This is a genomic window from Serratia sp. CY55921, from assembly GCF_052167655.1.
Classification (GTDB): Bacteria; Pseudomonadota; Gammaproteobacteria; order Enterobacterales; family Enterobacteriaceae; genus Serratia; species Serratia ureilytica.
Genome location: NZ_JBJNMU010000001.1, coordinates 1191343 through 1304372 on the forward strand (window position 1 = coordinate 1191343; position 113030 = coordinate 1304372).

General features: G+C 59.4%; 106 protein-coding genes and 1 riboswitch (2 of these 107 only partly in view). Of the genes, 54 read left to right on the top strand and 52 right to left on the bottom strand.

Going from position 1 to position 113030, the window contains the following annotated elements; translation table 11 throughout:
• Both ACJ8M3_RS05620 and ACJ8M3_RS05625 read right to left on the bottom strand, forming a co-directional pair.
• Positions 1-385: the start of a PQQ-dependent sugar dehydrogenase gene (locus ACJ8M3_RS05620; RefSeq protein ID WP_089197063.1), read on the bottom strand. 917 nt of this gene lie to the left of the window's left edge; only the first 385 of its 1302 coding nucleotides appear in the window; its start codon is at positions 383-385; the stop codon falls past the left edge of the window.
• Positions 386-395: 10 nt separating this feature from the next.
• Positions 396-821: a DUF2231 domain-containing protein gene (locus tag ACJ8M3_RS05625; RefSeq protein ID WP_033650381.1), complete on the bottom strand. Its 426-nt coding sequence runs from the start codon at positions 819-821 to the stop codon at positions 396-398.
• 168 nt (positions 822-989) lie between these two features.
• Here ACJ8M3_RS05625 and ACJ8M3_RS05630 point away from each other — a divergent pair, with 168 nt between their 5' ends.
• A complete protein-coding gene (locus ACJ8M3_RS05630; RefSeq protein ID WP_033643103.1) occupies positions 990-1448 on the top strand; it encodes a YbaK/EbsC family protein in 459 nt (152 codons plus the stop codon).
• A gap of 80 nt (positions 1449-1528) precedes the next feature.
• Here ACJ8M3_RS05630 and ACJ8M3_RS05635 read toward each other — a convergent pair whose 3' ends face one another.
• Positions 1529-1906 (bottom strand): VOC family protein, encoded by a 378-nt coding sequence (locus tag ACJ8M3_RS05635; protein ID WP_033643102.1) that lies wholly within the window; start codon positions 1904-1906, stop codon positions 1529-1531.
• Positions 1907-1930: 24 nt separating this feature from the next.
• Here ACJ8M3_RS05635 and ACJ8M3_RS05640 point away from each other — a divergent pair, with 24 nt between their 5' ends.
• Positions 1931-2146, top strand: a complete 216-nt coding sequence (locus ACJ8M3_RS05640) for a hypothetical protein (protein ID WP_033643101.1) — start codon at positions 1931-1933, stop codon at positions 2144-2146.
• Positions 2147-2386: 240 nt separating this feature from the next.
• Here the strand turns inward: ACJ8M3_RS05640 and ACJ8M3_RS05645 are convergent, their stop codons facing one another.
• From ACJ8M3_RS05645 to ACJ8M3_RS05655, 3 genes are all read right to left on the bottom strand, one after another.
• Positions 2387-2776 (bottom strand): hypothetical protein, encoded by a 390-nt coding sequence (locus ACJ8M3_RS05645; protein ID WP_103681786.1) that lies wholly within the window; start codon positions 2774-2776, stop codon positions 2387-2389.
• 6 nt (positions 2777-2782) lie between these two features.
• Positions 2783-3163: a nuclear transport factor 2 family protein gene (locus tag ACJ8M3_RS05650; RefSeq protein ID WP_089197062.1), complete on the bottom strand. Its 381-nt coding sequence runs from the start codon at positions 3161-3163 to the stop codon at positions 2783-2785.
• 229 nt (positions 3164-3392) lie between these two features.
• On the bottom strand, positions 3393-4403 hold the full coding sequence (locus ACJ8M3_RS05655; protein WP_069100158.1) for a LacI family DNA-binding transcriptional regulator: 1011 nt from the start codon (positions 4401-4403) through the stop codon (positions 3393-3395).
• Between the two features lie 316 nt (positions 4404-4719).
• Here ACJ8M3_RS05655 and ACJ8M3_RS05660 point away from each other — a divergent pair, with 316 nt between their 5' ends.
• From ACJ8M3_RS05660 to ACJ8M3_RS05670, 3 genes are all read left to right on the top strand, one after another.
• Positions 4720-5643: a substrate-binding domain-containing protein gene (locus tag ACJ8M3_RS05660; RefSeq protein WP_033650386.1), complete on the top strand. Its 924-nt coding sequence runs from the start codon at positions 4720-4722 to the stop codon at positions 5641-5643.
• A gap of 67 nt (positions 5644-5710) precedes the next feature.
• Entirely contained in the window at positions 5711-6886 is a 1176-nt protein-coding gene (locus tag ACJ8M3_RS05665) for a Gfo/Idh/MocA family protein (protein ID WP_089197060.1), read from the top strand.
• Between the two features lie 10 nt (positions 6887-6896).
• The gene (locus tag ACJ8M3_RS05670; RefSeq protein WP_033643095.1) at positions 6897-7838 is read left to right on the top strand and encodes a sugar phosphate isomerase/epimerase family protein; all 942 of its coding nucleotides are present in this window, start codon (positions 6897-6899) and stop codon (positions 7836-7838) included.
• Between the two features lie 53 nt (positions 7839-7891).
• Here the strand turns inward: ACJ8M3_RS05670 and ACJ8M3_RS05675 are convergent, their stop codons facing one another.
• The 9 genes from ACJ8M3_RS05675 to ACJ8M3_RS05715 all read right to left on the bottom strand — a co-directional run bounded on the left by ACJ8M3_RS05675 (position 7892) and on the right by ACJ8M3_RS05715 (position 18719).
• Entirely contained in the window at positions 7892-8989 is a 1098-nt protein-coding gene (locus tag ACJ8M3_RS05675; RefSeq protein WP_442514626.1) for a hypothetical protein, read from the bottom strand.
• Positions 8990-9050: 61 nt separating this feature from the next.
• The gene (locus ACJ8M3_RS05680; RefSeq protein ID WP_033643093.1) at positions 9051-10088 is read right to left on the bottom strand and encodes a Glu/Leu/Phe/Val dehydrogenase dimerization domain-containing protein; all 1038 of its coding nucleotides are present in this window, start codon (positions 10086-10088) and stop codon (positions 9051-9053) included.
• Positions 10089-10104: 16 nt separating this feature from the next.
• The gene (locus ACJ8M3_RS05685; RefSeq protein ID WP_442514627.1) at positions 10105-12984 is read right to left on the bottom strand and encodes a type I polyketide synthase; all 2880 of its coding nucleotides are present in this window, start codon (positions 12982-12984) and stop codon (positions 10105-10107) included.
• Positions 12985-12997: 13 nt separating this feature from the next.
• Positions 12998-14173, bottom strand: coding sequence for an NAD(P)/FAD-dependent oxidoreductase (locus ACJ8M3_RS05690; RefSeq protein ID WP_033643091.1), 1176 nt, complete (start codon positions 14171-14173; stop codon positions 12998-13000).
• A 40-nt stretch (positions 14174-14213) separates the two neighbouring features.
• Positions 14214-14771: an allene oxide cyclase barrel-like domain-containing protein gene (locus ACJ8M3_RS05695; protein WP_442514628.1), complete on the bottom strand. Its 558-nt coding sequence runs from the start codon at positions 14769-14771 to the stop codon at positions 14214-14216.
• 22 nt (positions 14772-14793) lie between these two features.
• Positions 14794-15822 carry a PLP-dependent cysteine synthase family protein gene (locus ACJ8M3_RS05700; RefSeq protein WP_033643090.1) on the bottom strand — a complete coding sequence of 343 codons (1029 nt, stop codon included), beginning with the start codon at positions 15820-15822 and terminating at the stop codon, positions 14794-14796.
• A gap of 42 nt (positions 15823-15864) precedes the next feature.
• Positions 15865-16593 carry a thioesterase II family protein gene (locus ACJ8M3_RS05705; protein ID WP_033643089.1) on the bottom strand — a complete coding sequence of 243 codons (729 nt, stop codon included), beginning with the start codon at positions 16591-16593 and terminating at the stop codon, positions 15865-15867.
• Entirely contained in the window at positions 16590-18194 is a 1605-nt protein-coding gene (locus tag ACJ8M3_RS05710; RefSeq protein ID WP_060660713.1) for an AMP-binding protein, read from the bottom strand. The genes ACJ8M3_RS05705 and ACJ8M3_RS05710 overlap by 4 nt, the downstream gene beginning before the upstream one ends.
• A 300-nt stretch (positions 18195-18494) precedes the next feature.
• The gene (locus ACJ8M3_RS05715) at positions 18495-18719 is read right to left on the bottom strand and encodes a hypothetical protein (protein WP_033643087.1); all 225 of its coding nucleotides are present in this window, start codon (positions 18717-18719) and stop codon (positions 18495-18497) included.
• 137 nt (positions 18720-18856) lie between these two features.
• Here ACJ8M3_RS05715 and ACJ8M3_RS05720 point away from each other — a divergent pair, with 137 nt between their 5' ends.
• Positions 18857-20998: a TonB-dependent siderophore receptor gene (locus ACJ8M3_RS05720; RefSeq protein WP_089197058.1), complete on the top strand. Its 2142-nt coding sequence runs from the start codon at positions 18857-18859 to the stop codon at positions 20996-20998.
• On the top strand, positions 20998-22137 hold the full coding sequence (locus ACJ8M3_RS05725; protein WP_089197057.1) for an ABC transporter substrate-binding protein: 1140 nt from the start codon (positions 20998-21000) through the stop codon (positions 22135-22137). The genes ACJ8M3_RS05720 and ACJ8M3_RS05725 overlap by 1 nt, the downstream gene beginning before the upstream one ends.
• A gap of 4 nt (positions 22138-22141) precedes the next feature.
• Here the strand turns inward: ACJ8M3_RS05725 and ACJ8M3_RS05730 are convergent, their stop codons facing one another.
• Positions 22142-22750 carry a TetR/AcrR family transcriptional regulator gene (locus tag ACJ8M3_RS05730; RefSeq protein WP_089197056.1) on the bottom strand — a complete coding sequence of 203 codons (609 nt, stop codon included), beginning with the start codon at positions 22748-22750 and terminating at the stop codon, positions 22142-22144.
• A 178-nt stretch (positions 22751-22928) separates the two neighbouring features.
• Here ACJ8M3_RS05730 and ACJ8M3_RS05735 point away from each other — a divergent pair, with 178 nt between their 5' ends.
• The gene (locus tag ACJ8M3_RS05735) at positions 22929-24470 is read left to right on the top strand and encodes an MFS transporter (RefSeq protein ID WP_227711507.1); all 1542 of its coding nucleotides are present in this window, start codon (positions 22929-22931) and stop codon (positions 24468-24470) included.
• 2 nt (positions 24471-24472) lie between these two features.
• A complete protein-coding gene (locus ACJ8M3_RS05740) occupies positions 24473-25858 on the top strand; it encodes an MmgE/PrpD family protein (RefSeq protein WP_089197693.1) in 1386 nt (461 codons plus the stop codon).
• 45 nt (positions 25859-25903) lie between these two features.
• On the opposite strand, the gene ACJ8M3_RS05745 is transcribed toward ACJ8M3_RS05740, so the two are convergent.
• Positions 25904-26218, bottom strand: coding sequence for an ArsR/SmtB family transcription factor (locus ACJ8M3_RS05745; RefSeq protein WP_042784504.1), 315 nt, complete (start codon positions 26216-26218; stop codon positions 25904-25906).
• Between the two features lie 186 nt (positions 26219-26404).
• Here ACJ8M3_RS05745 and ACJ8M3_RS05750 point away from each other — a divergent pair, with 186 nt between their 5' ends.
• Complete coding sequence (locus ACJ8M3_RS05750) at positions 26405-26827, top strand: MAPEG family protein (RefSeq protein ID WP_033650398.1); 423 nt, start codon at positions 26405-26407, stop codon at positions 26825-26827.
• Entirely contained in the window at positions 26824-27180 is a 357-nt protein-coding gene (locus ACJ8M3_RS05755; protein ID WP_050594418.1) for a thioredoxin family protein, read from the top strand. The genes ACJ8M3_RS05750 and ACJ8M3_RS05755 overlap by 4 nt, the downstream gene beginning before the upstream one ends.
• On the opposite strand, the gene ACJ8M3_RS05760 is transcribed toward ACJ8M3_RS05755, so the two are convergent.
• From ACJ8M3_RS05760 to ACJ8M3_RS05780, 5 genes are all read right to left on the bottom strand, one after another.
• Entirely contained in the window at positions 27161-28696 is a 1536-nt protein-coding gene (locus tag ACJ8M3_RS05760; protein ID WP_069100165.1) for a phospholipase D family protein, read from the bottom strand. The two genes, ACJ8M3_RS05755 and ACJ8M3_RS05760, sit on opposite strands and share 20 nt — an antisense overlap.
• 86 nt (positions 28697-28782) lie before the next feature.
• Positions 28783-29574, bottom strand: a complete 792-nt coding sequence (locus tag ACJ8M3_RS05765; protein WP_089194759.1) for an AraC family transcriptional regulator — start codon at positions 29572-29574, stop codon at positions 28783-28785.
• A 357-nt stretch (positions 29575-29931) separates the two neighbouring features.
• Positions 29932-30249 carry a cupin domain-containing protein gene (locus tag ACJ8M3_RS05770; RefSeq protein WP_033643078.1) on the bottom strand — a complete coding sequence of 106 codons (318 nt, stop codon included), beginning with the start codon at positions 30247-30249 and terminating at the stop codon, positions 29932-29934.
• Positions 30250-30482: 233 nt separating this feature from the next.
• Positions 30483-32453, bottom strand: a complete 1971-nt coding sequence (locus tag ACJ8M3_RS05775; RefSeq protein WP_158524120.1) for an FAD-dependent oxidoreductase — start codon at positions 32451-32453, stop codon at positions 30483-30485.
• Between the two features lie 17 nt (positions 32454-32470).
• Positions 32471-33643: an MFS transporter gene (locus ACJ8M3_RS05780; protein WP_232094350.1), complete on the bottom strand. Its 1173-nt coding sequence runs from the start codon at positions 33641-33643 to the stop codon at positions 32471-32473.
• A 181-nt stretch (positions 33644-33824) separates the two neighbouring features.
• Between ACJ8M3_RS05780 and ACJ8M3_RS05785 the strand changes: the two genes are divergently transcribed.
• On the top strand, positions 33825-34694 hold the full coding sequence (locus ACJ8M3_RS05785; RefSeq protein WP_069100166.1) for a LysR substrate-binding domain-containing protein: 870 nt from the start codon (positions 33825-33827) through the stop codon (positions 34692-34694).
• 82 nt (positions 34695-34776) lie between these two features.
• On the opposite strand, the gene ACJ8M3_RS05790 is transcribed toward ACJ8M3_RS05785, so the two are convergent.
• The 3 genes from ACJ8M3_RS05790 to ACJ8M3_RS05800 all read right to left on the bottom strand — a co-directional run bounded on the left by ACJ8M3_RS05790 (position 34777) and on the right by ACJ8M3_RS05800 (position 38038).
• The gene (locus ACJ8M3_RS05790; protein ID WP_060660718.1) at positions 34777-35184 is read right to left on the bottom strand and encodes a DUF2000 domain-containing protein; all 408 of its coding nucleotides are present in this window, start codon (positions 35182-35184) and stop codon (positions 34777-34779) included.
• A 53-nt stretch (positions 35185-35237) separates the two neighbouring features.
• On the bottom strand, positions 35238-36086 hold the full coding sequence (locus ACJ8M3_RS05795; RefSeq protein WP_060660719.1) for an AraC family transcriptional regulator: 849 nt from the start codon (positions 36084-36086) through the stop codon (positions 35238-35240).
• A gap of 71 nt (positions 36087-36157) precedes the next feature.
• Positions 36158-38038: a diguanylate cyclase domain-containing protein gene (locus tag ACJ8M3_RS05800; RefSeq protein ID WP_089197053.1), complete on the bottom strand. Its 1881-nt coding sequence runs from the start codon at positions 38036-38038 to the stop codon at positions 36158-36160.
• Between the two features lie 180 nt (positions 38039-38218).
• Positions 38219-38294: riboswitch (Fluoride riboswitch) on the top strand.
• Between the two features lie 40 nt (positions 38295-38334).
• On the opposite strand from ACJ8M3_RS05800, the gene ACJ8M3_RS05805 reads away from it, so the two are divergent.
• From ACJ8M3_RS05805 to eno, 3 genes are read left to right on the top strand one after another with little or no spacing between them, the layout of a single operon-like run.
• The gene (locus ACJ8M3_RS05805) at positions 38335-39300 is read left to right on the top strand and encodes a DHH family phosphoesterase (protein ID WP_080280835.1); all 966 of its coding nucleotides are present in this window, start codon (positions 38335-38337) and stop codon (positions 39298-39300) included.
• 3 nt (positions 39301-39303) lie between these two features.
• Positions 39304-39732, top strand: a complete 429-nt coding sequence (locus ACJ8M3_RS05810) for a universal stress protein (protein ID WP_089197052.1) — start codon at positions 39304-39306, stop codon at positions 39730-39732.
• 16 nt (positions 39733-39748) lie between these two features.
• On the top strand, positions 39749-41032 hold the full coding sequence (gene eno / locus ACJ8M3_RS05815) for a phosphopyruvate hydratase (protein WP_089197051.1): 1284 nt from the start codon (positions 39749-39751) through the stop codon (positions 41030-41032).
• Here eno and ACJ8M3_RS05820 read toward each other — a convergent pair.
• Positions 41029-41436: a MerR family transcriptional regulator gene (locus tag ACJ8M3_RS05820; protein ID WP_089197050.1), complete on the bottom strand. Its 408-nt coding sequence runs from the start codon at positions 41434-41436 to the stop codon at positions 41029-41031. The two genes, eno and ACJ8M3_RS05820, sit on opposite strands and share 4 nt — an antisense overlap.
• Positions 41437-41506: 70 nt before the next feature.
• Here ACJ8M3_RS05820 and ACJ8M3_RS05825 point away from each other — a divergent pair, with 70 nt between their 5' ends.
• The 3 genes from ACJ8M3_RS05825 (at position 41507) to ACJ8M3_RS05835 (ending at position 46103) form a co-directional block, all read left to right on the top strand.
• Entirely contained in the window at positions 41507-42727 is a 1221-nt protein-coding gene (locus tag ACJ8M3_RS05825) for an NADH:flavin oxidoreductase/NADH oxidase family protein (RefSeq protein WP_089197049.1), read from the top strand.
• Between the two features lie 505 nt (positions 42728-43232).
• Positions 43233-44615 carry a diaminobutyrate--2-oxoglutarate transaminase gene (locus ACJ8M3_RS05830; protein ID WP_089197048.1) on the top strand — a complete coding sequence of 461 codons (1383 nt, stop codon included), beginning with the start codon at positions 43233-43235 and terminating at the stop codon, positions 44613-44615.
• Positions 44616-44633: 18 nt separating this feature from the next.
• Complete coding sequence (locus ACJ8M3_RS05835) at positions 44634-46103, top strand: pyridoxal phosphate-dependent decarboxylase family protein (RefSeq protein WP_042785705.1); 1470 nt, start codon at positions 44634-44636, stop codon at positions 46101-46103.
• Positions 46104-46180: 77 nt separating this feature from the next.
• Here ACJ8M3_RS05835 and ACJ8M3_RS05840 read toward each other — a convergent pair whose 3' ends face one another.
• The gene (locus tag ACJ8M3_RS05840; protein WP_089197047.1) at positions 46181-46708 is read right to left on the bottom strand and encodes a carboxymuconolactone decarboxylase family protein; all 528 of its coding nucleotides are present in this window, start codon (positions 46706-46708) and stop codon (positions 46181-46183) included.
• A 3-nt stretch (positions 46709-46711) separates the two neighbouring features.
• Positions 46712-47749, bottom strand: a complete 1038-nt coding sequence (locus ACJ8M3_RS05845) for a cyclase family protein (protein WP_225528794.1) — start codon at positions 47747-47749, stop codon at positions 46712-46714.
• Here ACJ8M3_RS05845 and ACJ8M3_RS05850 point away from each other — a divergent pair.
• Positions 47739-48434, top strand: a complete 696-nt coding sequence (locus tag ACJ8M3_RS05850) for a helix-turn-helix domain-containing protein (protein WP_230079602.1) — start codon at positions 47739-47741, stop codon at positions 48432-48434. The genes ACJ8M3_RS05845 and ACJ8M3_RS05850 overlap by 11 nt on opposite strands.
• Positions 48435-48501: 67 nt before the next feature.
• Positions 48502-49407, top strand: a complete 906-nt coding sequence (locus ACJ8M3_RS05855) for a LysR family transcriptional regulator (protein ID WP_060660724.1) — start codon at positions 48502-48504, stop codon at positions 49405-49407.
• A 37-nt stretch (positions 49408-49444) separates the two neighbouring features.
• Here the strand turns inward: ACJ8M3_RS05855 and ACJ8M3_RS05860 are convergent, their stop codons facing one another.
• Positions 49445-50086: a TetR family transcriptional regulator gene (locus ACJ8M3_RS05860; RefSeq protein ID WP_033643065.1), complete on the bottom strand. Its 642-nt coding sequence runs from the start codon at positions 50084-50086 to the stop codon at positions 49445-49447.
• Between the two features lie 93 nt (positions 50087-50179).
• Here ACJ8M3_RS05860 and ACJ8M3_RS05865 point away from each other — a divergent pair, with 93 nt between their 5' ends.
• The 9 genes from ACJ8M3_RS05865 (at position 50180) to ACJ8M3_RS05905 (ending at position 60207) form a co-directional block, all read left to right on the top strand.
• Positions 50180-50842: an O-methyltransferase gene (locus ACJ8M3_RS05865; RefSeq protein ID WP_060660725.1), complete on the top strand. Its 663-nt coding sequence runs from the start codon at positions 50180-50182 to the stop codon at positions 50840-50842.
• Between the two features lie 81 nt (positions 50843-50923).
• On the top strand, positions 50924-51973 hold the full coding sequence (locus ACJ8M3_RS05870) for a dipeptidase (RefSeq protein ID WP_089197045.1): 1050 nt from the start codon (positions 50924-50926) through the stop codon (positions 51971-51973).
• Between the two features lie 117 nt (positions 51974-52090).
• Positions 52091-52168 (top strand): pyrroloquinoline quinone precursor peptide PqqA, encoded by a 78-nt coding sequence (gene pqqA / locus ACJ8M3_RS05875; RefSeq protein WP_004937827.1) that lies wholly within the window; start codon positions 52091-52093, stop codon positions 52166-52168.
• A gap of 58 nt (positions 52169-52226) precedes the next feature.
• Complete coding sequence (gene pqqB, locus ACJ8M3_RS05880) at positions 52227-53138, top strand: pyrroloquinoline quinone biosynthesis protein PqqB (RefSeq protein WP_033643061.1); 912 nt, start codon at positions 52227-52229, stop codon at positions 53136-53138.
• Between the two features lie 9 nt (positions 53139-53147).
• Entirely contained in the window at positions 53148-53903 is a 756-nt protein-coding gene (pqqC, locus tag ACJ8M3_RS05885) for a pyrroloquinoline-quinone synthase PqqC (RefSeq protein ID WP_089197044.1), read from the top strand.
• Positions 53903-54181, top strand: coding sequence for a pyrroloquinoline quinone biosynthesis peptide chaperone PqqD (pqqD, locus tag ACJ8M3_RS05890; RefSeq protein WP_033643059.1), 279 nt, complete (start codon positions 53903-53905; stop codon positions 54179-54181). The genes pqqC and pqqD overlap by 1 nt, the downstream gene beginning before the upstream one ends.
• Positions 54174-55310: a pyrroloquinoline quinone biosynthesis protein PqqE gene (pqqE, locus tag ACJ8M3_RS05895; protein ID WP_033643058.1), complete on the top strand. Its 1137-nt coding sequence runs from the start codon at positions 54174-54176 to the stop codon at positions 55308-55310. Before pqqD ends, pqqE begins: the two co-directional genes overlap by 8 nt.
• Before the next feature lie 2 nt (positions 55311-55312).
• On the top strand, positions 55313-57622 hold the full coding sequence (gene pqqF, locus ACJ8M3_RS05900; RefSeq protein ID WP_089197043.1) for a pyrroloquinoline quinone biosynthesis protein PqqF: 2310 nt from the start codon (positions 55313-55315) through the stop codon (positions 57620-57622).
• A 149-nt stretch (positions 57623-57771) separates the two neighbouring features.
• Entirely contained in the window at positions 57772-60207 is a 2436-nt protein-coding gene (locus tag ACJ8M3_RS05905; protein WP_089197042.1) for a glucose/quinate/shikimate family membrane-bound PQQ-dependent dehydrogenase, read from the top strand.
• Between the two features lie 443 nt (positions 60208-60650).
• Here the strand turns inward: ACJ8M3_RS05905 and ACJ8M3_RS05910 are convergent, their stop codons facing one another.
• Positions 60651-63581 carry an autotransporter domain-containing protein gene (locus tag ACJ8M3_RS05910; RefSeq protein ID WP_233503949.1) on the bottom strand — a complete coding sequence of 977 codons (2931 nt, stop codon included), beginning with the start codon at positions 63579-63581 and terminating at the stop codon, positions 60651-60653.
• A 1024-nt stretch (positions 63582-64605) separates the two neighbouring features.
• On the opposite strand from ACJ8M3_RS05910, the gene ACJ8M3_RS05915 reads away from it, so the two are divergent.
• From ACJ8M3_RS05915 to ACJ8M3_RS05945, 7 genes are all read left to right on the top strand, one after another.
• Entirely contained in the window at positions 64606-66711 is a 2106-nt protein-coding gene (locus ACJ8M3_RS05915) for a putative bifunctional diguanylate cyclase/phosphodiesterase (RefSeq protein WP_089197040.1), read from the top strand.
• A gap of 277 nt (positions 66712-66988) precedes the next feature.
• Positions 66989-68365, top strand: a complete 1377-nt coding sequence (locus ACJ8M3_RS05920) for a glycosyl transferase family 2 (protein WP_089194737.1) — start codon at positions 66989-66991, stop codon at positions 68363-68365.
• Between the two features lie 76 nt (positions 68366-68441).
• The gene (locus ACJ8M3_RS05925) at positions 68442-69719 is read left to right on the top strand and encodes a glycosyltransferase family 2 protein (RefSeq protein WP_033650419.1); all 1278 of its coding nucleotides are present in this window, start codon (positions 68442-68444) and stop codon (positions 69717-69719) included.
• Positions 69719-71167 carry a radical SAM protein gene (locus ACJ8M3_RS05930; protein ID WP_060660730.1) on the top strand — a complete coding sequence of 483 codons (1449 nt, stop codon included), beginning with the start codon at positions 69719-69721 and terminating at the stop codon, positions 71165-71167. The genes ACJ8M3_RS05925 and ACJ8M3_RS05930 overlap by 1 nt, the downstream gene beginning before the upstream one ends.
• A 3-nt stretch (positions 71168-71170) precedes the next feature.
• A complete protein-coding gene (locus tag ACJ8M3_RS05935) occupies positions 71171-71980 on the top strand; it encodes a hypothetical protein (protein ID WP_015377860.1) in 810 nt (269 codons plus the stop codon).
• Positions 71977-73149: an MFS transporter gene (locus ACJ8M3_RS05940; protein WP_089197039.1), complete on the top strand. Its 1173-nt coding sequence runs from the start codon at positions 71977-71979 to the stop codon at positions 73147-73149. Before ACJ8M3_RS05935 ends, ACJ8M3_RS05940 begins: the two co-directional genes overlap by 4 nt.
• Before the next feature lie 22 nt (positions 73150-73171).
• A complete protein-coding gene (locus tag ACJ8M3_RS05945) occupies positions 73172-73984 on the top strand; it encodes a hypothetical protein (protein WP_069100349.1) in 813 nt (270 codons plus the stop codon).
• 30 nt (positions 73985-74014) lie between these two features.
• On the opposite strand, the gene ACJ8M3_RS05950 is transcribed toward ACJ8M3_RS05945, so the two are convergent.
• Positions 74015-75208: an MFS transporter gene (locus ACJ8M3_RS05950; protein ID WP_089197038.1), complete on the bottom strand. Its 1194-nt coding sequence runs from the start codon at positions 75206-75208 to the stop codon at positions 74015-74017.
• Between the two features lie 149 nt (positions 75209-75357).
• Here ACJ8M3_RS05950 and ACJ8M3_RS05955 point away from each other — a divergent pair, with 149 nt between their 5' ends.
• A complete protein-coding gene (locus ACJ8M3_RS05955; RefSeq protein ID WP_021504584.1) occupies positions 75358-76275 on the top strand; it encodes an ABC transporter substrate-binding protein in 918 nt (305 codons plus the stop codon).
• Positions 76276-76332: 57 nt separating this feature from the next.
• Here the strand turns inward: ACJ8M3_RS05955 and ACJ8M3_RS05960 are convergent, their stop codons facing one another.
• Positions 76333-78108 carry a sigma-54-dependent Fis family transcriptional regulator gene (locus tag ACJ8M3_RS05960; protein WP_089197037.1) on the bottom strand — a complete coding sequence of 592 codons (1776 nt, stop codon included), beginning with the start codon at positions 78106-78108 and terminating at the stop codon, positions 76333-76335.
• Positions 78109-78383: 275 nt separating this feature from the next.
• Here ACJ8M3_RS05960 and exaC point away from each other — a divergent pair, with 275 nt between their 5' ends.
• Positions 78384-79904 carry an acetaldehyde dehydrogenase ExaC gene (gene exaC / locus ACJ8M3_RS05965; protein ID WP_033643043.1) on the top strand — a complete coding sequence of 507 codons (1521 nt, stop codon included), beginning with the start codon at positions 78384-78386 and terminating at the stop codon, positions 79902-79904.
• 60 nt (positions 79905-79964) lie between these two features.
• Here exaC and adhP read toward each other — a convergent pair whose 3' ends face one another.
• From adhP to ACJ8M3_RS05980, 3 genes are all read right to left on the bottom strand, one after another.
• Positions 79965-80981 (bottom strand): alcohol dehydrogenase AdhP, encoded by a 1017-nt coding sequence (adhP, locus tag ACJ8M3_RS05970; protein ID WP_033643042.1) that lies wholly within the window; start codon positions 80979-80981, stop codon positions 79965-79967.
• Positions 80982-81178: 197 nt separating this feature from the next.
• Positions 81179-82468: a bifunctional sulfur transferase/dioxygenase Blh gene (blh, locus tag ACJ8M3_RS05975; RefSeq protein WP_033643041.1), complete on the bottom strand. Its 1290-nt coding sequence runs from the start codon at positions 82466-82468 to the stop codon at positions 81179-81181.
• 16 nt (positions 82469-82484) lie between these two features.
• Positions 82485-83270: a sulfite exporter TauE/SafE family protein gene (locus ACJ8M3_RS05980; protein WP_033643040.1), complete on the bottom strand. Its 786-nt coding sequence runs from the start codon at positions 83268-83270 to the stop codon at positions 82485-82487.
• A gap of 191 nt (positions 83271-83461) precedes the next feature.
• Between ACJ8M3_RS05980 and ACJ8M3_RS05985 the strand changes: the two genes are divergently transcribed.
• The gene (locus ACJ8M3_RS05985; RefSeq protein WP_046687024.1) at positions 83462-84697 is read left to right on the top strand and encodes an NAD(P)/FAD-dependent oxidoreductase; all 1236 of its coding nucleotides are present in this window, start codon (positions 83462-83464) and stop codon (positions 84695-84697) included.
• 127 nt (positions 84698-84824) lie between these two features.
• The gene (locus tag ACJ8M3_RS05990) at positions 84825-85118 is read left to right on the top strand and encodes a SelT/SelW/SelH family protein (RefSeq protein ID WP_033643038.1); all 294 of its coding nucleotides are present in this window, start codon (positions 84825-84827) and stop codon (positions 85116-85118) included.
• A 6-nt stretch (positions 85119-85124) separates the two neighbouring features.
• Here the strand turns inward: ACJ8M3_RS05990 and ACJ8M3_RS05995 are convergent, their stop codons facing one another.
• Positions 85125-86066, bottom strand: a complete 942-nt coding sequence (locus tag ACJ8M3_RS05995; protein ID WP_033643037.1) for a LysR family transcriptional regulator — start codon at positions 86064-86066, stop codon at positions 85125-85127.
• A 97-nt stretch (positions 86067-86163) separates the two neighbouring features.
• Here ACJ8M3_RS05995 and ACJ8M3_RS06000 point away from each other — a divergent pair, with 97 nt between their 5' ends.
• The 7 genes from ACJ8M3_RS06000 to ACJ8M3_RS06030 all read left to right on the top strand — a co-directional run bounded on the left by ACJ8M3_RS06000 (position 86164) and on the right by ACJ8M3_RS06030 (position 90779).
• The gene (locus tag ACJ8M3_RS06000; RefSeq protein WP_089197036.1) at positions 86164-87363 is read left to right on the top strand and encodes an MFS transporter; all 1200 of its coding nucleotides are present in this window, start codon (positions 86164-86166) and stop codon (positions 87361-87363) included.
• 94 nt (positions 87364-87457) lie between these two features.
• Entirely contained in the window at positions 87458-87952 is a 495-nt protein-coding gene (locus ACJ8M3_RS06005; RefSeq protein WP_025302805.1) for a TIGR00645 family protein, read from the top strand.
• A gap of 188 nt (positions 87953-88140) precedes the next feature.
• The gene (gene fabZ / locus ACJ8M3_RS06010; RefSeq protein ID WP_033643035.1) at positions 88141-88596 is read left to right on the top strand and encodes a 3-hydroxyacyl-ACP dehydratase FabZ; all 456 of its coding nucleotides are present in this window, start codon (positions 88141-88143) and stop codon (positions 88594-88596) included.
• A 34-nt stretch (positions 88597-88630) separates the two neighbouring features.
• Positions 88631-89419, top strand: coding sequence for a spermidine synthase (locus tag ACJ8M3_RS06015; protein WP_047026131.1), 789 nt, complete (start codon positions 88631-88633; stop codon positions 89417-89419).
• 80 nt (positions 89420-89499) lie between these two features.
• Positions 89500-89694 (top strand): ribbon-helix-helix protein, CopG family, encoded by a 195-nt coding sequence (locus ACJ8M3_RS06020; protein ID WP_004928567.1) that lies wholly within the window; start codon positions 89500-89502, stop codon positions 89692-89694.
• 147 nt (positions 89695-89841) lie between these two features.
• Complete coding sequence (locus tag ACJ8M3_RS06025; RefSeq protein ID WP_015377846.1) at positions 89842-90243, top strand: VOC family protein; 402 nt, start codon at positions 89842-89844, stop codon at positions 90241-90243.
• Positions 90243-90779, top strand: coding sequence for a dihydrofolate reductase family protein (locus ACJ8M3_RS06030; RefSeq protein WP_197845293.1), 537 nt, complete (start codon positions 90243-90245; stop codon positions 90777-90779). The genes ACJ8M3_RS06025 and ACJ8M3_RS06030 overlap by 1 nt, the downstream gene beginning before the upstream one ends.
• Here ACJ8M3_RS06030 and ACJ8M3_RS06035 read toward each other — a convergent pair.
• The 3 genes from ACJ8M3_RS06035 to ACJ8M3_RS06045 form a co-directional block, all read right to left on the bottom strand.
• The gene (locus tag ACJ8M3_RS06035; protein WP_089197034.1) at positions 90764-92158 is read right to left on the bottom strand and encodes an MFS transporter; all 1395 of its coding nucleotides are present in this window, start codon (positions 92156-92158) and stop codon (positions 90764-90766) included. The two genes, ACJ8M3_RS06030 and ACJ8M3_RS06035, sit on opposite strands and share 16 nt — an antisense overlap.
• Positions 92159-92271: 113 nt before the next feature.
• Positions 92272-93339, bottom strand: a complete 1068-nt coding sequence (locus ACJ8M3_RS06040; RefSeq protein WP_089197033.1) for an oxidoreductase — start codon at positions 93337-93339, stop codon at positions 92272-92274.
• A gap of 12 nt (positions 93340-93351) precedes the next feature.
• Positions 93352-94101: a DeoR/GlpR family DNA-binding transcription regulator gene (locus tag ACJ8M3_RS06045; RefSeq protein WP_089197032.1), complete on the bottom strand. Its 750-nt coding sequence runs from the start codon at positions 94099-94101 to the stop codon at positions 93352-93354.
• A gap of 150 nt (positions 94102-94251) precedes the next feature.
• On the opposite strand from ACJ8M3_RS06045, the gene ACJ8M3_RS06050 reads away from it, so the two are divergent.
• Positions 94252-95127: an alpha/beta hydrolase gene (locus ACJ8M3_RS06050; RefSeq protein ID WP_089197031.1), complete on the top strand. Its 876-nt coding sequence runs from the start codon at positions 94252-94254 to the stop codon at positions 95125-95127.
• Here ACJ8M3_RS06050 and ACJ8M3_RS06055 read toward each other — a convergent pair.
• Entirely contained in the window at positions 95054-96271 is a 1218-nt protein-coding gene (locus ACJ8M3_RS06055; protein ID WP_089197030.1) for an MFS transporter, read from the bottom strand. The two genes, ACJ8M3_RS06050 and ACJ8M3_RS06055, sit on opposite strands and share 74 nt — an antisense overlap.
• Positions 96262-97428, bottom strand: a complete 1167-nt coding sequence (locus tag ACJ8M3_RS06060; protein WP_047575850.1) for a serine hydrolase domain-containing protein — start codon at positions 97426-97428, stop codon at positions 96262-96264. Before ACJ8M3_RS06060 ends, ACJ8M3_RS06055 begins: the two co-directional genes overlap by 10 nt.
• Before the next feature lie 121 nt (positions 97429-97549).
• Here ACJ8M3_RS06060 and ACJ8M3_RS06065 point away from each other — a divergent pair, with 121 nt between their 5' ends.
• Positions 97550-98434, top strand: a complete 885-nt coding sequence (locus ACJ8M3_RS06065; protein WP_089197029.1) for a LysR family transcriptional regulator — start codon at positions 97550-97552, stop codon at positions 98432-98434.
• An 84-nt stretch (positions 98435-98518) separates the two neighbouring features.
• Here ACJ8M3_RS06065 and ACJ8M3_RS06070 read toward each other — a convergent pair whose 3' ends face one another.
• The 3 genes from ACJ8M3_RS06070 to ACJ8M3_RS06080 all read right to left on the bottom strand — a co-directional run bounded on the left by ACJ8M3_RS06070 (position 98519) and on the right by ACJ8M3_RS06080 (position 99844).
• A complete protein-coding gene (locus ACJ8M3_RS06070; protein ID WP_033643027.1) occupies positions 98519-98653 on the bottom strand; it encodes an AcrZ family multidrug efflux pump-associated protein in 135 nt (44 codons plus the stop codon).
• Between the two features lie 193 nt (positions 98654-98846).
• Positions 98847-99317 carry an Rrf2 family transcriptional regulator gene (locus ACJ8M3_RS06075; protein WP_033650438.1) on the bottom strand — a complete coding sequence of 157 codons (471 nt, stop codon included), beginning with the start codon at positions 99315-99317 and terminating at the stop codon, positions 98847-98849.
• Between the two features lie 131 nt (positions 99318-99448).
• Positions 99449-99844 (bottom strand): DUF427 domain-containing protein, encoded by a 396-nt coding sequence (locus ACJ8M3_RS06080; RefSeq protein ID WP_089197028.1) that lies wholly within the window; start codon positions 99842-99844, stop codon positions 99449-99451.
• Positions 99845-100075: 231 nt separating this feature from the next.
• On the opposite strand from ACJ8M3_RS06080, the gene osmB reads away from it, so the two are divergent.
• Positions 100076-100288 carry an osmotically-inducible lipoprotein OsmB gene (osmB, locus tag ACJ8M3_RS06085; RefSeq protein WP_004940700.1) on the top strand — a complete coding sequence of 71 codons (213 nt, stop codon included), beginning with the start codon at positions 100076-100078 and terminating at the stop codon, positions 100286-100288.
• A gap of 155 nt (positions 100289-100443) precedes the next feature.
• Here the strand turns inward: osmB and ACJ8M3_RS06090 are convergent, their stop codons facing one another.
• From ACJ8M3_RS06090 to mrdA, 3 genes are all read right to left on the bottom strand, one after another.
• Positions 100444-101991, bottom strand: coding sequence for a methyl-accepting chemotaxis protein (locus ACJ8M3_RS06090; RefSeq protein WP_199560480.1), 1548 nt, complete (start codon positions 101989-101991; stop codon positions 100444-100446).
• A 411-nt stretch (positions 101992-102402) separates the two neighbouring features.
• Positions 102403-104121: a penicillin-binding transpeptidase domain-containing protein gene (locus ACJ8M3_RS06095; protein WP_033643023.1), complete on the bottom strand. Its 1719-nt coding sequence runs from the start codon at positions 104119-104121 to the stop codon at positions 102403-102405.
• Positions 104122-104228: 107 nt separating this feature from the next.
• A complete protein-coding gene (mrdA, locus tag ACJ8M3_RS06100; RefSeq protein WP_162997223.1) occupies positions 104229-106154 on the bottom strand; it encodes a penicillin-binding protein 2 in 1926 nt (641 codons plus the stop codon).
• A 296-nt stretch (positions 106155-106450) separates the two neighbouring features.
• Between mrdA and ACJ8M3_RS06105 the strand changes: the two genes are divergently transcribed.
• Positions 106451-106732 (top strand): YjcB family protein, encoded by a 282-nt coding sequence (locus ACJ8M3_RS06105; RefSeq protein ID WP_046898399.1) that lies wholly within the window; start codon positions 106451-106453, stop codon positions 106730-106732.
• Positions 106733-106768: 36 nt separating this feature from the next.
• Here ACJ8M3_RS06105 and ACJ8M3_RS06110 read toward each other — a convergent pair whose 3' ends face one another.
• A complete protein-coding gene (locus tag ACJ8M3_RS06110) occupies positions 106769-107218 on the bottom strand; it encodes a MarR family winged helix-turn-helix transcriptional regulator (RefSeq protein ID WP_089197026.1) in 450 nt (149 codons plus the stop codon).
• A 261-nt stretch (positions 107219-107479) separates the two neighbouring features.
• Between ACJ8M3_RS06110 and ACJ8M3_RS06115 the strand changes: the two genes are divergently transcribed.
• On the top strand, positions 107480-108679 hold the full coding sequence (locus ACJ8M3_RS06115) for a multidrug efflux MFS transporter (RefSeq protein WP_033650443.1): 1200 nt from the start codon (positions 107480-107482) through the stop codon (positions 108677-108679).
• Between the two features lie 172 nt (positions 108680-108851).
• On the opposite strand, the gene ACJ8M3_RS06120 is transcribed toward ACJ8M3_RS06115, so the two are convergent.
• From ACJ8M3_RS06120 to ACJ8M3_RS06135, 4 genes are all read right to left on the bottom strand, one after another.
• Entirely contained in the window at positions 108852-109343 is a 492-nt protein-coding gene (locus ACJ8M3_RS06120) for a nuclear transport factor 2 family protein (RefSeq protein ID WP_033643018.1), read from the bottom strand.
• A 9-nt stretch (positions 109344-109352) separates the two neighbouring features.
• Entirely contained in the window at positions 109353-109805 is a 453-nt protein-coding gene (locus ACJ8M3_RS06125) for a MoaF-related domain-containing protein (protein ID WP_099783007.1), read from the bottom strand.
• Between the two features lie 310 nt (positions 109806-110115).
• A complete protein-coding gene (locus tag ACJ8M3_RS06130; protein WP_047026144.1) occupies positions 110116-110550 on the bottom strand; it encodes a glyoxalase/bleomycin resistance/dioxygenase family protein in 435 nt (144 codons plus the stop codon).
• An 18-nt stretch (positions 110551-110568) separates the two neighbouring features.
• The gene (locus tag ACJ8M3_RS06135; protein WP_033643016.1) at positions 110569-111438 is read right to left on the bottom strand and encodes a helix-turn-helix domain-containing protein; all 870 of its coding nucleotides are present in this window, start codon (positions 111436-111438) and stop codon (positions 110569-110571) included.
• A 178-nt stretch (positions 111439-111616) separates the two neighbouring features.
• Here ACJ8M3_RS06135 and ACJ8M3_RS06140 point away from each other — a divergent pair, with 178 nt between their 5' ends.
• Together ACJ8M3_RS06140 and ACJ8M3_RS06145 are read left to right on the top strand one after the other, a co-directional pair.
• Positions 111617-112534, top strand: coding sequence for a DMT family transporter (locus ACJ8M3_RS06140; protein ID WP_033643015.1), 918 nt, complete (start codon positions 111617-111619; stop codon positions 112532-112534).
• 54 nt (positions 112535-112588) lie between these two features.
• Positions 112589-113030: the beginning of a PhzF family phenazine biosynthesis protein gene (locus tag ACJ8M3_RS06145; RefSeq protein WP_089197025.1), read on the top strand. It continues 455 nt past the right edge of the window; only the first 442 of its 897 coding nucleotides appear in the window; the start codon lies at positions 112589-112591; its stop codon lies off the right edge, out of view.

The window sequence follows — 113030 nt, forward strand, 5'->3', positions numbered from 1 at the left end:
TGCGATTGCCCCCTTTGCCGCCTTTACCGGACTGGCCTTTCACCAGGCCGGCGATCAGCTGCTTGGGCGTGCTCACCGCTTCCGTGCCCGGCCCGTTGGCCTCCACGACCAACACATCGCCATTGGGCAGCGTGAGCAACTGACGCGGATGAAGCAAATCGTCTGCCACCTTATCGATTTTCAAGCCTTCCGCCACTTTCGGCGTCTGATCTTGTTGCCAGCCAACGCCCTTAGGCACCTGCATCGGCGGCATCAGAAAGTCTTGCGCCGCCGGCAACGTCGGGTCCGGGCCCATTTGTTGCTCTGGCGAAATGACGGCGCTGTTATCGCAGCCGGCCAAGGCCAAAACGGCGGAAAGGGTGAGCGCCAGAGATGAGAGCTTCATGAAAACCTCCTTATTTTGCGCGGGCGCCAAGGGCCAGCAGAATATTCGCCAGGCTGAGCAGCGCGACCACGATCGCAGACAGCACCAGGCCTTGGGGCACCACGGCATACGCATCCCGGCTATGCACGAAAGCGTTGATAATGGCGAGAACGATGGCCAGCAAATTCAGCCAGAAATGGAGTTTGACCGACGATCCCCGCAGCCGAGCGCTGCCGAACCATACCTGTACCAGGTTAATCAGGCGGGGAATGATGGCAAAAATCAGGCCGATGGCAATTAGCCAACTTGCGCCATTGACCCACTGAATATTAGCGGTACAGGCATAAATGATGTCGAAAATCAGCGCCGCGGTGAAAAATCCGTAAGGTATCGGGTTGAGCCATTCATAGACGGCCACTGCGGCCGCTGAGGGCCTTGCTGTCGTTTGCGTGGTCATGCAGGCATCTCCATGAAAAATGATGGGTAAAAAGGCCATTGGCCCCTTAAAGCTTTGTTCAGATCCAGCGATTTGAACAATTTTGATTCTCATTTTTAGCATGCGATGTTAAAACCGAAACCATCACTTCGGCATTATCAATGGTTTAGCAATATCAGGAGGCAGGGCATGAGCATAGAACGCGTTCAGCGTTTTCTGGCCGAGCACGCACCGGAGACGACGGTGACGGTGCTGGCAAAGAACACCGCAACGGTGGCGCTGGCGGCAGAAGCCTTTGGCGTGGAGAGCGGGCAGATCGCCAAGACGCTTTCGTTTCGCGTTAACGGCGATGTGGTGCTGCTGGTGATGGCGGGAACTGCCAGAATCGACAACAAGAAGTACAAGCAATTCTTCGGCGTGAAGGCGCGTATGCTGCCGGCGGAAGAGGTTGAAGCATTAACCGGCTATCCGCCCGGCGGCGTTTGTCCCTTTGCCGCACCGGAGGCGGTGAGGATCTACTGCGATCATAGCCTGCGCGTTTTCGATGAAGTGCTTCCGGCAGGCGGCAGCGATAACTCCGGCGTGAGAATTGCGCCACAGCGGCTGGCCGGCATCACGGGAGCGGAGTGGATTGACGTGACGGGGTAACTGATAGTGACGCCGTCACAATACGTTATGTTAAATACAGAGTCTTTTCTCTGTATAATTATTTGTTTTTAAATGGAAAACTAGGCTATCGCATTGTGGCAAACCGCCTCGATATTATGACCATCCGGACCAATGACAAACGCCGCATAGTAGTGGGCATGATAATTGGGGCGTAAACCGGGCGCGCCATTGTCTTTGCCGCCGGCGCTTAACGCGGCGTGATAGAACGCATCGACCTGTTCACGGCTGCTTGCGGTAAATGCCAGGTGCAGATGCGCCGGTTTTTCATCGGTCTGAAACAGGCATAATGACACGTTACCCCGATCGGGACACAGCTCAACGCCATAATCGGGTTCACCTTCGGCAACGATCTTTACGCCCAGCGGCGCCAGCGCATTAAGGAAAAACGCTTTGCTCAGAGCAAAGTCGCTGACGCCAAATTTCACATGGTCAAACATGGGGATGTCCTGGAGTGTGGAAGAATGTTCCCATTCAGTATAGCCAACGCCATGAAGGCCACCGGAAACGGTGAAGACGAACGCCAGTACGCATTTGGCAGGCAGAAGTTGTTCATTTTTATGGCGCGTTTTGGTGAAATCTGCAGCATCGCAGTAGCCATGTTTTATCAGATTTCACGTAGCGCGATCAAAAAGGCGGGGGGATTTCGCCTCAATATCCCCAGAGATGTATCGCTATAAGCATGCCCGGTCATCATTAATGGCAGAACGCATTTATCTATGATCCTCAGTGGGTGGAACGTGATAAAGCTGAAACTTCGCGAGATACTGGCTGGCGTGTTAGCGGCAGTCCATCACATCGGTAGAGTTGGCTGGCGGACAAACCAACGATTGATAATTTTGCTGGGCGGTTAAGCGGCGTTGGAACGCCAGGTACCGAAATCCTGGGAAGCGGCAAGCGCATGCCTCACATGCATGCATTTACTGCAGGAAGTGAACAGGCGACAGGCATTGGGTGTTCAGAGATTTTTGCGCAAACATCATAGTGTCGCTCAGCAATAAGCGGCAATGGCAATGAAGCCTGCAGCGAAAACTCGACGGCTTAAGACCAGCTGAAAAACGAATTCGTTCAACGGCATGAGCAACGGGCGTTGAAATGGTTGGCCACAGGAGAAAACCCATGATCAAGCCAGGACGCCAGAATCCACGTATAACCACATGGGTGCGCATAATGTATATTATGTTAAATTGCATTATTGGATACGCACCGCCGTTAGCCTGGCCGTCCTTTCTCACCTCACCTTCAAGCCTTATCAGGCTGCTAACCTTTTTTATGTTTAAGCCCATCATCAGCCCGTTCAGTTTCAGCACCTCTGTTTAATCCTCGGTCGGTGTGCCCTGATGAAACCGCATCTGCCAACCGGCCTTTTCCGTCAGCATCCAAATCGACGACCGTTCTGTGCAACGAATGGCGTTGCCCTGCGCGTTGCGTTGAAAACTCTTATACGTCAGCAACACGGCGCCTTCACTGATTTTCGCCAGCGTAAAACCTTCGGCAACAATCTGCGGATGCTCAGTTTCCATTTCCAGCGCCGCAACGGTCTGGCGTTTGTCATAACGCAGACCTGAGCGACCAATCTCTTCAAAGTCTTCATGCAACAATGCCGCGACGCGCTGCGGATCGCGGCGCACCGATGGCTGATGCAGTTCAACCTCAAGCGTCTGGATTTGGCTAAACAACTTTGCAGAATGCGTCAAAATGCCCTCCTTTTTGATCGCGCTACGTGAAATCTGGCAAACTTCGGCAGTCAATCTACACCAGAATGACTCTCGTGAAACCTGACTTTGCCATGGCGCCCCCAGCGGTACTCGCCACCGCTGGCTATGGGGCATCTGAAGGTAACACTTTCTCTTCTGTAGAGTTTTTTTTATCGCGACGAGTTCTCATTAAACCTCTAAAGTGACGCCGTCACCAAAAGGAAAAACCTCACGCCTGTTTCTCTCCCAGGTGCGACCGCCGAACCCGCAATTCCCCATGCCGCCAGGCGCCGTCTGCCGTGGTGCGATTATCGAGCAGGCGATTCAAGGCTTCTTCGACCAGCCGGTCGATGCGTTGGCTGTAGCTGGTCAGCGCCCAGTTGGCTGATCCGGCCTCGTCGATATCGTCGAAACCTACCACGGCCATTGCAGACGACGGAGCCACTTGCCTGAGCGCTTCGAGCGCCCCCAGCGCCAACACGTCGTTCTCGCAGAACAGCGCCTCAACCCGCTCGCTTTCCGGCGTTGCCTGCAGGTATTCGCTCATCAGCTGGAAACCGCGTTGGCGATCGTAGTGGCCAGCCGTGAGCACCCGATCCAGCTGAAAGCCAGAGGTTATCAGCCTATCGCGGTAGCCTTCCATGCGCAGCAAATGGCTACTTTGCGTGTCTGGCCCCTTCATGTAGCCAAAGCGCCGATGCCCTTGCTCTATCAGCAACCCAGCGATCTCTTCGCCGGCGCGGTAGCCGTCGATGTTCACCACATCAATGTGTTCACTTTCCGTATTGCGGCATACCTGCACCAGCGGGATCTGATGCAGATCTTGCGCAATCGCCGCCCACTCTTGGGTTAACACCGTCGCCAGGAACAAAATGCCATCGACCTGCAGCTGGTCGGCCATCGCCATTACCGCCCGGTAGTTTTCCCCGGCGGTGATGTTCAGCAGCAGCGCCATATAGCCGCGGGTTTGCAGCTGTTTGGTGACCATATCGAGCATCATCATCGAATGCGGGTTCTTCATCTCGTCGATGGCCACGCCGATGATGTGCGTGCGTTTTTGCGACAGGCTGCGCGCCAGCAGATTGGGTCGATAGCCCAGCTCGGCCGCCGCCGCCAGTACGCTTTCACGCGCGCTGTCTGAGATCGACGCACCGGGCGTAAAGGCGCGCGATACCGTCCATTTAGAGACGCCGGCCTTTTCGGCGACGTCGCTGGCGGTGGCTTTGTGGTGTTTCGTCATGGTTGCGTCGATCCCTGCTTCGGTGAAGTCACACTATACCCTGCTCGCTCAGATCCCCTAAGCGCCTGCCGGCATACCTGCTGCCATTATGTCCCGTTTTTGCACCCGATTGCAATTTGTTATGCAACCGGGTGCAAAAAATAAAGAGTTTGTGATCGTCCGCGCTGTTTTCACCTTTCCCCTGTTGACCAAATTTTATCCATGGCCGACATTCACGGTGGCATTCAGAGACTCATCGCCGTTTTGTCTCCTGTTTTGCACCCGGTTGCAAAACACTGTTTTTACATAACACCTCTCTTCTCAACAGGATACCGTAATGAAAAAAACCAGACTGTTGTTGATGTTAGCCTGCTCGCTGTTTGTCGTGACCGCCCAGGCCAAGACCTACCAGGTCGGCGTGGCGCTGGCCAACTTCGATCTCAACTTCGTCTCTATCCTGCGCAGCCAAATGGCGCGGGAACTGGTTGCGCAGCAGCTGCAAGGCCAGTTCGTTGATGCCAAAGGCGATGTCGCCCTGCAGGTGCAGCAGGTAGACGATCTGATTAATCAGGGCGTGGACGCCATTATCCTCAACCCGGTCGATACGCAAGGCGTTCAGCCGATGATAGCGGCCGCCCAACGCGCCGCTATCCCCCTTATCTTCGTCAACCGCAAACCCGAAGTGCCGCTGAGCGGCGCGACGGCCTACGTCGGCTCCGATTCGGCGCTCAGCGGTCGCCTGCAGATGGAGGCTCTGGCGAAAAAAATGAATTACCGCGGCAACGTGGCGATCCTGATGGGCGCCCTCTCCAACGAAGAAACCCGCGAGCGCACCCGCGCGGTGGAGGCGGTGATCGCCAAACACAAAGAGCTGAAAGTGGTAGAGAAACAGACTGCGAAATGGCAACGCAATGAAGCGGTCGACGTGGTCTCCGGCTGGTTGCTGAACGGCGTACCGATCGATGCGATCGCCGCCAACAACGATGAGATGGCCATCGGCGCGATCATGGCGCTGAAGCAGGCCAAAAAGAACGGCGTACTGGTTGCCGGTATCGATGGCACGCCCGACGGCCTGCAATTTATCAAAAACGGCGACCTGGCGGTGACCATTTTCCAGGATGCCAAAGCCCAGGCGATCGGCGCGGTGCAAGTGACCCGAGCGATGTTGGATCACGCCAAAACCGAGTCTTACAACTGGGTGCCTTATGCCACCGTGACGCGAGAAAACTACCCGCAATTTGCGCAAATGAACCAGAAATAAACCGTTGCCACTCTCTTTTTCAACCCACTTTGCACTCGAGTGCAAAACCACAGTATCAGGAGTCAGCATGTTAAATGGTGAAAGAAGCATCCCTCGCCCGCTGCGTTGGGCGATGATCGGCGGCGGCCGCCTCAGTCAGGTGGGCTACAAGCACCGTTCCGGCGCACTGCGCGACAATACCGCCTATCGGCTGGTTGCCGGCGCTTTTGATATCGACGCGGCGCGCGGGCGTGAGTTTGGCGTCAATCTCGGCGTGCCCGCTGAACGCTGCTATGACGACTATCAGCAGTTGCTGAAACAAGAGGCCAACCGCGAAGATGGTGTTGAGGTGGTGACCATCGCCACCCCTAACGGCACCCACTATGAAATCACGCGCGCCGCGCTGAATGCCGGCCTGCATGTCATCTGCGAAAAACCGCTGTTCTTCACTACGGCGGAGGCGAGAGAAATCAAGGCGCTGGCGGCGGAGAAAGGCCTGATCGTCGGCGTAACCTACGGCTTCTCCGGGCATCCGCTGCTGATGCAGATGCGCGCCATGATCGCGAACGGCGACATCGGCGAAATACGCATGGTCGAATTGCAGTACACCCATGGCTTCAACGCCAACGAAAGCGCGGACACGTTCGAGGCGCAAAAGTGGCGCGTCGATCCGAAAATCGCCGGCCCCTCCTTTGTTCTGGGCGATATTTCTACCCACACCTTCTACATCTCGCAGCTGGTGATGCCCGACATGAAAATTGCCTCCCTGCTGTGCGATCGCCAGAGCTTTATCCCTTCCCGCGCCCCGCTGGAAGACAATGCCATGGTGCTGATGCACTACGAAAACGGCGCCGTCGGCCGCATGTGGGCCTCCGCCATCAACGCGGGCGCGATGGACAGCCAAAGCATTCGCGTGGTGGGCGCACGCGCCAGCCTGCAATGGAGCGATTCCACGCCCGGCGAATTGCGCTATGAGATCCAGGGGCGGCCCAACCAAACGCTGCACCACGGCATGCCCTATCTGGACGACAGCGCGCTGGCCGAAGAGCGGCTCGGCGCGCTGCATACCGAAGGGCTGGCCGAATCCTGGGCCAATATTTACCTCAAGTTCGCCATCGCCATCAGCGCCAGCCAGCACGGCGATCGGCAAACGCTGGCCACGCTGATCTATCCGGATATCGATGCCGGGTTAGAAGGCGTGCGCTGGATTGAAAACTGCGTTCGTTCCGCCGACAACGGCGCCACCTGGGTCAATTACCGATAAGGAAAGCATCATGAAACTTTCATTCTGTACCGACAGCCTGGGCCATTTGCCCTTCGAGCCGATGCTGGATCGGTTGCTGGAGCTGGGGGTGCGCGGCGTGGAAATGACCACCGGCGGCTGGTCTCCGGCGCCCCATCTGGATACCGACGATCTGCTGGCCAACCCGGCCAAACGCCGGCAGCTGCAGCAGGCCCTGGCCAGCCGCGGCATGGAGATCGCCGCGCTCAATGTCTCCGGCAATCCGCTCGATCCGGGCGAGCTGGGGCAGCGCCATCTGCGCCAAACCGACAATACGCTGGAGCTGGCCGGCCTGCTGGGGGTGAAGAAGATCGTCATGATGAGCGGCCTGCCCCCGGCCAGCCCGCATGACACCATCCCCAACTGGATCACCTATACCGTCAGCTGGCCCCCTACGGTGAAAAACTGTCTGGACTATCAATGGAATGAGGTGGCGATCCCCTATTGGCAGGCGCTGGTCGCCCGAGCCAAAGCGTGCGGCGTCGAGCGCTTTGCGCTGGAAAACTTCAGCGCCATGCTGGTGTGGAACCCGGAAACGCTGTTCCGGCTGCGAGAGGCCGTTGGCCCGATGGTGGGTCTGAACCTCGATCCCAGCCACTTGATCTGGATGGGCGCAGATCCCATCGCGGTGGCCCGCGCCCTTGGGCCCGCCATTCACCATGTGCACGGCAAAGACGTACGCCTTGAGCGCGGCGTCGTCGAGGTTAACGGGCTGCTGGAGACCAAACCGATAGACGAGGTAGCTGACCGGGCCTGGAATTATGTCGCCGTCGGCTGCGGCCGGGATCTGCAGTGGTGGAAGGAATTCTTCTCGGTGGTGCGCATGATGGGTTACAACGACTGGGTGTCACTGGAAATGGAAGACTTGACCATGTCGGTCGATGCCGGCATCGCCTCTTCCGTTCAGGCGCTGCAGCAAACCCTCAGCCAATAAATATCCTGCGCAGCGGCCACGGCCGCTGCGCCACCCAGTGAATTGCCAACCGCTTACAAACACCATACCGGCCGGGCGCCCACCGTCGCACTGGCATGCCCAGCGCCATGGCTCAGGCACAGCGTTCTCAGCCCGGCACCCGCACCGGAATACCAGGCGCCGCCTCGCATCAGCATGCGTTCGCCGTAGTTGCGCAGATAAACCTGATCGCCATCCGCACACCGGTGGTGCGGTGCAACGCCGAGGATTTTCAATATATCCGGCACCGACTCTCCACTTGCCGCACCAATACGCCCGAACTCATCATCCATCAAACCAGGCGGATATCCATTGTCTTGCGGATCGCCGTTGAAATGCCGGATACGGTCCGAAATGCGCGGCGTGCCGGCATTGCCGGTAAGACTCGGCGATGAAGCATCGAATTTTGCGGTTCCCGGGCTGCCGGGAGGTAGCCACTCGCCTGTTGCCAGCTCGACCGCGCGCCAGCGTTCGTCTTCATTATCGGTCATCGGCATCGCGGCGTCATTGTCCGGTAAAAGCAGGATTTCCCCCGCGACCAATTTCAGCCCGTGTTGCCATTCCCAAAGGTTGCCGCAGAGATCGCCAATACCGTGCGGCGTACCGTCATGATACCAGGCAGCCGGACCGGATGCGGTAAACGTTGTCAGATCGCCCTGCTCATCGCCCACGACACCGCCGTCACATCGCTTGCCATACTGGCGTCGATCGCGATGCGATCGCCCACTCTCGGTATTGCCTAACTCCGGCCATCCATGATGACGGCACCAGAACATCAACGCGGCCCATTCGGCGTTGGTGCCAATGTGCCAGCCGCGTCCATTGCGAGCCGCCGCCTGTCGAAATGCGGCCAGGTCATGCCAGCTGGCCGGGGCCGTCTCAGGTTGACTGACCAGTTCGCCATGGATCAGCGTGCCGGGGTAACAGCCGTAGAAGAAAGCCTCTTTTCGCTGACCGTTGACGATAAACGCAGGATGAACCGCCTCGCCTAACCCTGATGTGACCTCTTGCAGCGTAAAACGAGGTATCACATGCATATAGCTGGGCTGCCCACTTGCGGTGTAAAGCACGGTGCGACGCCCTTGCGATTCGGCCTCTACTTTGCAACGCAAAGCGTCTTTTACAATAATCATGGAGTTATGTGCCCGTTAAAAATGCCGAGGCCGGGAAAGCGCAGGCTCCCCGGCCCATTTCTTACGCCACCATGGCGGCGGATTTGATCGGTTGCAACAATTGTCCAATATCGCAATTGAGCAGTTGAGCGCGCTGCAGCAACTCCTCCGTCTTGGCGCCAATCACGGAGTGAACATAGGCGTTGACCTGCTCCTGGTTCATTTGGTTATAACGGTCGGTAAACGCCATTTCGATGCTGTCGCAGATCACTGCGCCGGCGTTGCTGACGTAGTCCGGCAGATAGTGAATACCGCGCGCCAACAGCCGCTGTTCAGCCTGTGGCGTATTAAACGGTGAGTTGGCGCTGCTCACCACCCAGCGGGTATTCAGCTGTTCAATATTCTGTGCATTCAATACGTTGGACATCGACGCGATGCACAGCACCTCGCTGGGTTGCGCCCAAAGTTCCTCTTCGCTCACGCGGCGCACCCCCGCAGGAAATTGCGCTGCGGGGTTGATGTCATAGGCCGTCACCTCACAACCGAACAGCAGGCTTTGTTTCGCCACTTCAGTGCCGACCTTGCCCATACCGTGAATGGCAATGCGCGCGCGAGGCAAATGATTGAGCCTCAGCGTCAACACTTTTTTCATCGAACTCCAGACGCCGTAGCCGGTTGCCACCGATGTATCGACTTGTGGGCTGTCCATGGCATTCAGGATCCACGGCGTAAACTGCCGCAGATAGTCCATCTCTCGATTGCCGGTATTGATATCGCATCCCGTAAACATGGTGCCGCCATAGCGATTGAGCAGAGCGCCTATCGCTTCAAGCACTGCCGGTTGCTCTTGGGGAGAACGTTTGCTGTTCACCACGATTTTGCCGCCGCTGAAGCCGGTATTGTACAGCCCGTGCTTCAGCGACATGCGCTGCGCCAGCATGATCGCCTCCTCTTCCTGCTGCTGCCGGGACGCATAGTTTCGCCAACGGATACCGCCATTGGCCGGTAGCAGCTTGATCTGCGACGAGTAAGCCAGGGTGAATGACGTTTCGTCATCGATTACGACCGTTTCTATCTGGTATTGGTTATGTGTATTCAGCAATTCATTGTTAACTGACATAATTTGCCATCCTGTTTTAATGAGAATCTTGCTCGAATGCTCCAGCCTGGTCCAACTGTTGTTTAATGCCCCACGGCGTAGGCCGCTTAAGAAAATCGGCCATCCCTATTGCCTTGCCAAACTCTTGCTCCAACATCGCCAGCAGGCGCAGCGCCATCAGCGACTGCCCGCCGGCGTCAAAAAAGTCACAGTGGTTAGAATCGGGGTTCACGCCGGTCACATCCCCCCAAACGCGCCAGATACGCGCCATCTGGGGATCTGACTGGCTTGTTGCCGCCGGCGTTCGCTCGGCTTGCGGCCCCTGCCTGTCCCGTTCGCCCAACCACCAGTGCGCCGGATCGAAGGGATACATCGGCAATGCGATGCGCGAAGGCGGCAGTTGCCACAGGCGGCGCCAGTTAACGTTGACGCTGGCGCGCCAGATTTTTTGCAGCGCCTGGATCCATACGGCACCTTCATTCTGCGCTTCGTCGCGACGCGGCAAGGTTCGCACCGCGGTCACAGAACCGGCGGATTTCAGCTGTGCAACCAACGCCGTGAGCGTCGAACCCGGCCCAACTTCGATAAACAACGTCTTGCCGCGCTGCGGTAGCTGCTGCAAGGCGCGGTGGTAATTGACCGGTTCACGGGCATGACGCGCCCAATAGCGGCCGTCAAGCGCCGAACATTCGACTTCGGTCGCCAGCAAGGCGGAGACGTAACGTACCCCCGTCGCCGATTCACCCGGCGGCGGCGCAATATCGGCCAGCTCGTCAAGAATGGGATCCATCAGGGTCGAATGAAACGCATGTGAAACATTCAAGGCTTTGCATCGCACGCCTCGGTCTCGCATCTGGCGTTCGCAAGCGCGAATGGTTTCAGCGGTGCCGGACAGCACGCAGCCGTCATCACTGTTTTCTGCCGCCAGCGATAGCTGATGACTCAACCAGGGCTGAACCTGTTGAACGCTCAGCTCTACCGCCAACATCATCCCGGACGGCAACCCGGCCATCAGACGCCCACGATGAGCGGCGAAAACCAGCGCCTCTTGCACCGAGAACACCCCAGCGGCCCAGGCCGCCGCAATTTCGCCGAGGCTGTGCCCAATGACCCAATCCGGCTCGACGCCGTAATGCATCAGCAGTTCGGCCATGGAGATTTCGACGGCGATCAGCGCGGGCTGCGTCAACGCGGTATCGTTAATCGACTCGGGTGCGGCCTCTCCGGTAAATAACGCCGAGAGATCCAGTGCGGCTTGCGTTTGCACTATCTGCAGTTTGTCGTTCATCAGTTTTCTGAAAGTCGCATCCTGTGCCATCAAATCGCTGGCCATACCGATAAACTGGCTTCCCTGGCCAGGGAATTGGAAAACTACCGACAAGCGCCCTTTCCCCGTATCCATCATGTTTTCTTTCACGCTCAACGCGCCCCGATCGTCTATCTGCAAGGTGCCGCGATAGCGCAGCGACTTTCTTCCGCTTTGCGCGCTCCAGGCCAAGCGTTCGTCGTTTTCGCCGTGCGGTCGCTGCAGATAGCGTTTTACCAGCCGATGCCAGGCCTGTTCTGACTGTGCGCTGATCGGTACGACGGTGGAGGACAATGAGGCCGCTGTTCGCGCCGGCGGCATGACAGGCGGCCTCGCCAGTACGACATGCGCATTCGTACCGCCAATACCGAATGCGCTGACGCCGATGGCCTGGCGCGGATCCTCGCGATCCCACCGTTGAGCGGAACAGATAAACTCAAACGGACTCTCCGCCAATGCCATTTCCGGATTCGGTGAGCCAACGTTGATCTGCGGCGTGAGCCAGCCATGCTGAATTTGCAGGGCGGCCTTAATCAATCCCGCCATGCCGGCGCAGGTTTCCAGGTGCCCGACGTTAGCCTTGACTGCGCCGATGGCGCAGAACCCCCGTCGTGTCGTATGCTCTCGGAAAACGCCGTTCAGCGCCTCGAATTCGATGGGATCGCCGGCCAGAGTGCCCGTACCGTGGGCTTCGATGGCGCGAAAATCCTCAGGCGTCAGCCGGGCATCGTCCATCGCCTGGCGCAGCAGGCGTTGCTGGCCATGCAAACTGGTGGTGGTAAAACTGACTTTGCGCGCGCCGTCATTATTCATCGCCACGCCTTTGATCACCGCGACGACGTTATCGCCGGCCGCCAGCGCATCACTCAGGCGCTTCAACACCACCACACCGACGCCGCTGCCGAATACCGTACCGCTGGCATCTGCGGAAAATGGCCGGCAGTGCCCATCGGTGGAAAACACCATGCCTTGCTGCGCAAAATAGCCGTCGTTTTGCGGGATCCTTAGGGTACAAGCGCCTGCTAACGCCAGGTTGCAACGGCCGCTGCGCAAGGCGTGGACCGCTTCGTATACCGCCACCAGCGAAGTGGCGCAGGCGGCTTGCACGTTGCACACCGGCCCCCCGATGCCCAGATGCCAGGCCACCCTGCTGGTGAGGTAATCTTTATCGCTCATTATTTGCCGCTCGAACGGCGAAGGATTGAGTTTATCGAGTAGCTCGGATCCTTGCGCCTGACGTAAATAGTCAGAGCTGCTACAGCCGGCGAACAGCCCGGTATCCTCAAGTTCCCCCGGTGTCACACCGGCGCTTTCCAGCGCGTGCCAGGCGCATTCCAAAAAGAGCCGCTGCTGGGGATCCATCAGCAGCGCATCGCGCGCGCTAATACCGAAGAATCCTGCATCAAAGCGAGATATGTCGCCGGCCACAGGCGCGGCGACGGGAATATATCCCTTGTCGACGGCATCATCCCGATCGTTATCGATGCGAACCAGGGATTCGACACCGTTGATCAAATTATGCCACCAGCTTTCGATGTCCTCGGCACCCGGGAAACGGCAGGCCATGCCAACCAGGGCGATATCCCGTTCATTGCTGTTCACCTGCTGCATGAAGGTTCTCCGCTCAGAAACGCAATGCGCTGATGTCCCAACGGGGCTCTCGTTCCGCCAGCAGATCGGCGCAAATTTGCCCCATCAGAGGCGTAAATTTGAACGCCCATCCCCCTGCCGAGACCACCAGATGTTCGCCGCCGTGGCAGCGGCCCTTGGCGCTGTCGAGATAGAATTGGCGCGCCGGATCGGTGGGCAACACGGCCAGACAGCTTGCAGCGGAATGCTGTTTATCCGGTTCGAGGAACGGCATATGCCGGCGGGCAAACTCCAACGCGCGCTCCACGTGCTGCGGGTTTGCCCTATAGCCAGGCGCATTGGCTTCGGTGATCGGATCCACTTCGAAATCGGTCCCCAGCCGATCAAACCCATTGACGGACCAAGGGTTGGGCGGGAAGCCATAAAACAGGTTGCTGTCGCTCTCCACCGGCGGTTGGAAAGCAAACCAGAAGGGATCGTTGGCTCCCAGGCGCTGGCTGCGCAGCATGCTGATGCAGGCCATCTCATAGGTAGAAAGCGCAAGTTCAATATCCAACTGGCGCAGCAGTTTCTTGCTGCCCGGCCCACTGGCAACCAGGACTTTACGGGCGCGATAACGGTTTTGCGTCGTCAGCACCGTTGCGCCCCGAGCATCGGGCTCCACTGCCTTCACACATTGCTGGAACTGGAACTCCACGCCGGCTTCGCTGGCCAGCGAGTAAAGCGACGCCAGGGTGCCTTTAACGTCGATCACGCCGCCGTCTTGCTGCAAGAAACCTTCATAGTTGCTGTCCAAGCCGGTGAAACCATAGCGCCGTTCGATTTCACGCATCGTCAGACGTTCATAAGGCAACCTCATTTCATCCATTGAAAGCATGGTTTGGCGGATTTGCCCCTCATTGGTCCAGACATCCGCATCGCCGAACCATAGGCTGCCAATGCGGTGGATCAGTTTTCTGTCCGCCTGTTGTTCCAACTGCCGCCACAATTTGTCGGCCTCCAGGGTAAGGCGGAATATTTCCAGCTCCGAATATTGCAAACGCCAATGGCGCTCCTCCCCGCTGGTGCCGGCCAGTTGCGTAAATAGCGCATGTTGTTCCAGGACCAAAACCTTATGGTCGCGATGCTCTCGCGCATAATTCCATGCGGCGGCCAGCCCGATGGGGCCAGCGCCGATAATAATGACATCCCAGTGTACCGACGTGTGCATACCTATCCCTCGTAATGGATATTGTGTGTGTTTGATAAAATTATTTTTTAATTAAACTTTTAATCTGATCCAGCGGCAATAGGACGATCAGCGTCAGATATTTTTCTCGCGGAATATCCTGATAGAGCTGACGAACGCCGATCTTCCCCATGACATCCCCGCTAACGCCGGCGGCGAACAACGATTGCCATTGCCCCGCCCAAATCGCACTGGAATTCCAAATGCCGGCGGTTTCGATTCGCCCCAGCGGCGTCTCGGCCGTCTCGTGGTACCAGGAAACCACGCTGTCGTCCGGCAGTGAGGCGATTTTCCACCCCTGACCCTTCATCGTGCCGATATCATGCCCCTGCTTATCCACCAACCGATCGATATGTGAATTGGCATCGCCAACGTTAGGGACATTATCCGCTTTTGCTTTAAAGGTAATATTTGCCATTTCGATAACGGAAAGCACGGTGGCATTGTTATAGCCTTCTTTCGTCGCCAAAATATGCTCAATATCGTTGGCCTCTTTACCTGAACTTATTAACTGGCGAACATAATCGCCAAGCGCGATCAGCTCAGACAATACATTATTATTGCCCTGTATAATTTCCATGAAATATTCCTTTTAGACGTTGTTAAACGGTCAAGGCTTCAGATTGTTTGAACCACTCGCGCCCTTTTTCTCGATCGATATCGGAACCGGCGTCGGCAAAGAGTGTGACAACCCGTTGATCCGCACTCAGCGTTTCTGCCAGCTTACAGGCCGTTTTCCAGTTGGCGGCGGAAGATGCGCCGATTTTAACGCCGGTCAACTGATGGAACTCGTGCATCGCGCTGAGCGCTTCCCGATAGGAAACCGGATTGAAAGGCGGTTCCTGCGGCATCAACTTACTGATGAAAGGCTGACGGAAACCGAAGCCCAACCCGCCGGCTCCGGCAAATTTAGGTTCACCGTTCGGCGCAGACAGCGTACCGTAAGGCAGTTCGCGCGGCGTGCTGCCCCACACGATCAGCTGTGGGTTATCCTGACGCAACGCGGCGGCCACCCCCGACAAGGTCCCGCCGGTCCCTACCGCCGATACCCAACCGTCGATGCGCTCACCCTCCAGCTGCCGGCGAATCTCTGCGCCCGTCGCATGCTGATGTACGGCGGTGTTGACCAGGTTAAGATGCTGAGAAAGCAGCGTCCAACTGCCATCTTCATGCGCAATCTGCTGGCTGCGTGCAATGACGCCGAGCAGGAACTGATTGCGATCGACCAGAGTAACGATGGCTTTATCGGCTTTTAACGTGTCGATAAGCGGTTGCGGAGACGAATCCGGGATCACCACTTGCACCGCTATCCCGCACATATTGCCAAGCTTGGCCAGGGCTTTCGCCATATTGCCCCCCGAGGAATCGAGCAACTTCAATTCACCGGCGGCGAAGTCGTGTTGATTGATGGCATCGCAAAACAGACCGAACGCGGTGCGGTCTTTCACCGAGCCAAACGGATTCTCAAACTCAAACTTGGCGTAAATCGACGCCTTTCCCTTTGGCGACGGCACTTCAACCAGCGGAGTATTGCCTAACGTCGCATAGAATTTTTTCAACTGGGGGAACAGAGCGAAGGCTTTCTCCGTATCCGGTGCGCAATCCTGTGGGTTAAACAGCTCAAAATTCATCAGAGGTTCCTTTAAAGCCATACGTTGACAAATAAGCCAGCGTTACCGGAGCAGCTGGCGGAGAAACGCAGCGGTGTCCTGCGCGAAATAAAAGTGATCGCCCGCGAGGAATTGCACCCGGCTGCCGGGGAGTTCTTTTTCCCACAGCGACAGCGCGGCGCGGCTAACCAACGGATCGTTATCACCGCCCAAAATGCGTGGCTGCATGTCGGGCAAAGGTTCTGCGCTGAGCGCGCCCAACAGCTGTAGATCTTGCTGTATCAAGCGGGTGACAAGCGGGCGAGTGATCTCATCCAGCGACAGTGCGCCGCTGCTTTCACTGAATGTCAGGATGTCGCCCAACACCTCTTGCCGCAGGCTTTCCTGTTGAAGTATTTTCAGTTCAGAGGGGGCGCGCTGGGCCGACAACACGGCGTCGATGTTAAAACGCGACGCTTGTAACGCCGCGGCAACCTGCAGGGCAAACAGCGCGCCCATGCTATGACCGAAAATCACCACCGGCGCGATGCCCAGCGAAGAATGCAGCGCATCAACGCAGCGCGTAATGGCTCGCTGCGCCGTTTCCCAAGCCGGCGCGTCTTGCGCGTCTTCTCGGCCGGGGTACTGCACGATGAACAGATCCACCTCGTCCGGCAGCAGATCACGCCAGTGCTGGTAGAACGCAACGCCGCCGCCGGCATGTGGAAATACGACCAATTGTTTGCTGACCGGTGAACTGCATGGGCGGCTGAGCCTCACCACGCAACCGAGAGACGTGCGCAATGGCGTCATGAGTTCAACCCCGCCGTATTTTTGACCGTCTGTTCCTGGCGCAGCATGTCGCGCAACGTCACGCGATCTATCTTGCCGATCCCTTTCATCGGAATGGTATCGATGACAATCAGCCGCTCCGGCGCCTTGAACGCCGCCAGCCCTTCTTTCTCAAAGAAGCGGCGCAATGCGCTGAGAGTCAGAGTGGTATCTGTGCTGGTGACAAACAGACAAGGCACCTCACCGTAGAGATCGTCCGGCATACCAACGCAGGCGGCTCGCACCACGGCAGGATGCTGTTCAGCCAACTCCTCTATCTCATTGGGACTGAATTTCTCTCCCCCGCGGTTGATCGAGTCGTTTACGCGGCCGTCGATGAAAATGTTGCCCGCGGCATCGACGTGCGCCAGGTCGCCGGTACGGTAGAAACCGTCCGCCGTAAACGCGCTACGATTCGCCTGGGGATTTTGGTAATACTCGGTGAGCGTATAAGGGCCGCGGGTGATCAGTTCGCCTGATTTGCCCACGGGCAAAGGACGGCCGTTTTCGTCGACGATCAGCACTTCATCATGCGGGCTCAACGGCCGGCCCTGAGAGCTGAATCGCAGAGTGTCATCATCGTCAATCGAGTTAAAACACAGCAGCCCTTCACTCATGCCATAGCACTGCTGCAGGGTAATGCCGAGGTTGCGGGAGGCGGAGGCCGCTAGCTCAGGCGTCACCCTGGCGCCACCCACCTGAACATGCCACAAAGACGTCAGGTCGCGCGGCGTTTGCCGCTGCAGTTCGCTCCATTGAGACAGCAACGCAGGCACCAGCGTGGTGTGTGTCACGCCGCATTGCTCGATCACGTCCAACGCCGTTTCCGCCGACGGGGCGTCGGCGAGCGCAACGGCGCCGCCGCGAGAAAGCGTACCGAGTATACCGGGGCAATTGATGACAAACCCATGCGAAACCGGCATCGCGGCGAAATAGACCGAATGGCTGTCTAAAGCAAACACGTCACAGCCGCACTCGATCATATAGCTGTAGCCGCCATTTTTACGGGCAATCGCTTTAGGTAAACCGGTGGTGCCGCTCGAGAGCAACATGACGGCGGTATCCGACGGCGTCATGGTGGCGGCGTGAAGTGGCGGCGCGGGCGTCAAAGGCGAACAGAAATGTTGCAGGTTTAGGTAACGAGTGTCGTGCCCGGCGTCATCGTAGTCTTCGACCAATATCACATCGATATTGAGACCTTCGGCCAACAGCGTCTGCAAAGCGGCAAGTGGGTTATAGCGACGGGAACCTCGCTGCAGGGCAAATACTTTTGGCGCCGTCAGATGCAGAATGTGCCTCAGCTCTTTTTCTCGATAAGAGGGTAATATCGGCACCGGGATCGCACCGAGCATCAACGAAGAGAGCATGATGACAACCGCTTCACGGGTGTTGCGCAATTGATAGGCGATCCGATCGCCCTTCACAACGCCCAATTGACACAGCTTCAAAGCGGCTGAAGCCACCGCACCGTTCAGCCAGTCGTAAGTGTAAACCTCCCCGTGTTCAAAAAGCGCCGGGCGCTGTCCATGTTGTTGAAGGGCCAGCAATAAACGTTGGTTGATCGAATCCTCAACACTAACCATAGCGACTCCATAATGAGTTAACTCACTGTTTGACTGTTATCTTTCTCAATCACAATTCGTTAAACAAACAGCTTTCGGCACCTCGGTCAGGCGGCGCCATCACTTCTGTATTGGCTCAGAATGAAAAGCAAAACGGACTCAAAAACACTTCATTTTCTGGCCGACATCAAACACCATGACCGACCGTCAGTCAATTACCTTGGCGTTAATTATTTGTAGATCTTATGTTTCACCCCTATCATGTCGTTTTAATCTCCTTTATAAACAACACATTATAAATAATACTTTTTTTATACTTGCTTATGACATTTCAGAAATAAGCTGTTCTAATGAATAGTCTCGCCCTCCCCACAGCGATGGCGCGTTAACACAGCGGGCTTTCAGCAGGGCTTGCAATGCCACCGTTTCCGCCGAACTGAGTGCTAAATCTTGACGCAACTGCCAGCTGCCATCCGCCTCTTGCAGCACATCTTCAGGTACCCCCACCTCAGCCAACAGCGCCAACAAATCATCCAGAGTCTTCATAATGTTATCCAATCGTTAAATGGTATTGATAATTATTCATATTGACCGTCAGTCGGTCAATGAGTATTTTAACGCTTGCCTGAGATGACCAGACTCCCGCCCTCGCAGCGAGACTCTTACTTAAAGAGGGATTTTTTTTGAATAAATTCAACGGATTTCGCCTGCGGAAGGCTTATCTTTGCCCGTTATTGCTGGGCATGATGCCCTGCCTGACCCTGGCGGCCGATGAAGAGTCGATCTGGGTGGTCGCAGAGGGTTCCTCCTCAGACAATGCCCCACTGGGTTATGCCGCACAGCAAGCGACGGTGGCGACCAAAACCCGGTCACCGTTGGTCGACGTGCCGCAATTTGTCTCGGTGGTCAATCGCCAGCAAATGGACGTGCAGTCGGCCGACACGGTTAGCCAGGCGTTGCGCTACAGCGCCGGCGTTGCCGTGGAACGTTTCGGCGCCTTTTCCAGCGGCGTGGACTTCGCCAAAATGCGCGGTTTTGAGGCCGACTACTACCTGGATGGATTGCGCGTCATCGGCAATACCGGCATTTGGGGACCGCAAATTGAAACCTGGGGAGTGCAAAGCGTTGAAGTCTTGCATGGCCCTTCATCCTCGTTATACGGCCAGGGGGGCGCCGGCGGCGTAATTAATATGATTTCCCGACGCCCTTCCACCGCCGAGTCGAATCAGCTTAAATGGGATGTCGGCAATGACCGCTCGCACGCCCTCAGCCTCGATTCCACCGGCGCGCTGACCGATGACGAACGGTGGGTGTACCGCTTCGATGGCCTGGCGGCCACGCGCGGTTCGCAGATCGAAGACACCAGGCAAAAGCGCCTCTTTCTGGCGCCCGCAATCACCTGGCAACCCAATGATCGCACGCGCTGGACCGTGTTGGCTCACTATCTTCGCGAACCCCAATCAGGCTATTACAACACCCTTCCCGCCCAGGTTTTGGGGCTGTTGCCCAATCCGCACGGCAAGATAGATACCGATAGAAATTACAGCGATCCCGCGCACGAGCACTCGAGCCGTACGCAATACGATATGACCTCGCTGCTTGAATTCGAATTGAACGATCGCTGGCGCCTAAAGCAAAACCTGCGCTATTCCCACGTAGACTCGACGGTGCGGCGCGATTTTACGCGCGACATCACGCCGGACAAGGGACTTTTGACGGCGGTTTATCAGGACGCACCGAGTCAGGCGGACAGCATCGTGATGGATAACCAGGCCGAGACGACACTCGTTACCGGCGCCATCGTCCATCAGGGATTGGCCGGGATCGACTTTCAGGCCGGTAAATTGGATAAAGACTGGTGGGGATCGCAAACCGTGACGTTTGATCCCTGGTCCGAACAGTACCGCCCTTCATTCGAACCTATCCCGGTTTCACGCACGTCGACAACGCAACGCTTCCAGCGCACGGGCTTATACGGACAGGACGAAGCCAGCTGGCGCGGATGGCATTTGTTGTTGGGCGGCCGTCATGACTGGTCACGCATGCGTACCAGTGACAATCTGGCCCATACTCAAACGCAAACCAATGACGCAGCCTGGAGCTATCGCGCCGGGTTGAGCTACCCGTTCGACAATGGCCTGGCGCCGTGGGCCAGCGTCTCTACCGCCTTCGATCCGTTGACCGGCACAAACGCTCAAGGCACGCCGTTCAAGCCAACCCATTCCACTCAGTATGAGATGGGGATGAAACTGCAGCCACCCGGCAGCGCAACGATGACCAGCCTGGCGGTCTACCAACTGACGCAGCGCGATGTGAACACCATCGATCCCCTTAATCCCAGTTATTACACCCAAACGGGTGAAGTGCGTTCTCGCGGCGTGGAGCTGGAATCACGGGCGGCGGTGACCGATAACCTTAATCTGATGCTGTCCTATGCCTGGGTCAACAACGTCGTGACTGAGGCTAACGATAGCACGCAGGGGAAACATCCGGTGGGGGTTCCGGCGCAGACCGGCTCGATGTGGCTGGACTATCGCTTTACTAAAGGGCCGCTGCAGGGGCTGCTGATCGGTGGCGGTACCCGCTACCTGGGGGCCAGTTGGGGAGATGGCGCCAACACCTTCAAAGTGCCCGCCGTTTGGCTCGGCGATATGACCGTTCGCTATACGCCGGGTGCCTGGGATCCTCGTCTGTATAATCTGGAGCTGGGATTGACGGTCAACAACCTGACCAACAAATCTTACATCGCCAGTTGCACCAGTGCGCCTTACTGCAGCATCGGCATCGAACGCCGCATCATCGGTTCGATAAGCTGGTATTTCTGATGCACAGACGACGTTTTCTTCAGGTGGCCGCTTTGCTGGCACTTTCTTCGCCTTCACGCTCTCTGCGCGCCCAGGCTGATACACAGATCGTGACCGATATCGTCGGGCGTACGGTGACTTTACGCTATCCTCTGCGGCGTATTTTCCTGGCGGAAGGCAACCTGTTTTATACCGTTGCGGCGCTCAACCCACGCGCGCCGATGGAAAAACTGGTGGGTTGGCGAGACAATTTCCGCACCGCCGACCTGGACAGTTACCGGCTGTATCTGCGCTATTTTCCCGAACTGGCCAAGCTGCCGGCCTTCGCCGGCGTGCAGCAAATGCAATTCGATCTGGAAAGGTTGATCGCCTTGCGGCCCGAAGCCATGTTGCTCAACGCGAATACGCGTTCTGTGCTGGAAACGAGCGGCCTGATGGCTAAGCTTACGGCGGCGAACATCCCCGTGGTGTTTGTCGATATGAGCATCGGCCTGATGAACAACAGCGCCAGAAGCATCGCCATCATGGGGCAGCTGTTTGATAATCCGCAAAGTGCACATAGCCTGATTCGCTTCCGCCAGCGTCATCTCGATACGATCCGCGACACGCTGATGAAACGGGCTCCGCCGCGCCCACGCATAATGATGGAGCGCGCCGCCGGATTATACGAGGATTGCTGCCTGTCTTGGGGCAATGGCAACTACGGCGAGATGGTGGATAGCGCAGGAGGATTCAATTTGGCTCAGACGCATATTCACGGCGTTTACGGCGCATTGAGTCAGGAAACGGTGATCGCTTCCCGGCCCGATAAGATCGTCGTGACCGGCAGCAACTGGAGTCATTACTCGCCCCATGGTGACTGGATCAACCTTGGGCCAGGCGCAGATTTGACGCTGGCAAAAACGCGGCTGGAAAAATTGATGCGACGCCCGGCTTATCGCACCCTGGCCGCGGCAAAGAACGGACAGGCGTACGCCATCTGGCACCCGTTTTACGATCACCCTTTTAATTTCGTCGCGATCGAACGTCTGGCCAGTTGGTTCCATCCGTCGCTGTTCGCCGGCGTTGATCCCGAAGCGACTTTTGCTGAACTCTTCGCCCGCTTTCTTCCCATTCCGTATCAGCCCGGTTACTGGGTGTCGCTCAAGGCGGCGCCGTAAACGATCAGCGACATCCCAGCAAACGCATGAATTCCTGCGCCAGCGCGGACCCCAGCCCTTGGCGGTCGGCGTCGGGGTTGACCATGACGTCATCCACGGCACCATGCATGCCGTGATACATCAAGATGGCGGTCAGATGCGGATTCTCCAGACGCCAGGCGCCCGCCGCTGCGCCATCGTTTAAAATCGTCAGGATCTGCTCCAGCACGGCATCACGATCCTGATTGCCTCGGGTATGATAATGATGATCGTGATACAACGCATCGTGCAGTTCCATGCCTTCAAAATAGGTCGCCACGCCGGCATCACACCAGGCTCTCAGACGCGCCAACCAGTCATCCGGCGCGCATTCATCGATAGCCAGCTGAATTTTTTCGATAAAGTGATTGGTGAAACGTATACGTAAAGCGGACAACATTTCATTTTTGGACGGGAAATAGTGGTAGAAGGTCCCTTTGGCGACGTTGGCGTCGCGGACGATATCGCTGATGGTGGTCGCTTCAAACCCTTTTTCGATAAACAGCTTCTGCGCCGCATCCATCAATTCATCCAAGCGCACTTCCGCCGGTTTGGTTCGAGGCTGTGTTTCTTTCATCTTCTCTTTTGTCTTCATATCAACATCCACTAGGAGTCCAGCGGCCATCGTAACCAATGTTGTTGCCATTGACCAGCCGGCCTATCTCAGTGAAATCAATATTTACGCTCCATTGACCGACGGTCAGTCATAATATAGGATGAGAATAGTTTTCACTATCACCCCCATCTCAATAAGGAGCCCCACTATGTCCGGTATGCGCAGGATTTCGCTCGTTGCCGCCATCTGTCTGGGTACATTTATGGCGTCGCTTGATATCAGCATTGTCAATGTGGCGCTGCCCACGATGCTGGAATCGCTGCAAACCGACATGTCGGGCCTGCAGTGGGTCGTTGACGCCTATGCCCTTTGCCTTTCCGCGTTAATCCTTTCCTCCGGTCCGCTGGGCGACAGATTTGGCCGTAAGCGTATTTGGCTGTACGGCGTTGCATTGTTTACCGTCGGTTCGATCGTTTGCGCATTCGCCTCCTCTCTCGGCATGCTGCTGACGGGCCGGGTGATACAAGGGATCGCCGGCGCAGCCGTTATCCCTGGGGCATTGTCGTTATTGACTCATGCTTTTCCGGAGGAGCAGTTGCGCACCCGCGCGATCGGGATCTGGTCTTCGGTCAATGCCCTTTCGCTGGTGATTGGCCCGGTTTTGGGCGGCTTGCTGGTGCATACCACCGGTTGGCCAGGCATATTCTGGATCAACATTCCGGTCGGGATCGTCGCGTTGATATTGGGCGGTTGGGGGCTGCGAGAAAGCTCGCATCCTGAGCACGCTGCGCTTGACCCGCTGGGGCAAGGGTTGAGCATCTTGTGGCTTGGCGCGCTGACCTACGGGCTGATTGCCGCCGGAGAATTCGGTTGGCACAGTGTGCAATCGCGTTTTCCGTTGTACGCCGCCCTGGCGCTGTTTGCGCTATTTCTCTGGGTGGAAACGCGGGTCAAACGCCCCTTGCTGCAGCTGAGCCTGTTTCGCAACGCCGATTTTAGCGGCTATAACCTCGCCTCTTTTGTACTCGGTTTTTCCGCTTACAGCAGCGTCTTCTTCGTCTCGCTATTCCTGCAACAAGCCCAGGGCTGGAGCCCCGCCGACACCGGTTGGCGCATGGCGCCGGAATTTCTCGCCATGGCGCTGGCCGCTTCCGGTTTTGGCCGCCTGTCCGCCAAACTGAGCGTGAACTCGCTGATGATCGTCGGTTATGGCCTGATGGGCGTTGCCCTGTTGTTGCTGACGCAGCTGCACGCCGATTCGCCTTACGCTCTGGTGGCGCTCTATTTGGCCCTGCTCGGTTTCGGCATGGGGCTGTCCATGCCGGCGACAAGCGCCTTGGTGATGCGCACCGTCGCGCCGCAACGTTCCGGGATGGCGTCGGCAACGATGAACGCGCTGCGACAAACCGGCATGACGCTGGGCATCGCCTTGTTGGGCACGCTGATGAGCATGAAAGCGGTGACCACCTTGACTGCGGCTTTGCAAACGCAAGGCGTGGAACAGGCCGCCGCAATCGCCCGGACGGCGGTCATCGAACAACAGCAAACGGCCGTTGATGCATTGAGCGCGAGCCGCATGCAAGCGCTGACGCACAGCGCCTTCGCCGATGGTTTCGGGATCGCCATGCTGTGTGCCGGATTACTCAGCATCGTGATGACCGTGTGGCTGCTGATCATGCTGCATCCGCGTTTCCGTCTGCATCCTCAGGCCGGAAACGCCGTGCTGAACAAGTCACCTGAACGACTGAACGAGGAATGAACATGACAAAATTATCGGTCGACCCGATCGAAGAATTGATCGCTTTCGCTTCGCAGGTAGATGCGTGCATGATTCCCCCCGCCGTCCTGGCATTCCAGTGTAAACGGCTCATGGATAATCTTGGCTGTCTCGCCGCCGGCTACGATCAAAGCGGCGTTGACGCGGCGCTGTCGCTGGCCAGACGCTGGAGCGGCAGCGCCGAAGCCAGCATTATCGGCAGCGAAGAGCGGCTCGCCGCGCCGCAGGCGGCGTTTGTCAACGCCGTACGCGCTCGCGCGCTCGATTATTGCGACGTGCTTTCTCCTGGCTGGCACCCCAGCTCCTCGGATATTCCTGTGGCCTTGGCGGCTGCGGAACTGTCGGGTGCTTCCGGCCTCGACACCTTGGCTGCGTTGGCCGTTGGGCAAGACTTCGCTCAACGCATCAACCTCGCCGCGCAGGCGAACGGCTTTTTCTACCGCGGATTCGACTCGAACATCCTCGGCCTGTTTTCCGGCGCAGCGATCGCCGCCCGCCTGTTGCGCCTGGACCTGCACGCCTTTACCGACGCTATCGGCCTGGCTTTCGATTTTGGCATCGGCACCTTCCAACACTATCAGGACAAGACGCTGGCTGTACGTATCAGCCAGGGATTGGTGGCTCGCCATGCGCTGGAAGCGGTTTTAATGGCGCAGGCTGGAATAAGTGGCCCTAAACGCGTCCTGAGCGGCGAGAACGGATTTTTCAATCTCTATGCCCCGGGCGAACCCGACCTGGGATTGCTGACCCACCACTTGGGCACCGCCTTTCTGGGTGAAGAAGCGACCTGTTTCAAACTCTACCCGCACTGCAGCATTCTGCTGGCGCTGACCGAAGCGCTGTTGAACGACGGCCCGCATCGGCAGTTGTCCGATCCCGCACGGGCGAAGATCACTCTGCATGCCTCGCCGACCATGCGCATGGTCTGCGGCGCGCCATACGAGCCGCAGAAAACGGCCGAAATCGATGCGCAATTCAGCGCGCGTTACATCATCGCCAACGCGCTGCTGCGCGGCCAGGCCAGCGCACGTGAATTCAGCGCGGCTTCAGCGACAGAACCTACGGTCGTTGCTCTGGCGCAGCGTATCGAAGTTCATGAACAACATGCCTTCGATAGGTTTGACCGCTTCGAACTACACATCACGCCGGAGCAGGGTGATACGCTGCGGCTCGAGGCCGAGTTTGGCCGCGGCTGGCCGGAGAATCCGGCCGACATGCAGGATATTCGTGAGAAATTTCTTCACTGCTGTGCGCAATCACCCAGTGAGGGATTACGCCTCAATGCGCGAAAACTGATGGCCTGCATCGAGAATCTGGTCGAAGCGCCTTCGTTACAAGCCTTGTTGGCCGCAACGCGAGAAGTGCGCTAGTCCCGACGCACTCCGCCGGCGTCAAAGCGGCGATCGCCGGCCCCCTCACTTCGGCGCGTAAATCTCTCTGAGCGTGGCGATCACTTTCGCCACGTTTGGGTTATCGATACGGTAAAACAGGGTTTGCGCTTCGCGTCGGTACGTTACCAGACCTTCATTGCGCATTTTCGCCAGGTGCTGCGACAGCGCCGATTGGCTGAGCGGCACCAACTGTTGAAGCTCCCCCACGGCAATCTCATCGTGTTTCAATAGCAGGCAAAGCACCAGCAAACGGTGTTCGTTGCCTATCGCTTTCAACAGCCTGGCGGCCTCAATCGCCCCTTCATTCAAAAAGGGATCCTGCTTAGCTTTTGCATTCATGGTCAATCACGGCCCCGTCATCATTCAGCCGCATTATAGCGGCTTTCAGGCGCCGGCACAGCATTACATTAGCATCCATTAAATTAGTTATTGCTAATTTATATAATTCTAATATAGCCTTGTATTCAAGCCGAGCGGCTCTCCCTGAGGCCGCAGGCTCTTTCCCAACACAAGTGAGAATGCGTTATGAATATGCCAACCCTGGTACTGCTGGCGTTTGCCGGCTGGACATTATTGATTCTATTCGGCACCGTCGGCGTTTATCGCTGGTCCCGAATTTTAACCGGCCGCGCCACGGTCAGCGAATGGCAAGCGAATAAACCGCAGGGCAGCGATGGCTACCAGCGCGCCATTGCGGCGCATCGTAACTGCATTGAAAATTTGCCGGTTTATACCGCCCTCGTTGTAGCGATAGCCGCATTTCAGGTGGAAAGCACGACGCTGAATGTCTTGTCTCTGGTCCTGCTCGGCGCGCGCATGGCGCAGAGTCTGGTTCACATCGGTTTCGAGCAGACGGAGAAAGTCGCCACCTGGCGCTTCGCTTTCTTTTTCACGCAAATCGTCACGATGATTTGGATGGGGATAGAGATCGTCAGGAGCCTGCCATGACGATCACGAACCTGGCAGAGCCCCATGAGGTGACCCGTTTCCTCTATGACGCAGACAAACCCGAGGGGCAGCGGGCCATCCTCTACTTTTCCGCCTCCTGGTGCCGCCCTTGTCAGAATATGCAGGGGATCGTTGAACAGCTGCACCGTCACGCCAACGAGATCGCCTTCGGCCGCATTGACGTCGCGCAGGCGCCGACGGTCGCCCCTGCGTTCGGCATCAAATCCGTGCCCTCCCTCGCCCTGTTTGAGGATGCGCGCCTCATCGCAATCATCGCGGGCGAGGTTCCCTTGCAACGGCTGTTACACCGGGTGGCGACGGCTTTCGCCGGCGTTACAGCATCCACTCGATAGGCAGCCAGCCGGCCACGGTAAGAACGATGCGTTTTACCCAGCCGGCACCGGGTTCTTGCTGGTGCACCTCAGTGTGGCCGTCTTCGAAGGCTTCTTTCCACACCATTTTGCCTTCGGGTGTCAATACCGGCCGATAGGCGGCGTATTCGAGCGGGCCATCAAACAGTTGGCGGGTGTCGGCCGCCAGCGACGGGCTATCGATCAAGAATCCCATTTCGCAGTTCAGGTGCGCCGAGCGCGGATCGAAATTGAACGAGCCGATAAACACCCGTTTGTCATCGATGGCGAAGGTTTTAGCATGCAGCGCCGCACCGGACAGCCCCAGCGGCTTGAGTTCCTTGCGCCCCGTCGGTTGCCCGGCGCGCAGCTTCAGCTCGAACAGCTCGACGCCCGCCTGCAGCAGCTCACGCCGGTATTTGGCGTAGCCGGCGTGGACCACCAGCACGTCGGTGGTGTTCATCGCGTTGGTCAGTACGCGGATGGATTTTCCCTGCTTGGCAAGCGATTCAAAGAAGGTTGCCCCTTCCCGCCCCGGCACGAAATAGGCGGAGACCAGATCCAATTGCCGGCTGACACCGCCGATGATCTTGCCCAGCTGCGTCACCATCAAGCGATCGCGCGACGCTTTGCCCAATCCTTTCGCCGGATCGTCGGCTACCAGCTCTACCTGGGTGAATTCCGGCTGCACGGCGCCATCACGAAAGCGCACCGCACTGGTTTCCAGCTGCACCGCCAATTTACGGGCGCGCTCGCTGGTTTCGGTTGCGGCGGCCTGCGTCAGGAATGCCGAGAGGTTGCCCTGGCCCCGGATAATTTGCTCAACGCCGAATACCGAGGCGCTGTTCCAGTAGCGATCGAAGACATCGGCGGTCTCCGCCACCACGCTGCCGACGCTCAACACGTCGAGATCGAGGAAATAGTTCTCGTCGCCGACCTGGAAATACTCATCGCCAATGTTGCGGCCGCCGATGATCGCCACGGCGCCGTCGACGATGTAGGACTTGTTATGCATGCGCCGGTTCATGCGCATAAAGTCGAAGGCGTAACCGGCCAGCTTCGGCGTACGCACGGTAGACGGGTTGAACAGACGGATCTCGACGTTTTTCTGCGCGTTCAGCGCCGCCAGCGTCTCATCCATGGCGACGCCGTTATCGTCCAGCAGCAGCCGCACACGCACGCCGCGTTGGGCCGCGTCATACAGGGTTTTCAGCAGGATCTGCCCGGAGGTGTCGTTATGCCAGATATAGTACTGGGCATCGATCGACCTTTCCGCCATCCGCGCCAACGCCAGGCGGCTGGCGAACGCATCGTGGCCGCTGACCAGCGGCACCACGCCGCTCAGGCCGGGATGCGCCGCCATCTGTTCGGCGGCTCGCGCCGGCAATAGCGCGGCAGGATCCGCCGGCAATGCCGCCTGCGGTGAACGTTGGGAAATATCCGGCAAACGAAAGATGACTCTTGCCGCAATAATGGCGATCGTCACGGCGATAATCAGGTACACGACAATTTTTATCACGGGAAGCGGCCTCGGAGGTTGACTGCTTTGCTTTATACGTCATTAGGTTGCTTCAATCTATAGGAGAAGCGCGCTCTGCAATACGGCTATAGCGTAAAGCGCGAAGGCGAAACGCCAAACAGTTTTTTAAACGCCACCGAATAGGCGCTGTGGCTCTCATAACCGCTTTCGAAAGCGGCGTGTATGATGGAGTGGCCGGCCAACAGCAGCGGAATGGACGACAGCAGCCGCAGACGCTGTTTCCACTGGCCAAAGGTGATGCCGGTTTGTTGAGTAAAGTGACGCTGGAAGGTTTTCGCGCTGATCGACAGTGAATCCGCCCAGATCTCAATGCCGCGATCGTCGGACGGCATGATAACCAACTGCCGGCAAATGGCTGCCATTCTCGCTTCCATCGGCCAAGGGAGATGCAGCGCCAGCTGCGGCTGCAGGCTCAGTTCCTCGAGGAACAGCGCTCTGAGCAGCGCGTGGCGTTTGGTTTCCTCGCCCTCGGGCGCCAGCGTCGCCAATTGGGCGATCAGCTCCCGCAGCAGCGGTGACACCTGCAAAACGCCGTCGCGCAACGGCAACCGCGCGGCGGTGAATTCATCGACAAAAATCCCGTAAACGCAGATATTGCTCTGCATGACCAGCTGATGCTCCACCCCCGGCCGCAGCCAGACTGCGGTGGTTGGCGGCACGATCCAACGCCCGCTGCCCGCCTCGACCGCCATCACTCCCTGTTGCGAATAGAGCAAATGGCAACGTTTATGCGAGTGGAAAGGAACGACAAAGCCTGCCGGATAGTGTTTCACCAGCCCTGTCACCTCGAACGAGGAATTCTCGTGGCTGCTGAGGTTGATGCGTTTCGTTTCGGCGTTGTCGACTTCGAATCCCATGGTCGTTTGTCCCTTTTGATAACGCGAATGTCTTTTATTTGATAGAGAGGCCGCATGATCCTCCATATAGTGACGTTCTCGCAAGCCACACCAGGGGCCTTATGCGAATAAACTCACTATGACACCCACATTTCATCGTTCTGCGTGGTAACGGGGCGATGACATTGTGCATGCGCTGCACAATGGCGGCAACGTTGCGGGGGCGACGGAGGCCGAAAGTGATGGAAAGGGAAAGCGCGGTGGATTGAATCAGGAGGTTTATGCCTAGTCAGCAGGTAGCTTAGCCTGGGGGGCGGCTCAATGCTGAAGGGATAGGGAGAGCGCCTAGGCTCTCCGCTATCCCTTCTTGTCAATACGTCAACGGGCCAGTTCGGCGCCGTCCAGCTCGGAAATCGCCAGACAAATCACTTCCGTTATGGCCTCTACCGTATAGGCGGTATTGGCAGGAATGATTAACATCTCATGAGGTTGCAGCGTCTGATCGTCAACCTTCAGTTCACCGCTCAGCACCATCAGTTTCACCCATCCCGGATGAAAACGCGCCGGTTGTCGGCTGCCCGCATCCAGCTTCAGCAACGCCGTATGGCCCGGCGTCTCCCGTTTCAAAATATGAAAGCGCACCCCATCGTAAGGCATGTTTTCGTAATGCAGTGACGCCAGTGTTCTCTTATGCATGGTAAGTGTCCTCGTGACCTGTGAGTAGCTGCTCCGCCTTCGGTCGCCGTAAAAACGTTTGGCGGCTGTCCCTACCGAAAGCACCGTCTCGCAGCCTCTTGGCGAACGGATTAACTGTCGTGCTTGCAGCGGCCTGTACGGCCACCGCTTCATGCCTAACCTGCCTCAGGCATGCTAATAAATATATAAGAGCCTCGCCAACGGCGCAAAAAACCACTGCAACGTTGAGCGCATTACGGTGTTAATCCGTAGTCGGAAAGATTATCCAGCAGCCCGATCAGAGAGAAGAACAGCGCCGTTTGCCGAGGATCGCGCCAGCCATCGGCAAAGTCCGCCATCAGCCACAGGACTTCGTCGAGAAACAGATGCTCTACCGCCTGATGCCAGCTTTGCACTTCGCCGGCCGTCAACGCGACAGACTCACCGTACCCCGTCAAAAACAGCCGCCATTCCCGTACGGTGAACACGCGGTCGGGCGCCGAGTCCAGCGCGTTGTGGAACAGCAGCAGGACCAGAGCCAGATCGAACACGCGCGGCAAAAACAGCGCGTTATCGGGGTCGATCAGCACTGGCCTATCCTGCGCGACATAAATCAGATTATCGGCTTTAAAGTCATAGGGCGTTTCCACGCAAGGGAGATCCCGTGCGCTAAGCGCCGTCTGCCGCCCGGCAATCTGCAGCATACGCGTTTTTAGCGCCTCGATGTCGAGCGTCAGCCCCTGGCTTGCCGCATGACTGGCGATCTCGGCCAGATCCGCCGAGATATCGTCTTCAGTCAGTGCATACTCGTCATAAACCGCCAGCCCGGCGTTATTGTTTGCCGAAGATAACGCGTGGATCCTTCCCAACAGCCTGCCCGCCGCGATAATCTGCTCATCGCGGCCCGCATATTTTTCTCCCGCCACAAAGGGATAAACCACCCACATACTGCCCGCTATCTCTTGCGGACAGGCCGTCGGCGCCACGACGTCAACGCCCTGACGACGCAACGCGGTGAGATACGCCGCCAGCGCCTGGGCTTCGCCCGACGTCGGACGGGTGCGCTTCAGGATGTGCTCCCCTATCTTATAAACCGGCGCATAGGGATAAAGACTGAGCGGCGGCTGCGCGGTATCCAGCGCGAACCGACCGGCAATCGCGATGATATCCCCCCCTTCACCCCCATCATCAATAAATCGCGCCGGGCGGTAACCGTGAGGAATGGCGGGATTAACGCCGTGCAACAGCTCGTCGCTGACCAGCCGACCCAACGTCGGAGCGCACATCACGGCCGGATGCATCACCGCCACATAGAGACAGGTGGCGCCCAGCGGCCCGAGGATGGGATAACCGTCGCGCGGCCTGGGGCGCAGCCCCACCGAACACGCCTGCAGTTGCAATGGCGCCGAGCCGTGCAGGCGGTTTTGAATCGCCGATCGCGCGTCCTCTTCCACGCGTTTGACATCGCCGCCCGCAGGATAATCCTCCGCCGCGAGCAGATCGCCATTTTGCGCATGACGCGCTTCGATGTCGTCGCCCGCAATCAGCGTGTTCACCGCCTGCGCCGCCGCGTGATAGCGCAACAAAATTGCCGGCGACGCCTCGATCGGCAACGAGAATTCGCTGCCGTCCAGCAGCGCCGAGATCCCCGTACCGCAGGCGAGCACTACCCGTTCGGCGGCGATCGCGCCCTCCTCGGTAACGATGCCGGTTATCTGACCACCGGCCTCGCGCAGAAATCCGCTGACCGCACGTCCCAGAAGCAACTCGCCGCCCAACGCGCCTACCCGTTCGAGCAGCCGCTGTGTCACTTCTTGCGGATCGACCGCGCCATCGCGCGCCGCAAAATAGGCCTGGCTATCGGGCAGCCCGAGCGCCGGCTCCAGCGCCATCACCTCGGCGGAGGACAGACGCCGATTGTCGGGGTTTTGCGTCGCCGGCGCCTGACCATAGCTGAGCGCGCCGGACCAATTCACCCACAATTCCGGGATCTCCTGCGTCAGCCGCACCCAGTCAGCCACGATCTCGCGCCGCAGAAACACGTCGGTAGCGCCCTCTGGCACGCCTTCGCTGATCCAGCCGAACGAGCTGCCTGTGGCCCCCGCCGCGGGATGCGCCTGCTCAACGACGATAACGCGCTGCCCCTGACGCGCGAGATGATAGGCGATCGATGCCCCGACAATCCCGGCGCCCACGATAACAATGCGTGATGATGTTCCATTCATTTAATGATGTCCGTACCTCATTTCAAATGTTGTCGCCAAAGCAAGCAGGCCGCCAGACAGGCTACCCCGCCGCCGCAGGCCAATACGGCATAAGACGCGCCCCAACTGTGGGTGGTATCCATCACCACGCCAAAGGAGAAAGGGGCGAACGAACCGATGCCGAACCCCAGCAACGATCGCCAGCCCATCACGCTGCCGAGCTGTTGCGGCGGTACGTTGTCCGCCATCGCGGCCGACAGCACGCCGGAGTCGCCGAGAATAAAGAAACTGCCGATGCTGACGAGCAGCAGCGTCCAGCCCGGCCCCCAGTTCGCCGACCCTCCCATCAGCAGCGAACCCAATGCGCCGGCGGCGCCCATAAACATCAGCACCGACGCGCGATTGAAATAGTCGGAAACGGTGCCGACAATCAGCGTGGCGATCATGCCGGCCAGGTGGATCACCGCCGCGACGATCAATCCGGCGCTGAGCGGGTCCAGAGAGAAACCGCTCAACGCCTCGCTGACCAGGCTGGGCGCCCAGGCCCAGTTGCCGAGCAGTTCCCAGCTGTGGGCGATATACCCGATCAGCAACAGCAGGGTCGCATAGGTGATAGCATAGCTCTCACGTTTCGTCTTCCTCCCCAGCGTGCGCGACTGCGGTTCCCGATAACCGACCAGGGCCAACGATCCCGCCAACGATCCCAGTAACGCGCCGGCGGCGCACAGAGAAAACGCCACGCCGGCGCCCCAGCGCATGGCGCTCCAACCGGCGATGAAAACCGACAGAAAATACCCCAACGAACTGGCCGCCAGCACCATGCCGATGGCATAACCGCGCCGCGCCGGACCGTTCATCCCCATCGCCAACAGCAGCGCCGGCGTATAAGCCCCGCCCTGCGTCAAACCGACGAAGGCCATCAACACCAACGCGCTGAGATAAGAATGGGCAAATACGGCGAACAGCATCAACGCAGCGGCGCCCAGCCAGGAGAACAGCAGATAAACCCGGCGGGCGCCCAACGAATCACACCACCAGGAGGCCACCAGCAACGCCAGGGCGTTGGTCAGGCTGAACACCGTCTGCACCGTGCCGGCGGAAGCGGCGTCGAGCTGCCACTCGCTCCTGATGGTCGGCAGCGCGCCGGCGAACATCATGGTGCCCAGACACAGACCCGCCCGGCTCACGCAAAGCAGATAAAAAACCCGCATTTCAGCGCCGCCTCCCTGCCAACCGCAGGGGGAGAATAACGCCATTAACACGCATGACCGATAGCCAAAAGATCCGCATCATAAACTCAGCAATCAGAAGGAGATGCCTCATCATAGTGAGCAAAATCAAAGGCTGACAAACGATCTTTCTTCCCCCATTTGGTTGAGCTAGACTCAACCTATGAAAAAAATCCACTCCCTGCCGCACCTGTCCGCTTTCGAAGCCGCCGCCCGTCTCGGCAGCTTCAGCGCCGCTGCGGATGAGCTGTTTCTCACCACCGGCGCGGTCAGCCGCCATATTCGCAGTCTCGAAGCACAGCTGGGGATCACGCTGTTTTATCGCGGACACAAATCCGTGCGGCTGACGCAGGCCGGTGAGAACTTTTCCCGCACCGCGTCCCGAGTGATAAGCGAATTGTTTTCGGCGGAAAGCGCACTGAAAGCAAGCGCCGGCCGGCAGCGGCTGGTGGTACACAGCCTGCCGACGTTCACCATGCACTGGCTGATGCCGAAGCTGGCGGCGTTCAATGAGATTCATCCGGAGGTCGCGATTGATATCACCACCAGCACAGGGGCCGTCGATCGCAATACGCCGTTTGATCTGGCGATCCGGCGCGATCCCGCGCACTTCTCCGGGCTGAAAGCGATCCCTTTTCTGCAGGAGGAAAGCCTGCTGGTCTGCAACCAGAGCTACTTGCGCGCCATGCCGGTCAGTGCGCCCGGTAAGCTGGCCGGGCATACCGCCATCCGCATCCGCGCCCGTGAGGATTTATGGCACAGCTGGCTGAATACCTACCCGACGGCGCTGGATGCCTCGCCGCCGCCGCTGACGCTCGACCATACCTTCGCCGCCATTCAGGCGGCCGAAGACGGCCTGGGGCTGGCCGTCGTGCCTTACCTGTTCTGCGCCAAGCATCTGTCGTCCGGCCGGCTGGTGTCGCCTTTCCCGGCGTTGACTATCCGAACCGGCGTTTATTCCCTGCTGCTGCGCGATCGGGACGATGAGGTCGTGAGAAAGTTCGTCGCCTGGCTGCAGACGTTCCAGGCGTAAGCACCGTATCGGAAACGCGTCACCCTCCGGGACATGCTCGAGCGTTTCGTGCGTTCACTCGGTAAACCAGGCAAAGACATTCTCAGGCATGGAGCGCCAGGCCTTTTATCGCCTTATCCACCGCTTTCTTCGGTCCGCGCAGCGCCAGACCGACCAAATCCAGATTGTCCGCGTCTTCTGCGAGAAAAACCTGCCGGTTGGCTTCATCGTGCCCGGTCGCGAACATGGCGTGCACATAGGGGATCAACGTCAATTCCCGCTCCAGCCCTTTGCGATGCACATTTTGCAGGCCCGGCAGGTCCGAGGCAAAAATCAGCATCGGTTGCCCTGAAATGCCGCCGTAGCGTCTGCCTTGCGCATCCACGTAACGCTCGCCGATGATTTCCGGGGCAGCGGCGGCGATGCCCGTCGCCAGAAAGGCCACCACATTCAGCCGCTGCCAGGTTTGCAGATCGTCGCGTACGATAAACGCTATCTTGGTATCAAACATGTTCCGCTCTACTCCGTTGTGCTGTTAAAAGCGCATCATCGGCGATGAGTGAATCAGCGGTATAGAACGTTTGTGCACTGACGTTGATAGGCCGCCGGCGATAAACGGTAGGCGCGCTGGAACCAGCGGCCCAAGTGGCTCTGATCGGCAAAGCCCACCTGCATCGCGACCTGCGCCGGCTCGTCCCCCTGCGCCAACAACAAGCGTGCGGCCCGCAGCCTCAGCCGGACCAGATAAGCATGCGGCGACTGGCCGAAAGCCCGGGTGAACTGGCGAGTCAGGCGGAAGCGGTCCAGACCGCACTGAAGCGCAAGTTCATCCAGGCTGGGATTACCCGCCATGTGCTCGTGCAAGTAGTCCCGTAAGCGATTCATCACAATCAAAGCATCATCGCTTTGGGAAGCCGGCCTGACGCGAATATGCCGCGCCAAAAGCGTCAGCAGTTGGTCCAGGCTTTGATCGCGCGCCAGCCGGCCTTCCCCCTGATGCAACGCAAAAAAAGCCTGTTGTATCGCGGTGGCCAGCATCGGATCGTCGGTCAACGTGCTGTGGAAAGCGCCTTCCAGCACTGAAGCGTCCCCTAATCCGCGGCGGTTCATCGCGTCGGAAACCCAATGCTGCGGCAGATAAAGCATGGCATAGGTAAACCCTTCGGCCTGCGGCGCATGACCATCGTGCACCGCGCCAGGCTCGATCAGCATGGCGCGTCCCGGCCGGCTGGTATGCAATGAACGATGGCAGTTGAAACGCTGTAAACCCTGCTGCGTCACGCCCACCAGCATTTCGTCATGATCGTGGGGATCGTAGGCATGCCCCTGAAAGTGGGCATTGACGCTCTCGATGCCGGTTTCGTCATCGCGCCGCAATTCCAGCCAGTCTTTGTGTTGATGATTAGACGCCATGCAATAAGTCCGGAGTTCTGCCCATAGGAAAGAAGAAAACAGCTTACCCTGAGACGGTCACCGTTTCACGCTCACAACTCGCAGATGGCATAAGTGCCCTTTCCGGCCGATTTCGCCTGATACATCGCGCCGTCGGCGCGGGTCAACAGCATCTCCTCCGTCACGTCAGTGTGTGAGGAAATCGCCGCTCCCAGGCTGGCGGATAGACTCACCGTCTGCTGCCCGATCTGCGAAATATCGGCCAGCCGCGCCAAGACGTTTTCACAAAATTCGCTGACCTCGCGCTGCGGATCCGCCAACGGCCACAGGATCACCGTGAATTCGTCACCGGCCAGACGCGAGACGCTATGGCGCTCGCCGGCGCAGGCGCTGAGCAACCTGGCGAACGTCTTGAGGATCAGATCGCCGAAGTCATGACCATAGCTGTCATTGAGAGCTTTGAAACCATCGAGATCGATGAACACCAGCGCCATTTGCCGCTGTTCGCAACAGGCCTGCAGCGTGCCGGACAACCGACGCAGGAAGGCGCGGCGGTTGGTCAATCCGGTCAGCATGTCGTGCGTGGCATCGTACTCCAACCGTTGCTGCAGGCGCTTCAACTCGGTAATGTCCATGGACAGAATATAAAACCCCTGAGCTTCGCACGGCACCAGCGTGGTGTGGATCATCAGCAGCCCCTGCTGGGTCTGGAGCTCATTTTCGAAGCTGACCATTTCGCCCGCCAAAGCCCGCGCGATCATCGGCCGGGCCATCTGATACACGCTTTCCCCCATGAACTCGCGCACCGTCATGCCCTGCAGGCTGGCCTCTTCCAGACCAAACCAGGTCTTATAGGCGCTGTTGGCGAACAGGTAGCGTTCATTGCCGTCGATCTGGCTGATTAAGGCCGGCATATTGTCGGTAATGGCGCGCAGACGCTCCTTCTCCGCACTGAGCTGATATTCGGCGAGCACCCGGGTCTCAATCTCTTCGTTGAGCTTTTTAACCACCACGTTCAGCTCCTGCGTGCGGATTTCGACGCGTTGTTCCAGCTCGTGTTGCAGAGCGAACAGATCGGCCTCGGCCGCTTTACGCTCGCTGATATCGACGATAACCGAGATGAAATGGTCCGGCTTGCCGTTCGGCAAACGATTGAGCGCCACCGTCAGCTGCACCCAAACGATCGAGCCGTCGGCGCGGAAATAGCGTTTTTCCATCGAATAGGTACTGATTTCATTTTTCAGCAGCTGCTGCAGCTTTTCCAGGTCGGTGTTGAGATCGAGCGGATAGGTAATGTCCTGGAAGGTGCGATCCATCAGCTCGCGCTCGGAGTACTGAAGCATTTCGCAGATGCGCGGATTCACCCGCAGCCAATATCCTTGCAGCGAGACCAGCGCCATCCCTACCGCCGCCTGAGAGAAAGTCTGTTCGAATAACGCCTCCGTGCGCTGCAGATCGGATTTCAGGTTTTCGGTATAGACGTTGCGTTCGATGCTCTGCAGATACTCTTCCACCACCGCGGCGAAGTCACGCAGGTCGGCCAGTTTATCTTGAGGAAACGGCTGCGGGTGACTGTCGATAATGCATAGCGTGCCGAGCGGCAACCCGTCGAGGGACAGCAGCTGTTGCCCGACGTAGAAGCCGATGCGCGGGCCACCGACCACCAGTGGGTTATCGAAAAAGCGCGGATCCTGCGCGGTATCGGGCACCACCATCGCTTCGCGTTGCAGAATGGCATGGCCGCAGAACGAGATGTTGCGCGGCGTTTCCCGGACATCCAGGCCATAGCGTGATAAAAACCATTGACGATCGCGGTCGATCAGTGACACCAGCGCAATGGTGACGCCGAAATATTTCGCAGCTAGCCGCGTGATGCGATCCAGCTTTTCTACTGAGTTCGAATCCAGCACGTTCAGCGAATCCAATACCGACAGGCGTTCGGCTTCGTTTTCGGGGAAGCATGGCTCGAGCATGTTGACTCCCATTGTGACACCCACGGATCCGGTGCAGCCGGCCGGCGTGATTCCGTTCAGCCTATCCGTCGGTTAGCGGCAAATATCCTTGTCCATCATAGACTCACTCAGTATCAATCCGATTATGCATTCTCGCCAGCTTTGCCGGGCGTTGCGTTTGCCACCGCGCTGCGCTACAGTCGTTCACAAGGTGATGGTGTTCCACCTTTCCCAACCGCCGCGTTCGCTCGAACCGGATGATGACGCCTGATATACAACTTCGCTTTATTTTTTAGGCAGGTATGTCAGGAGTCGCTATGAATGAAATCTCACGTATTACCCCTTTTCCGTCCCAGCCTGATCTCGCCGTGCGGGAAATGCCGCTGTACGTTTTCGGCCATAAAAATCCCGACAGCGACAGTATCTGCAGCGCGCTGGTGGTCGCGGACTGGCTCAATCACCTCGGCAAACCGGCCGTCGCTTTCCGCCTTGGCGAATTGACGCCGGAAACCCGCTACATACTGGCCGCCGCCGGCGTACAAGCGCCTGCGCTGCTGACAGACGATCTCCGTGACCGCAAAGTCTGGCTGGTGGATTTTACCGACGTCGAACAAGGGCCGGCCTCATTGCCCGACAGCGATGTGGTCGGCGTTATCGATCATCACCGGCTGGGCACCTTGATCACCCGCAACCCGCCCGATGTCTGGATCCGCGCCGTTGGCTGTTGCGCCACCGTGATCCTGTCCATACTGACGTCAGATACGCCGATGCCGCTTTCTTCCGCCCAGGCCACGCTGCTGCTGGGCGCGATTTTGAGCGATACCGTTGCGCTGAGCGCACCGACCACCACCGAACAGGATCGGGTGGCGGTCGCGCGGTTATGCGCAATCTCTCACGTTGACTATGACGCCTTCACCGCCGGATTGCTTGCCGCCAAAACCGATCTTTCGGGGCAATCCGCCCCGCAGTTGCTGCACCGTGACGCCAAGAATTACCGCATCCATAGCGTCTCGCTGCTGCTGTCGCAGATAGAAGTGCGGGCTATGAGCGATATCGATCCGCTGTTGCCCGCGCTGCAACAGGCGCTCGAGCAGGCTAAGCAGGAGGCCGGGCTGGAGATGGCCGCGCTGCTGGTTACCGATATCACCCGCCACCGCTCTACCCTGTATTTCTCGTCGAACCGGGTGCTGGCCATTCGGCAGGTGTCGCTGCCCGGCATGACGAGCCGGAAAAAAGAGGTTTTACCGTGGTTAACCCTACAGATTGCTAACGCAGGGAGATAAGTCATGTCGCTCTATCAACATGCTTTACTGCTGGTGCAGGATGAACGCGACGGCCGGCTGCTGTTACGCCATGCCGAACGCCTCAATCAGCAGATGAATACGCGCATTACCGTGGCGCACATCAGCGCCGACTATGCCGAGCTGGACTACCTCAGCGATGCACAAACCAAAGATCGCCAGTCCAGCGAGGTGATCGCCGCCAAAGCCATGCTCAGCCGCCTGGTGGAAGACTGCTCAATCCCCCTGGAGGTGCGCGCAATGGTCAGCATCCATCGCTTCAAAGACGTTGAAACCCTGATTGCCCGTGAAGGCGTCGATCTGTTGCTGCTTGGCCATCAGAACCGACCATTCGGCGTCTTTGCCTCCTTCGGCTTCGAGTTCGTTAACCATTTGTCGATCGACGTGCTGATAAAGCACGTGCCTACTCCCTAGAATGAGGTGATCATCCATGAGCTATGAAATTGAAAACGTAACCGCCAGAGAGATCCTAGATTCGCGCGGCAATCCCACCGTCGAAGTTGAAATGACTGCGGCGGGCGTCGTAGCACGGGCTTCGGTTCCCTCCGGCGCCAGCACCGGTTCGCGCGAGGCAGTGGAACACCGCGACGGCGATCCGCACCGTTACGGCGGTAAAGGCGTGCAGGAAGCGGTGCAAAGCGTCAAAACGGCAATCAATGAGGCACTGCGCGGGGTGGATGTACGCCAACAAGAGGAGATTGACCGCCGGCTGATCGCGCTGGACGGCAGCGAGAACAAGAGCCGATTGGGAGCCAACGCCCTGCTTGGCGTTTCTTTGGCGGCCGCCCGCCTCGCGGCGAAATTGTCGCAGCTGCCGCTGTATCGTTATCTGGGCGGTATCGGCGCCAACCTGCTGCCGGTGCCCTGCATGAATATCATCAACGGCGGCGTGCATGCCCGCTGGCAAGGCGCGGACTTTCAGGAGTTTATGATAGCGCCCCTGGGCGCGCCGTCGCTGCGCGAGGCCGTGCGCTGGGGCAGTGAAGTTTATCAGGCGCTGCGCCAAATCCTGTTGGAAAAAGGCCTGTCGGTCGGCGTCGGCGACGAAGGTGGTTTCGCGCCGGCGGTCGCCTCAAACCGGCAACCGCTGGAGCTGATCGTGCAAGCGATAGAGAAAGCCGGTTATCAACCGGGTGACGATATCGCCATTTGCATGGATCCGGCCTCGAGTGAATTCTACGCCAACGGCAAATATCGCCTGCGCAGCGAAAACACCGAACTGGATGCCGCTCAGATGACGGCCTATTACCAACGGCTGGTGCAGGATTTCCCCATCGTGCTGATTGAAGACGGTTTGGCCGAGGACGACTGGGCGGGCTGGCGGATTCTGAGCGATGCCCTGGGTGACCAGGTGGAACTGGTCGGTGACGATCTGTTCGTCACCAACGTGAAGTACATCCAGCGCGGGATTGATGAACGGTTGGCCAATGCGGCGCTGATCAAGTTGAACCAGATCGGCACGCTGAGTGAAACCTTCGCCGCCGTGCAGCTTTGCCAGGCAAACGGCTGGGGCGCCTTTATCTCACACCGCAGCGGCGAAACCGTCGACAGTTTTATCGCCGATATGACGGTTGCGATGCGAGCCGGCCATTTGAAAACCGGCGCGCCGTGCCGCGGCGAGCGGATCGAAAAATACAATCAGCTGATGCGCATCGAAGACCAATTGGGCATCGCGGCGGTATATGCCGGGCGCTCCGCCTTTAAACGCCGCTAATCTTTGCAGGCCGGCCACCCACCGGCCTGTTTTTCATTTTTTGCGCGGCATAACCCCGCCACGCCGGATTCCAACAGAATGCGCCGCGTCGCCATCAACGTCTCACGCTGCTCGTTCAGCGTCGCCATCATCCGCTCGATTTCCGCCAGCCGGCTGTCGACGCCTTGTATCAACCCATCCTCATAAGCGCTGCCCTGCAGCGCTAAGACCCCATGGATCGCCTGCAGCGAAAATCCCAGATTCTGGCCAATTTGGATCAGATGCAGCCGCTCCAGCGCGCTTTCGCTATACACCCGATACCCGTTAACGCCGCGCACCGCTTTGGGCAGCAGGCCCTGCTGTTCGTAGTAACGTATCGCCGAGGCAGCTATGCCGGCGCGCTCCGCCAACTCTCCGATTTTCATGCCCTATTGACCTTAAAGTTAACTTTAAACCTAGTATAGCGCCATTCCCCCTGCGACAGGAACGTACCCGATGTTTACCCCGCTGATTCTGCCCAACGGCAGTCGCTTACCCAACCGTTTGGCCAAAGCCGCGTTGGAAGAAAATCTGGCCGATGAAGGCCAACTGCCCGGCCCCGCGCTATGGCGTCTGTATCGACATTGGGGTATCGGCGGCGCCGGCCTCATCATCACCGGCAACGTGATGATCGACGGACGCGCCATGACCGGCCCCGGCGGCGTGGTGCTGGAACAGGATACGCCGCTCGAGGCGTTCAAAACCTGGGCGGCGGCCTCGCGCCAGGAAGGCGCGCAGGTATGGATGCAGCTCAGCCACCCGGGCCGTCAGGTGATGGCCAACATGGGCGGCAACGCCTGGGCGCCCTCCGCCATTCCGATGGCGATGGGCAAGTACAGCAAGGCGTTCGCGCAGCCGGAAGCCATGAGCGAAGCGCAGATTGCCGAGGTGATCGCCCGCTTCGCCGCCAGCGCGCACGCCGCCGAAAAGGCCGGGTTTACCGGCGTGCAGATCCACGCGGCGCACGGCTACCTGATCTCCCAGTTTTTGTCGCCGTTGGCCAACCAGCGCAGCGATCGTTGGGGGGGCGAACTGGCGAATCGCGCCCGTCTGCTGCTGGAGGTGGTGCGCGCGGTGCGCCAGCGTGTCTCGCCAGACTTTTGCGTGGCGGTGAAGCTCAATTCAGCCGATTTTCAGCGCGGCGGCTTTTCGCCGGACGAGGCCCGACAGGTATTGTTGATGCTCAACGAACTGCCGGTCGATCTGGTGGAGTTGTCGGGCGGGAGTTATGAAAGCCCGGCGATGCAGGGGGAAGCCGCAGACGACAGCACCCTGGCGCGCGAAGCCTATTTTCTGACCTTCGCCCGCGATCTCGCCGCAGTAGCGCGCATGCCGGTGATGACCACCGGCGGCATCGCCCGCCCGTCGGTGGCGCAACGGGTGCTGAACAGCGGCGTCGCGGTGGTCGGCATCGCCACCGCCATGGCGGAAATTCCCGATCTGCCGCGCCGCTGGCAAACCGGCGAAGCCCCTCATGCGCTGCCCGAACCGGTAAAATGGCGCGACAAAACGCTGACGCTGCTCGCCCGCATGGCGCTGATCAAGCGCCGCATGCACGCCCTGAGCCGCGATCGGACGCGCAACGTGCATTACTCCCCGCTGTGGTCGCTGCTCATCGATCGGTGGCGCACCCGCCGCACTCTGCGGCGCTATCACGCCTGGTTACGGCAACGTTAATGACCGCGGCGCCGGCAGACACGCCGGCGCCGCACAAAAATCCCGCTTTTTTGATCGCGCTACGTAAAATCTGCAAGAAATCACCACTCTGGATACTGCGCTTTTAACGCTCGACTGCTTATATTCATCACAAATTTTGTGTATATAACCGCTATAGGACTTAAGGTGGTGAATAGATGAAAATAAGCCGCTATTTTCTATTTATGTTATTAATCGGAAATTCACCTTAATAATAAATGCATTAAAGAAGCAGCCAAAGGAAAGCAGAAAAGGATTTTTACGCAATGTTAAAGAAATGTTGTTTTTTGCCGGCAAAACCAACGGTCAACAAATCAACAACATATTGATGAGCCTAAGAAAAAACTAAACAATTCAAAACAAAATCGGCTATTGAGTCCCAGGCAAAAAAGCCATATATTGGTCGCGCTTTTCACAAGGCAGTTACTTTTCTAATTCATTAATTCAATCGTTGCGTCTTGAGACCTTCGGTTGTAGGAGAGATATGATGACGGATAAAGTCCGTATTGATACTTTAGTTGCAAACTCATTAAACGGAAACAATGAAACCTATTTGGCGCGTCAAGCCGAATTTGAGTCGAATGTTAGGAGTTATCCGCGCAAATTGCCGTTGGCAATTGCGAAAGCCCAGGGCGTTTGGATCACTGATGTTGAGAATAATCAATATCTTGATTGCCTGGCCGGGGCGGGAACGTTGGCTCTTGGACATAATCACCCCGACGTCCTGCAAAGCATCCAAAATGTCATTACCAGCGGCTTGCCGTTACATACTCTCGATCTCACGACCCCGTTGAAAGATCGTTTCTCCGACTACCTGCTCTCTCTGTTGCCGGGCGAAGGCAAAGGGTACTGCCTGCAGTTCTGCGGCCCGTCCGGCGCCGATGCGGTGGAAGCCGCGCTGAAGCTGGCGAAAAAACACACTGGCCGTTCCGGCGTGATCAGCTTCTCCGGCGGCTACCACGGCATGACCCACGGCGCGCTGTCGGTCACCGGCAACCTGTCGCCGAAAGCGGCCATCAACGGGATGATGCCGGAAGTGCAATTCATGCCTTATCCGCATGAATACCGCTGCCCGCTGGGCATCGGCGGCGAAGCCGGCGTCAAGGCGCTGACCTACTACTTCGATAATCTGATTAACGACGTGGAAAGCGGCGTGCGTAAACCGGCGGCGGTGATCCTGGAAGCCGTTCAGGGCGAAGGCGGGGTTAACCCGGCCCCGGTCGAGTGGCTGCAGCGCATTCGCAAAGTGACGCAGGAACACGGCATTCTGCTGATCATCGACGAAGTTCAGGCCGGTTTCGCCCGTACGGGCAAGCTGTTCGCCTTCGAACACGCCGGCATCGAGCCGGACATCATCGTGATGTCGAAAGCGGTCGGCGGCGGCTTGCCGCTCGCGGTGCTGGGCATCAAAAAAGAGTTCGACGCCTGGGAACCGGGCCACCACACCGGCACCTTCCGCGGCAACCAGCTGGCGATGGCCACCGGCCTGACCACCCTGCAGTACCTGAAGGAGCATAAGGTCGCCGATAAAGTGGCCGCTCAGGGCGAATGGCTCAAAGGCAAGCTGGCCGAGCTGCAGAAACGTTATCCGGTGATCGGGCACGTCCGCGGTCTGGGCCTGATGATCGGCATCGAGATCGTCAAGCCGAACGAAGCGCAGGATCACATGGGCTGCTACCCGGCCGATGGCGAGCTGTCCGCGCTGCTGCAGAAAAAATGCTTCGAATCCGGCTTGATCCTGGAGCGCGGCGGGCGCAACGGCTGCGTGCTGCGCCTGTTGCCTTCCCTGCTGATCACCAATGATGAGCTGGGTATTTTCCTGGATAAATTTGAGCAGGCGCTGTTGGCCGCCGGCGTCAAGCCAGTCTGATTGGAGCGAATGACCGCGATGTCCAAGTTAAACCCGATTCTGGCTTCCTCGGCGCACAGCGCCGAGGCTTACCGCCAGGCGATCGCACAGAGCAGTGAAGCCGTCGTGCAGTGGCTGCAACAGCCCGAGATGTATCAGGGCAAAAGCGTTGCCGAACTGCGCGAGCGCATCCAGCTCGACTTTACCCCGCAAGGCCTGGGCAACCAGGCGGCGATCGAGCGCGCCATCGAGTACTTTTTGAAAGACAGCCTGTCGGTGCACCACCCGCAGTGCGTGGCGCACCTGCACTGCCCGAGCCTGGTGATTAGCCAGGCCGCTGAAGTGCTGATCAACGCCACCAACCAGAGCATGGACTCCTGGGATCAGAGCCCGTCGGCCACGCTGATCGAAATGAAGCTGATCGAGTGGCTGCGCGCCCAGGTCGGTTACCAGCCCGGCGACGCCGGGGTGTTCACTAGCGGCGGCACCCAGAGCAACCTGATGGGGCTGATGCTGGCGCGCGATGCATTCTTCGCGCGTCAGGGCCACTCCGTGCAACAGGACGGTCTGGTGGGCGATCTGCGCAAGCTGAAAGTGTTCTGTTCTGAAAACGCCCACTTCTCGGTGCAGAAGAACATGGCGCTGATGGGCCTCGGCTACCAGTCCGTCACGCTGGTGAAAACCGATCGCTTCGCCCGCATGGACGTGAACGATCTGGCGGAAAAACTGGCGCAGGCCAAGGCTAACGGCGAGCAGGTGATGGCGATCGTCGCCACCGCCGGCACCACCGATGCCGGTGCGATCGACCCACTGCGCGATATCGCACGGCTGGCGGCGGAGCAGAAAATTTGGGTGCACGTGGATGCGGCCTGGGGCGGCGCGCTGCTGCTCTCCGAGCAGTACCGCGACTACCTGGACGGCCTGGAGCTGGTGGACTCCATCACTCTGGACTTCCATAAGCAGTTCTTCCAGACCATCAGCTGCGGCGCCTTCCTGCTGAAAGACGAGCGCCACTACGAGCTGATGCGCTATCAGGCGGCCTACCTGAACTCCGAATTCGACGAAGCGCAAGGCGTGCCGAATCTGGTCTCCAAATCGCTGCAGACCACCCGCCGCTTCGATGCGTTGAAGCTGTGGATGGGGCTGGAAGCGCTGGGGCAGAAGCAGTATGCCGAGATCATCGATCATGGCGTCTCGCTGGCGCAACAGGTGGCGCGTTACATCGCCGACCAGGAATCGCTGGAACTGGTGATGCAGCCGCAGCTGGCCAGCGTGCTGTTCCGCTACCGCCCGGCGCAGCTGGCGGCGAAAGGCGACGCGGCCGTCGCGCTGTTCAACCAGCGCATCGGTGATGCCTTGCTGGAGTCGGGCCGCGCCAACGTCGGCGTGACCGAGTTCGATGGCGTGACCTGCCTGAAGATGACGCTGCTGAACCCGATCGTGACGCTGGAAGACATCAAGCTGCTGCTGGCGCTGGTCGAGAAAACCGCGCAGCAGCTGCCGGCGTAACCCTCCGCCACTGCGCATTAAAAGCCGATAACCCCCAGGTTATCGGCTTTTTTATCGCGCTCACGCCGTGCACGCACTCAATCCGTAGACATGTTTTCCCACGACGTTGCTTGCTCGTCCAGCTCGATTTCCAGAGTTTCCAAAAAACGCGCCGTCATCATGTAGTGCCCAATAATTAATGACAGCTCAGCAAGTTGAACCTCATCATAGTAATGTCTGACCGCGTTAAATGTTTCGGCAGAAACCTTCACCCGCTTCACGCATTCATCGACAAAATGCAAGATGGCCGTCCCTCTGGCATCGACGCCAACTCCCTGCTCTATTTTCTTGATATCGTCATCGTGCCACCCTGCAAGGATCGCCAGCGGATAGTGTTGCATACGCTCATAAGCGCTGTGGCTTAACGCGCCAACCCTTAATATGATCATTTCCCGATCTTTATCACACAGTCGCCCGGCCGGAAAAGAAGCTCCCAGGGACAGATATCCCTGCGCCGAGCGACTGGTTTTCAACAGCCCCAGCGTAAGGTTGGCGGGGAAACGGGCATATTGCTGCTGCTGTTCAGCCGTTAATTCACTCACCGTCGGCAGTTTTATTCTGGCCATCGTTTATTCTCCTGCGCGTTCATCGATAATTGCAACCGGCCGTGCCCAGCCGGCGGATGCCTTATAAACCTTGACCGGCAGGCTGATCACGTTAAATCCACAGGGCGGCAGCAATTCAAGATTGCACAGTTTTTCAATCTGGCAATAAGGATATTGACTGCCGGCATAATGCCCTTCCCAAATAAGCGAAACATCGCCGCTTTGTTCAAATTTGGTGCGCGTATGGCTGAATGGCGCGTCCCAGCTCCAGGCATCGGTGCCGACCACCCTGACGCCGCGCTCGGTAAGATACAGCGTCGCTTCACGGCCCATGCCGCAACCGCGATGAATGAAATCTTCGCTGCCGTAACGCCCGCCGGCCGCCGTGTTGACCAGGACGATATCGCCGGCGGTGATATGATGGCCGATCTTCGCTAATTCACGCTCAATATCATGCGCAGTGGCCACATAACCGTCGGGAAAATGGCGAAAATCCAATTTGACGCCAGGGCCGATACACCATTCCAACGGTATTTCATCAATGGTTTTTGACGCCGATCCGTCATCCATATGTGAATGGTAGTGATAAGGGGCGTCCATATGCGTCCCCGCATGGGTGCTCATGCGGACAAACTCCACCGCCCAGCCCTCCTGACGCGGCAGCTCCCGGGGATCCAGGCCGGGAAATGATTCCGCCAGCTGCAACGCTCCGCGCTTGTTATCAACATACTCGATTTCCGGCAGAAAACTTTCCGGATCGGAGGCGATCCCGCTCATCAGCGGCACCGAAAGATCAATGATTTTGCCGTACATAAGGTTACCTTTATCCAGGGGAATGACCTGGCCAGAGTAAGCTTTCCCCATAGAATAGAAATGCCGATTATCAGACAACTTATTGTTATAATAGGAAGGCTCAGCCATGAGCGGACAGGAAGGCGTCATGAAACCGTCAGAATTGACCGGGGAAGCCCCAATATCGATTTGGTTCAGAAATAAATCCTGGCCGGCAGGAGCGCAATTCCCTTTACAGGCGTTGCCCTGGGGAAAACTGATGTATTCCATGAAAGGGCTGGTGGAAATAAATATTGAGAGCAATATTTATTTATCCACGCCGGAATATGCCATTTGGCTCCCCGTTAATACTGAACATGAATCCGTCGCAAAGAGTGCAATTGATTATGTCATTCTTCATGTCAGTCCCCCACTATGCCAATTCTTACCGAACAAACCGCAAACCCTGCGGCTGAATAAGGTCGTCAAAGCGGTGCTGGCCGATTTTTCAGAAAGGCGTATTGGCTATCCGCGCACGCCTCAGGACCAGACGTTGGTTACCGCGTTGCTTGAGCAGCTGGCGCTGTCGGAGCGTTTTGACAGCTATCTGCCGCTCGGCAGCGACGACGTTATCAAGATCATGACCGAAAAGATGAGCGCCGCGCCGCACGATCTCAACACGCTGGCACAATGGTCGGGCATGCTGGGCTTGAGTGAGCGTACGCTGTCGCGGCGATTTCTCGCCGCTACCGGCATCTCTTTCAATGAATGGAAGCTGAGAAGCAAAACCCTCATGGCGATGAGGCTGTTGCAGGAAGGGAAAGCCGTCAAATATGTCGCCTCTACCCTGGGGTATAACGATCCTTCCGCCTTTATCGCCATGTTCAGACGACAAATGGGCCAGTCCCCCTCCGGTTTTTTAGCGGTATGTCATGGCATACGGAAAACAGGCTCAGGCATAATGCATGGCGAGTGATACAGTATTCGCACGCACAAACTGCAGTAAACGCCTTCTCTTATTTCCGGCGCCACAGGATAAACGCATGACCGACCCTGATTTCAACCTGCTGACCGCGCTCGACGCGCTGCTGTCGACGGGCAGCGTTGCCGGCGCGGCGCGACGTCTCGGTTTAAGCGCCTCGGCGATGAGCCGCACCCTCAGCCGACTGCGCACGGCCACCGGCGATCCGCTGTTAGTGCGCGCCGGGCGTCATATGGTGCTGACGCCTTATGCCGAAACGCTGCGCGAACGGGTGCGAAACGCGGCATTCGAAGCTCGGGCGCTGCTGCGTCCGACGCCGAACGCGCTGGATCCCGCCACGCTCGACCGGACCTTTACGCTGCGCGCCAACGACGGCTTCGTCGAGGCCTTCGGCCCGGCGCTGATCGCCGCCGCTGCGCAACAGGCGCCACGGGCGCGGCTGCGCTTTGCGCCCAAGCCGGAGAAAAGCGACCGCCCCCTGCGTGAAGGCCAGGTCGATCTGGAGATTGGCGTGCTGGGCGAAATGGGGCCGGAAATCCGCCTGCAGGCGCTGTTTCGCGACCGCTTCGTCGGCGTGATGAGAAGCGCGCACCCGCTGGCGCAGCGGCCCAAGATAGGCGCCGCCGAGTACGCCGCCTGCGGCCACGTGGTGGCCTCGCGCAGCGGGCGCATTCTCGGGCCGGTAGACGCCGCGTTGGCGGAGCTGGGGCTGACGCGCCAGATTGCCGCCGTGGTGCCGAGCTTTCCGGCCGCGCTGGCGGTGGCGCAAGCCTCAGACCTGCTGGCGCTGTTGCCCGCCTCCTTTGTGCATGCTCATCCGGACGACGGCCCGCTGCGCATGTTCGAGCTGCCGGTGAAAACGCCGCCCATTACCGTCTCGCAAATGTGGCACCCGCGCCTGGACGCCGAGGCGGATCACCGTTGGCTGCGGCAGCTGGTGCTGGCCGTTTGTCGCCAACGGGTATAGGCACTGCGCGCAGTGGGTGACAATGTCACAAAGAACCTTACCGCGCCACACGCCCGTTTAAATCGGCTAAATACGCGCAGAACATGTCCGCCATCGCATCGGCATAAGACGCGATCTCGGTATCGGTTCGCGGCGTTTCGGAGAATTGCTTGCCCGCCGCCCCCAACGTGCCGACGATCAGATCGCCCGCCAACCGACGAGTGAACGGCGGCACATCAGGCAACGCTTCGCACATGAAAACCTGCACGATACCCTTGCCGGTCGCCTTCACCGCCTGTGCCTCCGGCGCATCTCGGTAAAGCGGCGCCGCATCATTCAACGCTACGCGCATCTGCGCTTCTTCACATTCCGAACGGATAAATGCCTGCGCCAGCAACCGCAGGCGCTCGTACGGCGTTTTCTCGCGGTCGGCCAAAATACGGCTCAGCATATCGGTGGTCTGTCGCCATTCGTCGCTCTGCAAACGAAACAGGATTGCCGCCTTGTTGGGGAAATACTGATAAAGCGACCCGACGCTGACGCCGGCACGTTCAGCCACTCTGGCGGTAGTGAAACGTGCCGCCCCCTCCTGCGCCAAAACCTGAATAGCAGCGGTCAGAATGGCGGAAACCAGTTCGGCAGATCGCGCCTGTTGTGGTTGTTTTCTCGAGGAAATTTGCTTACTGCGGCGTTCAGTCATAGCGGACGGCCAATGCGAATAGAGGAATACGAATAGTTCGTCATATTATAGCGGCATGCGCTAACGCGCTCCATTTACGACAGGAAATTAGCCATGAGTACCCTGACCACTGCCCCCTTAGCGCCGCTGCTAAGCCGCCTGTTTCAACAGGCATCCCGCCGCTCGCCGGCGCTTGCCGCCCTGTTCCGCGACGTGCCTGACGAAGAGCAAAGCCGGCTGATGCAGAGCAAAACCGAGTATCGCGAACTCTACCACCGCCTGAAGGATTTCCCGCTGGCCGTGTCGCCGGCAACCGGCGCATTGCTGTATATGTTGGCGCGCGGTTGCCGGGCGCAAAACATCGTCGAATTCGGCACGTCGTTCGGCATTTCTACTCTGCACCTGGCCGCCGCACTGCGCGACAACGGCGGCGGCCGGTTGATCACCTGCGAATTTGAACCGAGCAAAGCGGCGCAGGCGCGCAACAATCTGACTGAAGGCGGCGTCATCGACCTGGTGGAGATCCGCGTCGGCGACGCCCTGGAAACGCTGCGCGACGATCTGCCGGCCACTGTCGACCTGCTGTTGCTGGACGGCGCCAAGGGGCTTTACCCCGATATCCTCGCGCTGCTGGAAAATCGTCTGCGCCCCGGCGCGCTGATCGTCGCCGACAACGCCGATTACAGCCCAGATTATCTGGCGCGCGTGCGTTCTCCGGCGTCGGGTTATCTCTCCACGCCGTTCGCGGATGACGTCGAGCTGTCGATACGCCTTTAAATCCCTCATCGCGCGGGGGTTGTTCCCCCTCGCGCGATCGTACAACATAGCGTGCATGATGCCTGACACAGTGAAACGCCCATGACGCTTCCCCCCCTTTGGCCAGTGTTCGACGGCCATAACGACCTGCTGCTCAACCTGTGGCTGCAGCACGATGACGATCCGGTCACCGCCTTTTATTCGCACGTCGCGCCGGGCCACCTCGACTTTCCACGCATGCGGCGCGGCGGATTCTGCGGCGGGCTGTTCGCGGTGTTTATTCCTCCGGTCAGCTATATCGCCCAAATGCGTAATCAAACGCTGGAGGACGCGCAGGCCGCGTTCGATCCGCTGGCGATAGCCGAACGGCAGATAGCCATCCTGCACCAGTTGGAACGCGCCTCTCAGGGGCAGTTGCGCCTCTGCCGCACGGCTACCGAGATAGAACAGTGCCGCCTCGACGGGCAAATCGCCGCGGTGCTGCATATCGAAGGCGCCGGCATGATCGACGCGGCGCTGACGCAGCTGGCGGCCTTCTATCGGCTGGGTGTGCGCAGCATCGGGCCGTTCTGGAATCTGCCGAACGCCTTCGGTACCGGCGTCAGCGGGCCGTTCCCCGGATCACCCGATACCGGCCCCGGCCTGACGCCGGCCGGTGAAGCGCTGATCCGCGCCTGCAACCAGCGCCGCATCATGATTGACGTCTCGCACATGAACGAGAAAACCTTCTGGCAAACCGCCGCGTTGAGCACCGCACCGCTGGTCGCCACCCATTCCAATGCCCACGCCCTCTGCCCGCAGCCGCGCAACCTGACCGACGCGCAGCTGGACACTATCGCCCAGAGCGACGGTATGGTCGGCGTCAATTTCGGCACCGCCTTCCTGCGGGCTGATGGAAAACGTGACAGTGCAACGACAGGCTTAACAGAAATTGTTAAACACGTTGAGTATTTGATCGCTAAACTTGGTGAAGATCGCGTGGGATTTGGCTCTGATTTTGACGGGGTTAACGTACCGCAACCGTTGGAGGACGCCGCAGGCCTGCCGCGCCTGACGCAAGCACTCAAGCAGGCGGGGTTTGACGACCGGCTGCTGGAGAAGCTGACCTGGCGCAACTGGCTGAACGTGCTCTCCGCCACCTGGGGTGAATAACCCGGTTACGCTTTAACGGTTGCGATCTCCGTCACATTTCGTCAACATTGAGCCAGCCGAATGCGAATTTTTCTCATTGGCTTCGAACTATCACGATGCATGCAAAGGAGCACCGCTATGACTACCTGGACCAAACCTGAGTTTGTTGACCTGCGTCTGGGGCTGGAAGTGACGCTGTACATTTCCAACCGTTAATCGCCTGTCTGCCCGCCTTTCGCGCGGGCATTTCTTTCCTTCTTTTTCTGGTTCAGACATGCAGATAAAAGTTCTCGGCTCGGCAGCGGGCGGCGGCTTTCCTCAGTGGAATTGCAACTGCGACAACTGCCGGGGCGTTCGCAGCCACAGCATCAACGCCACGCGCCGCACGCAGTCTTCCATCGCCGTCAGCGACGACGGTAAAAACTGGGTGCTGTGCAACGTTTCCCCGGACATTTGCCATCAGCTGCTGGCCTCGCCCGAATTGAACAATCCCGACGTGCTGCGCGGCACCGGCATCGGCGCGATCGTGCTGACCGACAGCCAGATCGATCACAGCGCGGGCTTGCTCAATTTGCGTGAGGGCTGCCCGCATCAGGTCTGGTGCACCCCCGAAGTGCACGACGATCTCAGCACCGGTTTCCCGGTGTTTCCCATGCTCTCTCACTGGAACGGCGGGTTAATCCATCACCCGGTGACGCCCGGCGAACCGTTCCACACGGCGGTCTGCCCAAACGTGCGCTTCACCGCCATTCCGCTGCTCAGCAACGCGCCGCCCTATTCGCCGTACCGCGATCGCCCGCTGCCGGGCCACAACGTGGCGCTGTTTATCGAAGATACCGCGCGCGGGGTCGGTCTGCTGTACGCGCCGGGCCTGGGTGAGCCGGACGAGGCTTTGATGCCCTGGCTGCGCCGGGCGGATTGCCTGCTGATCGACGGCACGCTCTGGCGCGACAACGAGCTGGCCAACGCCGGCGTGGGGCGCAATACCGGCAAAGACATGGGGCATCTGGCGCTGGCGGAAGAGCACGGGCTGGCTGCCCTGCTCAGTACCTTGCCCGCCAAACGCAAGATCTTGATCCACATTAACAATACCAACCCGATCCTCAATGAAGACTCCGCGGAACGGCAGAGCCTGAGCGCCGCCGGCATCGAAGTGAGCTGGGACGGCATGAATATCGAACTGTAGGGAATCGCCATGACGCAACCACTCCCCCTGACTCCGCAGGCATTTGAAGCGGCACTGCGCGCCAAAGGCGCTTATTATCATATCCACCACCCGTATCACATCGCGATGCACAACGGCGAAGCGACCCGTGAGCAGATCCAGGGCTGGGTGGCCAACCGTTTCTACTATCAGACCAGCATTCCGATCAAGGATGCGGCGATCATGGCCAACTGCCTGCAGCCGGAAACCCGTCGCAAATGGGTGCAGCGCATTCTGGATCACGACGGTTACGGCGGCAGCGAAGGCGGCATCGAGGCCTGGCTGCGCCTCGGCGAGGCGGTTGGGCTGCAGCGCGATACCCTGCTATCCGAGCAGCTGGTGCTGCCCGGCGTGCGTTTCGCGGTGGATGCCTACGTCAACTTCGCGCGCCGCGCCTGTTGGCAGGAAGCGGCCTGCAGCTCGCTGACCGAACTGTTCGCGCCGCAGATCCACCAGTCGCGCCTCGACAGCTGGCCGCAGCACTACCCGTGGATCGACGCCGCCGGCTACGACTATTTCCGCAGTCGCCTCGGCCAGGCCAACCGCGACGTGGAGCACGGGCTGGCGCTGGCGCTAGACTATTGCGATACCGTTGAAAAACAGCAGCGCATGCTGGAAATCCTGCAGTTCAAGCTGGATATTTTGTGGAGCATGCTGGACGCCATGAGCATGGCCTATACCCTGAACCGCCCGCCTTACCACAGCGTGACCGCCGCGCGGGTCTGGCACAATCAGAGGCTGGTGTAATGACACTGAATCCTGAACACACCCCCGTCTTCCGCCGCGGCTACCGCCTGCAATGGGAGCAGGTGCAAAACAGCCACGTGATCCTCTACCCGGAAGGCATGGCCAAACTGAACGACAGCGCCGCCGCTATCCTGCAGCTGGTTGACGGTAACACCACGCTGAACGGCATCATCGCGCAGCTGAACGCCCGCTTCCCCGGCGCCGAGGGGCTGGCGGACGACGTGCTGGCGTTTTTCCAGCGCGCCTACGAACAAAAATGGGTGACCTTCCGTGACTGAGCCACGCGCGCCGGCGGTAAATCCGCCGCTCTGGCTGCTGGCGGAGCTAACCTATCGCTGCCCGCTGCAGTGCCCCTATTGCTCCAACCCGCTCGACTTTGCCGCGCAGGAAAAAGAGCTGACGACCGAGCAATGGATCGCGGTGTTTCGCCAGGCGCGGGCGATGGGCAGCGTACAGCTCGGTTTCTCCGGCGGCGAGCCGTTGGTGCGTAAAGACCTGCCCGAGCTGATCGCCGCCGCGCGCGATCTCGGGTTTTACACCAACCTGATCACCTCTGGCATCGGCCTGACCGAGAAAAAGCTGCAGACTTTCGCCGATGCCGGGCTGGATCATATTCAGATCAGTTTTCAGGCCAGCGATGAAACGCTGAACGCCGCACTGGCGGGCTCCGCCAAGGCGTTTCAGCAGAAGCTGGCGATGGCCAAGGCGGTCAAGGCGCTCGGCTATCCGATGGTGCTCAACTTCGTCTTGCATCGCCATAATATCGGCCAGATCGACCGCATCATCGAACTGGCGATCCAGCTGGATGCCGACGACGTCGAGCTGGCGACCTGCCAGTTCTACGGCTGGGCGCACCTGAACCGTGAAGGCCTGCTGCCGACCCGCGAACAGATCGCCGATGCGGAAGCCGTGGTGAAACGCTATCGCGAGCGCATGGCTGCCGACGGCAAGCTGGCCAACCTGCTGTTCGTCACGCCGGATTACTATGAGGAACGCCCCAAAGGCTGCATGGGCGGTTGGGGGGCTATTTTCATGAGCGTGACGCCGGAAGGCATGGCGTTACCCTGTCACAGCGCCCGCCAGTTGCCGATCGCCTTTCCGTCGGTGCTGGAGCACGATCTGCAGCATATCTGGTATCACTCCTTCGGCTTTAACCGCTATCGCGGCTATGACTGGATGCCGGAGCCCTGCCGTTCCTGTTCGGAGAAAGAGAAAGACTACGGCGGCTGCCGCTGCCAGGCATTCATGCTGACCGGCGACGCCGACAACGCCGATCCGGTGTGCGGCAAGTCGCCGCACCATGGCACCATTCTGGCGGCGCGTGAAGCGGCGAATCGCTCGCAGATCGGTATCGATCAGCTGCGTTTTCGCAATCAGACCAACTCCCGATTGATCTTCAAGGGCTGACGATGACACTCGCCGCCTCGTGGCAGCTCGATAACGGTTTGGCCGTCAGGGCGATTAGCACCCCTGACGCCGAGGCCGCCGCCGCGCTGGTGCGCATCGAGGCGGGCAGCTTTCAGGCGCCTGCCGCCTGGCCGGGCCTGGCGCATCTGCTGGAGCATATGCTGTTTCGCGGCAGCGTGAACTTTAGTGCACAGGATGGGCTGATGGGCTGGACGCCGGCGGTCGGCGGCCGGTTAAACGCCACGACCCAGGCCACGCAAACCGCGTTTTTCTTTGAGGTGGGCGCCGAACAGCTGGCGGAGGGGTTGGCCAGGCTGATCGATATGCTCGCCGTCCCACAGCTGGCGGCTGAGGCAATCGCCCAGGAGATCGAGGTCATCGACGCCGAATATCGCCTGCTGCGCGCCGACGGTGAAACCCGCTGCGAAGCGGCGCAGCGGCAGATGTTCAGCGGCATTGACGCGTTGCACCGCTTTCATATCGGCAGCCGCGCCGCTTTCGGCAGCGATATTCCCGCGTTGCAACGGGTGCTGCGGCAGTTTCACCACCACTATTACCGCGCGCCGAACATCACGCTGTGGCTGCAAGGCCCGCAATCGCTCGAGCAGTTGCATGCGCTGGCGCAGCGCTACGGCGGCGCCTTGCCGCCGGGCAGCGTCGCGCCGCCCGAGGCATTGCCGCCGCTGGCCGCCGGGCAAGATTACACGCTGTTTCTCCCCGGCGCGCCGCAGCTGCGGTTGGTGTTTGCCCTGCCGCACTCCCGTTCACGCGGCTGGCTGCGGCGGCTGGAGCGTTTATTACTTGACGAAGCCCCTGGCGGGCTGCTGGCACGGCTGCGCGCTCACGCGTGGGCCGACGCCGTTAGGCTGGATTACGCCCGCTGCGCTGAAAACAGCGCCCTGCTGAGTTTTATTTTTACCGTCAATCACGGCGCGGCGTCTGAAGCCGCCCACATCGAAAGCGCCTTGCTGGCCTGGTTGCAGGCGCTGATCGCGCTGACACCGGCTCAGCTTGCGCATTTCGGGCAACTGGCAAACCGCGATTTCCACCGTTTGGCGCCGCTCGATCAGTTGCGCGCCAGAGCATTTGGGCTGCCGCCGGTGGAGCCGAACGACGATTGGCCACGGCATATTTCGGCGCTGATTAGCGCGCCGCATCGCCGTCTGGCCGTGCTGCCTGAGGGAGGCGGTGAAACGCGTGAAATTCAAGGGCTGCCGTTGGCGCTCGCGCCCTTCGTCCGCACCGTGCCGACGCCCACGATAGATCCTTTCCGCTTTTTCTCCACCTCGGCGGCGTTGCCGATCCCGCCCCTGCCGGCCGGCCAGGCGCCGCTGCGGCATCTGCACCCCGACGAAGCGCAGCCGGTGCTGCTACTGCGCCCAGCGTCGCATGGCGCTCTCAGCGAAGAACAGGCCTGTGGTTTGCAGGCGGCATTGCGCCCTGGAGCGGCCGAGTTAGCGCACCGGGAGGGACATTTAAGCATCGAGCGCCACCAGGGCGTGTGGTTATTACAGCTGGCGGGCAGCGCAGCGCTGATCTGCCACGGTCTGAACGCCGTGAATCGGGCCCTGGCGGCGCTGCCGCCGGCCGTCATCAACGAGGCGGCGAGAAACCTGCGCCACGCGCAGCTCAAAGCGCAAAACGATATTGCCATTCGCCGCCTGTTAGCCCAATTGCCGGCGGCGTTGAGCGTATCAACGGCAACGGCCCCACTCTGGCATGCCACCCTGGTCGGCGGCGACGGCGAGTTAAAACGGCGGCTGTCGCATTTGCTGTATGACTTTCCTTTTCCCATAACCGACGAGGCTCAGCGGCCGTCGCCTCTGCATCGCCACCCCGTCACCCTGACGGAAAGCGGCGCAGAACACGCCTTGCTGCAATTTTACCCGCTGCCAAACGACGAAGCCGAAGGCCGTTGGGCGCTGCGCGTGCTGGCCCGGCTTTACGCGCCGCGTTACTTCCAGCAGTTGCGCGTCGAGCGCAACGTGGGTTACGTGGTGCAATGCGCCTTTCATCGCAGCGCCGATGCCGAAGGCCTGCTGTTTGCGCTGCAATCCCCGACGTTCGCCGTTGAGCAGCTGCGGCAGTTAACCGACGAATTTTTGCTGCAGATGCGCCATGAACTGGCGCACCTCGGCGCCGGCGAACTGGAGCTGGCGCAACAGGCGCTGCGGCAAAGCGTGCAGCGCCTCAGCGCCGAGCCGTTGCAACGCGCCCGGGAAATCGCCCTGGAAAATCGCCACCGGGTGGCGCAGGTTGCCTCTCTGCCTGCCGCGCAGCTCGTACACTGGCAGAAACGGATATTCCTCTAAGCCAAACCGAGGTTGTGCCGATAACGTCGGCTTTTCCCTCATAAAAACAGTTACATACCCTTAACAAGCGCACCTCCATCAATGTTACAATAGTCGCCAATAACGACCTTTTCACCTTTAAGAATCAGTATGTTATTGGAGATTATTCAATGTCAGATGCCAATGCACGTTCGGGCATAAAACTTACGCTATGGTGTTGCCTGTTGGGCATCATCCTGGCCGCCACCGGCCTGTTCTTCACTGTCGCCGGCGGCAAACTGCTCTCGCTGGGCGGCAGCGCCTACTTCCTGATTGCCGGCCTCGTCATCCTGCTGTCGGCCATTCAGTTTTTCCGCCGCAAGTCCTCAGCGGTTTGGCTGTTCCTGGCGGTGTTCATCGGCACCGTCATTTGGGCGCCGTTGGACGCCGGTTTTGATTTTTGGCCGTTGATTTCCCGCCTGATGGTGCCGACCGGCCTGATGCTGCTGGCCTTCCTCACCTGGCCGGCGCTGCGCAAGCGCGAAGGCAAAGCGCCGTTGGCCAAGCCGGCTTACCTGCTCTCCGCCTTGCTGGCGGTCGGCATGGTCGGCGCCTTTGTCCAAATGTTCCAGCCGCATCCCACCGTTGCCTTCAGCGGCCAGCCGCTGCCGCTGATCCCGGTTGATAAAGCGCAACAGCAGAAAGATTGGGATAACTACGGCAATACGCCGGGCGGCAGCCGTTTCGTCGCGCTGGATCAGATCACCCGCGATAACGTGCGGGAGCTGAAAGTCGCCTGGACGTTCCATACGGGTGACATCCCTATCAGTCCCGATGGCAACGGCGCGGAAGATCAGCAAACGCCGCTGCAGATCGGCAACCGCATTTTCCTGTGCACGCCGCATAACAATGTGATCGCCGTCGACGCCGACAGCGGCAAAGAAATTTGGCGGCGAGAAGTCAACGCCAAGTCGCAGGTATGGAACCGCTGTCGCGGCCTGGCCTACTTCGACGTCCACAAGCCGTTGCCCGCGCCGAGCGTGCCGGGTTCAACCCCCGCCGCGCCCGTCGCGCTGGCGGCCGGCGACAGCTGCCAACGGCGCATATTGATGAACACCATCGACGCGCGCCTGATGGCGATTAACGCCGACAACGGCGAATTCTGCCAACACTTCGGCAACCAGGGCGTGGTAGACCTGAAGGCCGGTCTCGGCGACGCCGCCGATCCGAAATATCAACTGACGTCGGCGCCAACGCTGGCCGGCACCACCGTGGTGGTCGGCGGGCGCGTTGCCGATAACGTGCAAACCGACATGCCCGGCGGCGTGCTGCGCGGCTTCAACGTGATCACCGGCGAAATGCGCTGGGCGTTTGACCCGGGCAATCCGCAGCCGAACGCTGCCCTGAAACCGGATCAACACTTCGTGCGCAGCACCCCGAACTCCTGGGCGCCGATGTCGTACGATCCGGCGATGAACACGGTCTTCCTGCCGATGGGCAGCTCCTCCGTCGATCTGTGGGGCGCCAACCGCAACGCGCTGGATCACCGATACGGCGCCTCGGTGCTGGCGCTCGACGCGACCACCGGCAAAGAGAAATGGGTCTATCAGACCGTGCATAACGATCTGTGGGACTTCGATCTGCCGATGCAGCCCAGCCAGCTCGACTTCCCGATGCAGGACGGCACCACCCGCCCTGCGCTGGTTATCGGCACCAAAAGCGGGCAGATCTTCGTGCTGGATCGCCATACCGGCAAACCGCTGACCGAAGTGAAGGAACTGCCGGTGAAGACCCGCACCATTCCGGGCGAGCAATATTCCGCCACGCAGCCGTTCTCCGTCGGCATGCCGCAGATTGGCGCGCAGAAGCTCAGCGAGTCCGACATGTGGGGCGCTACGCCATTCGATCAATTGATGTGCCGCATCAGCTTTAAATCGATGCGTTATGACGGCCTGTTCACCGCGCCGGACACCGACGTTTCCCTCAGCTTCCCCGGCTCGCTGGGCGGCATGAACTGGGGCGGTCTCTCTACCGATCCGAACAACCGTTATATTTTCGCCAACGATATGCGTCTGGGCCTGTGGGTGCAGATGATCCCGCAGAAAGCCGACGCAGGCGCGCCGGCCGGCAACGGCGGTGAAGCCGTGAATACCGGCATGGGCGCGGTCCCGCTCAAAGGCACGCCGTATGCCGTCAATAAGAATCGCTTCATGTCGCCGCTGGGCATTCCTTGCCAAAAACCGCCGTTCGGCACCCTCACCGCCATCGATTTGCAGACGCGCAAAGTGGTGTGGCAGGTTCCGGTAGGAACGGTGCAGGATACCGGGCCGTTCGGCATCAAAATGCGCGCGCAGATGCCGGTCGGCATGCCGACGCTGGGCGGCACGCTGGCGACTCAAGGCGGCCTGGTGTTTATCGCCGGTACGCAGGATTATTATCTGCGCGCCTTTGATTCATCCACCGGGCAAGAGCTGTGGAAAGCGCGCTTGCCGGTCGGCAGCGGCGGCACGCCGATGAGTTACGTCTCGCCGACCACCGGTAAGCAGTATGTCGTCATTTCCGCCGGCGGCGCACGTCAGTCGCCGGATCGCGGTGATTACGTCATCGCCTACGCGCTGGATAAATAATCGCCGGAACGCCGGTTAAATAAAGCGGCGCACCGCGCTCAATGGGCATTTAGAGGGAGACGTTGCATGACGTCTCCTTTTTTTGGGTTTATTGCCTGAACAGCAGAATATTAACCATCCGTTTCATTTTCATCCCTTTTCTTCTATTTCTCTTACGGCGATACAGCACGCGCCACCGGCGCCGGTGATACTCACAGGCAATTGATATGTATAAGGTAAAAAATAATAAAATGAAGAGAAATTCCATGTTTCGGCCTAAATCCTTTTAGTCACTTCAGATGATTATCATCAATTTTTCTAACCAAAAGAATTAGAAACATCCTGTTCTAACGCGCCTTTATCCTGTGAAGACACCGCCGCCCGGCCTGTCGCTTCCGCGCGCCCAATAAAAAACCCCCATCGTTGCGATGGGGGCTGAGTAGCGTGAAACGGATCAACGGCTATCAGAAGCGCCAGGTCAGACCGGCATTGACGCTGTTGTCCTGATGGTTGGACGACAATTGCCCGCCGTAACCGAGGGACAACACGGCGTTTTTGTTAACCCAAACATCGACGCCCGCCTTCAGAACCGCCCCGTCGCGGGAAACGGGGACGCTGTTCACGTCGAACGCCGCATCGCTGCGTTTGAACATCAGCTGTGTTTTACGCTCCAGCTTGCCGTACTGATGTTGCCAACCCAGCTCGCCGCGCAGCGCGATCGCCACGCTGTCGGTCTGCCATTGCGTATCGGCGCGCAGGCCCAGCGTCGAAGCGGTGGCGGACTGACTTTGCTTATCGCCGCGCAGCGCCGCCGCCCCGCCTTGCTCGTTGATCCCCTCGTTGCGATAGTGGGTGTACGCCAGGTTGGCGAACGGCTCAAGATTGACCACGTCGTTGCTCCAATCGTAACCGCTTTCGATAAACAGCTGACCGGTGCGCGCGTTATAGCGGGCCTTTTCGCGATCCGCCTGCGCGCCGTAGTTTACCGAGCGCGACGTGTCGATGCGATGCCAGGTATAGGTGCCGCCCGCTCGCAGCGCCAACGCGCCGAAACGTTTGTCGCCGTACAGCCCCAGATGGTAGTTGTCGCTGTGAGCATCTGACTGATAGCCGCCATCCAGCGACGTGCGGGTATACCCGGTCATCACGCCCAGCCGGCCGTCGTCAAACAGTTCGCTGTCCAGACCCAACAGCACGCCATAGGTGGATGTCTGGTAACCGGTAGCGTTGTCGTTGCCGGAAGCATGCCCCCAGTTGCCCAGCAATTTCGCCCAGGCGCCATTATCATCCGCTTTGATATCGGAAGCGGTGCGGCGGCCTTCAGCCTGGCGCAAGCGCTCGGTGGCGGTATCGCGCAGATTACGGCTTTCGTTGATCTGAGCGGAAGCCATATCCGCGTGGATCTGGCCGGACAGTTGACGGGTCGCCTGTTGCAATTCTCTGGCCGAAGTGAAGCCGAGGAAGCTTTCATAAACCGGATGGCCGGCCACGGGGCTCGTCGCTTCGGTAACGGCTGTCGCCTCGCCTTCAACGCCCTGCAGTGCGGTTAGCGCTTCAGCGGTAGGCGCCGCGACGCTGCGTTTGGCCGTTTCCGTGACCGGTTCCGTGGCGTTGAGCGTTTCCACCGCGCGGGCGACCGCTTTCTCGTTTTCGGTGCTGGCCAGGCTGTCAAAACGGGCGGCGGTGCGCGTGATCCCAAGGCCGACGTCATTGCCCTGATAGTCCAGCGTCACATTGACAAACGGATACGAAGGATTGGCGTTTTCGAAGCGGCCGGTCACGCCATCCGTCGTCGTCAGGATGGTGTATTTGTTGCCCAGCAGGCTTTGCGCCTCATTTTGCGACAGCAGGTTTTTGCTGTGCTCCAGGCTGACGTTCACACTGCCGCCGTAGAGGAAAGCGCGGCGCGCTTCGATTTTATCGCTGCGGCCATTGTCTGCGACCTCCACGTTATACTGCGAGCCGCGATCAAACACGGCGTCATGCAACACGTGCAGCGTACCGATGCCATTTCCCGGCGTCACGCTGCCGCCCCGAACCGCTCTGAACGCCCCCACCGTGCCGTCGCCGGCCAGCGTGCCGCTATTTTCGATATAGACATTGGACGCCACCGAACCGTTGATCGCCAGTACGCCCTGTTTCACCCAGGTGTCACCGCTGTAAGTATTATTGCCCAACAGCGCCAGCGTACCGGCGCCCGTTTTGGTCAACCCGCCGTGGCCGCGGATGTCATTGCTCCACGAATCGAAGTCGCATTCGCCCGACGTGCAACGCCGCTCAACCGGGGTTCCGGCTTCGACGATATTCCCAAGACCGGGGATATTCACCACAAACTGTTTTTCACTGTAGGAACCCGGCACATAGAATTCCTGCGGAATATCCTCTTGGGTGATAAACATCTTCGGCCCGTTGATCGCATCGCGTAAATTGACGCGGCCCCAGCCGAATAAATGATCAATGCCGACCTCGCCTAAATCGGTGGCGGTGGTTTTGATGACCGCGGATATTTGAGCGGCGCTCATATAAGGGAAGCGCTGCATCAATACGGCGGCAAATCCGGTGACGTGCGGCGCCGCCATTGAGGTGCCCGACATATTTCCGTAATCGGGTTTAACCGTCAGCTCGCCCTTATTATAGGCTTCGCGGTTCACCGCCCCGCCGGTATTGGAAACCAGCTCCCCTACGCTGCTGTAAATACTGCTGCCCGGCGCTGACACGCAAAAACTGGCCGTATGTCCGCAGCTGGTTGAGGAAACGCTTAACTTATCGTTATTACTCAGATTGGTCACGATCAGATAATTGTTTAATACCTCAGGGAAAGCATAGGGAAGTGACTTTTGCGCCTCAGGAATATTGTAGTTATTGTAATTGCCTGCCGAGAAAACGATCAGCTTGCCATGCTTGGCGGCGCGCAGCAGCGTCGCCATGGCGCTGTGCCCGCCGGTGGGCACGGGTTGCTCGCTGCCCCATTCCAGGTTGGACTTATTGCGCATCACTTCATTGATGACGTCGGTTTTCACCCACGCCACATAGTCAGGCCGCCCGTTCGGCAGCCAAATGGTGTTGCCATTGGCATCCTTTCTGACCGCCGGTGGGATCCCCCAGCTGTTATTGATAACCCGGGCTGGGCTCTGGATCAGTTCTTCGCGGCCGTTGCGATTGCCGAAGTCGTTCAACTTGGCGCCGATAATGTCCGCGTCGTAGGCGACGCCATGCATACCGGAGCCGTCTCTTTTGGCGGCTGCAATACCGGCGACATGCGTGCCATGCGTACCGAATGACATATTATCTTGTTTATCATACGAGAAATTATAGCTGCCGTTATCCAGCCGCGTCAGTTTACCGGCGAATTCCGGATGAGAGAGAATGGCATCATCAATAACGCCAATCGTCACGCCCTTTCCGGTATAGCCTCTGGCATAGGCGAACTCGGCGGAAATAGCCTCAAGCCCCCATTGGCGATTAAACTCTGCGTTTTTCCAACTGTCGGGCGAACCTAATTGTCCTGGTTCCCGATAAGCGGCAAGAGATGAATGAAGAGACAAGCCATAACAACCCAGAAACACGCAATACGCTAACTTCAATTTTTTATTAAGTATCATTTTACGCTCCATGTTTATTTATACCCAGAAGAAAACTGACGTTTTAACCGCGCTGAAACCTCCTATGATCGTGAAACGACAGATAACGCATGCCTGCCCGACGCGGGCCGCATAAAACAGGCTGAGTGATAAAAATTCGGGCGTGCGGACATGAAGATGTCACCACGCCATACGCTTAGGGCGCAGAAGTGCAGACAGGTGGCGAATGTACGTTTGCCGGCGATAAACCCGGCGCCGTTATACCGGCACGGCTCGGCCATCCGGCCGAAGCGCGAGAATCAGGCTGTGGGTGCATCTCGCTTAATTATCCAGTTTTGTTAATGATTTTCATTCGCGAGGCTATCTTATACGTAAGTAAAGTGTCAACAGATGAAACAAAACATTTCTTGATTTGCATCATAACTTTCACCGCAAACGTCGGCGACAAGTGCGTCGGCCACCGCTGAACCGGGCATAACATGGCGCTTTTTACCGCCCGGCATGCGGATTTTGTCAGTCATGATGCATAAGAGAGGCGGTATGACGAGTGAAAGAGCAGCAGAAAGACTGAACATTTCCTCAAAAAGAAACATCAGGTTTGATTACTTTTTTGCGGTTATTAAACCGCCTGGTCGGAGCACTTATTTTTCGATGCAATATAAGAGGGGCTTATAAATAACAGGAGTATTCCTAATGCGTTCTTGCGTAATCTATTTCATGCTACCAGGCCGATTTTTAGCCGCGCCCGCTGGCTATTCCCATTTTCATTGGCAAGACTATATTGAAAGAGGCTCTGCTATAGAGCAAGAATATGGGTAATTTTCCGAGGAAATACCGCATGAGCCTGTTGCCCGAGCAGAAAAATAACAAAAATCCGATCGACCTCTACAGCGAAATCGTAGACGACTTGCCGGGTCTGATCTGCTTCGGCAACCGCCTTGGCGGTTACTTCAACAAGCAGTGGCGCGACTATACCGGCGCAATCGCCGGTGAGCACGGCGCCGCAGACTGGCTCGAGGCCCTGCACCCTGACGATCGCGAACGCCTGGCCGCGCAATGGCGCCAGGCCATCGTTGCCCTCTCCTCGTTCGCCGGCGAAGCCCGTCTGCGCGAGCGCAGCGGCGCCTACCGGTGGTTTATGCTGGCGTTTAACGCCCGCCAGGACGGCAAGGCGCTGGAGCCCAGCTGGTACCTCACCGCCACCGACATCCATCCGCAAATGCTGCAACGCCAGCAAAACGTTCAGGCGCTCTCTATCCAGCAAGACATGCTGGACGCCAGCGTTGACTGCATCAAAGTGATCAATCGCGACGGCACGCTGCGCCACATGAACCGCTCCGGCAGCCTGGCGCTCGGCCTCGATCCGGCGCAAAAAGAGTTTGGCATGCCCTGGCTGGGGCTGTTGTCGCCCGAAGTTCGCCGCCGCGGCAGCAAAGCGTTGCGCAGCGTCAAAGCCGGTAAGAATGCGCGCTTCGCGGGATTGAGCGTGACGCCGCAGGGCAAAAAACAGCATTGGGACAACATCCTCTCTCCCGTCAGCGATGAGCACGGGGTCGTGGCCGAGATCTTGTGCGTCTCACGGGATGTGACGTCGCAGCGCGTGATGGAGCAACGCCTGCTGCTTGCCAGCGAGTATGACGAACTGACCGGCCTGCCCAACCGGCGCCTCTTCAAGAAAAAGCTGAAGCAAGAGATGAAGCGCGCCCTGCACGGCAACAAGTCGCTCGGGCTGATGCTGCTGGATCTTGACCATTTCAAACTGGTGAACGATACGCTGGGCCACGCGGCGGGCGATCATCTGCTGCGGGTGCTGGGCAAAAGGCTCAGCGCCTGCATGAATACTCATTCGTTCGTCTCTCGCCTCGGCGGCGACGAGTTCGCCGTCGTGATCAGCGACGTCGAAAACGAGCAGGATATTTTCCGCATCGCCAACAAGTTTCTGCTGCAGCTGGAGACGCCGATCACCCACGGCGGCAAGACGTTGCATTGCGGCATGAGCATCGGTGGCGCCATCTATCCCAAAGATGCCCGCGATGCGTCAGAGCTGATGAAGTGCGCCGATACCGCGCTGTATGAACTGAAAGAAGGCGGCCGCGGCGGCGTCTACATGTTCGACAGCAAGATGATGGACAAAGCCCGCGCCCGCGCCAGTCAGCTCAACTACGCGCGCCAGATCGTGCGCGATAATTGCATTCGCCCCAACTACCAGCCGAAGGTCAGCCTCGCCGATGGCAGCATCGTCGGCTTCGAAGCGCTGCTGCGCTGGCATTGCCCGCAAAACGGCATACAGCTGCCGGCGACGGTCAGCGAGGCCTTCAACGACTATGAACTGGCGACCAAAATCAGCGAAGCCATGCAGCTGAAAGTCTTCGCCGATATCGCCCGCTGGCGCGCGGCCAGCGTGGCGGTGCGGCCCGTTTCGCTGAACGTGTCGCCGATCGAGTTTTTACGCGACAACTACGCCGAAACCTTCCTGCAACGCCTGCTGAAGTTCCACATTCCCCACCACCTGATCGAACTGGAAGTGACCGAACACGCGTTCAACAAGCACGGTTCGAAATACGTACTGCGCGCGCTGCACATGCTCAAAGAGATGGGTATCCGTATCGCGCTGGACGACTTCGGCACTGGCCACTCCTCGTTCAGCCATATCATGGACTACCCGCTGGACTGCATTAAGCTGGACTGCGACTTCATTCAACGCATGAACACCGAACCGGCGATCCTGGCGATCGTGGAAAGCATCGGCATTCTCGGTCAAAAGCTGTCGATCGATATCATCGCCGAAGGCGTGGAAACCGAGCAGCAGCGCCAAACGCTGTGCGAAGCCGGTTTCCATATCGGCCAGGGGTTTTTGTTCAGCCCGGCGGTGGGATCCCAGCAGGTGCCGACGCTGCTGCAGGCGATACTTCAGCCTGCCGAAGGCGGCACGGCGAATCGTTAAATCGGCATCGCATGCCCCACATTCGGGGGGCTTGATCCCCCCTCTTTTCCTCTGCTTGTTTCACGCCTCCCGCACCGGAATATTTGTGAGAGCCCTCACAAAGCATAAACGTATCTTTACATTTTTGAACGGTTAAGCTTCCGTTCTGTCAGATTTGAGTGTATTCCAGAGCGTCAAAACGATTCTTTTTCCACTCAATTGGGAACGTTACCGGAGACTTGTTAAGAAATAGTTAATTTAAATCAATGCACTACAAATAATAGCAGGAGGTACTGCGATGCACGAAAGGCAAGAGAAGAATGCAATGTTCATTTCGTTCGATGCCGTCTCGGTCTCGGGGATCACGGTGGAAGCAATGAAGATTGCCAAACGACTGCAAGCCTGTGGATTTCGCTCTTATCTTGATTTGGGATACGACATCAAGATTGATAAGGGAAACTTTAATAAACCCTATCAGCATGAGCATGACATCTACCGCGATGTCTTTACGCTGGTCCGCCTGGACGACATCACGTCGATTCCAGATTACCACCCCGCCTTTCTCGAGTACGCGCACGCGGCGTTGATCGGCCAGAAAACGCCCATTGACGAGCAAGAAAAAGCCGCTTTGTTGCATACCATCGCGTTGACGGCGCGGCAGCTGGCGGATCGCCTCATCGCCCAATGGGAAGCGCTCGCAATCAGCCATGTGGTGGTGGAAAACGGCACGCTGCCGGAAAACATCATCTATACCAAAGCGCTGTATCTGGCGATCGAAGATTATGGCCGACGTTATCGACTGACGCGTTTCGTCATCTGGCGCGATCATGACCTGATGTGGAACAGCGAAAAAAAGGTGCTCAAATACGGCCCGCCACCTTATTCTCACGCCATCAAACCTATCCCTTCAAAATACATTACCTATGTCACGCTCAATCACGATCTGAAGCAAAAGCTGGAGGCCTGGTGCAATCATGATGTCCATGTCGAGGTAAAGAAAAATACCTATGACTTCTCGGACAGTCACGAAAGAACGAATGTCAGAAAGCAGATGAATATTCGCGACAATGATCTTCTCATTGCCAGAACCACCCGCATCATCCCTCAGAAAAGATTGGACCGCGATATTATTCTGATCAGCCGGCTGAACGATTTATTTATCCGCGACCACAACACGCGACGCGCCTATTTGGCGATCGCCGGCAATGAATATGAAAATCCGTCATGTTATCTGCAACTCGCCAAATTGGCGCAGGAACTGAATGTTCTCCCCTATGTCAAATTCGTCGGCATGCTTCCTCATGTCGATATGCGCTCGGAAAACGACGCGTTTTGCATAGAGGACCTCTATCACTCTTGCGACCTGGTCTCTTTTCTCACCTCGTATGATTATGATAGCTATGGCAATCCTATCGGCGAAGCGATCAGTTGCCGCCGTTGCTATATCACCACTCGCTACGAATATTATCACGAAGTCTACGGCCGGCATGGGTTTGAAGCGCCCGTCATGCCGATCTCCGAGTTACAGGATGGGCCGCCGAACGACGAATTCATCCAGGAAGTCTACCGGTTCATTAATAACAAGGAGAAGATGAAGCGCGTGGCGGAAAAGAATTACGCGCTGGGCAAGCGGATTTTATCCAACAACGTCATGGAGTTCTTAAATATCAGCTAATCATCGAATGACGTGAAATTTAACTTTCAGACAAGCCATTTCTAACTGTGGACTTTCATTAGCCCTTGGAGGATCTATGCGTGATACTGTTTTTGTGTCTGTCGTACTGCCCGTTTATAATGAAAGCGACCGTATTGAGGCGGTTTTACTTTCGCTGTTCAATCAGCACACCAAGAATGAATTAATCACCCACGACACTTACGAACTGATTGTCGTTGATAACAACTCCACCGATGATTCCGTCGCTAAAATAAACGCGTTTAGTGAAAGGCATCCGGCTATGGCCATTCATGTTATCGCCGAAACGGTGCAGGGTGTCTCCTCGGCCAGAAAACGCGGCATGGACTATGCGTCGCTGCGTTCTAAAGCCCGCGACAGCCGGCTGGGAAATAAACGCAAGCACTATATCGTTTCCGCCGATGCCGATTGCACCGTGGATGCATTTTGGCTTTACGAGCTGGTGAATACCATGATCGAGCAACAAGGCGACCTGGGCACCTGCAACTATTACTACCCTCCCGCAGAGTTTGAGCACCGCCCCAACCTGTTCCGCGAGATCCAAAAAACGCTGCGTCTGCGCGAATTTTCGTTCTCCCTGTTCGGCGGCTTCCCCGACGGCAAAGGGTTCGGGGTGGAGCGCAGCCTGTATGACGCGGTAGGCGGCATCGAAATCTTCTACCAGCTCAACCATGGCCGCTTTGTGGAACACCTGTCCGACGACTGGGACTTCGGCATTAAGGTCATCGCCTACGGCGGCAAGCCGGTTTACGCTCGCCATGCTTACGTTGAGATCAACAGCCGCCGGGTGGACACCATTCTCGATGAGGTGATCAACGGCATCGCCTACGGCAAGGACGGCATCATTATCATGAAGGACGTCCGGCCGGACGTTGAGCGACAGAAAACCGCGCTGGCGGACGCCACGCCGGCGGAGGCGAAACTGGCCTGGGACTACTCGGTCAAGGACTACACGCCAAAGAATATCTTACTGCCGGTGCTGCTCAATCCGTATCTGCTGTTGGAAAACAGCGAAGTGCGCGATTTCTTCTCCGGCCCGCTGGCCGACAGCCTCTACCGCCGCATTCACGAGCTGAAACACGAGATGCGCCTCATCGATTTCAAACCGATCCATGCCTATAAAACCCCCGCCTATCGGCTCTACCTCGAATTTCGCGATGCGCTGTTTGCCGCCATGCGGCGCGCCGTCGGTGACGATATCGGCTTCCCGCCCGCATTGCCGGCCTGCTTCGATACGGTCAAAGACGAGGATTTCACCCGCTTTGTTTATTACTTCTGTGAAGACCGCGAGTCCGGCGAAGCCCACAACTATTTCGGCAACGGGGGGGTCTTCTGATGAACGACGAAGCCTTGCACTCATTGCTGGATATCGATGAAAACTATCCCACGCCGCGGGTGAACGCGTTCCTGGCGCAACCGGAAAACCGGGCCTTTCTGGAGTACGTCCATAAGGATCCGTTCGGCTGTCACGTGTTCCCCGGCGATCTCGTCGACTACCCGCTGGCCGCGTTTTTTGCCGATATGGAGGCTGACATTCGCCAGGCGGGCAAAATCCACCTCTGGGCCTATATCCCGACCTGCCGCTATCGCTGCCATTTTTGTCAGTACCCCACGGTGATCCTCAATCCCAAGGCGCCCGCCTCTCAGGCGGTATTCCGCGATTTGGTCGATTTCAACATCAAGGAGGCGCAAATGTGGCTGGCGCGCGTGCCCAGCCTGGCCGAAGTGGAAATCGGTGAATTCAACGTCTTTGGCGGCACGCCGTCCTTGCTGCCGGAGCCGGAACTGCGCCGCATGATGGCCTTCTACTTCAGCCACTTTAACTTCACCAACGCCACCCTGCGCTTCGAAGGGGAGCCCGGCACCCTGAACAAAGCCTATCTGGCGCTGCTGAAAGAGCTCGGCTTCAGCAAAATCAGTTTCGGCACCCAATCCTTTAATGACGACATCATCACCGCCTGCGGGCGCATGCACTCGGCCGAAGAGTGCGTGGAGACCATTCATCATGCGCGCGCGCTCGGCATTGATTGGGTCAGCGTGGATCTCATTTACGGCATGCTGGGCCAAAGCGTGGACGACGTGAAATACGACATGGAAAAAACCCTCGAGCTGAATCTGTCGCACGTCGTCTGCACCAAGCTGCACATGGATGAGTTTATTAAAAATCGCACCGGCGTCTCGGGCGAGCGCGAAAGCCTGTGGCAGAAAAAGGGGCTGATCAGCATCAACAACCTGCGCTTCCCTGGGCTGGGCAAGCAGTACCAAATGCGCGAGCTGGTCGAGAACTACCTGAATGGCGGCTATACCGAACACCCCACCATGTACTTTCACCGCAATGATCAACAGCCGGAAAAGTGGAAATCGCTCATCACCGATCTCGACAAGCAGTATCCGGAAGTGGCGATCGGTTTGGGCGGCAGCTCCAAATCGACGCGATCCGAAGCCATCAACATCACCGGTTACAAGAAGTACAAGGAGGCGCTCAACCAAGACCGCCTGCCCATCGAGGAAAGCCGCGGTTTCTCCCCGATCCAGCGTGAAGTGAACGCCTTCAAAATGGCGCTCTCCACCTTGCTGCCGGTGGACGATCGGGTGTTTAAACGGCGCTTTGACGGCAACAGCCTGTTTGCTAACCCGGTCATCCGCCGCACGTTGAAAATCCTGGTAGATAAAGCGCTGGTCACCGTCGATGGTCCGTGCGTGACGCTCACGCCCATCGGCGTCACGCTGGTCGAAGCCATTATCAATACCCAATTTTCCGCCGCATTCGCCAATCAGGAGTGAAAGATGACGACGACAGTCTCCGATCCCAAACCGGTATTCAGCTTCTATTACATCGGCATCGATACCGAAGCCGGCGTCACGCCACAACAGTTTGAAACCTTCGTGCGCGAACAAGGCGTGCATATCCCCTGTTATCCCGGCTGGCGCTGGACGTTGCTGCGCGGCCTGCGCGGCGAACGCGTCGGGCAATACCTGATGCTGTACGAGATTGACAGCGCCGAGCAGCGCGATCGTTACGTCACCGCCACCGGGCAGCGAACGGCGCACGCGCACGAATTCTGGCGGCGGCATGCCGCCGCGCAGGAAATCCTCGCCGAGTGGCGAAAACTGGGCACCTACAGCCTGCTGCCGACGCTGTTCAGCGATTATCGCCTGCTGGCTGAGAACAGAAAAAGCGACGTGCCGCCCGGCCCGCGCTACCGGGAACGGCCGGGCGAACCGCCCGAGGCGCGCATTATCGGCATCCACAATCTGGCGCTGCGCGAAGGCGTGACCCCGGCGCAATTCGAACGCTTTATCGCCGAAAATCACCATCGCATTGAGGATTATCCGGGCTGGAAGTTTCACTTGCTGAAGGGAGAGCGCGGCAATCGGCTCGATCAGTACGCGGTGATGATGGAAATCGTCAGCCTGGCGGCGCTGGACGTGTTCTATCCGGAGCCCGATATCGCCACCGCCGAAGCGGCAACCTTCGCCAAAGCGCATCGCGACACCAAGCAAATGTATGAAGAGTGGAAGCAACTGGCGTCATTTTCCGGTTCACCGCAGATTTATACCGATTATCTGTCCGTCGCGCAGAGCCGATCGTCATGATGCTACCTTGGCTAACCGGCGAGGCCGCAGAGAATCATCGCCGGCAAATCGCCACCCGAGCGATCTTCTTCCTCGCCGGGTTGGGCATGGCCGCCTGGGCGCCGTTGATCCCTTTCGTGAAAGCGCGATTGGGCATCGATGACGGCGCGCTCGGTTTGCTGCTGTTTTGCCTCGCCGCCGGCTCCATGGCGATCATGCCCTTCGCCGGGTATCTGATCGCCAAACTGGGGTGCCGCGCCGTGTTGCTGGGCGCTGGCGCCTTGCTGTGCATCGACTTGCCGCTGTTGGCGTTACTCGATGCTCCGCTGTTGATGGGGGCGGCATTGGGGGTATTTGGCGCCGTCAACGGCATCATGGATGTGGCGATGAACTCACAGGCGATAATCGTCGAGCGGGAGAGCGGCCAGGCGAAAATGTCCGGTTTTCATGGCTTCTACAGCCTTGGCGGCATTGCCGGCGCCGGCGGCGTCAGTCTGTTGCTGCTGGCGGGCCTCGCCCCGGTCCAGGCCATCGGCCTGATCGCCCTCCTCATCGCGATCCTGCTGCTGATCGTCGCCGGCGATTTACTGGCGCACGGCGGCATCGGCGAGCGGCGACGGGGCGGCGCGCGGTGGGCGCTGGCCCACGGCAAGATCCTGTTTATCGCCCTGCTCTGTTTCTTCGTGTTCCTGACCGAGGGGGCGATGCTCGACTGGTCGGCATTATTCCTGCATGCCGAGCGCGGCGTGGCCAAATCGCAGGCGGGGATCGGGTTCACGCTGTACGCCGTCGCCGTGGCCTGCGGGCGGCTGTATGGCGACAGGCTGATCGGCGCCGTCGGGCGCTACCGCACTCTGCTGCTCGGCAGCCTGTGCGCCGCGGCAGGCGTGCTGTTGACCGTCACCGTCCCTCTGGCATCGGCCGCCTTTGGCGGGTTGATGCTCGCCGGCCTGGGCATCGCCAACATCGTTCCCATTCTGTTCAACGCCGTCGGCAATCAAAAACAGGTACCGCCCGGCCAGGCGTTTCCGGCCGTGACGCTGGTCGGCTATCTCGGCTTATTAACCGGCCCGGCGCTGATCGGTTTTATCGCCAATTACACCAGCCTGGCCCTGGCGTTCGGCTGCACGCTGCTGTGCCTGTTGCTGGTCAGCATCAGCGCCAAAGCCGTGACGAACACATCTCACTAACTTAACTTGCGAGGATCGTTTAATGCATGCATCAACCACGCCGGTTTTCTCCCTGCACTACGTGGGAATCAACCTGAAACGGGGCGTCGCCTCAGATCGTTTCGAAGCGTTCGTTCGCCGTAAAGGCGTCGCCATCCCGGCCTATCCCGGCTGGCGATGGACGCTGCTGCGCGGCCTGCGCGGCGAGCGTGAAAATCAGTACCTGATGGTTTATCAGGCTAAAGACGCCGCCACCTACGCGCGCTATATCGACGGCAACGGCGAGCTGACCGACGAGGCGCACGCCTTTTGGCGGCAGCGTCCGGAGGCCGCCGCGCTGATTGAGGAGTGGAAAACCTTCGCGACCTTCGCCGAACTGCCGACCCTTTACACCTGTTACCGTCTGGTGGCCGAGAATAGCCGCAGTTCATTGCCGCCCGGCCCCAATTACCGCAGCGAACCAGGTAAGGAAAGCATTCAGCGTGTCATCGGCATTCATAACCTGGCGCTTAAAGCGGGCGTCTCGCCCGAGCGATTTGAACGGTTCATTACCGACAACATCCACCGCGTGGAAGACTACCCGGGCTGGAAGTTTCACCTGCTGAAGGGCCAGAGCGGCAATCGGCTGGACCAATACGCGGTGATGCTGATCATTGAAAGTCTGGCGTCGCTCAACGCGTTCCATCCGGAGCTCGATGTCTCAACCGAGCAAGCGCTCAGGTTCGTGGCCGAGCATCAGGACACCGAACGCATGTACGACGAGTGGAAAACACTGGCGTCGTTCTCCGGCGCGCCACAAATCTACACGGATTACCTGGCGATTGGCGGCAACGAGAATGACGCCCATCCGGCGTAAACCGCGCGGCGGCGTTGAGCGCCGCCGCTTTCACGGCCGCCGTTCGCCGAACGGCGCCAGCTTCATGCCGATAAGCGTCACCACGCAGATGAGCGCCCCGGCGTAGAAGGTGGAGGCGGAACCGAACAGCTCCCACAGGGTTCCGGCCCCGAGACTCGCCAGCAGCAGCGCCACGCCGCTGATCAGATTGAACATGCCGAACGCGGTGCCGCGCAGGTGCGCCGGCGCGGTATGTGCCACCATCGCCGCCAGTAGCCCCTGGGTCATGCCCATGTGCACGCCCCACAGCGCGACGCCAAAAAGCACCCCGCCCCAATGATCGCTCTGCGCCAATACCAGGTCAGCGGCGATCAGCACCAGCAACCCGGCTTTCAGCAATCCTTCATGGCTCATGCGGTCGGACAGTTTTCCGAACGGATAGGCCGAGCAGGCGTAGACCAGATTCATGGCGACCATCACCAGCGGGATCAGCGCCAGCGGCGTGCCGCCCTGCTGCGCCTTCAACACCAGGAACGCTTCACTGAAGCGCGCCAGCGTGAAGATCGCGCCGATGCTCACCACCCACCAATAGCTGCGCCCCAGCAGCCGCAGGTTGGCGCGAGTGATCGGGTTGGTGCGCTTGTGGGTTATCGTGGCGGCCGGCTCTTTCAGGCCGAAAAACAGCAGCGCAATCGCCAGCGCCGCCGGGATCGCCGCCACCCAGAAGATGGCGCGAAAATCGTTGTGCCACAGCAGCATCAGACCGACGGCCAGCAGCGGCCCTAAAAAGGCGCCGACGGTATCCAGCGACTGGCGCAGCCCGAAAGCCGCGCCGCGAATTTCCGGCGGCGTCACGTCGGCCACCAGGGCATCACGCGGCGCCCCGCGAATGCCTTTGCCCACGCGATCCAGCAGGCGCGCGCTCATCACCATGCCGGACGACGACGCGATGGCGAAAAACGGTTTGCTGATGGCGCCCAACCCGTAGCCCAGCAGCGCCAGCCCTTTACGTTTGCCGAGGTAATCGCTGAGCACGCCGGAGAACACCTTGACGATCAACGCCGTCGCCTCCGCCAGCCCTTCGATCAGACCGATGACAATCACGCTGGCGCCGAGCGTCGTCGCCATAAACAGCGGCAACAGGCTATGGATCATTTCCGAGGAAACGTCCATCAGCAGGCTCACGCCACCCAATACCCACACGCCGCGCGGTATGCGGCCCAACGTAGCGAAACGCGACGGCATGGTTCATCCTCGATCGATTCAGCGCCGCCAGAGGCGCCTCATGATTTTTCCAAGATTGGTTAGTTGATTTTGTTCGTTCACAGATCTGCAGCCTTTAGAGATAGTGCAACGACCGTGTGACATCCATAATAATGAAGGTAATTAACATAATGATATATAGCAAAAAGATGATAGTGATTGCGGCGCTGCTGAGTTTTTCCGCCGCCGCCGCACCGGGCGTGGATCTCGTCGCCAACGAAACGCCGATCCACACGGTGAAGAGCGCCGAAGCCGTGGCCAAAATCCCCGCCGGCTTCCGGTTCGTGGAACCCGGCACGCTGACGGTGGCCATTTCCCTGCTGGGCAGCGGCCCGCCGTTCGGCCTGTACGCCCGCGACAATAAAACGGTGATCGGCAGCGAGGCGGACATCGCGCGCCTGGTGGCCGACGGTTTGGGGTTGAAACTCAAGCTGGTGCCCACGTCGTGGGAAGACTGGCCGCTGGGGGTGGCCTCCGGCAAATATGACGCCGCGGTTTACAACATCACCGTGACCAACGAACGCAAAACCAAATTCGATTTCGCCACCTATCGGCAGGATACGCTGGGCTTCTACGTCAAGTCCGACAGTAAAATCACCCAGATCAAAACGGCGCCGGATATCGCCGGTAAAAAGATCATCGTCGATTCCGGCACCAATCAGGAAGCGGTACTGCTGGCCTGGGACAAGGAGAACCGCGCCAAGGGATTGGCGCCGCTGCAGCCGGTGTACGTCACCGATAAGGCCGCCTCCACGCTGGCCATTCAGTCGGGCCGCGCCGACGCCACCTTCGGGCCCAACGTCTCCGGCGCTTATCAGGCGCGGCTGACCGGTAAAACCCGGCTGGTGGGCATCGTGCCCGGCGGCTGGCCGAAGACCGCCAACATCGCCGTCACGCTGAAGAAAGGCAACGGCCTGGTGGACGCGGTGCAGGCTTCGCTCAACAGCGCCATCGCCAACGGCAGTTATCTGCAGGTGTTGGATCGCTGGGCGGAGAGCGACGAGAAGATTGCCCATTCCGAGATTAACCCGCCGGGACTGGGGGATTGAGAGAGCAACAAACAGGCCCCGCGCAGCGGGGCCTTATCGCCCGTCAATCGAGAAGCGTCATTCCTCTGCCGCTTTTCGCCTCCCCAGCTTGCGGTACAGCGTGCTGCGCGAAACGCCGAGCGCCTTCGCCGCCCGGCTGAGATTGCCGCCCGCCCTGTCGATCGCCGCCTGCAGATCCTCGCCGCCGGCGTCGGCGCATGCCTGGCGCGGCGACAGTACCGCGATCGACTGCGGCAGATCGTCCAGAGTGAGCACCGCGCGATCGTCCGCCAGCGCCAGCAGCACCTTGAGCGTACTTAACAATTGCCGCACGTTGCCGGGCCACGGATAGCGCGCCAGCATCGCCAGCGCCTCCGGCAACAGGCGAATGTCGCGCCGTTCGCCGCCCAGCTCCCGCCACAGCTGCAGAATGAAGGTCTCCAATTGCGCCCGCTCTCTGAGCGGCGGGATGCGCAGGCTGTATTCCTGTATGCGATACAATAAATCTTCGCGAAACGCCCCCGTTAGCACCTGCCGATGCAGATCGTGGTGCGTCGCGCAAACCAGCGCGAAATCGACCGCATAGGCGCTGCGGCTGCCGAGCGGCGTGACCGTTTTCTCCTGCAACACCCGCAGCAGGCGCGTTTGCAGGCCCGCCGGCATGTCGCCGATTTCATCGAGGAACAGCACGCCGCCGTCCGCCTCGCGGATCTTGCCGATATAGCCTTTGGGGTTGGCACCGGTAAACGCCCCCGGCGCATAGCCGAACAGTTCGGACTCGATCAGCGGTTCCGGCAGCGCCGCGCAGTTGATCGCCACAAAGTTGCCGTTGCGCCAGCGACTTTCCTGAAACAGGCGGCGGCTGAAGTGCTCCTTGCCGCAGCCGGTTTCGCCGGTCACGCACAGAGAAAGGCCGGCGTTGAGAATACGCAACGCTTTCTGATGCTGCTCGTCGTGCCGTTCCGCCGGCGGCGTCGAACGCAGAGCGCTAACGCGGCGTTGGGGCGCCTCGAGCAGCGAATAATAGTGCCGTTGATTGCCGGCCAGCGTCTGGCGCGGCGCGCCGGAGGGTTGCCGCAACAGATCGGGGAACAGCTGAGCGAATTCAAGCGAGCCGAATGCGGCCGGCGAGAGTTGGAACTCGACCATCGCCAGCCGATTGGCGGCGATCAGCACTTCGTCGTGAAACACCAGCAGCAGTTCCTGCGCGCTGCCCAGGCGCCCAGCGTCGGCGTGCAGGCGCAGCGTCCAGTGACGATCGGCGATCGCGCTTCTGACCCAGCGGTGTTCGATATGGCGCACCGCCTGCATGATCAGACGCTGCGCATCAGGATACGGGCGCTGGGCCGGGGCAGAGAGATCCAGTATGCCGGCAATATGGCCATCCGGCCGGTAGATCGGCGCGGCGGTGCAGTTCAATCCGGCGTTTTGGTTGAGAAAATGCTGATCGCCGCGCACTTCGCAGAAAGCGCCCAGCGCCAGCGCAGTGCCGATGGCGTTAGTGCCCCGCTCCGCTTCTCCCCACTGGTTGCCCGGCGCCAGCGCAAAGCGCGACGCCTTGTGCAGAAAATCGTGATTGCCACGGGTTTCCAACACCAGCCCGTCGGCGTCGGCGATCACCACGATGGCCGGTTGACGCGTAATTTGCGCGCCCAACTGTTCGATCAGCGGCTGTACCCGTTGCGGCACCCAGTCGTTGCGGCTGCGCAGTTCTTCGAGCAGACCGGCTTTGATAAACGGGATATGTTGATCGGCGCGCGTCAGGCCGTAACTGCGGCTGCGCTGCCAGGATTCCGCCAGCGGGTGGGTCAGCAAACTGGCGCTCTCAGTGAGCAAGCGATCGTCAGGCAACATGCGTTTCTCCCCCGGCTGCAAGTGTTGCAAATATGTATCATGGATGTGTATCAGGCGTTGCGACACGGAACACAAAAAATCATCGGCGGCAGCGGCACCGCTCGATTGGCTTACCCACATCAGTGCTTAACGTTTTAATAAATAGCCATTTTTTAAATAACGCTACGTCCGTCGCTAATCTGGCACGGGGCGTGCTTCTCTGTGCTGCGGCGACAGGCCGCACTCACAGGCGCAGCGCAATAGCGCCGGTTATCATCTGCAGAGAGGTGCTTCACATGAAATATGTTCACCCCGGTTTGCCTGGCTCGCTGGTTTCGTTCCGTCAACGCTATGGCAACTACATTGGCGGCAAATTTGTCGAACCGGTATCCGGCAACTACTTCACCAACACCTCGCCGGTGACCGGCCAGCCGATCGCCGAATTCCCGCGTTCCGACGCCAAAGACATCGAGCTGGCGCTTGACGCGGCGCATGCGGCGGCGGACGCCTGGGGTAAAACCAGCGTGCAGGAACGCGCCAATGTGCTGTTGGCCATCGCCGATCGCATCGAGTCGCGGCTGGAGATGCTGGCGCTGACCGAAACCTGGGACAACGGCAAACCGATCCGCGAAACCCTGAATGCCGATCTGCCGCTGGCGGTCGACCATTTCCGCTACTTCGCCGGCTGCCTGCGCGCGCAGGAAGGCACCGCGGCGGAGATCGACCAAAATACCGTGGCCTACCATATCTATGAACCGCTGGGTGTGGTCGGCCAGATTATCCCGTGGAACTTCCCGCTGCTGATGGCCGCCTGGAAACTGGCGCCGGCGCTGGCCGGCGGTAACTGCGTGGTGCTGAAACCGGCGGAACAGACGCCGCTCGGCATCAGCGTGCTGATGGAAGAGATCGGCGATCTGCTGCCGCCGGGGGTGCTCAACGTGGTGCAAGGTTTCGGCGCCGAGGCCGGCGAAGCGCTGGCGCGCAGCAAACGCATCGAAAAAATCGCCTTCACCGGCTCCACGCCGGTCGGCCGCCACATTCTCGCCTGTGCGGCGGAGAACATCATCCCCAGCACCGTCGAGCTGGGCGGCAAATCGCCGAACATTTATTTTGAAGACATCATGCAGGCGGAGCCGGCGTTTATCGACAAGGCGGTTGAGGGGTTGGTGCTGGGCTTTTTCAACCAGGGAGAGGTTTGCACCTGCCCTTCACGCGCGCTGATCCAGGAGTCCATCTACCCGCAGTTCATGGAGAAAGTGCTGGCGCGTATCGCCACCATCCGCCAGGGCGATCCCTTCGACACCGAGACCATGATCGGCGCCCAGGCGTCAAAACAGCAGTACGACAAGATCCTGTCCTACATCGACATCGCTAAAAACGAGGGCGGCAAAATCGTTGCGGGCGGCGAGCCCGCTCAGCGCGGCGACGAAGTGCAAAACGGTTTCTACCTGCAGCCGACGCTGATCACCGGCGACAACAGCATGCGTTTCTTCCGCGAGGAGATCTTCGGGCCGGTGATTGGCGTCACCACCTTCAAGGATGAGGCCGAAGCCCTGGCGCTGGCCAACGACACCGAGTTCGGGCTGGGCGCCGGGCTGTGGACCCGCGACATCAACCGCGCCTACCGCATGGGACGTGCGATCAAGGCCGGCCGCGTATGGACCAACTGCTACCACCTGTACCCGGCGCACGCCGCGTTCGGCGGCTACAAAAACTCCGGCATCGGGCGCGAGACCCACAAGGCGGCGCTGTCGCACTATCAGCAGGTGAAAAACCTGCTGGTCAGCTACGACGCCAAACCGCTGGGCCTGTTCTGAAGCCGGCGTAATGAGATAACAAGAAGGCCACCCGCAGGTGGCCTTCTTTTTTCGCGTGGCCTACTTCGCCATGCCGAGATCGATCACCATGCGACCGCGAATGGTGCCCGCCTTCATCTCCTCGAAGATGGCGTTGATATCGCCCAATGGCCGTTTGGTCACTTTCGGCGTCACTTTGCCTTCGGCGGCGAACTGGAACGCCTCTTTCAGATCTTCGCGCGTGCCCACCAGCGAACCCACCACCTGAATGCCGTCCAGCACCAGGCGCGGAATGCTCAGATCCATACTTTCCGGCGGCAGCCCCACGGCCACCACTTTACCGCCGGCGCGCACCGCATTGACCGCCGAGTTGAAGGCGGCTTTCGCCACCGCCGTCACCACCGCCGCGTGAGCGCCGCCGGTTTGCTGCTGAATGATCTCCTCCGCGTTTTGCGTTTTGGAGTTGATAGTCAGATCGGCGCCGATCTGTTTGGCGAACTCCAGCTGGCCATCATTGACGTCGATGGCGATCACTTTGGCGTTAAACACGTTCTTGGCGTACTGCAACGCCAGGTTGCCCAGCCCGCCCAGGCCATAGATGGCGATCCACTGCCCCGGCTTGATATCGGAAATCTTCACCGCCTTGTAGGTGGTGACGCCGGCGCAGGTGATGCTGCTGGCGGCGAAAGAATCGAGCCCGTCCGGCACTTTCACCGCGTAGTCCGCCACCACGATGCACTCTTCCGCCATGCCGCCGTCAACGCTGTAGCCGGCGTTTTTCACCGAGCGGCACAGGGTCTCGTTGCCGCTGACGCAGTATTCGCAGTGGCCGCAACCCTGGTAAAACCAGGCGACGCTGGCGCGGTCACCCACTTTTAACGAGGTGACGCCCTCACCGACGGCGGAGACCACGCCGATGCCCTCATGCCCCAACGTAATGCCCGGCACCTCGCCGAAATCGCCGTTTTTCACGTGCAAATCGGTGTGGCACACCCCGCAACACTCCATTTTCAACGCCGCTTCGCCGTGCTTCAGCGGGCGCAGCACTTTATCCTGAATGTCTACGGTATGGTTTTTCGTCACTACGGCAGCTTTCATGGTGTTTTCCTTAGCAGTGTGGGAAGTACAGTTGTTAATGTAGTGACTGTATTCGGCGAGGGCAAGCGCCGCGTGTTTTGTGTAAAAACAAATAATTAAATATGAATCAGTCTGATTATTTCATAAAAAACCATTAACAGACGGCGCGATCGCCTTGAGATTGACAGCCGTGAACAATCGCGCCTCTCTGGCTTGATTTACCCCTTGAAGCGATTAACAGGGATTTTGAGGTAGTGCCGCCCATCATCTTCGCAATCAGGCAGAACGCCGCCGCGAATGTTGACCTGCAGCGCCATCAGCATCAATTCCGGATGCGGCAACGTGGCGTCTCGCTGCTTTCTTTGCGCGATAAATTGGGCTTTATCCATGTTGGCCACCCAGGGGTTGTTCTCGCGCTGCTCTCGCACGGTGCTTTCCCAGCGGGCCTCACGCCCCGCCGGGCGATAATCGTGGCCGGTAAACAGGCGGGTATCCGCTGGCAGGCTCAAGATCCGCTGCAACGAATCCCACAGGGCTTCCGCATTTCCGCCGGGGAAATCGGCCCTTGCGGTGCCGCTGTCAGGCATGAAAAACGTATCGTGAATAAACGCCGCATCGGCAATGTGATACGTGACGGAAGCCAGGGTGTGGCCAGGAGACAGCAAGACTTCAGCGCGCAGGTTGCCGATAAAAAAGACGTCCCCATCCGCAAACAGCGCATCCCACACGGTCTCGGCGGGAGGCAGTTCCTTCAAATTATAGATGTCTTGCCACAGCCCCTGCACGGCGGTGATTTTTTCGCCTATGCCGCTGAGGGCGCCGGTTTTCTGCGCCAGCCAGGTTGCGGCAGAAAAATGGTCGGCATGCGGGTGCGTATCCAGCACCCAGGCCACGCCCCATCCTTGCTGCCGGATAAAGCTCAAAATGGTGTGCGCCTGCTGATGCGATACCGTGCCCGATCGGCGGTCAAAATCCAGTACCGGGTCGATGATGGCGCAGCGACGCGCCTCGGGATCGGCGACGACATACTGCAGGCTGCCGCTTTCCGGCTCATAAAATGCGTGCACTTGCGCATGAGACTGAACGGACTGATGCCGGCGATACCAGCTGAGCGCCTTATCGGCATCCGCGCCATATTCTTCGCATTGGCTGCGGAATCGCGCTTCATCGATCCGCCCTTCGCGCAGCGCATGCAGCAGAGCAAGGCAGGCTGAGCGCGCCCCGCTCCGGCAGTGCGCCAGGGTCTTCTTGCCCCGCCGCAACAGGTAATGGAAGGTATAAACGGTCTCCCAGGTCAGCGTGTCGAACGTGTAAGGAAGATAGACGTAGTCTATGCCCATGCCTTCAGCCAGCGTTTTCTCTTGCTGATGGGATAGATGCTCCCCCGGTTCTTCATCTGGCCGGTTGTTGACAATAAGCCGGTAGCCTTGTTGATGCAGGGTAGCGAAATCACTCGCTGCGGGCGCCCCCGAAAAGGAGAGCTGATGATGGTATGTACGGATGCGCATATTTTTTCCTTCTGTCTTATAAGCTTTTAAAAAGCATATAAAGGGCCAGCACCAAGAGCATGGCGGCGTAGAGCACACGGATAATGTCCTCGCGTTTCTTCAGGCGCTCGGTGAGCGCAACCCCCACGACGCCCCCCAGAACACCGCCGACGATCAGCCAGCACGTGATGACGAGCGACACCTTGCCGGACAAGGCATAGCTTGCGCTCGTCGATAAACCCATGGCAGAAACCACCACCAGCGAGGTGGCCACCGCTTCAAGCAGCGAAAAGCGGAAAAACCAGAGCAGCGCCGGCACCACTAAAAATCCGCCGCCGATACCCAGAAAGCCGGCCACCGCGCCGAGCGCCAACACGCTGGGCCACACGATGGCGGGATGAAAGGTTGCATCCGGGGAAGCCAACCCGTTGCCGGCCCGGTGATTTTTTTTCAGCGTTAATCCGGCGACAATCAGCATCAGCAAAGCGAAAGGCAGGGTTAGATAGCGCCCGTCCGTGATTTTTCCCATCTGTGAACCTGCCAGCGTTCCTGCCACCGCGACCAGCGACACGACAATGCCGGTTCGCCACCGGACGTTTCCTTTGGCGGCGTGCGCAAAAAGGTTGAGCAGCGCACTGACGGCGACGGACATGGCGCTGGTGCCTATCACCAAATGCGTATCCGGGATTTGCACCATATACAGCAGCAGCGGCACACAAACGATGGAGCCGCCTCCGCCTGTCAGGGCCAAGAGAAATCCGACTATTCCTCCGGTTATCACCAATAACATCAGGGTATAAAAAGTAAAATGGAAAAAATCCAATGCGTTAATTCCTGAACGGTGTTTGTGGCATTTATTAACGATCAGTTCGCATTGATTGTCAAATAACTTATTACATTTAGCTATTACATATAGCTAAATCGAATATGTGATTTTCAATATAACCATAAGTTCTATGAATTCCCTTTTAATCTGGGCATTAACCCCCTACTTTCTTATGAAAGGAGGCCTGCATGAAACCGGAAAAAATAAACACCCAGAAAAAAGTTGTTGTTATTGGCGGTGGTTCATCTGGAATAAGCGTCGTGGCAAGCATAAGGAAGCGAGTTAAAGGCATTGATATAACGGTAATTGAACCTGGCGACTGTCATTATTATCAACCGGCATGGACCCTGGTGGGCGGCGGGCTTTTTGATATCAATGAAACGCGGCGTTCCATGCGCGCCGTCATCCCCCCAGGAACCGCATGGATTCAGGATAGCGTGGTCAGAGTGGAGCCCGGCCCAAAATATGTCGAGACCCGCCAAGGGCAGAAAATAAACTACGACTTCCTTATTGTTGCCTGCGGCCTCGTTTTACGTTGGGATAAAATAGAGGGTCTTGAAGAAACGTTGGGAATGAATGGCGTCACCTCTAATTATCGTTTTGATCTTGCGGAATACACCTGGAAACTGGTTCGTGAAATGCAAGGCGGCGAGGCGATATTTTCTCAACCACCAATTCCGATAAAATGCGCCGGCGCGCCGCAAAAAGCCTTATACCTTTCATGCGATCACTGGCGGCGACAAGGTGTCCTTAATAATATTAACGTCAATTTTTGCCTGGCGGGCGCGGCGGTATTCGGCGTGCCGCAATTTGTTCCTCCGCTGACCCATTACTTGAAAAAATACCGCGCACAGGTCAACTTCCGGCATAATTTAGTTCGCGTTGATGGGCAGCGTCGGCAAGCGACCTTTTCTCTGGACGGTGATGAAGAAGGCAAACGCGAAGTGACACTGCCCTTCGATATGCTGCACGTAGTGCCGCCGCAATCTGCGCCGGCGTTCATTTCGCAAAGTGGGTTGTCTGACGAGTCAGGTTGGTGCGACGTGGATAAATTCACCCTACGGCATAAGCAGTGGCAGACGATTTTTGCGGTTGGCGACTGTTGCGCCACGCCAAATGCCAAAACCCTGGCGGCGGCTCGCAAACAGGTGGTGGTGGTGGCAGAGAACATCGCGGCGCAGCTTAACGGCGCTCCTGATGCGGCACGGTATGATGGTTATGGCTCCTGCCCATTGACGGTAGAGAAAGGCAAGGTTGTTCTGGCGGAGTTTGGTTACGACAGTAAATTGCTCCCCACCTTTCCTCTGTTCGACAACACGCATCCCAGCCGTATGGCATGGTGGCTGAAGGCCTGGTTTTTACCCAAATTTTACTGGGCGGGCATGTTGCGCGGGGTCGAATGGTTTGCCAAAAGCAAGCCATAGCGACCGTCATCGTTATCCGCGCCTCGCGGCTTCCGCAGGCGCTTGACTATTTGGCGATACACAGCCACCATCGCTTGCGAGCCATCAGGCTGATTGCAAGCCGTCACCACTAACCGGTCGATCAACGATGAAAAATGCCCCCGCCGTTACGATTCACTACTGTTCACAATGCAATTGGTTGCTGCGCGCCGGCTGGATGGCGCAAGAGCTGCTCAATACCTTCGGCGACGATCTCGCCTCCGTCACCCTGATGCCGGGCACCGGCGGGGTGTATCAAATCAGCGTCGATGGCGTGATGATTTGGGATCGCAAAATTGACGGCGGCTTCCCCGATGCGGCGCAGTTAAAGCAGCGGCTGCGCGATCACAGCTTTCCCGAGCGTTCCCTCGGCCACAACGACGGCAAAAAAGCCCGGCACTGAACGGCGTCAGCCCGCCGCCGGCGGCCGCGCGCCGAGAATGCGCGGCATCACTTCTTTCATCATTTCCATGAACTTGCGCAGGCGAGCCGGGTAATAGCTGGCGTAGGGATATAGCAGGTAGATAGGCAGCGGCGCGGCGCGCCAGGCCGGCAACACGGTTTGCAGCGCCCCGTCGGCCACATCGTCCCGCACCAGCCAGGAGGAGACAATCGCGACGCCCAGCCCCTCCAGCGCCGCCTTGCGTACCGCGTACAGGCTGTCGGTGCTCAACCTCGGCGTGATATCGAACCGCCCCTGCTCGCCGCGCTCAGCATGGGTCAGCACCACTTCATTGCGATAAAAACTGTTCAACGCCAGCCACGGCAACCGCGCCAAATCGTCAAGACAGCGAACCGGTTCTCGGCTCGTCAGCAGCGCCGGCGACGCTACCGTGCTGCGCGGCACCTCCGCCAGCAACACCGCCACGACCGACGGATCGGTCACCGCACCGACGTGAATGGCGCAATCCACGCCTTCGGGAATAAAGTCCGGAGAATGATCGTTCAGCGTCCACTCAACGTAAGTTTGCGGGTAGCGCCGCAGGTACTCGCCCAACGGACCGATCAGCTGATCCTGGCCGAAAGCGTGCGGCGCCCGCACGCGCAACACCCCGACCGGTTCGTCGCGCGCGCCGCCCAGCCCTTCTTCCAGGCTTTGCCATTGCTCGATCAGCCCCCGCGCCTGGCGGTAACAGCGCTCGCCGTCGTCGGTCAGTTTGAGGGCGTGAGTCGTCCGCTGGATCAGTTTGGCGCCCAGCAGCTGCTCCAACGCCTGCAGACGCCGACTGATCGTCGGTTGTGAGGTGCCCAGCTGCTGCGCCGCCGCCGACAGGCTGCCGCTTTCGACGATGCGCACCAGCGTATGCAGCAAAGTTATGCGGTCGCCGTTGGGTAAATTAATTTTATTCATACGTTAAGTGTATAACAGTTTTACCTGCGAGGGGGCTACAGCGGAATGAAGCAAGCGGTAAAAATGGCCGCACATTCACTTTGCAGGGATCTTTGCCATGAGCACCACCGCCACTAACGGCGCCCCGTCCGCCAACGTCGTGTTTCTGCTGGCCGCCGGCGCCGGTCTCAGCGTCGCTTCAATCTATTACAGCCAGCCCATGCTCGGCATGATGGGCGCCGATTTCCACGCCGGCGTCGCCGATGCCGGCATGGTGCCGACGCTGACCCAGTTGGGTTATGCGCTGGGCATTTTACTGTTGGCGCCGCTGGGCGACCGGTACGATCGCCGGCGGATCATTCTGATCAAAGGCGCGCTGCTGACGCTGACGCTGCTGCTTTGCGCGTTTGCCGCCTCATTCCCGCTGTTGTTGCTCAGCAGCCTGGCGATAGGCCTGACCGCCACCGTCGCCCAGGACATTATCCCCGCCGCCGCCACGCTGGCGCCGGAGGCCAGCCGCGGCAAAACCGTCGGCGCGGTGATGACCGGGCTATTGGCCGGTATTCTGCTGTCGCGCGTGTTCAGCGGCGCGCTCGCCGAGTTCGCCGGCTGGCGCAGCGTTTACGCGCTGGCGGCGCTGGGCGTTTTGCCGATCACGCTGGCTATCTGGCGCATGTTGCCGCGTCTTCGCCCCCATAACGCGCTGAGTTACCCCGCGCTACTGCGCTCGCTGGGGCATCTGTGGGCCGCGTATCCCGAGCTGCGGCGTGCAACGCTGGGGCAAGGCTTTCTGTCATTGGGCTTCAGCGCTTTCTGGTCAACGCTGGCGTTGATGCTGGCGGAGCGCTACCAGATCGGCAGCGCGGCGGCCGGCGCGTTTGGTCTGGCAGGGGCGGCGGGTGCGCTGGCGGCGCCGTTGGCGGGAAGCCTGGCCGATCGGCACGGCCCTGACGCCGTGACCCGCATCGGCGCGGCACTGGTCCTGGCCGCCTTCGCCCTGATGTTTCTGCTTCCGCTGTTGCCGCTCCCGGCGCAGCTGGCTCTCATTGCGCTGAGCGCCGTCGGATTCGATCTGGGCATCCAGGCGACGCTGATCGCACACCAGACCATCGTCTACGGTCTTGATCCGGCGGCCCGCAGCCGCTTGAACGCCCTCTTGTTCACCGGCGTATTCATCGGCATGGCGACCGGCGCCGCCCTCGGCAGCCGCATTCTGGCAAGCGCGGGCTGGCCGGGCGTCGTGGCGCTGGCGACGGCGGCGGGGGCCGTGGCGCTGTGGATCCGCTGCGGGCGCAAAACGGCGCGCGTAGCGGCCTGATATCGCCCTCTACTGGCGCAAGCGGTTGATTTCACCCAGGCCTCTTGCGCTATACTGAGCGCCCTTTTTGCTACGCATTCAAAACAATTTTATGATGGAACGCTTGCTAGAAAACGCGATGTACGCCTCCCGCTGGCTGCTCGCGCCGGTTTATTTCGGCCTTTCACTGGCCCTGGTCGCCCTGTCTATCAAATTTTTTCAGGAGATCCTGCACGTCCTGCCCAACATTTTCTCCGTCGCTGAAGCCGATCTGATCCTGACCCTGCTGTCGTTGGTCGACATGGCGCTGGTCGGCGGGCTGCTGGTGATGGTGATGTTCTCCGGGTACGAAAATTTCGTCTCGCAGTTGGATATCACCGAAGGCAAAGAAAAGCTGAGCTGGCTGGGCAAAATGGACGCCACCTCGCTGAAAAACAAAGTCGCCGCGTCTATCGTCGCCATCTCGTCCATCCATCTGCTGCGGGTGTTTATGGACGCCAAGAACGTGCCAGACAACAAGCTGATGTGGTATGTGATCATCCACCTCACCTTCGTACTCTCCGCCTTCGTGATGGGTTATTTGGACAAAGTGACCCGCTCCAAGCACTAAACGCGCCGCCACGCCCGATCGTCAGGATCGGGTGTCTTCCCCTCCTTCGCTGTTTCCCAACCGTCGCCGCCATCATGTCTTTCATCTGGCACATCTGATGATAATTTTATTATAATGTCATTACACTCATTATGGACCGAACGCCGGCCATCGCGCCGGATTCGCCGCAGACAGGATCACGCTCCCCCATGCCATTACATGGTCACCCCCTGCAATTCCACGATATTCAGGCGATTCTGCCTCATCGCTATCCCTGTCTGTTGGTCGATCGCGTGCTGCCCGCCGGCACCTGCATCGCCGAAGGGCGGCTGAGCGCCATCAAGAACATCACCGCCAATGAGCCGACGTTCTGGAGCGGCCATGCGCGCTTCGCCGGTTTTCCTGGCGTGCTGTTGGTGGAAGCGCTGGCGCAAAGCACCGGTCTGCTGGCGCATTACTATCTCGGGGCGCTTAACGAAGGGGAACATTACTACTTCGCTTCCATTCAGCGGGCGCGGTTTTATCGCGCCGCCCGTCCCGGCGACCAGGTGTTGATGGAGGTCGCCTTTGTACGCCGGCGCGGCGCGATCGCCCGCTTCACCGGCCGTGCCAGCATCGATGGCCGGCGCATTTGCACCGCCGATTTCATGTGCGCCCGTAAGTAAACAGGCCGCTTGCCAAAGGAGCCCTGCGAATACCATGTCTCTGGTTGACAGCTTACTCAGAACCCTCGATTTCTCCCCGCGTGGCCAGGTGATCGCTCGCGAAGCCGACGCCTGGGGCGAAATCATCGTTTCCGATCACAAGGACTACCGCACGCTGCGGTTTGACGGCATCTGCGAGCAAAGCAAGATGAGCCTCAGCAACCCCGCGCAGCCGATCCACAACTACATCAAAGCGATGCTGATGGCGGTGGCCTGGCAGCCGCCGACGTCGGCGTTGATCCTGGGGTTAGGCGGCGGCAGCCTGCTGCGTGCGCTGCACGCGCTCGATCCGGCTATGCGCCTGGAGGTCGTCGAGCTGCGCGCCGCGGTGATCGCCGTCGCGCGCCGCTATTTTACGCTGCCGGCCACCGACACCATCAGCCTGCGCACCGCCGACGCCATGGACTTCGTGCGCCCGCCCGCCGAAACGCGTTACGATCTGATTTTCTCCGATCTTTATTCGGCGTTCGCCATGGATCCGCAGCAAGGCACCCAGACATTCCTGGAGAACTGCGCCGCGCGGCTGAATGACGGGGGCTGGCTGGTGCTGAATTACCACGATCTGCCTGACGAAAACAGTCTGCTGTACCACAGCCTGCACCGGATATTCGCCACCGTGCTGTTTTGCGTCGCCCCCAGCGGCAACGTGATCATTTATGCTACGCCGGCCCAGGTGTCGCTGCCGCTCAGCACGCTGCGCACGCTGGCCGCCGGCAGCGGCGAGCTGTTCAACTGCGAACTCGGCTACCTGTCACGCAAGATAGAGCGGCTGCATTTCCGCTAAAGACGAGCGGCGGCGCGGTCTGGCTGGCCGCTTCGCTCACATGGTATTATCATTCAGTCATCATTCTCTGGAGGATCCTGATGGAAAAGAAAACGGCGCGGCTAACGGTGCTGATTGACCCGGACAAGAAGAAAGCCCTGGAAGAGCTGTGCCTGCAGCAGGACGTCACCCCTTCCCAGGTGGTGCGCCAGCTGATTCGCGATTATCTGCACAAGCATCAGGTGGATTATCCCAGCCAGCCGACCCACGCCAATCCTCGCGTAGAGAGCAATTGAGGCGGCCCGCCCCACAAACCGTGAAGCGCGCTTTGCCCCCCTGCGCGCGTCCCTAATCCGAATCCTCCACCGCGGTCTGTCCATCCTGCGCTATCGCTGCTACTGTTTTATCCGTTCATTATTCTCTCTTGGGAAAGGAAACGCGCCATGTTCAGCCATATTACCGTCGGCGTCAGCGATCTGGACGCCGCCGCCGCGTTCTACGACGCCATTTTGTTGCCATTGGGTTTACAACGGCGGGAAGTGACGCCGGACGGCGGCCCCGCCGCCCGCTGCTGGGTGATGCCGGGCCAAACGCTGCCGCGGTTTTATGCCTACCAACCCTTCGACAGACAGCCCGCCAGCGCCGGCAACGGCAGCATGTTGGCCTTTCTCGCCGCCGACGAGCTGGCGGTTAAACGCGCCTACGCCGCCGGCCTGCTGGCGGGTGGCAGCAGTGAAGGCGAACCCGGCGAGCGCGCGCACTACGGCAAAGGCTATTTCGGCGCTTACCTGCGCGATCCCGACGGCAACAAGGTCCATGTGGTTTACCGCGGAGATCTCGCCTGATGAAATGCTCGGTTTACATCGCCACCAGCGTAGACGGATTCATTGCCGGCCCCGACGGCGACATCGATTGGCTGCTGCGGCCCGAGTACGCGGTGTCGTTGCTCAATGGCCTGAGTTTTGAAGCGTTTATCGCCGACATCGACGCGCTGGTGATGGGCCGCCATACCTATGAAAAAGTCCGCGCCTTTCCCGAATGGCCCTATGGAGAACTGCCGGTGGTGGTACTGTCGACGCAATCCGCACCGCACGGCGCAGAGCCTGTCCGCTGGATGAGCGGCGAACCGGCCAGCGTCGTGGCGCGGTTGGCCGAGGCCGGCTACCGTCACCTGTATATCGACGGCGGCCAGACCGTGCAGCGTTTCCTGCAGGCCGGGTTGATCGACGAATTGACGATTACGCGCGTGCCGCTGCTGCTGGGCGGCGGCATTCCCTTGTTCGGCGCCGATGCCCCTGAGCAGCGCCTGCGTCTGCTCGCCGTCACCCAGTCGGACAACGGTTTCGTGCAAGAACGCTACGCCGTTCAGCGCGCGTCATAACGCAGCGCCAGTCGGCGGCCGCCGAAGGCGATAAGCAATGCCGCCAACGCCAGCAACGCCGCCGCGCCGTAGGTGACGCGCATGCCGTAAGCCGCGGCCGCCGCGGCGCCCGCCACCCGCTGCGAGGCCAGATAAAACAGCGCCCCCATCGCCGACGCGCCGGTGATCGCCCCCAGATTGCGCGCCAGATTGACCATGCCGGCGATCAACCCGCGTCGTTCGGGAAACAGATCCTTCATCAGCACCGTGTTGTTGGCCACCTGAAACAGCGCATAACCGGCGGTCAACAGCGCGATCGGCGCGACATAGCCGAGTACGCCCCAGCGGCCCAGCAGCGACAGCAATCCCGCCCCGGCGGCCACTGCCGCCAGCCCAAGCTGGGCGATGCGTTGCGATCCAAAGCGATCCACCAGATAACCCGCCGGAATACCGGTCAGGATCGCCACCGCCGGCCCTGCCGACATCACCAGCCCCACCTGCGCGGCGCTTAACCCCAGCGCGCGCGCCAGATAAAACGGCCCGACCACCAGCGTGGCGGTCATCACCGTCATGACCAACGCGCTGGCCGCCAGCCCCGCCGTTAGGGCCGGATGGCGGAACATCGTCGGCGCCAACAGCGGCGACACGGCGCGGCGCTCCACGCGGATAAACACCCCTGCCGCCAACAGAGCGCCCAACATCAACGCCAGGTTAAGCGCGCCGAAATCACCGCGTCCCAGAGTCATCGCCAGCGAGTAGCACAGCAATGCGCCGCCCAGCAGCAGCGTACCGGCGCGGTCGAACGGTTCAGGGCGCGTCGCCGCCCGCGCCCCATTCGGCAAGTATCGCCAGGCGAGCCATAGCGCCAGCAGGCCCAGAGGCAGGTTGATCAGGAATATCGTTCGCCAGCCGAAGCCGGCGATCAGCGTGCCGCCCAACGACGGCCCCAGCGCGGTGCCCACGGCCGACATAGTGCCGAGCAGCCCCATCGCGCGGCCGATCTTTTCCGTGCCCAGCGCCTCGCCCGCCAGCGCCATGGTGATTGACATCATGACTGCGCCCCCCAGCCCCTGCGCCAGGCGCGCCGCCAGCAGCAGCCACAGCTGCGGAGCCAACGCACAAGCCAACGAAGCGGCGGTAAACAGCGCGATGCCCGCCAGCAGCAGGCGGCGGCGATTGAGGCTGTCGCCCAAGCGGCCGATGCCGATGATGCAGGTGGTGACGGCCAGCAAATAGCAGAGCAGCACCCACTGCACCGCCTGGAACGAGGCATGGAATGCGGTGGCGAGCGCCGGCAGCCCGACGTTGGCGATGCTGATGCCGAGCGATGACAGCAGCATACACAGAGAAAGTGCGGCCAGTATGCCGCGGACGCCCTGCGGCGAAGGATGGGATAACATGATAAGCACTCCTGACATAGACTGAGGCTTAGCCTATGTCAGGGGTTGGGATGGCGGAAGATGCATGCGATGCACTGTATCAATGCATCTGACGCCTTATCTGGCGCGATGCGTTACCAGGCGGCGATCTCCGCCTCGGTGAGCGGCAGCGTTTGGGTTACGCCGGTTTCCGCCGCCAGCGTGGCCGCTTCCAGCACCGCCATCACCGCCAGCGCCTGCGAAGCGGTGACCGGATTGGCGCCGGCGCCGCGCAGCGCGTCACGCACCTGGACGTAATATTGGCGCTGATCGCCATCCGGCGTCGGCAACGTACGCACCGGTTCCGTGCCGATAAACAAGCTCATCGCGTCGTCGTCTTTACCCCACTCAGCCGAACCCGGCGTTACGCCGGTCAGCAGTTGGCTCTCCTGCCCGTCGGCGCGCGCTTTGACCACGCTGCCTTTATCGCCGTGCACGGTAAAGCGCGCGACGCCGCCCGCCACCAGCATGCTGCCATGCAAAATCACGCGGTGCGTCGGGTAGTTCAGCACCACATGCGCCCAGTCATTGATCTGCGCATTGGCGCGCAGCGTGGCGATGTTGGCCTGCACGCTGTGCGGCAAACCGAACAGCTGCAGCGCCTGATCGACCATGTGCGGCCCCAGATCGAACCACAGCCCGCTGCCCGGCAGATTCTGCTCGCGCCAGCGCACCCGCACTTCTGGGCGGTAGCGATCGATGTGCGACTCAAAGTGCGTTACCTTGCCGATCAGTCCCTGCTCGATCACCTGCTTCACGCCCAGGAAATCGCTGTCCCAGCGGCGATTCTGGAATACCGACAGCAGACGGCCGTGCTTCTCCGCCGCCGCAATCAGCGTGCGCGCCTGCGCCAAATCCAGCGTAAACGGCTTATCCACCACCACGTGCTTGCCCGCTTCCAGCGCAGCCAGCGCCAGCGGCGCATGGGTGGCGTTCGGCGAAGCAATCACCACCAGGTCCACTTCCGGCAAGCGGATCGCCTCCAGCGGATCGGCGATCACGCGCACGTGTGGCAGATCGGCATGGACTTTGGCGGCATCGCGCGAAGCCACCACGCTCAGCGCCAGACCCGGCACCGCGTTAATCAGCGGCGCATGAAACGCCTTGCCGACAAAGCCGTAACCAATCAGCGCCACCTGCAACGGTTGAGCGTTATCGTTCATCAGGGTTCTCCTCTAGCAGTCGTCGGCGACGACACAAAGTTCAATCATTGATTGCTCGTCCAGGTTATCCCACGGGCGATCGGTAAACAGGCGTTGGATCTGCGCCAGATCCGCCACGTGATGCGGCTCGCAGCGATCCAGCTTCATATGGTCGGCCACCAGCCAGCGCTCGCCGCTGTTGGCCAGCATGGCGCGTTTGACCTCTGCATCGGCCTCTTCGCCGGCGCTCAGCCCCAGCTGAGAATGCACCGCACAGGCGCCCAGCAAAGCGATGTCCGCGCGGTAGCGTTCCAGCAACGCCAGCGTCGCGCTGCCGGCGAACAGCCGTTGGCGCGCGTCCCACTGGCCGCCGAGCAGGATCAGTTGGATCTCCGGCTTATCGCTCAGGCACTGCGCGATATCCAGCGAGGCGGTGATCACCGTCGCCGGGCCGCGCAACGCTTGCGCCACCGCCAACAGCGTACTGCCCGCATCCAGCATCAGGGTGCTGCCGGGCGGGATCTGTGCGGCCACCGCGCGGCCGAGCCGCTGCTTGACCTGCGGCAACAGCGCCGCGCGCGCCTGGCGCGGCATGCCGGACGGTTCGAGCGCTATCGCGCCGCCGTGATGTTTCTGCGCCAACCCCTGCCGCTCAAGATCGGCCAAGTCGCGGCGCACGGTATCGACCGAAACACCGATGGCGCTGGCCAATTCCGCCACCGCCGCCTGCCCGCGTTCGCTGAGCAAATCCAGTAAATGGCGCTGTCGTGCCGCTTTGTGCATGGGATTATTCCGCATTAAAAAAGCATAAAACGGCAATATACAGCAGATAACAGCATTGGAGAAGCCGCAATTGTGCGCACCGGAGATCAAACATCTTTTCCCCTGCGGGACGATGATGAAGACATAACGCATAACAATCCGGAGAAACGCATGAACATTGATCTGACGTTTGAAGACCTGAGCGCCCGCGCCGCGCAATACAACGCCCGCGCTTCGGTGGAGGATTTTGACGCCTGCATGGCGGACTATGCCGCGCTGGCGCAGCGCGCCAAAGCGCAGACGCCGGGCATTTACGATCTGCGCTACGGCATGAGCGCCGCCGAGCGTCTCGATCTGTTCCCGGCCAGCGCACAGCCCGCCCCGCTGCTGATCTTTATTCATGGCGGCTACTGGCATTCACAGCGAAAAGAGGAAGCCTGCTCGATGGCCGCCGCGTTCGCCCGCCGCGGTGTGGCGGTCGCCACGCTGGAATATACGCTGGCGCCGGAAGCGACGCTGGCGGAGATCGTGCATGAGGTGCGCAGCGCCGTCGCCTGGCTTTATCATCACGGGGCGCCGTTCGGCATCGATCCGGCGCGCATTTTCGTCAGCGGCAGTTCGGCCGGCGGCCACCTGTGCGGCATGCTGATCGCCGACGGCTGGCAGCAACGCTATCGCCTGCCGCCCGATGCAATCAAAGGCGCGCTGGCGCTGAGCGGCCTCTACGATCTGCGCCCGCTGTGCGATATCTACATCAACGACTGGCTGCACCTGACGCCCGAACAGGCGCAAACTCTCAGCCCGCTGTTTTTGCTGCCGGCGAAAGCGCATGCGCCGCAGATCCTGCTCGACGTCGGCCACCGCGAAACCCAGGGGTTCAAAAACCAGACGCAGGCCTATTATGACGCCTGCCTGGCGCGCGGTCTCGACGTCCACCTGCTGGCCGACCGCCACTGCAATCACTTTACGCTGGTCAACGAGCTGGCCGATGCGGAAAGCGCGATGTTCCGGCAGGTGATGGCGATGATCGACGCAACGCAACGGTAGCCTGCCGCTGCAACCGCAGCCTGGCGGCGATCGTAATCACCGCCAGCGCGGCGAACAAGGCTCCGCACAGCAGGCTGCCCTGTAGCCCCCACGCGGTGATGAACCAGCCGCCCGCCAGCGAGCCCAGCGCCACGCCCAGATTGATAAAGGCGATATACAGCCCGGTGGCGAACGCCGGCGCCTGGGGGGCTTCGGATGTCAGCCAGATCTGCGTCACGATCAAACCGCTGGTGTGCGCCGCTCCCCAATACAGACAAAGCACCGTCATCGAACCGATATTCGCGCTGCCGTAGTGATACAGCAGCGCATAAGCCGCAATCAAGGCTAGCGGGTGCAGCAGCACCGTCAGCGCTCGATGGCGGCTCAACCCCTTGCCGGCCAACAGGTTGCCCGCGACACCGCCCACGCCGAACGCCACCAGAAGAAAGCCGATGGCGCCGCCGCTGAGGCCGATTTCACGGCTGAGATATTCAGCCGCGTAAGCATAGACGGCGAACATGGCGGCAAAGATCAACACGCAGGTGATGATATTCAGCCACAGCGTCCCGCTGCGCAGGATCATCAGCTGTTTGCCATAACTGAGGCGCTGAACGGCGACGTCGGGCAACCGCATCAGCAATCCCGCCGCTGCCAGGAGATTGACCCAGGCACAGAACCGGAACGAGGCTTCATAGCTGAACTGCCCGGCGATCCATTGCGTCAACGGTATCCCCAACACCATGCCCATGCTGGTGCCGATGAACGCATAGGCGGTTGCTTTGGTGGCCTGATGCGGGGGATAAAGCGCCGCAGCCGCCACCATGGCCAGCGAAAAATAGATCGGATGAAACAACGCCGGCACAATGCGCAGCAGCATGAGCATGGAGAAACTGTCCGTCTGAGCGGACAGCGCGCTGGCCGCCGCGAACACGGTCAACGCGATCAACAACATGCGTTTGCGATTGAATCGCGACGCCAACAGCACCAACAGCGGCCCGAGCAGCGCGATGGTCAGGGCGAAGATCCCGACCAGCCAGCCGGCCTGCGCCGTGGAGATGCCATACCGTGCGATGATCTGCGGCAAAATGCCCACCACGCCGAACTCGATGCAGTAGACGCCGAACAACCCCAGCGCGATAAAGAAAATCGGCGGCATCAGGCGCATTGCATCGCTCCCGTCGCGGCATAGACCGCCTGACAAATCTCGCCGACAAAGGCGCCGGACATGCCCTCCAGCGCCGTGTTGGTAAACGCGACGACGCTGAGCTGCCGGACAGGATCGACGAACCAGGAATGGCCATAGGTGCCGCCCATGCGCCAGGTCCCCACGGACTCCGGCGTTTGCGCGGCGATGGGGTCTTTCAGTACGGTAATGCCGAGGCCGAAACCGCGCCCCGGCCAAAACGGCATCGACAAATCGCCGATCTGGTTGCTGGTGAACGCCGTCACCCAATCGGTTGGCAGCACCGGCGTTCCTCCCTGGCGCAACGCTTCCAGCAGGCGCAGGAAATCCTCGGCCGAGCCGACCATGCCGGCGCCGCCTGAGGCGTAAGCCAACGGATCCAACGCTCGCGCCGGCGACAGATGAAAACCGGCGCTGCCATCGATAAAGGGTAAATGATCCGGTTGGCGCAGGCGGCGCGGCTCGCCGGGATGATCGGCGTAAGCGGCCGCCAAACGTGCAGGATCCACCGCCAGGAAATCGGTATCCGTCATCGCCAGCGGCCCGGTCACCCATTTTTTTACTGCCTGCGCCAGCGGCAGGCCGCTCGCCTGTTCGATCGCTGCGCCCAGGACATCGGTCGCGATGGAATAGCGCCACGCCTCGCCGGGCGGCGCCAACAAAGGGGCGCAGGCAATACGCCGCACGTTCTCCTGCAGGCTGACAGACGCCTCATCCATGCCGTCGGAGACCGCCGATTGGGCGTAGAATCCCCCTTCCGGCTGGAAAAAACGGTAGCTTAGTCCGGCGGTGTGGGTCATGAGATGCCGTAGCGTCATCAACGGCGTGGTGCCATCCGCCAACCGCGGACGAAAATGCGGCAGCCAACGGGTGATGGGATCTTCCAACTGCATACGGCCTTGCGCCATCAATGCCAGCGCCGCCGTGGACACGATCGGTTTGGATACCGAAGCCAGACGGAACAGCGTATTGAACGCCATCGGCCGGCCGGCTTCGCGATCCGCCAGCCCCGCCGCGCGGCGATAAAACGTATCGCCCCCCTGCGCCACCAAAACCACTGCGCCAACCAGCCGTTTTTCCGCCAGCGCGTTATCGATCGCCCGGTCTATCACGCCCGCGGTATGCCCATATGCACTCATCGTCATTACTCCAGATAATCAGCCCATGCTGTAGTCACCGAGCATAGGGCCTGGCGATTAGCGGAAAAACAGGCTAGATTTCCCTTCATAACGGACATTAACGTCCGCAATAGGACAAACGATGGATAACTTAGCCGGCGTGAGCGCCTTCGTGCAGGCCGCTGAAACTCTCAGCTTCGTTGACGCCGGCCGCGTGCTCGGCATCTCGGCCTCGGCGGTGGGGAAAAGCATCGCCCGCCTGGAGAACCGACTGGGCGTGCGTCTGTTTCACCGCAGCACGCGCAGCATGACGCTGACCGCCGAGGGGCGGCGGTTTCTGCTGCGGTGTCGGCGCATTCTGGAGGAGATGGCGGCGGCGGAACGGGATATCAGTGATACGCATAGCGCGCCGCGCGGCAAACTGCGCGTCAGTCTGCCGCTGGTGGGAGGCCTGTTAAATCCGGTATTGGCGGAATTTGTCCGGAACTATCCCGATATTGAGCTGGAAGCCGATTTTTCCGACCGTCGGGTCGATGTCGTAGAAGAAGGTTTTGACGCCGTAATTCGGGTCGGCGAAACCGAGGACTCACGCCTGATGAGCCGCCAGTTGGGCACGTTTCATCTGCAGTTGGTGGCCGCGCCCGATTACCTGCATCGTGCCGGGATCCCGCTTCAACCGGCGGATCTGCATGGACATGCCGGTCTGTTATACAAATTCCCCTCTACCGGCAAAGTGGAACCCTGGCCGCTTGAAGGCTGGGAAAAGCGAATCGAGACGCTGGCGCACCGGTTGGTTTGCAACACCGTCGATACCCTGATTTATCTGGCGGAAAGCGGCCAGGGCATCGCCTGTTTGCCGGATTTTGCCGTAAAGCGTGCGCTGGAACAGGGACGATTGCAGCAGATATTGCGCGAGCATTGCCGCCACAGCGGCAGCTTTAAAGTCCTGTGGCCTTCCAGCAAACACCTGACGCCGAAACTGCGGGTGTTTATCGATACGCTGAGCGCGCGGCTTTTTCGGGATTAGATGGGGACTTACACCAGGAAGCAATCAGAGAGAAGAGAAATGCGAGGGAGCCGGAGGGCAACAATCGCCCCCTGGCACACTGACTCAGCCGTTTTTGCGGCCGATAGCGGAAAAGACGTTGAACACTTCACCCAGGCCGTAAATCGCGCCGAGCAAGACGGCCACCATTACCGGCACCAGGACCACTACGGTGGCCAAGCTTTCAATCATTTCTAACATCGTTCTCTCCTGGTTTATAAGCACAGCGAATCTGCGCCGGAAGAAAAGGTTTCCGGCCAAACGGTCGATTATCGTGGGGAGGCAGTCTAAAACGTGAGCTACATCACACTTGATGCGAGCTAATGTAACTTACACAATTACATTAACGCAATGCAAAAAATGCTCTGCGCGGAACGGGGTTTGGCGTGATTTTTTATTGCGTATCTGCTTGATATTGCGGTGAACAAGGGACGAAGGGATAGCCGGCGCGCAGCTCAACCTGCCCGGCCATTTCGGCGATGCTGGTCTGCGCCAGGCTGGCTTCCAGCGCGTGACCGACGCGCGCAAACTCTTGCTCCAGCACCGGGGTAATGGCGTGGCCGATATAGCACGCCTCGTTAGGCCGGGTGCGATGCAGCGTGAAATAAGGTTGATCCTCCACCGCGCGATACACGTCCAGCAGAGAAATCGCTTCCGCCGGCCGCGCCAACAACGCCCCGCCGCCTTGCCCCATCTGCGAATAGGTCAGCCCCGCCTCCGCCAACGCCCCGAGAATGCGCCGCACCACCGTCGGATTGGTGTTGACGCTGCGGGCGATATCTTCGGAACGCACCGTCTGGCCGCGACACAGCGTGATGTTGGTCAGAATATGGATGGCAACGGCAAATCGCGTAGAGGTAGACACCTTGGCACCTGCTCAGAGTTTCGCTTATGTCGGATTAAAACATAAGAAAAGCGTATCAATTTCCGGTAATACACATAATGAGTAGGGATAAGTGGAATGTCAACCTGCCCCCGCCCGAAGGCGGCGGCGGCTCAGGCTTCGGTACGGATCGCCGTGACTTTGTCGGGATAAAATGTCAGATGATCCTTGATCGCCACCACGGCGTTGTAAGGCATTTCATAGCTCCAGGCCACATTGTCCCCCTGTGGGCCGTTCAGCGTGAGGGAGAAATAACTGCAGTCGCCCTTATAAGGGCAGTAGCTGACGTGCTCGTTTTGCTGCAACAGCGCCATATTCACATCCTCACGCGGAAAGTAAAACACCGGCGGATAGTTGGCTTCCTGCAAGATGAGTACATGACGGCTGTCGGCCAGGATTTGGCCGGCGCCGCGCACCACGACCCGCGTCGGATGGCGGGTCAGCGTAATCGGATGGTCCGGGCCGGGAATTTTCACCGGTTTGCCGGATGCGGAAACGAGCTCGGACATGGCGGCCTCCAGCGTGTGCGCCCCGCCCCTCATGAGGCGTCTTCCCAGTATAGCCGAACGGTTTTGCCGACGGCCGCACATTCGGCGAGCGATCGCTTTTCACCGCGCCAAAATTAAGAATTTTTACCTGTTCGATTTTCTTTCGGAGGAATACATTCATCCCAACTTCTACCGGCGAGTTAATCGGATTATTTTTAATCCATTAATTAGCCAATTTACCAGGAACTCATTATGAATATTAAACGTGCCGCGGGTGTGTTGGTGGTGGTAATGGCGACGCTTTCCGTTACCGCATGTGGGCATATGTCCAATCGCGATCGCAACACGGCGATCGGTGCGGGCGTCGGCGCCGTGGGCGGCGCGGTATTGACCGACGGCAGCACGCTGGGCACCCTCGGCGGCGCAGCGCTGGGCGGCATCATCGGCCACCAGACCAGCCGTTAATTCTCCCGCCAAAAATAACCTCCGCAGGCCGACGATTTTTTAATCCACACGCGCCGGCCTGCTTTTATTTACTCCGCTTAAATTCCTCAGGGAGCGAACCTAAATAAATAACGTTAAGCGCGGCTTTATTATTCATTAACCTGCGCCAGGGTTATTTATTGCGCCGGCAGCCTGAAACGCGCCATCGCTTTTTCCAATCGTTCCGATTCGCCCTGCAGCAACTGCGAAGCCTCGGTCACCGCGTTCACCACGGCGCCGGTTTGCCGCGCCACCTGATTCAGCCCGGCGATGCGCGCCGTCACGTCCTGAATGCTCTCCTCCTGATTGAGCGACGCCAGCGAGATCTCCCCCATCAGTGCGCTAAACGTGTTCACCAGATCGATAATTTGACGCAAATTGCCCGCCAGCAGATCCACCGCTTGCGAACCCTGATCGATTTGCTGCAACGAGCGGTTGATCAGCTGCTGAATATCGCGCGTAGAATGGCTGCTCTTCTGCGCCAGCAGGCCCACTTCTTTAGCGACAATGGCGAAACCGCGGCCGTGAACGCCGGCGTGCGCGGCCTCGATCGCCGCATTCAGCGCCAGAATATTGGTCTGAAACGCCACGCTGTCGATCAGCGCCACAATGCCGCGCATCTCGGCCGATTGGTTGACGATCCCTTGCATCGAGACGTTGACGGTTTGCATCATCTTTTCACCGGCGCCGGCGCACTGCCTGGCCTGTTCGGTGCGTTGATTGGCCAGCTGCGCGTATTGGCCGTTTTCTTCCACCCGCGCCGCCAACTGCTGCACGTGCTCGGTCGCCAACTGCAATTCGCCGTCCTGCTTCGCCGACTGCGCCGTCAACTGTCGATTGCCGTCCGCCAGCCGCCCGACGCCGTTCAGGATCCCGCTCGCCGCATCGCGCACCTCACTCACCAGCCGCTGCAGGCCGTTTTGCATGTGGCCAATGCTGGTTTGCAACTGACGCATTTCGCGGTTAACCGCCCGTTCAGGCGGCAACGGCCGCGAAAGATCGCCGGCGGCCAGCACGTTGAGATGGGCGATCGCCCTTTGCAACGGTGCAATCACCCAACGAGCAACGCCGAACCACACGCCCAAGGCGATCAGCGCCAACGCCGCGAGCGCGCCGAGCGCATAGGTTTTGGCCTGCTCCAGCGCCGCCAATTGCCGCACGTTGACGTCATCGCCGCGTCGTTCGTTCAGCGCCTGATAAGCAAGATACTTCTCGTTGAAATCCGCCTGAAAAGCCTGGATCGGCACGGCGAAAAACGCATCGATGCTGTCGCTGCGTTGCAGCCCTTGCGCCTGCTCCTTCAGACCGTCATAGAACAGGCGATAACTGCCTTTCAGGGCGTCAGCGGCCTCGGGCGCCGTCGCGCTCAGGCGCTCAAACCGGGCGAAGGCCTGCTCTGAAGCCTGCAGCGCCGCCAGCGATTCATCCAGCAGGCTATGCCAGCTGCCGTCGGAACCGGTGGCTTTATCCTGCAGATAGTAAATACCCGCACGGTTCAGGGTATCGCTGGCCGTCAGCAGCGACAGCCTGGCGCGATCCATCGCCGCCTGCTGGCGATGCAAGGCGTCGCCCGTCACCAGGTTAATCTTGGCGTCGCGCAGAATATTGGAAATAAATACGGTGGAAAACAATTGCAGCAGAGAAAATAGTGCGATAACGCAAATTACGCCGCTTAATAACCCCATACTTTTGCCGAAGCCAAACGCGCGCGGCAGCGCGGGTGCAGGTTTTGCCCCGCGGCCAAGTGTCAGTTTTATATTCATGATTTTTAGTCGGTAATACCAGGATGCCGCGAGTCTAACGAGCATTGATGACACGACGATTACAGCCTCCCATAGGCGGGTGTTGCCGGGTTCGGAATGCGTTGAAATCATGTCAAGGCGTGAACGAAAGAGGGAATTGTCTTGGTGAGAAAATAAGCTTCTCTGCGAATCGCCAAATAAGAAATATTATTTTAGAAACAGAGAAATTCATTCAAGTCGAATATCAATCAATATTTCAAGGCATATCCATAATAAATACTGCCGTAGGTTAAACTCGTTGTATTGAAGCGTGGGTCAGACATTTTCTGACCCACTCACTTCCCGCTTAAATCCTCACCCTTTAACCGACGACACCACATTGAGCGGCTGGGCATCCGGCAGGATATTCATGTGCTCCAGCACCTGGGCCATGATCTTGCCGAACACCGGCCCGGCTACCGAGCCGCCGAAGTGCTTGCCGGCTTTCGGGTTGTTGACCATCACCACCAGCGCCACCTGCGGATCGCTGGCCGGCGCCACGCCGGCGGTATAGTTGATATAGCCGCCGTCGTATTTGCCGCTGGGGCCCATTTTCTCGGCGGTACCGGTTTTGATCGCCAAACGGTAGCCGGGCACCGCAGCACTCACCCCGCTGCCGCCCGGCAAGGCGTCGCTTTCCATCATATGCACCACGGACCTGACCGTATCGGCCGGCAAAATGCGTTGCCCCATCACCGGCGGCGTCACCTTAGTGATCGACAGCGGCCGATAAATGCCGAAGGAACCGATCGCGGCATACTCGCGCGCCATTTGCAGCGGCGTCACGCGCAGCCCATAGCCGAAGGAGAACGTGGCGCGCTCGATATCGGCCCAGCGTTCACGATGCTGCGGCAGATAACCGCTGCTCTCGTTGCCGATGCCAAGCTCGGTCGGCCGCCCCAGGCCAAAGCTGCGGTAGACCGCCGGCAGCACCGTGGCCGGCAGCGCCAGCGCAATGTGCGATACCGCGATGTCGCTCGATTTTTGCAGCACGCCGGTGATGGTCAGCTTCGACCAGTGGCCGACGTCCTTGATCAGGTGACCGTTCACCCGATACGGCGTGGTGTCCAACACGGTATCCGGCCGGATCAGCTTATGTTCCAGCCCCACCATCACCACGACCGGCTTCACCGTCGAACCCGGTTCGAAGCTGTCGCTGCTGCACACGTTGCGGATATCTTTCGCCGGCGTGCTGCCATAGTTGTTCGGGTTGAACGACGGATAGCTGGCCATGCCGAGGATTTCGCCGGTGTCGATTTTCACCAGCACCGCGCAGCCGGAGTCGGCCTGGTTAGCCACCACGCCGTCGCGGATCTGCGCATAGAGCACGTACTGGATAAATTTGTCGATGCTGAGCGTCACATTCGGCGGTGGAACCGGATCCACGCTTTTAATCACGCCGATCACCGCACCGCTGCCGTCCTTCTGGTAGACCCGCAGGCCGTTTTTACCCTGCAGCAACGGGTTGAAGCCCAGCTCGATGCCCTCCAGCCCCTGATTGTCCTGGCCGACGATGCCGATCAGTCCGGCCGCGTCCTGGCCCATCGGATAGAAGCGACTGAAATCCTGCTCGGTGCTGACGCCGGTCAGGTGCAGCTTGCTGATATAAGCGGCGTTGTCGTCCTCCACCTTGCGCGCCAGGTAGACAAAGCGTTTGTGCGCGTTGCTCTGGATCAGATGCTGCACGTCCGCCAGCGGGATCTTCAGCACGTTGGCCATGCTCTGCCAGCGTTCGTTGCCGGTATCGGTCTGGGTATCGAGAATATGCTTCGGATCCAGCACGATGTCTTTCGACGACACGCTGACCGCCAGCGCCTCATTGTTGCGATCGGTGATCATGGCGCGGTTGGTCGGCACTACCTGGGTGCGAATCGAGCGCTGATCTGCCTGGTTCGCCAACTGCTGGTGTTCCAGCAGTTGCAGGTAACCGACCCTGAACGCCAACAGAAAAAAACAGACCAGCATGCCGGCGCAAATCCAGCCGAAACGAACTGTGGAATAGGTTTTACCGCTCTTTTTGGTCGATGGCGCCACTGTTGTGTTAACCCTGCGTTTTTATTCGGTTTATCGTGTTATTTCAGTCTACCTTGCCGGAAATGGTCAGGAGATTGCAGTTTGTAAGAAAGTAAAAACAAACCGCATCACCGTTGCACATCCGCACTGTCGTTTAACTGCGGTTTAGTTTGCGCCGCGTCGCCGGGCTGGGGCGCGTTGGCCGGATCGAAAATGTGGTCGAGGATCGCGCGCGCGGTCGGCCCCGCCACCACGCCGTCGCCGCCGCCGTTTTCCAGGATCAGCGCCATCGCCACCCGGGGGTTTTTGTAGGGGGCGAACAGCGTATAAAAGATATGATCGCGCAGCCGCACCGGAATCATTTTGGCGTTGTAAGTCTGGTTTTGCTTCAGGCTGAACACCTGCGAGGTGCCGGATTTAGCGGCAATCTGGTACGGCGCGGTATGGAACAGCTTGTATCCGGTGCCGTTCGGCAGGTTGGCCATGCCATACATGCCGTTGCGCACAATGCCCCAGTAAGGCGAACGGGGATCGCCAATCTGCAGCGCCTGCGTCGGCGGCTGATAACGCGTGACCCGGTTGCCCTGCTGCAGCGAATACAGCAGGTGCGGCGTTTTCACCTTACCGTTGTTGATCAGCGTAGTCAGCGCTTTCACCATCTGAATAGGCGTCGCCACCCAATATCCCTGGCCGATGCCGACCGATACCGTATCCCCCTGATACCAGACTTTTTTGTGCACCTTCAGCTTCCAGTCGCGGCTTGGCAGCACGCCGCGGTACTCTTCGTTCAGATCGATGCCGGTCGACTGGCCGTAACCAAACTGGCTCAGCCAATGGTGAATGCGATCGATGCCCATCTCATACGCCACCTGATAAAAGAAGGTATCGGCGGACTCTTCTATCGCTTTGGTGACGTTGAGCATGCCGTGACCGGTCTTCAGCCAGTCGCGATAGCGCCGCTCGGTGCCGGGCAGCGTCCAGGTCGGCGCGCCGAAAAAGGTGGTGGTGGGCGTGATCACCCCGGCAAACAGCGCCGAAACCGCCATGTAGGGCTTCACCGTCGACGCCGGCGGGTACAGCCCCTGGGTGACGCGGTTGATGAGCGGCAAATCCGGGTTGCGGAGCAGCGCCTTATAGGCCTGATAGCCGATGCCTTTGACGAAGGGATTGGGATCGTAACTGGGGCTGGAGACCATCGCCAGAATGCCGCCGTCGCGCGGATCTTCCACCACCACCGCGGCGCGTTGCCCCTTCAGCACCGATTCGATGTACTGCTGCAGCGGCAGATCCAGCGTCAGGTAGATGTTTTTGCCGGCCTGCGGCGGCTGCTCCTTCAGCAAGCGGATCACCCGCCCGTGGTTATCCACCTCCACCTCCTGATAGCCGGTGGTGCCGTGCAGCTCGGACTCGTAATAGGCCTCGATGCCCTGTTTGCCGATGTTGCGATCGGCGGCATAGTTCTCGCTCAACCCGGCCTTGTCCAGGCGCTTGAGATCGCTGTCGTTGATCTTCGACACGTAGCCCAGCACGTGCGCCAGCTGCGCGCCGTAAGGATATTCGCGCTGCTGATAGGTATCGATAGTCACCCCGTCGAAACGGTATTGATTGACGGCGAAACGCGCCACCTCGGTGTCGTTCAGCCCCGCTTTTAGCGTTATCGGCTTGTAGCGGCTGTTGTGGTGCATGTCGTCGCGAAACGCGCTGATATCTTCCGGCGTCAGATCGACGATCGGCGTCAACGCCTGCAGCAGCGCGGCCATGTCGGTGATTTTGCTGGGCGTGATCTCGATGCGATACAGTGTCACGTTTCGTACCAGCGGAATGCCGTTGCGATCGAAGATCAGCCCGCGGCTCGGGGCGATCGGCAACATCTTGATGTCATTCTGGTTGGAGCGCGTCTGGTAAAAGCCGTGCTGGCGAATTTGCAGCCGGTAGAGGTTGACGACCAGCGCGCCGAAACAGACCACCACCAGCGCCAGCGCCACGGCCGCCCGGCGGATAAACAGCATCTCTTCCGCGGAGTGGTCGCGAATTTTTTCTTTTAACAGGGCCATGCGGAGCCGATACCTTTTGCGTCACATTTCCCCGCAAAATCAGGGAACTGAAAAGCCGGCAAGCATAGCGTTATCGGGCGCGACGCCCCATGAAAAGGTTGCTAATGAAATGGCATAACTGTTTCAGCATATTGGAATGTTACCGGCGGCGATTTTTTCACCGCGCGCCCCATTGAGCCGCCGTTCCTCTCAATGCTACAATGTGATCCTTATCACACTATTACCGTTATTCTCCTCCGCATTTTCCTGTCGGCGCCCTGCCGGATGCGGCTTTTTGTTACATAGGATCGAGTTCGATGAGTACCATTGCCACCGGTTTAATCATGATGCGCTGGGAGTTGCTGAGCGCCGTGATGATGTTCTTCGCCAGCCAGTTAAACGTCGTTTGCCGTAAAACCAGCCGCAATGGCATGGCGTTCATGTTCAGCAGCCTGGGCCTGTTTACCGCCTGCTGGTTCGTGATGGGCCTGATGGGCATTCACTTCACCCTCGAAGCCTTCGCCCAATTCTGGTCATCGGCCTGGGATCGCTACGTGGACGTGGTCAGCACCATGCCGGTCGATTGGCCGATGCCGTAATCTCGCCGCAGGGGGCAACTCAGGCCGCCCCTGCAATCAGTCCGCTTCCGCAGACGGCGCCGCCGCCAGCCGCGCCATCAGCACCCCCGCTTCGAGCAACAGCGCCTGCTCCCGCTCGGACAGACAGCTTTCCATCGCCGCCAGCAACCACGCCTCGCGTCGGGCGCGGCTTTGCTGCAGCAAACCCAGCCCGGCGGACGTCAGCCGCACCCGCACCCGGCGTTTGTCTTCGGCATCCGGCGTGCGCACCAGCAGCCCCTCGGCTTCCAGCTCGCGCAACGCGGCCGCCAGGTTTGAGGAGCGCATACGCTCCGACTCCGCCAGCAACGACGGCGTCGCCTCGCCGCCATGGCGATCGATAGCCCCCAATAGCATCAGCTGGGCCCAGGATTTTTCGTCGCTGCGCGACTCGCGCCGCATGCGGCGCACCAGCGACATTAACTGCGTGCGCAGCAGCGTCACGTCTTCAGGATGATCTTTTTTCATTGGCATCAGTCGATAACGTTCAGTTTGTCCCTACTTTCACATCGCCGGATCGCGCAGTCAATGGCGCCCCGTTCGGCCACCGCGCGCTTCTGGCTTAACCCATTTGTCTATGATAATATAGCTATTAATATATAGCAAAAAGACACTGCAGCCGGCAGGGTTACGTTTGCTCACGCATTTGCCCCCTCGCCGACTAATTTGCAGTGTTATTATTATTTTGCTTAACAAATCCCTCCTCATTCAACGTGGTACGATAAGCCGATGGAAGCGTGGAAAGTCAATCTGATCTCGGTCTGGCTCGGGTGTTTCTTCACCGGGCTGGCGATGAGCCAAATCCTCCCTTTTCTGCCGCTGTACGTCGAACAACTTGGCGTCAGCGATCATCAATCCCTCAGCCTGTGGTCCGGGCTGGTATTCAGCGGCACCTTTTTGGTCTCGGCGGTGGTGTCGCCGCTGTGGGGCAGCCTGGCCGACCGCAAAGGCCGTAAGCTGATGCTGCTGCGCGCTTCGCTGGGCATGGCGATCGTCATCGCGCTGCAGGGGCTGGCCACTAACGTGTGGCAGCTGTTCGCGCTGCGCGCCCTGATGGGGCTGACGTCCGGCTATATTCCCAACGCCATGGCGCTGGTCGCCTCGCAGGCGCCGCGCGATAAAAGCGGCTGGGCGCTGGGCACGCTCTCGACCGGGCAGATCTCCGGCGTGATCGCCGGGCCGCTGCTGGGCGGGTTGATGGCCGACCATCTGGGGCTGCGGGTGGTGTTTTTCGTCACTTCCGGGCTGATGTTCGTCAGCTTCCTGGTGACGCTGTTCCTGATTAAAGAGCGGCGCATCACGGTGAAAAAAGCGGATCAGCTGAGCGGCAAGGCGGTATTCCGGTCGCTGCCCTATCCGGCGCTGATCGTCACCCTGTTCGTTTGCACCCTGATGATCCAGCTGGCCAACTCCTCCATCAGCCCGATCCTGACGCTGTTCATTCGCGAACTGTCGGGCAACGTCAGCAATATCGCCTTCGTCAGCGGCATGATCGCCGCCGTGCCCGGCATCGCGGCGCTGATCTCCGCGCCGCGCCTCGGGCGGCTCGGCGATCGCATCGGCACCGCGCGCATTCTGATCGCCGCGCTGCTGTTCACCACCGGCCTGTTCGCCGTGATGGCCTGGGTGAATACGCCGCTGCAGCTGGGCATTCTGCGCTTTCTGCTGGGCTTCGCCGATGGCGCGCTGATGCCGGCGGTGCAGGCGCTGCTGCTGAAGTATTCCTCCGATCAGGTGACCGGGCGCATCTTCGGCTATAACCAGTCATTTATGTATCTGGGCAACGTGGTCGGCCCGCTGCTGGGTTCGGGCATTTCGGCGATGATGGGGTTCCGTTGGGTGTTCGCCGTGACGGCGGTATTGGTGCTGTTCAATGCGCTGCAGCTGCGCCATCAGTTCAAAAAAGTGCAGCCTAAACGCGCGGGATAGCGGGGAATGCGAGGGAAGCGCCTCAAGCAGTGGCGGGACAATGACGCCCATCAACCGTGCCGCCACTGCCAAAGGCGGCCGTAGCCTACTCGACGCGATGAACGTTTGGTATTTATGTAAGTAAATAAAGTGTTGCAGGCGCGTAGAGGGCCGCCGCAGCGGCCCTTTTGCATCAGAACATGGTGTTGTCGTTGGCCGATTTTTCCGGCACATCCTGATTGACGTCCCAATGCTCGGTGATTTTCCCCTGATCGTTCACCCGATAAATATCCACGCTGGCAGTGCCGCGATCCTGCGGGTTATTTTGATATTTGACGTGAACGTAGACCAGATCGCCGTTGACCGCGCTGCGGTATATTTTAGCGCTGTACTGCGGGTTGTCTTTGAAGGTCTGGCTGAAGAAATCGAGGAACGGCTTGATGCCGTCGCCGACGAACGGGTTATGCTGCTTGTAGTTTTCCACAATCAGCTTCCGCGCCACGCCGATGTCATGGCGGTTGAAGAAGCCCGCGTACAGATCTTCCACCACCTTCAGCTTTTGCTGAGCATGATGATAACCGCCCTTGCCGGCCGATTTGTAAGACGCCGCCTGATCCGTTGACAGCGCCGGGTAACTCGCCAGCAGGCCGCCGACGATCGCACAGGTGATCAATGCCTTTTTCATAACTGTTCCTTAGTTTCCTGAGTGACCTACAATTTTCAGCTGCCCTTTCAGATGGGTGAAGCTGCCGTCCTTGGCGGCGATGTTGGTGTACACCTCGCCGCGCTCGAAGTCCTCGATATGCGTCACGTTGTCGCCGGACTGCGGCTCATGCCAGTAGACCATGTAGACCTTCGGCCGAATTTCCACCGCGGTGTACTGCACGGTATCGGTGATGCCCTGCGACGCCTCGCCGATGCCGGTGAAGGTCATGGTCTTGTCATCGGTAAAATCCAGCTTGAAGGCGAAATCGCCAAAGGTCACCTGCACCACTTTACCAACCGCAATAAACTGCCCGTGTTTTTCCGTCATCGTCGCCGCCTTACTGTTTGTCAGGGAGGTTTGCGCCGCCGTAGCGGCAGGCAATGCCAGGGGGAAAGTCAGGGCTATCGCCAGCGCGATACCCGTTCGCTTCACTGTTTTCATCGTTCCTTCTCCTTTCCGTGGTTGAAAACGAGAATCATTATTATTTCTTAACGGTTAGCGGAAATATAAGAATAATCTCTATTCCCATCAGGCACCTGACGACGCCAAAAGAGGGTAAAAAATCGCCGTGAAATGGCGTGGCAATAGCGCGTTCTGACCCTTGGTTTTTACGCAATGAACGGGATTACTGTTTTCAGGATGAGGGATAGCTCGGGGATTCGGTAGGTCTATAGCGCAGATAGCTTTAAGCTAATGCGAATTTGTTCTTAAGCCGCCCGCCGCAGGGAAACGGTGGCGGGCGGCGCGGCGTTTAACGCAGCCAGGGCGTATAGGTGACGCCAACCAGCAATCCTTCCGGGCTGAGCAACCGGGTAACGCTTTGCCCCCACGGCTCTTCACGGTTGGCGACCAGCAGCCGATAACCGCGATCGATTAGCCCTTGGGTGGCTATCGCCATGTCGGCCACGTCAAATTCGATCCACGCCTGCGGCGCCGCGAGATCCGCCGGCCAGCGCTCGTCGCCAAAACAGGACTGCGCCGCCTGCGCCAGCGGCCACAGGGCGAAGTGTTTCACCCCGTCCAGCGCGCCCTGCTCGGCCAGCAGATAGCTCTCGTTGCCCGGCATCGGCTTGAGCGGCAACCCCAGCGCCTCGACATAAAACGCCTTGCTCGCGTCGCTCTCACGCGTGATGGGCCCGAATCCGGCGACAAACAACACGCCCAGGCCCGCAAATTGTTGATCCATGCTTGCACTCCCTTCCGGTTAGCGCCCCTGCCGCACCTGCAGCGGAGCAAATCCATAGGCCGCCTTGAAGCGGTTGCTGAAATGGCTGGCGGAGCTGAAGCCGCACGCCAGCGCGATCTCGGTGATCGGCTGTTGGCTATGCCGCAACAGCTGTTCCGCCCGTTGCAGCCGCGCGCGCATCACGAACTGGTGCGGCGCCAGGCCGGTGGCGTGCTTGAACATGCGGGCGAAGTGGTACTCGCTCAATCCGGCCTGCGCCGCCAGATCGGCCAGCAGCAGCGGCCGATCGAGATGGCTTGCGATATATTCCCGCACCCGCCTGGCTACCGCGGGGGCCAGGCCGCCGCGCGCCTGCGGCAGCGTCCACTGCAGCTGGCTGTAGCGTTGGATCAGGTGCGACATCAGCAGGTTCGACGCGCTGCTGAGCGCCAGCAGATTGGCGCTGTCACGCCAGTCGCAGTTAAGCAAAAACTGGCGATACAGCAGCGTAATTTGCGGATCTTCGCCAAAGCTACGCGGCTCTACGTTGATCGCCGCCGGGCTGCGATCCCAGGTTTGCTCCGCCAGCCGGCGCAAATGCCCGTCGGTGCAATACAGATGCACGAACGACAGATCGCTGCGCACATCCCAGGTAGATGCATACTGGCGCGGCATGATGCAGAACCGATCCGGCCCGCCGCCGTTGCGCCAGCCGCCCGGCACCTGCTGGTAGCACTCATAGCCGTCGGCGACGTACAGGCTCAGGGTATGGTGGTCGGCGCTCTCCTGCGTGACGCGATCGTTGCAGTTGGACCAGGCCGCCAGCTCCACGCCGGTGCCCAGCAGCACGCGGCCGTGCAACCGCGCTTTATGCTCACGCAGTGTTTCAAACGCCTGATAGTTGGACATCGCCGGCCCCGTTGTTCGACATGCCGACAGTGTAAAGAGTGGCGCCTCGGCATGCCAGCGGCCGCCCCGCGCTTTTGGCAAAAAAAGCGCAAGAATATGCAACTGGGCGCAAGGCGCTGCAAGCGCGGCCGCACGCCAAAGCGGATACTGCGCCATCGGTTTTTTCGGAGTGAATAGAATGAATGCGCTGTTGTACCTCGCCGTGGTGCTGATTTGGGGCACCACCTGGATTGCGATCACCCTGCAACAGGAAGGCCCGGTGGCCATTCCTGTCTCGATCGCTTACCGCTTCGCCATTTCCGCCGCGGTGATGTTCGCCGTGCTGTTGCTAACGCGCCGTCTGCGCCGCATCGCCCCGCGCGATCATTTGTTCTGCGTGTTGCAGGGCTGCTGCGTGTTCGGTTTCAACTTCTTCTGCTTTTACCACGCGGCGGCTTATATCAGCAGCGGGCTGGAATCGGTGATCTTCTCGATGGCGGTGCTGTTCAATGCCCTCAACAGCCTGCTGTTTTTCCGCCAGCGCCCCAGCCCCAACCTGCTGCCGGCGGCGCTGCTGGGGTTGACCGGCATCGTGGCGCTGTTCTGGCAAGACCTGGCCGCCACCCGCATGGCGCCGGAGCTGCTCAAAGGCATCGGTCTGAGCGCGCTCGGCACCTACGGCTTCTCGCTGGGCAATATGATCAGCGCGCGTCATCAGCGCCGCGGGCTGGATATTTTTTCCACCAACACCTACGCCATGACCTACGGCGCGATGCTGATGGCGCTGATCGCCCTGGCGCAGGGCGCATCGTTCCAGATCGAATTCAGCAGCCGCTATATCGGCTCCCTGCTGTACCTGGCTGTCTTCGGATCGGTGATCGCCTTCGCCGCCTACTTCAGCCTGCTCGGCCGCATCGGCGCTGGCGCGGCGGCTTACAGCACCCTGCTGTTCCCGCTGGTGGCGCTGACCATCTCGACGATCTACGAAGGCTACCAGTGGCACTTCAACGCCGTGCTGGGGCTGTGCCTGATTCTGCTGGGCAACCTGGTGATGTTCGCCAAGCCGGGGCTGAGGTGGCGACGGGCAGGTATGCCAAAACAAAATTCAACCCTTTGAAGCCATTGGCGAATATCGTTATCATCAGGTTTTGTTGATAACGGATGATGGCCAATGCTCAGAAGCGATGATGTGATTCCCCGCGCCTACAAACAGGTGGACGTTTTCACCGCCACGCCGCTGCTCGGTAATCCCGTGGCGGTGGTGCTGGAAGCCGAAGGGCTGAACGACGCGCAGATGCTGGCATTGGCCCGTTGGACCAACCTTTCGGAAACCACCTTTGTGCTTAAACCGACGCACCCGGCGGCGGATTATAAGGTGCGCATCTTCACTACCGAAAAGGAGCTGCCCTTCGCCGGCCACCCGACGCTGGGCACCGCACACGCCCTGCTGGAAGCCGGATTGGCGCCTAAACGCCCCGGAACGGTGATGCAGGAATGCGGCGTCGGCCTGGTGGCAATCAATATCCTGCCGGAAGGCGCATTGGCGTTCGCCGCGCCCGAAGTCAGTTTTCGCGCGATGGCGGTTGAGGAAACAGAACGGCTGATGGCCGCTT

Excerpts from the sequence above, each read along its gene's own strand:
- blh (WP_033643041.1), bottom strand. The coding sequence starts at position 82,468 with ATGCGCATCCGTACATACCATCATCAGCTCTCCTTTTCGGGGGCGCCC.
- ACJ8M3_RS05985 (WP_046687024.1), top strand. The coding sequence starts at position 83,462 with ATGAAACCGGAAAAAATAAACACCCAGAAAAAAGTTGTTGTTATTGGC.
- osmB (WP_004940700.1), top strand. The coding sequence starts at position 100,076 with ATGAATATTAAACGTGCCGCGGGTGTGTTGGTGGTGGTAATGGCGACG.
- ACJ8M3_RS05870 (WP_089197045.1), top strand. The coding sequence starts at position 50,924 with ATGACGCTTCCCCCCCTTTGGCCAGTGTTCGACGGCCATAACGACCTG.
- ACJ8M3_RS05830 (WP_089197048.1), top strand. The coding sequence starts at position 43,233 with ATGACGGATAAAGTCCGTATTGATACTTTAGTTGCAAACTCATTAAAC.
- ACJ8M3_RS05700 (WP_033643090.1), bottom strand. The coding sequence starts at position 15,822 with ATGAATTTTGAGCTGTTTAACCCACAGGATTGCGCACCGGATACGGAG.
- ACJ8M3_RS05685 (WP_442514627.1), bottom strand. The coding sequence starts at position 12,984 with ATGCAGCAGGTGAACAGCAATGAACGGGATATCGCCCTGGTTGGCATG.
- ACJ8M3_RS06090 (WP_199560480.1), bottom strand. The coding sequence starts at position 101,991 with ATGGGGTTATTAAGCGGCGTAATTTGCGTTATCGCACTATTTTCTCTG.
- ACJ8M3_RS06005 (WP_025302805.1), top strand. The coding sequence starts at position 87,458 with ATGGAACGCTTGCTAGAAAACGCGATGTACGCCTCCCGCTGGCTGCTC.
- ACJ8M3_RS06080 (WP_089197028.1), bottom strand. The coding sequence starts at position 99,844 with ATGTCCGAGCTCGTTTCCGCATCCGGCAAACCGGTGAAAATTCCCGGC.
- adhP (WP_033643042.1), bottom strand. The coding sequence starts at position 80,981 with ATGAAAGCTGCCGTAGTGACGAAAAACCATACCGTAGACATTCAGGAT.
- ACJ8M3_RS05835 (WP_042785705.1), top strand. The coding sequence starts at position 44,634 with ATGTCCAAGTTAAACCCGATTCTGGCTTCCTCGGCGCACAGCGCCGAG.
- ACJ8M3_RS05725 (WP_089197057.1), top strand. The coding sequence starts at position 20,998 with ATGCACAGACGACGTTTTCTTCAGGTGGCCGCTTTGCTGGCACTTTCT.
- ACJ8M3_RS06135 (WP_033643016.1), bottom strand. The coding sequence starts at position 111,438 with ATGTCCAACTATCAGGCGTTTGAAACACTGCGTGAGCATAAAGCGCGG.
- ACJ8M3_RS06130 (WP_047026144.1), bottom strand. The coding sequence starts at position 110,550 with ATGGATCAACAATTTGCGGGCCTGGGCGTGTTGTTTGTCGCCGGATTC.
- mrdA (WP_162997223.1), bottom strand. The coding sequence starts at position 106,154 with ATGGCCCTGTTAAAAGAAAAAATTCGCGACCACTCCGCGGAAGAGATG.
- ACJ8M3_RS05820 (WP_089197050.1), bottom strand. The coding sequence starts at position 41,436 with ATGAAAATCGGAGAGTTGGCGGAGCGCGCCGGCATAGCTGCCTCGGCG.
- ACJ8M3_RS05735 (WP_227711507.1), top strand. The coding sequence starts at position 22,929 with ATGCGCAGGATTTCGCTCGTTGCCGCCATCTGTCTGGGTACATTTATG.
- ACJ8M3_RS05675 (WP_442514626.1), bottom strand. The coding sequence starts at position 8,989 with ATGATTATTGTAAAAGACGCTTTGCGTTGCAAAGTAGAGGCCGAATCG.
- ACJ8M3_RS05635 (WP_033643102.1), bottom strand. The coding sequence starts at position 1,906 with ATGTTTGACCATGTGAAATTTGGCGTCAGCGACTTTGCTCTGAGCAAA.
- ACJ8M3_RS06040 (WP_089197033.1), bottom strand. The coding sequence starts at position 93,339 with ATGAACGATAACGCTCAACCGTTGCAGGTGGCGCTGATTGGTTACGGC.
- ACJ8M3_RS05710 (WP_060660713.1), bottom strand. The coding sequence starts at position 18,194 with ATGGTTAGTGTTGAGGATTCGATCAACCAACGTTTATTGCTGGCCCTT.
- ACJ8M3_RS05665 (WP_089197060.1), top strand. The coding sequence starts at position 5,711 with ATGTTAAATGGTGAAAGAAGCATCCCTCGCCCGCTGCGTTGGGCGATG.
- ACJ8M3_RS06035 (WP_089197034.1), bottom strand. The coding sequence starts at position 92,158 with ATGTTATCCCATCCTTCGCCGCAGGGCGTCCGCGGCATACTGGCCGCA.
- ACJ8M3_RS06060 (WP_047575850.1), bottom strand. The coding sequence starts at position 97,428 with ATGAGTGCATATGGGCATACCGCGGGCGTGATAGACCGGGCGATCGAT.
- ACJ8M3_RS05740 (WP_089197693.1), top strand. The coding sequence starts at position 24,473 with ATGACAAAATTATCGGTCGACCCGATCGAAGAATTGATCGCTTTCGCT.
- ACJ8M3_RS05730 (WP_089197056.1), bottom strand. The coding sequence starts at position 22,750 with ATGAAGACAAAAGAGAAGATGAAAGAAACACAGCCTCGAACCAAACCG.
- ACJ8M3_RS05755 (WP_050594418.1), top strand. The coding sequence starts at position 26,824 with ATGACGATCACGAACCTGGCAGAGCCCCATGAGGTGACCCGTTTCCTC.
- ACJ8M3_RS06125 (WP_099783007.1), bottom strand. The coding sequence starts at position 109,805 with ATGAAAACAGTGAAGCGAACGGGTATCGCGCTGGCGATAGCCCTGACT.
- ACJ8M3_RS05660 (WP_033650386.1), top strand. The coding sequence starts at position 4,720 with ATGAAAAAAACCAGACTGTTGTTGATGTTAGCCTGCTCGCTGTTTGTC.
- pqqD (WP_033643059.1), top strand. The coding sequence starts at position 53,903 with ATGACACTGAATCCTGAACACACCCCCGTCTTCCGCCGCGGCTACCGC.
- ACJ8M3_RS05920 (WP_089194737.1), top strand. The coding sequence starts at position 66,989 with ATGCACGAAAGGCAAGAGAAGAATGCAATGTTCATTTCGTTCGATGCC.
- fabZ (WP_033643035.1), top strand. The coding sequence starts at position 88,141 with ATGCCATTACATGGTCACCCCCTGCAATTCCACGATATTCAGGCGATT.
- ACJ8M3_RS05860 (WP_033643065.1), bottom strand. The coding sequence starts at position 50,086 with ATGACTGAACGCCGCAGTAAGCAAATTTCCTCGAGAAAACAACCACAA.
- ACJ8M3_RS05690 (WP_033643091.1), bottom strand. The coding sequence starts at position 14,173 with ATGCACACGTCGGTACACTGGGATGTCATTATTATCGGCGCTGGCCCC.
- ACJ8M3_RS06020 (WP_004928567.1), top strand. The coding sequence starts at position 89,500 with ATGGAAAAGAAAACGGCGCGGCTAACGGTGCTGATTGACCCGGACAAG.
- ACJ8M3_RS05950 (WP_089197038.1), bottom strand. The coding sequence starts at position 75,208 with ATGCCGTCGCGTTTCGCTACGTTGGGCCGCATACCGCGCGGCGTGTGG.
- ACJ8M3_RS05695 (WP_442514628.1), bottom strand. The coding sequence starts at position 14,771 with ATGGAAATTATACAGGGCAATAATAATGTATTGTCTGAGCTGATCGCG.
- ACJ8M3_RS06120 (WP_033643018.1), bottom strand. The coding sequence starts at position 109,343 with ATGAAAAAGGCATTGATCACCTGTGCGATCGTCGGCGGCCTGCTGGCG.
- ACJ8M3_RS06000 (WP_089197036.1), top strand. The coding sequence starts at position 86,164 with ATGAGCACCACCGCCACTAACGGCGCCCCGTCCGCCAACGTCGTGTTT.
- ACJ8M3_RS05865 (WP_060660725.1), top strand. The coding sequence starts at position 50,180 with ATGAGTACCCTGACCACTGCCCCCTTAGCGCCGCTGCTAAGCCGCCTG.
- ACJ8M3_RS05955 (WP_021504584.1), top strand. The coding sequence starts at position 75,358 with ATGATATATAGCAAAAAGATGATAGTGATTGCGGCGCTGCTGAGTTTT.
- pqqC (WP_089197044.1), top strand. The coding sequence starts at position 53,148 with ATGACGCAACCACTCCCCCTGACTCCGCAGGCATTTGAAGCGGCACTG.
- ACJ8M3_RS05640 (WP_033643101.1), top strand. The coding sequence starts at position 1,931 with ATGTTCCCATTCAGTATAGCCAACGCCATGAAGGCCACCGGAAACGGT.
- ACJ8M3_RS05670 (WP_033643095.1), top strand. The coding sequence starts at position 6,897 with ATGAAACTTTCATTCTGTACCGACAGCCTGGGCCATTTGCCCTTCGAG.
- ACJ8M3_RS05930 (WP_060660730.1), top strand. The coding sequence starts at position 69,719 with ATGAACGACGAAGCCTTGCACTCATTGCTGGATATCGATGAAAACTAT.
- ACJ8M3_RS06015 (WP_047026131.1), top strand. The coding sequence starts at position 88,631 with ATGTCTCTGGTTGACAGCTTACTCAGAACCCTCGATTTCTCCCCGCGT.
- ACJ8M3_RS05855 (WP_060660724.1), top strand. The coding sequence starts at position 48,502 with ATGACCGACCCTGATTTCAACCTGCTGACCGCGCTCGACGCGCTGCTG.
- ACJ8M3_RS05935 (WP_015377860.1), top strand. The coding sequence starts at position 71,171 with ATGACGACGACAGTCTCCGATCCCAAACCGGTATTCAGCTTCTATTAC.
- ACJ8M3_RS05630 (WP_033643103.1), top strand. The coding sequence starts at position 990 with ATGAGCATAGAACGCGTTCAGCGTTTTCTGGCCGAGCACGCACCGGAG.
- ACJ8M3_RS05945 (WP_069100349.1), top strand. The coding sequence starts at position 73,172 with ATGCATGCATCAACCACGCCGGTTTTCTCCCTGCACTACGTGGGAATC.
- ACJ8M3_RS05790 (WP_060660718.1), bottom strand. The coding sequence starts at position 35,184 with ATGTTTGATACCAAGATAGCGTTTATCGTACGCGACGATCTGCAAACC.
- ACJ8M3_RS05905 (WP_089197042.1), top strand. The coding sequence starts at position 57,772 with ATGTCAGATGCCAATGCACGTTCGGGCATAAAACTTACGCTATGGTGT.
- ACJ8M3_RS06045 (WP_089197032.1), bottom strand. The coding sequence starts at position 94,101 with ATGCACAAAGCGGCACGACAGCGCCATTTACTGGATTTGCTCAGCGAA.
- ACJ8M3_RS05750 (WP_033650398.1), top strand. The coding sequence starts at position 26,405 with ATGAATATGCCAACCCTGGTACTGCTGGCGTTTGCCGGCTGGACATTA.
- ACJ8M3_RS05765 (WP_089194759.1), bottom strand. The coding sequence starts at position 29,574 with ATGGGATTCGAAGTCGACAACGCCGAAACGAAACGCATCAACCTCAGC.
- exaC (WP_033643043.1), top strand. The coding sequence starts at position 78,384 with ATGAAATATGTTCACCCCGGTTTGCCTGGCTCGCTGGTTTCGTTCCGT.
- ACJ8M3_RS05780 (WP_232094350.1), bottom strand. The coding sequence starts at position 33,643 with ATGCGGGTTTTTTATCTGCTTTGCGTGAGCCGGGCGGGTCTGTGTCTG.
- ACJ8M3_RS05925 (WP_033650419.1), top strand. The coding sequence starts at position 68,442 with ATGCGTGATACTGTTTTTGTGTCTGTCGTACTGCCCGTTTATAATGAA.
- ACJ8M3_RS05850 (WP_230079602.1), top strand. The coding sequence starts at position 47,739 with ATGTATTCCATGAAAGGGCTGGTGGAAATAAATATTGAGAGCAATATT.
- ACJ8M3_RS05810 (WP_089197052.1), top strand. The coding sequence starts at position 39,304 with ATGTCGCTCTATCAACATGCTTTACTGCTGGTGCAGGATGAACGCGAC.
- eno (WP_089197051.1), top strand. The coding sequence starts at position 39,749 with ATGAGCTATGAAATTGAAAACGTAACCGCCAGAGAGATCCTAGATTCG.
- ACJ8M3_RS05655 (WP_069100158.1), bottom strand. The coding sequence starts at position 4,403 with ATGACGAAACACCACAAAGCCACCGCCAGCGACGTCGCCGAAAAGGCC.
- ACJ8M3_RS05990 (WP_033643038.1), top strand. The coding sequence starts at position 84,825 with ATGAAAAATGCCCCCGCCGTTACGATTCACTACTGTTCACAATGCAAT.
- ACJ8M3_RS05795 (WP_060660719.1), bottom strand. The coding sequence starts at position 36,086 with ATGGCGTCTAATCATCAACACAAAGACTGGCTGGAATTGCGGCGCGAT.
- ACJ8M3_RS06140 (WP_033643015.1), top strand. The coding sequence starts at position 111,617 with ATGAATGCGCTGTTGTACCTCGCCGTGGTGCTGATTTGGGGCACCACC.
- ACJ8M3_RS05825 (WP_089197049.1), top strand. The coding sequence starts at position 41,507 with ATGTTTACCCCGCTGATTCTGCCCAACGGCAGTCGCTTACCCAACCGT.
- ACJ8M3_RS05845 (WP_225528794.1), bottom strand. The coding sequence starts at position 47,749 with ATGGAATACATCAGTTTTCCCCAGGGCAACGCCTGTAAAGGGAATTGC.
- ACJ8M3_RS05775 (WP_158524120.1), bottom strand. The coding sequence starts at position 32,453 with ATGAATGGAACATCATCACGCATTGTTATCGTGGGCGCCGGGATTGTC.
- ACJ8M3_RS06070 (WP_033643027.1), bottom strand. The coding sequence starts at position 98,653 with ATGTTAGAAATGATTGAAAGCTTGGCCACCGTAGTGGTCCTGGTGCCG.
- ACJ8M3_RS05745 (WP_042784504.1), bottom strand. The coding sequence starts at position 26,218 with ATGAATGCAAAAGCTAAGCAGGATCCCTTTTTGAATGAAGGGGCGATT.
- ACJ8M3_RS05680 (WP_033643093.1), bottom strand. The coding sequence starts at position 10,088 with ATGTCAGTTAACAATGAATTGCTGAATACACATAACCAATACCAGATA.
- ACJ8M3_RS06115 (WP_033650443.1), top strand. The coding sequence starts at position 107,480 with ATGGAAGCGTGGAAAGTCAATCTGATCTCGGTCTGGCTCGGGTGTTTC.
- pqqA (WP_004937827.1), top strand. The coding sequence starts at position 52,091 with ATGACTACCTGGACCAAACCTGAGTTTGTTGACCTGCGTCTGGGGCTG.
- ACJ8M3_RS06025 (WP_015377846.1), top strand. The coding sequence starts at position 89,842 with ATGTTCAGCCATATTACCGTCGGCGTCAGCGATCTGGACGCCGCCGCC.
- ACJ8M3_RS06110 (WP_089197026.1), bottom strand. The coding sequence starts at position 107,218 with ATGAAAAAAGATCATCCTGAAGACGTGACGCTGCTGCGCACGCAGTTA.
- ACJ8M3_RS05960 (WP_089197037.1), bottom strand. The coding sequence starts at position 78,108 with ATGTTGCCTGACGATCGCTTGCTCACTGAGAGCGCCAGTTTGCTGACC.
- ACJ8M3_RS05715 (WP_033643087.1), bottom strand. The coding sequence starts at position 18,719 with ATGAAGACTCTGGATGATTTGTTGGCGCTGTTGGCTGAGGTGGGGGTA.
- ACJ8M3_RS06105 (WP_046898399.1), top strand. The coding sequence starts at position 106,451 with ATGAGTACCATTGCCACCGGTTTAATCATGATGCGCTGGGAGTTGCTG.
- ACJ8M3_RS06065 (WP_089197029.1), top strand. The coding sequence starts at position 97,550 with ATGGATAACTTAGCCGGCGTGAGCGCCTTCGTGCAGGCCGCTGAAACT.
- ACJ8M3_RS05705 (WP_033643089.1), bottom strand. The coding sequence starts at position 16,593 with ATGACGCCATTGCGCACGTCTCTCGGTTGCGTGGTGAGGCTCAGCCGC.
- ACJ8M3_RS06050 (WP_089197031.1), top strand. The coding sequence starts at position 94,252 with ATGAACATTGATCTGACGTTTGAAGACCTGAGCGCCCGCGCCGCGCAA.
- pqqB (WP_033643061.1), top strand. The coding sequence starts at position 52,227 with ATGCAGATAAAAGTTCTCGGCTCGGCAGCGGGCGGCGGCTTTCCTCAG.
- ACJ8M3_RS05800 (WP_089197053.1), bottom strand. The coding sequence starts at position 38,038 with ATGCTCGAGCCATGCTTCCCCGAAAACGAAGCCGAACGCCTGTCGGTA.
- ACJ8M3_RS05785 (WP_069100166.1), top strand. The coding sequence starts at position 33,825 with ATGAAAAAAATCCACTCCCTGCCGCACCTGTCCGCTTTCGAAGCCGCC.
- ACJ8M3_RS05915 (WP_089197040.1), top strand. The coding sequence starts at position 64,606 with ATGAGCCTGTTGCCCGAGCAGAAAAATAACAAAAATCCGATCGACCTC.
- ACJ8M3_RS05940 (WP_089197039.1), top strand. The coding sequence starts at position 71,977 with ATGATGCTACCTTGGCTAACCGGCGAGGCCGCAGAGAATCATCGCCGG.
- ACJ8M3_RS05995 (WP_033643037.1), bottom strand. The coding sequence starts at position 86,066 with ATGAATAAAATTAATTTACCCAACGGCGACCGCATAACTTTGCTGCAT.
- ACJ8M3_RS06055 (WP_089197030.1), bottom strand. The coding sequence starts at position 96,271 with ATGCGCCTGATGCCGCCGATTTTCTTTATCGCGCTGGGGTTGTTCGGC.
- ACJ8M3_RS05840 (WP_089197047.1), bottom strand. The coding sequence starts at position 46,708 with ATGGCCAGAATAAAACTGCCGACGGTGAGTGAATTAACGGCTGAACAG.
- ACJ8M3_RS05625 (WP_033650381.1), bottom strand. The coding sequence starts at position 821 with ATGACCACGCAAACGACAGCAAGGCCCTCAGCGGCCGCAGTGGCCGTC.
- ACJ8M3_RS05770 (WP_033643078.1), bottom strand. The coding sequence starts at position 30,249 with ATGCATAAGAGAACACTGGCGTCACTGCATTACGAAAACATGCCTTAC.
- pqqF (WP_089197043.1), top strand. The coding sequence starts at position 55,313 with ATGACACTCGCCGCCTCGTGGCAGCTCGATAACGGTTTGGCCGTCAGG.
- ACJ8M3_RS06030 (WP_197845293.1), top strand. The coding sequence starts at position 90,243 with ATGAAATGCTCGGTTTACATCGCCACCAGCGTAGACGGATTCATTGCC.
- ACJ8M3_RS05805 (WP_080280835.1), top strand. The coding sequence starts at position 38,335 with ATGAATGAAATCTCACGTATTACCCCTTTTCCGTCCCAGCCTGATCTC.